Annotated in this window: 115 protein-coding genes, 1 rRNA gene, 3 riboswitches and 2 other annotated features; of the genes, 20 read left to right on the plus strand and 96 right to left on the minus strand. The window is 40.4% G+C overall.

Features of this window, described 5'->3' with window-relative positions; all coding sequences use genetic code 11:
- The 28 genes from ACFQRG_RS02405 to prfA all read right to left on the minus strand — a co-directional run.
- Positions 1-225 (minus strand): 16S ribosomal RNA (locus tag ACFQRG_RS02405); the annotation flags it as partial.
- Between the two features lie 466 nt (positions 226-691).
- Positions 692-1,357 carry a hypothetical protein gene (locus tag ACFQRG_RS02410; RefSeq protein ID WP_380963268.1) on the minus strand — a complete coding sequence of 222 codons (666 nt, stop codon included), beginning with the start codon at positions 1,355-1,357 and terminating at the stop codon, positions 692-694.
- A gap of 128 nt (positions 1,358-1,485) precedes the next feature.
- Positions 1,486-2,193 (minus strand): hypothetical protein, encoded by a 708-nt coding sequence (locus tag ACFQRG_RS02415; protein ID WP_380963270.1) that lies wholly within the window; start codon positions 2,191-2,193, stop codon positions 1,486-1,488.
- 203 nt (positions 2,194-2,396) lie between these two features.
- The gene (locus tag ACFQRG_RS02420) at positions 2,397-3,308 is read right to left on the minus strand and encodes a peptidoglycan DD-metalloendopeptidase family protein (RefSeq protein ID WP_380963272.1); all 912 of its coding nucleotides are present in this window, start codon (positions 3,306-3,308) and stop codon (positions 2,397-2,399) included.
- Between the two features lie 110 nt (positions 3,309-3,418).
- A complete protein-coding gene (gene spoIID, locus ACFQRG_RS02425) occupies positions 3,419-4,462 on the minus strand; it encodes a stage II sporulation protein D (RefSeq protein WP_380963274.1) in 1,044 nt (347 codons plus the stop codon).
- A gap of 295 nt (positions 4,463-4,757) precedes the next feature.
- A complete protein-coding gene (gene murA / locus ACFQRG_RS02430; protein ID WP_380963527.1) occupies positions 4,758-6,083 on the minus strand; it encodes a UDP-N-acetylglucosamine 1-carboxyvinyltransferase in 1,326 nt (441 codons plus the stop codon).
- A 90-nt stretch (positions 6,084-6,173) separates the two neighbouring features.
- On the minus strand, positions 6,174-6,932 hold the full coding sequence (locus ACFQRG_RS02435; protein WP_380963276.1) for a YwmB family TATA-box binding protein: 759 nt from the start codon (positions 6,930-6,932) through the stop codon (positions 6,174-6,176).
- A gap of 226 nt (positions 6,933-7,158) precedes the next feature.
- Positions 7,159-7,395, minus strand: a complete 237-nt coding sequence (locus tag ACFQRG_RS02440) for a DUF1146 family protein (RefSeq protein WP_380963278.1) — start codon at positions 7,393-7,395, stop codon at positions 7,159-7,161.
- A gap of 367 nt (positions 7,396-7,762) precedes the next feature.
- Positions 7,763-8,164 carry a F0F1 ATP synthase subunit epsilon gene (locus tag ACFQRG_RS02445; protein WP_380963279.1) on the minus strand — a complete coding sequence of 134 codons (402 nt, stop codon included), beginning with the start codon at positions 8,162-8,164 and terminating at the stop codon, positions 7,763-7,765.
- 38 nt (positions 8,165-8,202) lie between these two features.
- Complete coding sequence (gene atpD / locus ACFQRG_RS02450; RefSeq protein ID WP_380963281.1) at positions 8,203-9,630, minus strand: F0F1 ATP synthase subunit beta; 1,428 nt, start codon at positions 9,628-9,630, stop codon at positions 8,203-8,205.
- A gap of 33 nt (positions 9,631-9,663) precedes the next feature.
- Entirely contained in the window at positions 9,664-10,524 is an 861-nt protein-coding gene (gene atpG / locus ACFQRG_RS02455) for an ATP synthase F1 subunit gamma (protein ID WP_380963283.1), read from the minus strand.
- Positions 10,525-10,569: 45 nt separating this feature from the next.
- Complete coding sequence (gene atpA / locus ACFQRG_RS02460) at positions 10,570-12,081, minus strand: F0F1 ATP synthase subunit alpha (RefSeq protein WP_380963285.1); 1,512 nt, start codon at positions 12,079-12,081, stop codon at positions 10,570-10,572.
- 12 nt (positions 12,082-12,093) lie between these two features.
- Positions 12,094-12,633, minus strand: coding sequence for a F0F1 ATP synthase subunit delta (locus ACFQRG_RS02465; RefSeq protein WP_380963287.1), 540 nt, complete (start codon positions 12,631-12,633; stop codon positions 12,094-12,096).
- On the minus strand, positions 12,630-13,118 hold the full coding sequence (gene atpF / locus ACFQRG_RS02470; RefSeq protein WP_380963289.1) for a F0F1 ATP synthase subunit B: 489 nt from the start codon (positions 13,116-13,118) through the stop codon (positions 12,630-12,632). Before atpF ends, ACFQRG_RS02465 begins: the two co-directional genes overlap by 4 nt.
- A gap of 91 nt (positions 13,119-13,209) precedes the next feature.
- Positions 13,210-13,434, minus strand: coding sequence for a F0F1 ATP synthase subunit C (gene atpE, locus ACFQRG_RS02475; protein WP_380963291.1), 225 nt, complete (start codon positions 13,432-13,434; stop codon positions 13,210-13,212).
- 42 nt (positions 13,435-13,476) lie between these two features.
- Complete coding sequence (gene atpB, locus ACFQRG_RS02480; RefSeq protein ID WP_380963293.1) at positions 13,477-14,220, minus strand: F0F1 ATP synthase subunit A; 744 nt, start codon at positions 14,218-14,220, stop codon at positions 13,477-13,479.
- Between the two features lie 59 nt (positions 14,221-14,279).
- Positions 14,280-14,660, minus strand: a complete 381-nt coding sequence (locus ACFQRG_RS02485) for an ATP synthase subunit I (RefSeq protein WP_380963295.1) — start codon at positions 14,658-14,660, stop codon at positions 14,280-14,282.
- A 6-nt stretch (positions 14,661-14,666) separates the two neighbouring features.
- On the minus strand, positions 14,667-14,885 hold the full coding sequence (locus ACFQRG_RS02490) for an AtpZ/AtpI family protein (RefSeq protein WP_380963297.1): 219 nt from the start codon (positions 14,883-14,885) through the stop codon (positions 14,667-14,669).
- Between the two features lie 594 nt (positions 14,886-15,479).
- Positions 15,480-16,109 (minus strand): uracil phosphoribosyltransferase, encoded by a 630-nt coding sequence (gene upp, locus ACFQRG_RS02495; RefSeq protein ID WP_380963299.1) that lies wholly within the window; start codon positions 16,107-16,109, stop codon positions 15,480-15,482.
- A gap of 109 nt (positions 16,110-16,218) precedes the next feature.
- Positions 16,219-17,460, minus strand: coding sequence for a serine hydroxymethyltransferase (locus ACFQRG_RS02500; protein WP_380963301.1), 1,242 nt, complete (start codon positions 17,458-17,460; stop codon positions 16,219-16,221).
- A 100-nt stretch (positions 17,461-17,560) separates the two neighbouring features.
- Positions 17,561-18,100: a TIGR01440 family protein gene (locus ACFQRG_RS02505; RefSeq protein WP_380963529.1), complete on the minus strand. Its 540-nt coding sequence runs from the start codon at positions 18,098-18,100 to the stop codon at positions 17,561-17,563.
- A 52-nt stretch (positions 18,101-18,152) separates the two neighbouring features.
- A complete protein-coding gene (locus tag ACFQRG_RS02510) occupies positions 18,153-18,773 on the minus strand; it encodes an arsenate reductase/protein-tyrosine-phosphatase family protein (protein ID WP_380963303.1) in 621 nt (206 codons plus the stop codon).
- Between the two features lie 70 nt (positions 18,774-18,843).
- Positions 18,844-19,422, minus strand: coding sequence for a manganese efflux pump MntP (locus ACFQRG_RS02515; RefSeq protein ID WP_380963305.1), 579 nt, complete (start codon positions 19,420-19,422; stop codon positions 18,844-18,846).
- Between the two features lie 123 nt (positions 19,423-19,545).
- On the minus strand, positions 19,546-20,589 hold the full coding sequence (locus ACFQRG_RS02520) for an L-threonylcarbamoyladenylate synthase (protein ID WP_380963308.1): 1,044 nt from the start codon (positions 20,587-20,589) through the stop codon (positions 19,546-19,548).
- 79 nt (positions 20,590-20,668) lie between these two features.
- Positions 20,669-21,112: a GNAT family N-acetyltransferase gene (locus ACFQRG_RS02525; protein WP_380963309.1), complete on the minus strand. Its 444-nt coding sequence runs from the start codon at positions 21,110-21,112 to the stop codon at positions 20,669-20,671.
- A 100-nt stretch (positions 21,113-21,212) separates the two neighbouring features.
- Complete coding sequence (spoIIR, locus tag ACFQRG_RS02530; RefSeq protein ID WP_380963531.1) at positions 21,213-21,803, minus strand: stage II sporulation protein R; 591 nt, start codon at positions 21,801-21,803, stop codon at positions 21,213-21,215.
- A 253-nt stretch (positions 21,804-22,056) separates the two neighbouring features.
- Positions 22,057-22,920 (minus strand): peptide chain release factor N(5)-glutamine methyltransferase, encoded by an 864-nt coding sequence (gene prmC, locus ACFQRG_RS02535; RefSeq protein ID WP_380963533.1) that lies wholly within the window; start codon positions 22,918-22,920, stop codon positions 22,057-22,059.
- A gap of 2 nt (positions 22,921-22,922) precedes the next feature.
- The gene (prfA, locus tag ACFQRG_RS02540) at positions 22,923-23,996 is read right to left on the minus strand and encodes a peptide chain release factor 1 (protein ID WP_380963535.1); all 1,074 of its coding nucleotides are present in this window, start codon (positions 23,994-23,996) and stop codon (positions 22,923-22,925) included.
- A gap of 329 nt (positions 23,997-24,325) precedes the next feature.
- Between prfA and ACFQRG_RS02545 the strand changes: the two genes are divergently transcribed.
- On the plus strand, positions 24,326-25,657 hold the full coding sequence (locus ACFQRG_RS02545; protein ID WP_380963311.1) for an FAD-dependent oxidoreductase: 1,332 nt from the start codon (positions 24,326-24,328) through the stop codon (positions 25,655-25,657).
- Between the two features lie 40 nt (positions 25,658-25,697).
- Here ACFQRG_RS02545 and ACFQRG_RS02550 read toward each other — a convergent pair whose 3' ends face one another.
- The 8 genes from ACFQRG_RS02550 to ACFQRG_RS02585 all read right to left on the minus strand — a co-directional run bounded on the left by ACFQRG_RS02550 (position 25,698) and on the right by ACFQRG_RS02585 (position 33,442).
- Complete coding sequence (locus ACFQRG_RS02550) at positions 25,698-26,324, minus strand: thymidine kinase (RefSeq protein ID WP_380963313.1); 627 nt, start codon at positions 26,322-26,324, stop codon at positions 25,698-25,700.
- A 142-nt stretch (positions 26,325-26,466) separates the two neighbouring features.
- Complete coding sequence (rpmE, locus tag ACFQRG_RS02555; RefSeq protein WP_380963315.1) at positions 26,467-26,670, minus strand: 50S ribosomal protein L31; 204 nt, start codon at positions 26,668-26,670, stop codon at positions 26,467-26,469.
- A gap of 170 nt (positions 26,671-26,840) precedes the next feature.
- A complete protein-coding gene (rho, locus tag ACFQRG_RS02560) occupies positions 26,841-28,106 on the minus strand; it encodes a transcription termination factor Rho (RefSeq protein ID WP_380963317.1) in 1,266 nt (421 codons plus the stop codon).
- A 280-nt stretch (positions 28,107-28,386) separates the two neighbouring features.
- Complete coding sequence (gene glpX, locus ACFQRG_RS02565; protein ID WP_380963319.1) at positions 28,387-29,358, minus strand: class II fructose-bisphosphatase; 972 nt, start codon at positions 29,356-29,358, stop codon at positions 28,387-28,389.
- Positions 29,359-29,446: 88 nt separating this feature from the next.
- Positions 29,447-30,739: a UDP-N-acetylglucosamine 1-carboxyvinyltransferase gene (locus ACFQRG_RS02570; protein WP_380963321.1), complete on the minus strand. Its 1,293-nt coding sequence runs from the start codon at positions 30,737-30,739 to the stop codon at positions 29,447-29,449.
- 368 nt (positions 30,740-31,107) lie between these two features.
- Complete coding sequence (gene fsa, locus ACFQRG_RS02575; protein ID WP_380963323.1) at positions 31,108-31,755, minus strand: fructose-6-phosphate aldolase; 648 nt, start codon at positions 31,753-31,755, stop codon at positions 31,108-31,110.
- A gap of 270 nt (positions 31,756-32,025) precedes the next feature.
- Positions 32,026-32,889 (minus strand): class II fructose-1,6-bisphosphate aldolase, encoded by an 864-nt coding sequence (fba, locus tag ACFQRG_RS02580; protein ID WP_380963325.1) that lies wholly within the window; start codon positions 32,887-32,889, stop codon positions 32,026-32,028.
- A gap of 178 nt (positions 32,890-33,067) precedes the next feature.
- A complete protein-coding gene (locus ACFQRG_RS02585; protein WP_380963327.1) occupies positions 33,068-33,442 on the minus strand; it encodes a response regulator in 375 nt (124 codons plus the stop codon).
- Between the two features lie 305 nt (positions 33,443-33,747).
- On the opposite strand from ACFQRG_RS02585, the gene ACFQRG_RS02590 reads away from it, so the two are divergent.
- Positions 33,748-34,278: a DUF2529 family protein gene (locus ACFQRG_RS02590; RefSeq protein WP_380963329.1), complete on the plus strand. Its 531-nt coding sequence runs from the start codon at positions 33,748-33,750 to the stop codon at positions 34,276-34,278.
- A gap of 193 nt (positions 34,279-34,471) precedes the next feature.
- On the opposite strand, the gene ACFQRG_RS02595 is transcribed toward ACFQRG_RS02590, so the two are convergent.
- From ACFQRG_RS02595 to ACFQRG_RS02635, 9 genes are all read right to left on the minus strand, one after another.
- Positions 34,472-36,070 (minus strand): CTP synthase, encoded by a 1,599-nt coding sequence (locus ACFQRG_RS02595; protein WP_380963331.1) that lies wholly within the window; start codon positions 36,068-36,070, stop codon positions 34,472-34,474.
- Positions 36,071-36,268: 198 nt separating this feature from the next.
- Positions 36,269-36,778: a DNA-directed RNA polymerase subunit delta gene (gene rpoE / locus ACFQRG_RS02600; protein WP_380963333.1), complete on the minus strand. Its 510-nt coding sequence runs from the start codon at positions 36,776-36,778 to the stop codon at positions 36,269-36,271.
- Positions 36,779-36,977: 199 nt separating this feature from the next.
- Positions 36,978-40,238, minus strand: a complete 3,261-nt coding sequence (gene icmF, locus ACFQRG_RS02605; RefSeq protein ID WP_380963335.1) for a fused isobutyryl-CoA mutase/GTPase IcmF — start codon at positions 40,236-40,238, stop codon at positions 36,978-36,980.
- Between the two features lie 5 nt (positions 40,239-40,243).
- The gene (locus ACFQRG_RS02610; protein WP_380963337.1) at positions 40,244-40,900 is read right to left on the minus strand and encodes a TetR/AcrR family transcriptional regulator; all 657 of its coding nucleotides are present in this window, start codon (positions 40,898-40,900) and stop codon (positions 40,244-40,246) included.
- A gap of 89 nt (positions 40,901-40,989) precedes the next feature.
- On the minus strand, positions 40,990-42,132 hold the full coding sequence (locus ACFQRG_RS02615; protein WP_380963339.1) for an acyl-CoA dehydrogenase: 1,143 nt from the start codon (positions 42,130-42,132) through the stop codon (positions 40,990-40,992).
- 67 nt (positions 42,133-42,199) lie between these two features.
- Positions 42,200-43,339, minus strand: coding sequence for an acyl-CoA dehydrogenase (locus ACFQRG_RS02620; RefSeq protein WP_380963341.1), 1,140 nt, complete (start codon positions 43,337-43,339; stop codon positions 42,200-42,202).
- Between the two features lie 15 nt (positions 43,340-43,354).
- A complete protein-coding gene (locus ACFQRG_RS02625; protein ID WP_380963343.1) occupies positions 43,355-44,209 on the minus strand; it encodes a 3-hydroxybutyryl-CoA dehydrogenase in 855 nt (284 codons plus the stop codon).
- A 36-nt stretch (positions 44,210-44,245) separates the two neighbouring features.
- Positions 44,246-45,424 carry an acetyl-CoA C-acetyltransferase gene (locus tag ACFQRG_RS02630; protein WP_380963345.1) on the minus strand — a complete coding sequence of 393 codons (1,179 nt, stop codon included), beginning with the start codon at positions 45,422-45,424 and terminating at the stop codon, positions 44,246-44,248.
- A gap of 116 nt (positions 45,425-45,540) precedes the next feature.
- A complete protein-coding gene (locus ACFQRG_RS02635; protein ID WP_380963347.1) occupies positions 45,541-47,658 on the minus strand; it encodes a (Fe-S)-binding protein in 2,118 nt (705 codons plus the stop codon).
- 537 nt (positions 47,659-48,195) lie between these two features.
- Between ACFQRG_RS02635 and ACFQRG_RS02640 the strand changes: the two genes are divergently transcribed.
- The 4 genes from ACFQRG_RS02640 to cls all read left to right on the plus strand — a co-directional run bounded on the left by ACFQRG_RS02640 (position 48,196) and on the right by cls (position 52,471).
- Positions 48,196-49,056 (plus strand): STAS domain-containing protein, encoded by an 861-nt coding sequence (locus tag ACFQRG_RS02640; RefSeq protein ID WP_380963349.1) that lies wholly within the window; start codon positions 48,196-48,198, stop codon positions 49,054-49,056.
- 176 nt (positions 49,057-49,232) lie between these two features.
- Positions 49,233-50,381 (plus strand): AI-2E family transporter, encoded by a 1,149-nt coding sequence (locus ACFQRG_RS02645; RefSeq protein ID WP_380963351.1) that lies wholly within the window; start codon positions 49,233-49,235, stop codon positions 50,379-50,381.
- A gap of 154 nt (positions 50,382-50,535) precedes the next feature.
- On the plus strand, positions 50,536-51,159 hold the full coding sequence (locus ACFQRG_RS02650) for a cysteine hydrolase family protein (protein WP_380963353.1): 624 nt from the start codon (positions 50,536-50,538) through the stop codon (positions 51,157-51,159).
- A 103-nt stretch (positions 51,160-51,262) separates the two neighbouring features.
- On the plus strand, positions 51,263-52,471 hold the full coding sequence (cls, locus tag ACFQRG_RS02655; protein WP_380963355.1) for a cardiolipin synthase: 1,209 nt from the start codon (positions 51,263-51,265) through the stop codon (positions 52,469-52,471).
- A 32-nt stretch (positions 52,472-52,503) separates the two neighbouring features.
- Here cls and ACFQRG_RS02660 read toward each other — a convergent pair whose 3' ends face one another.
- From ACFQRG_RS02660 to speE, 7 genes are all read right to left on the minus strand, one after another.
- Entirely contained in the window at positions 52,504-53,295 is a 792-nt protein-coding gene (locus tag ACFQRG_RS02660) for an alpha/beta fold hydrolase (protein ID WP_380963357.1), read from the minus strand.
- 104 nt (positions 53,296-53,399) lie between these two features.
- Positions 53,400-55,070, minus strand: a complete 1,671-nt coding sequence (gene argS / locus ACFQRG_RS02665; RefSeq protein WP_380963359.1) for an arginine--tRNA ligase — start codon at positions 55,068-55,070, stop codon at positions 53,400-53,402.
- A complete protein-coding gene (locus tag ACFQRG_RS02670) occupies positions 55,067-55,498 on the minus strand; it encodes a YwiB family protein (protein ID WP_380963361.1) in 432 nt (143 codons plus the stop codon). The genes argS and ACFQRG_RS02670 overlap by 4 nt, the downstream gene beginning before the upstream one ends.
- 132 nt (positions 55,499-55,630) lie before the next feature.
- Positions 55,631-55,960: a hypothetical protein gene (locus tag ACFQRG_RS02675; protein WP_380963363.1), complete on the minus strand. Its 330-nt coding sequence runs from the start codon at positions 55,958-55,960 to the stop codon at positions 55,631-55,633.
- Positions 55,961-55,974: 14 nt separating this feature from the next.
- Positions 55,975-56,568 (minus strand): TetR/AcrR family transcriptional regulator, encoded by a 594-nt coding sequence (locus ACFQRG_RS02680; RefSeq protein WP_380963365.1) that lies wholly within the window; start codon positions 56,566-56,568, stop codon positions 55,975-55,977.
- Between the two features lie 104 nt (positions 56,569-56,672).
- The gene (gene speB, locus ACFQRG_RS02685; protein ID WP_380963367.1) at positions 56,673-57,554 is read right to left on the minus strand and encodes an agmatinase; all 882 of its coding nucleotides are present in this window, start codon (positions 57,552-57,554) and stop codon (positions 56,673-56,675) included.
- 13 nt (positions 57,555-57,567) lie between these two features.
- Positions 57,568-58,395, minus strand: coding sequence for a spermidine synthase (gene speE, locus ACFQRG_RS02690; protein ID WP_380963369.1), 828 nt, complete (start codon positions 58,393-58,395; stop codon positions 57,568-57,570).
- A 266-nt stretch (positions 58,396-58,661) separates the two neighbouring features.
- On the opposite strand from speE, the gene ACFQRG_RS02695 reads away from it, so the two are divergent.
- The gene (locus ACFQRG_RS02695) at positions 58,662-60,713 is read left to right on the plus strand and encodes a transglycosylase domain-containing protein (protein WP_380963371.1); all 2,052 of its coding nucleotides are present in this window, start codon (positions 58,662-58,664) and stop codon (positions 60,711-60,713) included.
- 64 nt (positions 60,714-60,777) lie between these two features.
- Here the strand turns inward: ACFQRG_RS02695 and ACFQRG_RS02700 are convergent, their stop codons facing one another.
- Complete coding sequence (locus ACFQRG_RS02700) at positions 60,778-61,293, minus strand: YwhD family protein (RefSeq protein WP_380963373.1); 516 nt, start codon at positions 61,291-61,293, stop codon at positions 60,778-60,780.
- A 199-nt stretch (positions 61,294-61,492) separates the two neighbouring features.
- Here ACFQRG_RS02700 and ACFQRG_RS02705 point away from each other — a divergent pair, with 199 nt between their 5' ends.
- Positions 61,493-61,723 carry a hypothetical protein gene (locus ACFQRG_RS02705; RefSeq protein WP_380963375.1) on the plus strand — a complete coding sequence of 77 codons (231 nt, stop codon included), beginning with the start codon at positions 61,493-61,495 and terminating at the stop codon, positions 61,721-61,723.
- 262 nt (positions 61,724-61,985) lie between these two features.
- Here ACFQRG_RS02705 and ACFQRG_RS02710 read toward each other — a convergent pair whose 3' ends face one another.
- From ACFQRG_RS02710 to ACFQRG_RS02725, 4 genes are all read right to left on the minus strand, one after another.
- Positions 61,986-62,066: a putative holin-like toxin gene (locus ACFQRG_RS02710; protein ID WP_380963537.1), complete on the minus strand. Its 81-nt coding sequence runs from the start codon at positions 62,064-62,066 to the stop codon at positions 61,986-61,988.
- 299 nt (positions 62,067-62,365) lie between these two features.
- A complete protein-coding gene (locus ACFQRG_RS02715) occupies positions 62,366-63,370 on the minus strand; it encodes a fructosamine kinase family protein (protein ID WP_380963377.1) in 1,005 nt (334 codons plus the stop codon).
- Positions 63,283-64,680 carry a Na+/H+ antiporter NhaC gene (gene nhaC / locus ACFQRG_RS02720; RefSeq protein ID WP_380963379.1) on the minus strand — a complete coding sequence of 466 codons (1,398 nt, stop codon included), beginning with the start codon at positions 64,678-64,680 and terminating at the stop codon, positions 63,283-63,285. Before nhaC ends, ACFQRG_RS02715 begins: the two co-directional genes overlap by 88 nt.
- A gap of 78 nt (positions 64,681-64,758) precedes the next feature.
- Positions 64,759-64,984: a binding site (T-box leader), on the minus strand.
- A gap of 63 nt (positions 64,985-65,047) precedes the next feature.
- A complete protein-coding gene (locus ACFQRG_RS02725; RefSeq protein WP_380963381.1) occupies positions 65,048-65,194 on the minus strand; it encodes a GNAT family N-acetyltransferase in 147 nt (48 codons plus the stop codon).
- Positions 65,195-65,405: 211 nt separating this feature from the next.
- Between ACFQRG_RS02725 and ACFQRG_RS02730 the strand changes: the two genes are divergently transcribed.
- Positions 65,406-65,990, plus strand: coding sequence for a MerR family transcriptional regulator (locus ACFQRG_RS02730; protein ID WP_380963383.1), 585 nt, complete (start codon positions 65,406-65,408; stop codon positions 65,988-65,990).
- Positions 65,991-66,045: 55 nt separating this feature from the next.
- Here the strand turns inward: ACFQRG_RS02730 and ACFQRG_RS02735 are convergent, their stop codons facing one another.
- The 4 genes from ACFQRG_RS02735 to ACFQRG_RS02750 form a co-directional block, all read right to left on the minus strand.
- Positions 66,046-67,530, minus strand: coding sequence for a flavin monoamine oxidase family protein (locus ACFQRG_RS02735; RefSeq protein ID WP_380963385.1), 1,485 nt, complete (start codon positions 67,528-67,530; stop codon positions 66,046-66,048).
- A gap of 198 nt (positions 67,531-67,728) precedes the next feature.
- Entirely contained in the window at positions 67,729-68,211 is a 483-nt protein-coding gene (locus tag ACFQRG_RS02740; RefSeq protein WP_380963387.1) for a metal-dependent hydrolase, read from the minus strand.
- Positions 68,212-68,306: 95 nt separating this feature from the next.
- Positions 68,307-68,816 (minus strand): YwgA family protein, encoded by a 510-nt coding sequence (locus tag ACFQRG_RS02745; protein WP_380963389.1) that lies wholly within the window; start codon positions 68,814-68,816, stop codon positions 68,307-68,309.
- Between the two features lie 16 nt (positions 68,817-68,832).
- A complete protein-coding gene (locus ACFQRG_RS02750; protein ID WP_380963391.1) occupies positions 68,833-70,152 on the minus strand; it encodes an HD domain-containing protein in 1,320 nt (439 codons plus the stop codon).
- 214 nt (positions 70,153-70,366) lie between these two features.
- Between ACFQRG_RS02750 and lipL the strand changes: the two genes are divergently transcribed.
- The gene (gene lipL / locus ACFQRG_RS02755; RefSeq protein WP_380963393.1) at positions 70,367-71,194 is read left to right on the plus strand and encodes an octanoyl-[GcvH]:protein N-octanoyltransferase; all 828 of its coding nucleotides are present in this window, start codon (positions 70,367-70,369) and stop codon (positions 71,192-71,194) included.
- A gap of 69 nt (positions 71,195-71,263) precedes the next feature.
- Here the strand turns inward: lipL and ACFQRG_RS02760 are convergent, their stop codons facing one another.
- Positions 71,264-72,313 (minus strand): M42 family metallopeptidase, encoded by a 1,050-nt coding sequence (locus ACFQRG_RS02760; protein ID WP_380963395.1) that lies wholly within the window; start codon positions 72,311-72,313, stop codon positions 71,264-71,266.
- A gap of 174 nt (positions 72,314-72,487) precedes the next feature.
- Positions 72,488-73,465: a phosphate acetyltransferase gene (gene pta, locus ACFQRG_RS02765; RefSeq protein ID WP_380963397.1), complete on the minus strand. Its 978-nt coding sequence runs from the start codon at positions 73,463-73,465 to the stop codon at positions 72,488-72,490.
- Between the two features lie 239 nt (positions 73,466-73,704).
- On the opposite strand from pta, the gene hemQ reads away from it, so the two are divergent.
- Entirely contained in the window at positions 73,705-74,454 is a 750-nt protein-coding gene (gene hemQ / locus ACFQRG_RS02770; protein ID WP_380963399.1) for a hydrogen peroxide-dependent heme synthase, read from the plus strand.
- A gap of 224 nt (positions 74,455-74,678) precedes the next feature.
- Positions 74,679-75,203, plus strand: coding sequence for a spore coat protein GerQ (gerQ, locus tag ACFQRG_RS02775; protein WP_380963401.1), 525 nt, complete (start codon positions 74,679-74,681; stop codon positions 75,201-75,203).
- Between the two features lie 119 nt (positions 75,204-75,322).
- On the opposite strand, the gene ACFQRG_RS02780 is transcribed toward gerQ, so the two are convergent.
- A complete protein-coding gene (locus ACFQRG_RS02780; RefSeq protein WP_380963403.1) occupies positions 75,323-76,810 on the minus strand; it encodes a peptide MFS transporter in 1,488 nt (495 codons plus the stop codon).
- 305 nt (positions 76,811-77,115) lie between these two features.
- Between ACFQRG_RS02780 and dctA the strand changes: the two genes are divergently transcribed.
- Positions 77,116-78,384, plus strand: coding sequence for a C4-dicarboxylate transporter DctA (gene dctA / locus ACFQRG_RS02785; RefSeq protein WP_380963405.1), 1,269 nt, complete (start codon positions 77,116-77,118; stop codon positions 78,382-78,384).
- A 43-nt stretch (positions 78,385-78,427) separates the two neighbouring features.
- Here the strand turns inward: dctA and ACFQRG_RS02790 are convergent, their stop codons facing one another.
- The 8 genes from ACFQRG_RS02790 to ACFQRG_RS02825 all read right to left on the minus strand — a co-directional run bounded on the left by ACFQRG_RS02790 (position 78,428) and on the right by ACFQRG_RS02825 (position 85,816).
- Positions 78,428-78,805, minus strand: coding sequence for a DUF423 domain-containing protein (locus tag ACFQRG_RS02790; protein WP_380963407.1), 378 nt, complete (start codon positions 78,803-78,805; stop codon positions 78,428-78,430).
- Between the two features lie 188 nt (positions 78,806-78,993).
- Positions 78,994-79,278: a hypothetical protein gene (locus ACFQRG_RS02795; RefSeq protein ID WP_380963409.1), complete on the minus strand. Its 285-nt coding sequence runs from the start codon at positions 79,276-79,278 to the stop codon at positions 78,994-78,996.
- 416 nt (positions 79,279-79,694) lie between these two features.
- The gene (locus ACFQRG_RS02800) at positions 79,695-80,102 is read right to left on the minus strand and encodes a DUF1499 domain-containing protein (RefSeq protein WP_380963411.1); all 408 of its coding nucleotides are present in this window, start codon (positions 80,100-80,102) and stop codon (positions 79,695-79,697) included.
- Between the two features lie 140 nt (positions 80,103-80,242).
- Entirely contained in the window at positions 80,243-80,617 is a 375-nt protein-coding gene (locus ACFQRG_RS02805; RefSeq protein WP_380963413.1) for an SLAP domain-containing protein, read from the minus strand.
- 71 nt (positions 80,618-80,688) lie between these two features.
- On the minus strand, positions 80,689-81,393 hold the full coding sequence (locus ACFQRG_RS02810; protein ID WP_380963539.1) for a TerC family protein: 705 nt from the start codon (positions 81,391-81,393) through the stop codon (positions 80,689-80,691).
- 144 nt (positions 81,394-81,537) lie between these two features.
- Positions 81,538-82,419, minus strand: coding sequence for an NAD(P)-dependent oxidoreductase (locus tag ACFQRG_RS02815; RefSeq protein WP_380963415.1), 882 nt, complete (start codon positions 82,417-82,419; stop codon positions 81,538-81,540).
- A 46-nt stretch (positions 82,420-82,465) separates the two neighbouring features.
- A complete protein-coding gene (locus tag ACFQRG_RS02820) occupies positions 82,466-83,941 on the minus strand; it encodes an amino acid permease (protein WP_380963417.1) in 1,476 nt (491 codons plus the stop codon).
- A 108-nt stretch (positions 83,942-84,049) separates the two neighbouring features.
- Positions 84,050-84,271, minus strand: a binding site (T-box leader).
- 84 nt (positions 84,272-84,355) lie between these two features.
- Positions 84,356-85,816, minus strand: a complete 1,461-nt coding sequence (locus tag ACFQRG_RS02825) for an amino acid permease (RefSeq protein ID WP_380963419.1) — start codon at positions 85,814-85,816, stop codon at positions 84,356-84,358.
- 153 nt (positions 85,817-85,969) lie between these two features.
- A riboswitch (Lysine riboswitch) is annotated at positions 85,970-86,155 on the minus strand.
- 588 nt (positions 86,156-86,743) lie between these two features.
- On the opposite strand from ACFQRG_RS02825, the gene ACFQRG_RS02830 reads away from it, so the two are divergent.
- Positions 86,744-87,754 (plus strand): hypothetical protein, encoded by a 1,011-nt coding sequence (locus tag ACFQRG_RS02830; protein WP_380963421.1) that lies wholly within the window; start codon positions 86,744-86,746, stop codon positions 87,752-87,754.
- 98 nt (positions 87,755-87,852) lie between these two features.
- Here ACFQRG_RS02830 and ACFQRG_RS02835 read toward each other — a convergent pair whose 3' ends face one another.
- On the minus strand, positions 87,853-88,215 hold the full coding sequence (locus tag ACFQRG_RS02835; protein ID WP_380963423.1) for a DUF4383 domain-containing protein: 363 nt from the start codon (positions 88,213-88,215) through the stop codon (positions 87,853-87,855).
- Positions 88,216-88,330: 115 nt separating this feature from the next.
- Positions 88,331-89,374, minus strand: coding sequence for a type 2 isopentenyl-diphosphate Delta-isomerase (fni, locus tag ACFQRG_RS02840; RefSeq protein WP_380963425.1), 1,044 nt, complete (start codon positions 89,372-89,374; stop codon positions 88,331-88,333).
- A gap of 471 nt (positions 89,375-89,845) precedes the next feature.
- Here fni and ACFQRG_RS02845 point away from each other — a divergent pair, with 471 nt between their 5' ends.
- Positions 89,846-90,466: an NAD(P)-dependent oxidoreductase gene (locus ACFQRG_RS02845; RefSeq protein ID WP_380963427.1), complete on the plus strand. Its 621-nt coding sequence runs from the start codon at positions 89,846-89,848 to the stop codon at positions 90,464-90,466.
- On the opposite strand, the gene ACFQRG_RS02850 is transcribed toward ACFQRG_RS02845, so the two are convergent.
- From ACFQRG_RS02850 to ACFQRG_RS02905, 12 genes are all read right to left on the minus strand, one after another.
- The gene (locus ACFQRG_RS02850; protein WP_380963429.1) at positions 90,463-91,176 is read right to left on the minus strand and encodes an ATPase; all 714 of its coding nucleotides are present in this window, start codon (positions 91,174-91,176) and stop codon (positions 90,463-90,465) included. The two genes, ACFQRG_RS02845 and ACFQRG_RS02850, sit on opposite strands and share 4 nt — an antisense overlap.
- Before the next feature lie 46 nt (positions 91,177-91,222).
- A complete protein-coding gene (locus tag ACFQRG_RS02855) occupies positions 91,223-91,810 on the minus strand; it encodes a cob(I)yrinic acid a,c-diamide adenosyltransferase (RefSeq protein ID WP_380963431.1) in 588 nt (195 codons plus the stop codon).
- A 12-nt stretch (positions 91,811-91,822) separates the two neighbouring features.
- Complete coding sequence (locus ACFQRG_RS02860) at positions 91,823-92,260, minus strand: hypothetical protein (protein WP_380963433.1); 438 nt, start codon at positions 92,258-92,260, stop codon at positions 91,823-91,825.
- Positions 92,194-92,838 carry a histidine phosphatase family protein gene (locus ACFQRG_RS02865; RefSeq protein WP_380963435.1) on the minus strand — a complete coding sequence of 215 codons (645 nt, stop codon included), beginning with the start codon at positions 92,836-92,838 and terminating at the stop codon, positions 92,194-92,196. Before ACFQRG_RS02865 ends, ACFQRG_RS02860 begins: the two co-directional genes overlap by 67 nt.
- Positions 92,796-93,602 (minus strand): adenosylcobinamide-GDP ribazoletransferase, encoded by an 807-nt coding sequence (gene cobS / locus ACFQRG_RS02870; RefSeq protein ID WP_380963437.1) that lies wholly within the window; start codon positions 93,600-93,602, stop codon positions 92,796-92,798. The genes ACFQRG_RS02865 and cobS overlap by 43 nt, the downstream gene beginning before the upstream one ends.
- On the minus strand, positions 93,599-95,113 hold the full coding sequence (locus ACFQRG_RS02875; protein WP_380963439.1) for a cobyric acid synthase: 1,515 nt from the start codon (positions 95,111-95,113) through the stop codon (positions 93,599-93,601). The genes cobS and ACFQRG_RS02875 overlap by 4 nt, the downstream gene beginning before the upstream one ends.
- Complete coding sequence (locus ACFQRG_RS02880) at positions 95,079-95,669, minus strand: bifunctional adenosylcobinamide kinase/adenosylcobinamide-phosphate guanylyltransferase (protein ID WP_380963441.1); 591 nt, start codon at positions 95,667-95,669, stop codon at positions 95,079-95,081. The genes ACFQRG_RS02875 and ACFQRG_RS02880 overlap by 35 nt, the downstream gene beginning before the upstream one ends.
- A complete protein-coding gene (gene cobD / locus ACFQRG_RS02885; protein WP_380963443.1) occupies positions 95,663-96,739 on the minus strand; it encodes a threonine-phosphate decarboxylase CobD in 1,077 nt (358 codons plus the stop codon). The genes ACFQRG_RS02880 and cobD overlap by 7 nt, the downstream gene beginning before the upstream one ends.
- Positions 96,717-97,682 (minus strand): adenosylcobinamide-phosphate synthase CbiB, encoded by a 966-nt coding sequence (gene cbiB / locus ACFQRG_RS02890; protein WP_380963445.1) that lies wholly within the window; start codon positions 97,680-97,682, stop codon positions 96,717-96,719. Before cbiB ends, cobD begins: the two co-directional genes overlap by 23 nt.
- Complete coding sequence (locus ACFQRG_RS02895; RefSeq protein WP_380963447.1) at positions 97,675-98,346, minus strand: adenosylcobinamide amidohydrolase; 672 nt, start codon at positions 98,344-98,346, stop codon at positions 97,675-97,677. The genes cbiB and ACFQRG_RS02895 overlap by 8 nt, the downstream gene beginning before the upstream one ends.
- A 47-nt stretch (positions 98,347-98,393) precedes the next feature.
- Positions 98,394-99,371, minus strand: a complete 978-nt coding sequence (locus ACFQRG_RS02900) for an ABC transporter substrate-binding protein (RefSeq protein ID WP_380963449.1) — start codon at positions 99,369-99,371, stop codon at positions 98,394-98,396.
- Positions 99,372-99,520: 149 nt separating this feature from the next.
- Positions 99,521-99,732: riboswitch (cobalamin riboswitch) on the minus strand.
- Between the two features lie 42 nt (positions 99,733-99,774).
- The gene (locus ACFQRG_RS02905) at positions 99,775-101,145 is read right to left on the minus strand and encodes a purine-cytosine permease family protein (protein WP_380963451.1); all 1,371 of its coding nucleotides are present in this window, start codon (positions 101,143-101,145) and stop codon (positions 99,775-99,777) included.
- Positions 101,146-101,430: 285 nt separating this feature from the next.
- A riboswitch (SAM riboswitch) is annotated at positions 101,431-101,536 on the plus strand.
- A gap of 110 nt (positions 101,537-101,646) precedes the next feature.
- Between ACFQRG_RS02905 and ACFQRG_RS02910 the strand changes: the two genes are divergently transcribed.
- Together ACFQRG_RS02910 and ACFQRG_RS02915 are read left to right on the plus strand one after the other, a co-directional pair.
- A complete protein-coding gene (locus ACFQRG_RS02910) occupies positions 101,647-102,978 on the plus strand; it encodes a Na+/H+ antiporter NhaC family protein (RefSeq protein WP_380963453.1) in 1,332 nt (443 codons plus the stop codon).
- Positions 102,979-103,163: 185 nt separating this feature from the next.
- On the plus strand, positions 103,164-104,423 hold the full coding sequence (locus tag ACFQRG_RS02915) for a YeeE/YedE family protein (protein WP_380963455.1): 1,260 nt from the start codon (positions 103,164-103,166) through the stop codon (positions 104,421-104,423).
- Positions 104,424-104,690: 267 nt separating this feature from the next.
- On the opposite strand, the gene ACFQRG_RS02920 is transcribed toward ACFQRG_RS02915, so the two are convergent.
- The gene (locus tag ACFQRG_RS02920; protein WP_380963457.1) at positions 104,691-105,176 is read right to left on the minus strand and encodes an Lrp/AsnC family transcriptional regulator; all 486 of its coding nucleotides are present in this window, start codon (positions 105,174-105,176) and stop codon (positions 104,691-104,693) included.
- Between the two features lie 233 nt (positions 105,177-105,409).
- On the opposite strand from ACFQRG_RS02920, the gene ACFQRG_RS02925 reads away from it, so the two are divergent.
- Positions 105,410-106,354 carry a DMT family transporter gene (locus ACFQRG_RS02925; protein ID WP_380963459.1) on the plus strand — a complete coding sequence of 315 codons (945 nt, stop codon included), beginning with the start codon at positions 105,410-105,412 and terminating at the stop codon, positions 106,352-106,354.
- A 77-nt stretch (positions 106,355-106,431) separates the two neighbouring features.
- Here ACFQRG_RS02925 and ACFQRG_RS02930 read toward each other — a convergent pair whose 3' ends face one another.
- The 5 genes from ACFQRG_RS02930 to ACFQRG_RS02950 form a co-directional block, all read right to left on the minus strand.
- On the minus strand, positions 106,432-106,569 hold the full coding sequence (locus ACFQRG_RS02930) for a hypothetical protein (RefSeq protein ID WP_380963461.1): 138 nt from the start codon (positions 106,567-106,569) through the stop codon (positions 106,432-106,434).
- A gap of 1 nt (position 106,570) precedes the next feature.
- Positions 106,571-107,344: a sulfite exporter TauE/SafE family protein gene (locus tag ACFQRG_RS02935; RefSeq protein WP_380963463.1), complete on the minus strand. Its 774-nt coding sequence runs from the start codon at positions 107,342-107,344 to the stop codon at positions 106,571-106,573.
- A gap of 166 nt (positions 107,345-107,510) precedes the next feature.
- Entirely contained in the window at positions 107,511-107,645 is a 135-nt protein-coding gene (locus tag ACFQRG_RS02940; protein ID WP_380963465.1) for a sulfurtransferase TusA family protein, read from the minus strand.
- A 67-nt stretch (positions 107,646-107,712) separates the two neighbouring features.
- Positions 107,713-108,840 carry an NAD(P)/FAD-dependent oxidoreductase gene (locus tag ACFQRG_RS02945; RefSeq protein WP_380963467.1) on the minus strand — a complete coding sequence of 376 codons (1,128 nt, stop codon included), beginning with the start codon at positions 108,838-108,840 and terminating at the stop codon, positions 107,713-107,715.
- A 295-nt stretch (positions 108,841-109,135) separates the two neighbouring features.
- Positions 109,136-110,035, minus strand: a complete 900-nt coding sequence (locus tag ACFQRG_RS02950) for a DMT family transporter (protein WP_380963469.1) — start codon at positions 110,033-110,035, stop codon at positions 109,136-109,138.
- 295 nt (positions 110,036-110,330) lie between these two features.
- Here ACFQRG_RS02950 and ACFQRG_RS02955 point away from each other — a divergent pair, with 295 nt between their 5' ends.
- Together ACFQRG_RS02955 and ACFQRG_RS02960 are read left to right on the plus strand one after the other, a co-directional pair.
- Positions 110,331-110,771 (plus strand): helical membrane plugin domain-containing protein, encoded by a 441-nt coding sequence (locus tag ACFQRG_RS02955; RefSeq protein WP_380963471.1) that lies wholly within the window; start codon positions 110,331-110,333, stop codon positions 110,769-110,771.
- Positions 110,772-110,973: 202 nt separating this feature from the next.
- Complete coding sequence (locus tag ACFQRG_RS02960; protein WP_380963473.1) at positions 110,974-112,155, plus strand: NAD(P)/FAD-dependent oxidoreductase; 1,182 nt, start codon at positions 110,974-110,976, stop codon at positions 112,153-112,155.
- A 51-nt stretch (positions 112,156-112,206) separates the two neighbouring features.
- Here ACFQRG_RS02960 and ACFQRG_RS02965 read toward each other — a convergent pair whose 3' ends face one another.
- The 4 genes from ACFQRG_RS02965 to ACFQRG_RS02980 form a co-directional block, all read right to left on the minus strand.
- The gene (locus ACFQRG_RS02965; RefSeq protein ID WP_380963475.1) at positions 112,207-112,461 is read right to left on the minus strand and encodes a hypothetical protein; all 255 of its coding nucleotides are present in this window, start codon (positions 112,459-112,461) and stop codon (positions 112,207-112,209) included.
- Between the two features lie 178 nt (positions 112,462-112,639).
- Positions 112,640-113,368 carry a GntR family transcriptional regulator gene (locus ACFQRG_RS02970; RefSeq protein WP_380963477.1) on the minus strand — a complete coding sequence of 243 codons (729 nt, stop codon included), beginning with the start codon at positions 113,366-113,368 and terminating at the stop codon, positions 112,640-112,642.
- A gap of 71 nt (positions 113,369-113,439) precedes the next feature.
- On the minus strand, positions 113,440-114,222 hold the full coding sequence (gene frlD / locus ACFQRG_RS02975) for a fructoselysine 6-kinase (protein WP_380963479.1): 783 nt from the start codon (positions 114,220-114,222) through the stop codon (positions 113,440-113,442).
- 73 nt (positions 114,223-114,295) lie between these two features.
- Positions 114,296-115,309, minus strand: coding sequence for an SIS domain-containing protein (locus ACFQRG_RS02980; RefSeq protein ID WP_380963481.1), 1,014 nt, complete (start codon positions 115,307-115,309; stop codon positions 114,296-114,298).
- Between the last annotated feature and the right edge of the window lie 34 nt (positions 115,310-115,343).

Below are 115,343 nucleotides of genomic sequence, written 5' to 3' on the forward strand. Positions count from 1 at the left end.
CTTTCACTTCCGCACCATGCGGTGCTGAAGACTTATCCGGTATTAGCCCCGGTTTCCCGGAGTTATCCCAGTCTTACAGGCAGGTTGCCCACGTGTTACTCACCCGTCCGCCGCTCGTTCCACAAACATCACTCCGAAGAGATCTGTTTGCTTCTCGCGCTCGACTTGCATGTATTAGGCACGCCGCCAGCGTTCGTCCTGAGCCAGGATCAAACTCTCAATAAAGTTTGGATGCGAACATCCTTATTAAAGCTGTTAAACAGCGATACTTTCAATCGTTATGATCCTTAGCTATTTTAAATTAATAGGTTGGTTACCCAATTAATTACGCTTGGCTTTTGTTTAGTTTTCAAGGTACAATCTCTTAATCATTTAAGTCAATCGCTCAACAGCGACTTTCTCATTATATCAAGTTGCGAACATCTTGTCAACAACTTTTTTTGCTGTGCTTTTGTTTCTTTCAAAAGCGACGCTATTAATCATATCACCATATCAATATGATGTCAACAACTTTTTTGAGTCTCATCATATTTGTTTCTCATTCATACCTAAGTCTCAATGGCGACGCATTTAATAATAACACCCTGATTATAAAGTGTCAACAACTATTTTAAAAAAGTCTTGAGTCCCAATAAATAAACGAACAGCGCATAAACAGGAGCCATCGTATGACAATGACTCCTAAACTAATCTACTGTTGGTCAACCCAATTATATTCAAGTTTTTTAACTTTACCGCTTTTATCAATATCAAGTCTTACCATCTTATCTGTCAGGTTAACTTTGTGCCCTTTTGTATCTTGTTTAAAGTCCGATGTCTTAGTATAGGTTTTTTTACCGCTTCCGACTTGAACACTGACTTGCTTTTTGTCGCTTGTTAAGAGCTTGCCGATAACACGGGAGCTTCCGTCAGATTTACGTTCAAAGACACCGTCTTTATTAGCCATAGTCATCGGCGTCGGCTGAAGGGACTTAGCCATCTGTTTATCATGAGTGACTTCGACATCAACTTTCTTATCTTTTAAATTGCCTTTGAATCCTTTTAAATCCTTTTTGAAATTTGATGCCTTTTTAATATGAATGTCATCGCCGTTAATGTTCATTTCAACTTCTTTACTGTCGTCCTTAATATACTTTCCGGTTACATCAAAGTCCGCGTTCTTCTTATTCTTATCATCGGCTTTTGAATAGTTTCGCAAATCAACCTTTTTTCCATTTTGATTTTTAGCCGTTTGGTTAGTAGGGGTATTATTTTTATTAGTCTGCTTGTTATTTTGTGTGTTACAGCCGGCCAGGACTAAAGTTAACATGAGACAAAAACTTACAACTATCATGAGTTGTTTGCCCATTTTCTTCATTTAATGATTCCACTCCTTTTGCAAATAGCCTCAATTAATTTTCAAAAGTAGTATTCCCGTTAATTTCTAAAAAAATCATAACTAACCTAAAATGATAAAAGAAGCCACCGTTATGGATGGCTCCCTGTTTATTCTTGGTCAACCCAATTATATTTAAGTTCTTTTAATTTACCGTGTTTATCAATTTCAAGGCGTACTATTTTTCCGTTTAAGCTGACCTTTTGTCCATCAGTGTCCACTTTAAAGTCAGAGGTTTTGGTATAGGTTTTCTTGCCGTTTGGTACTTGAATGCTGACATTGCTTTTATCGCTGCTTAATAACTTTCCAATAACTTTGACTTCTCCGTTATGTTTACGTTCATAAACACCGTTCTTATCAGCCCGAGTCATTGGCGTTGGTTGAAGGTCTTTGGCAAGCTGCTGGTTGTGAGTGACTTCGACGTCGACTTTCTTATCTTTTAAACTGCCTTTAAAACCTTTTAAGTCCTTTTTATATCCCGCTGCTTTTTTAATATGGATATCATCACCGTTAATATTTAATACAATTTCATTATTATTTTCTTTAACATACTTTCCGGTTACATCAAAATCTTCATCTCCGGTATTTTTATCTTGATCCTTGGAATAATTCTTCAAATCAACTCGATTCCCATTCTGATTTTGGGGTGTGTTGATATTATTTTTGTTATAGCTTACGTTCTGCTTACGGTGACCGTTATTATTGATATTATTATCAGCATTGTTGCCCTTTTCGCCATTGGAGCAAGCTGTTATTGCCAATGTCATGATAAGACAGAAACCTGCAGCCAATGCCAGCTGTTTCATTAATTTTTTCATTTGATGGTTTTCACTCCTTTTTTCCTTTTTATTCCCAAAAATATTATTCCCAGTACATTTCTTAAAAAAACATCAGGCTGCTTTTTAAAAGTTAAAAAAGGAAATGTCAATTCATGCATTGAATATATAAAAATGGGTAAAGTATAAAAGAAACGAAAAAAAAGCCGCCTCCTGGCGACTAAATAGAAGATGGATAAAAGTTATTAACCATTTGCATGTGCATCTTCATGACCTGCATTAGGAGAAGATACATCGCTGTTATTTGAGTTTTGATCAGTTGAGCCTTTTTTGCTGTCATTTGACTTTTGGTTATTTTCCATCTTATTCATGTTGTTGTCTTTATTTGGTGTTTGTTTATTTTCTTGTTTTTTAGGCATTTCTTTAGCTGGAATGTTGCTGTTTGTTTTATTTACATTATCAAGACTTGATAATCCTTTTGAAAAATATTTCTCAGGATTAACAGCTGTACCGTCTTTTCTAATTTCAAAATGCACGTGTACACCTGCATCTTTATTAAAGTCGCATTGACCGGCTTTACCAATTTCCTCTCCTTGAGAAACTGTATCCCCAGGTTTTACAGTCATTGATGCCAGACTTTCGTACATAGTTGTTACACCATTTTTGTGTTTAATTTCTACAACATTACCTAGCAAATTATCTTTTTCCGCTTTTACGACCTTACCGCTCATTGCTGCTGTTACCGCAAAAGTTTTATTATTTTTGGCAGCAATATCGATACCGGTATTTTGCGTATAGGAATGATTATAATTTACTAGGGCGGCTGCTTGTTCTTCCTCAGAAGCTTTTGGATCATAGAATGGTTGAACAACACTAACAGCATTTTTGTTTTCTACCGGCCATTTGAAGTTTTCTTTCATACTATTAACCGGTACAGCTTCTTTGTCTTTCTTGTTCATTGCTATATTATTAGCATGATTCTTTTCGCCGGATTGATTGTGTACACCATCTTTTTCGAATACTAATGCTCCGGCTACAATTAACGCAGCAACACCAAGATAGACGGCTGGAAGGAACCAACGTTTTCTAGTTAACTTGCGTAAACGCCATTTTTCGGCTTCTTCACGCGAAAGTCTCGGATCTTTTTTATCCGTCATGTTTATCACCTCACGAATCATTCTGATCAGATTCTGCGTGATATATACATAGACAGATAAAAAATTGTTAGATATTTTTCGACAAATCTATCATTTTTGAATATGCTTCTTTAGCCTTTTGCAGTTATCTCCTTCACAAACGGCTGCATATTTGAAATTTTCACACCCCTATAATAATAGGAAACAATTTCTTTATAATTTTTCCCTTCCTTGGCCATGCCGTTTGCTCCGTATTGACTCATACCGACGCCATGACCGTATCCTTTTGTTTGAACTTTTATATCATTCCCGTCTTTTATCATTGTAAAATCGCTGGAGTTTAAATTTAATTTTTCCCTTACTTGCCTACCTGTAAATGTTTTATTGCCGATTTTAATTTCCCCGACGCGGTGCCCCGGCGTACTTTTTAGAACTTGTCCTATTTCTCCATTTTGATTTGGAATAGTGACATTCAAGTCGGTTTCAAACGTTGCAACCGGGATTGTTTTTTCCGCTTTATATTTTGGCGACTTTTTATCCCATGGGCTTGGAACGCTTTTTAAATAAGGATAGGATTGATTCCAATAGTCTTCTGCATTCTCGGTATAGCCATTGCTTGTTGAAAAGAAGGAAGCTGTAATAGGTTCCCCTTTGTAAGTTAAAATTTGTCCTGCTGTTTCACTTACCGCTTTATCAATTTTTTTGATTTTCCAATCGTATTCAGATCCCCATAATCTTTTCAAATCCGATTTATCTTCGAAGGCCTGATCCATTGTCGAATCAGTGACTTCAGCACCATCGGGTAAATGAATGCTTGCTTTTGCCAGAAGGTGGCCGACAATATATGTTCTGGCCGTTAAGGCCTGTGCTTTAAGCGCCTCAATGTTAAAATCAGCCGGCATCTCTGAGCCAACGACGCCAACAAGATAATCGTGAAGAGGCAGGCTCTCAACCTTATGCTCATTAGATCTGTATACAGCGACATTAACAGCAGGGTCTTTTGCCTTTGTATGAGATACTGATGCTGATTTGTTAAGATTTATTTCAGCCGTCTCTTTAGGTTTAATCTTTGGATCGGCTGAATCCGCATGATGTTCAAATGGTAATACAATCACAGATGGTAATATGAGTACAACTGTGAGTAAAATTCCTAAAATTATTGCGGCTCGTTTCATGCATCGCCCTCCATTAAGTGAGATTTTATTTTAATACTAGCCTATGGTGGAGGACAAACTCTTAGAACTCTGTGTGCAATATTGACATATTAATGAATGGGCTTTAAATTGTGGTCTAAATTTCGATATGTAACATACAATGGTTGTGGGGAGAAATTCATCCGGACAGAGGTTTAGTTGCGCTTATACTTAAAACCTAAAATTGGCCACTGCGTCGAATTGGCATCTCTTGTTGCCAATTTAATATTTTCTTAACGTATAAAAAAGAGCCGCTTATACGGCTCCTTGGTTTTGATTATGCAAACTTTGGCTTCATATTCAATTTAGGGAGATTGTTCACAGATTCCTTAGTCAGTTTCTCTTCAACTTCAACTCTCTTGACGTCTGCACCTAAACCGCGAAGTTTATCAGCAAAGTCAACATAACCGCGGTCAATATGTTTCAGTTCATTAACTCTTGTCACACCATCAGCAATCAGCCCGGCAATGACGAGCGCTGCTCCTGCACGAAGGTCTGTGGCTGAAACTTCAGCGCCTTGCAAGTGGCAAGGACCATTAATGATAGCCGATCTTCCTTCAATTTTAATATCAGCATTCATCCGCCGGAATTCTTCAACATGCATAAAACGATTTTCAAAAACGGTTTCCGTGATAACAGATGTGCCTTTTGATTTTAACAGCAATGCCATCATTTGTGACTGTAAATCTGTCGGAAATCCCGGATGAGGCATTGTTTTGATGTCAGCCGGTTTTAAAATATCCGGACCATTGACACGAATACCGTTCAACTCTTCATCAATAATAACGCCCATTTCTTCAAGCTTAGCTATTAAAGGACGTAAATCCGCTGCGCGGGCACCTTCAACAAGAACATTACCGCCTGTAATCGCAGCAGCAATCATAAATGTTCCCGCTTCAATACGGTCTGGAATAATACTATGTTCAGCGCCTTTTAATGCCTTAACACCGGTAATGCGAATTGTGCTGTCTCCAGCGCCTGTAACTTTTGCGCCCATTGCATTTAAATAATTGGCCAAATCTTCAATTTCAGGTTCACGGGCACAATTCTCGAGTACTGTTACACCTTCAGCAAGCACTGCAGCCATCATAAGATTTTCCGTAGCACCTACACTCGGAAAGTCAAGGTAAATATTTGTACCTTTCAGGCGTCCATTTACACTAGCTTCTATAAACCCATTGCCAATGTTAACCTTTGCACCCATTGCTTCAAAGCCTTTAATGTGCTGATCCATTGGCCGGGAGCCAATTGCACATCCGCCAGGCAAGGCAATTCTTGCGTGACCAACGCGGGCTAAAAGCGGTCCCATTACCAATGAAGAAGCCCTCATTTTACGAACATATTCAAAAGGTGCTTCGGTTAATAAATCACCTTGGGCATTAACAGTTATTGTATTTTCTTCATAAGAAACATCCGCATTAAGATGTCTAAGTACTTCATTAATTGTATAAACATCCGCCAGTGCAGGAACATTATATATTGTACTTGTGCCCTTATGTGCTAATATTGATGCAGCAATTACGGGAAGCACAGCGTTTTTTGCGCCTTCTACTCTTACGTTTCCCGAAAGGCGCTTCCCGCCACGAACAATGATATTCTCCAACATATTCCCCTCCGCGTCCAATTTCGTAACTCCATTTAGTTATTTTGATTTTAGGAGTTATGTTTCGTTCTCGCCTAACCTTTTTATTTATTAATATTCAGACGTGATAATTGGTGTGCCTATTGTAATGCTTGTGGCACTTCCAACGGTTCTCAACGCCACCTGAAGATTCATTTTCCGCTGATTTGTTTCGATCGAGTCCTTCCACTGTCTATTATATGCAGAAACTGATACAAACGTTTTTTCATTGTCTTGTTCAACTTTTTCAGCCGAAAAATGGGCCAAAACTTGTTCAACTCTTTTTGATAAACCAGATTTCATTGTATCACTGTATTTACCATTAACACAAGTGAATATTGTCTCTTTTCCAGTAAAAATTTTTGACAATTTGGTTGCAATTTCAGGTGTGTATGAGCGCCAGCTTTTTATATTCCATTTGTTGCCTTGAACTTCATAGATTATATACGTTTTATAATTGTTATTCTGGGGGTATGCAAAAAAAGAAACACTTTCTTTGACTTCGGTATTAGGAATGATGCGATAGCCTGTTATTTGATAATAGCCCTGTTCTTTCGCTACAGATTGCCATGTATATTCAGGAAAGTTTTTCTTTAAATGCTTAGCCTGTTCATAAAACTCTGATGGATGCTTCAATTGAAGGGACGTCTCCCGCGCATATAACGACCAACGGGTGACATGAGCCCCTTGATCCCTTACCGCATCGGCCAATGTTTCAAGTTTGTGAAATGATGCCTTTTCATGGCTGCCGGTTTCCGCTGAACTGTAAGAATAAGCCCCAAAGAAAAAAATAATAATAAAAAATACAGCTAAAATATTAGACCTTTTCATTTCCGTCATCCCCTCTCCTTACTTTCAGTGTGACCAAAGAGAGGTATGACATACGTGAAACTTCTTGTCAAAAATGGACATTAACCGACATATCAACAAGCATCATAACGCATTGCTTTGAGCCGAGACGAAAAGCAGAAATCCCTGCGACTATTCGTCAGTGAAGGAGCACCGCCTCCGACAGTACCGCCGGTAACATTTCTTCTGACCCCTTTAATCCTCCGCTCTAGTGATTATATATCTGCGGGAGGTTAAGCGACCAATTCAAATAATCTAAAAAGAACTTTGCTACAAGATAACTAATGGCAATCGTTATAAATATAAGCAAAACTTTCGCTTTAGGACCTTTAGGGTTATGTACAAACAGATCCAGCTTAAGACATTGGATTGCCCACCAAGTAACAATTAATGCGATTAAATGAATGATCAAATATAAAACTGATTGAAAACCAAAATTAAGCAATACTTCGCAACCCACCTTTCAGGTTTATCCCTAACCCCAAAAAACAAAACATTTTCTTTACTTTTTCAAATACAAAATCAACCAAGTTTTCTTTATACGTAGGAAAGTATAAATTGGCAACTAAGCAGCCAATTCGGCGCAGGGGCCAATTTTAAGTTCCTAGTATAAGGGCAACTAAGCAGTTGCCTGCGCCTTTAAGGCTTGGCACCAGCTAAGTTTTCTTTATTACCTTATTATGTTAACACATTTGCCTCAACCTTTCGAATCAGCCGGCTAAAGTTTCACAATAATAACTGACAAATTTGTGACAAAAAAATTGCAAAAAAAAGCTGTAAGCATTTTTATGCTTACAGCTTTCATATTGCATTTATTTAGCAGCGGTATTTAAGCGATTTTCTGCCCGTTTTAAACTTAATAATACTTCTTCATATTCTTTCGTGCCTTTTTCCAGTCTGCTAAGTTCGCTTTCTGCATTTTCCTTAGCTTTCTTGGCACGTTCAACATCAATGTCTTTTCTTAATTCCGCTGCTTCAGCCAAAATGGTCACATGATCAGGACGGACCTCTATAAAGCCCCCGCTGACCGCTACATATACCGTTTCACCATAGCTTTTTAAGCGTACCGTACTGATTTCAAGCGGTGCAACCAGCGGCATGTGGTTCGGTAAAACACCAAGCTCGCCTGTTGTCGCCCGTGCACTGACCATGTGAACTTCCCCTTCGAACACTTTGCCGTCGGGTGTAACAATATCTGTTTGGATGGTATTCATTTGCTACTACCCTCCCAATTATAATGGAAAATAACTGCCTAGCCTTGAACAGCTTTTTCCATTTCTTTTGCTTTCTCAACAACTTCTTCAATACGGCCAACAAGACGGAATGCATCCTCTGGAAGGTCATCGTATTTACCTTCCAAAATTTCTTTAAAGCCGCTGATTGTCTCTTTTAAAGGAACATAAGAGCCCGGTTGTCCAGTAAACTGTTCTGCCACGTGGAAGTTTTGTGACAGGAAGAACTGAATGCGGCGTGCACGGTTAACAACAAGCTTATCTTCATCAGATAATTCGTCCATACCCAGGATTGCAATAATGTCTTGAAGTTCTTTATAACGCTGAAGCGTTTCTTGAACTTGGCGGGCAACTTTGTAATGCTCTTCGCCAACAATTTCAGGTGCCAAAGCACGAGAAGTTGATGCCAGCGGGTCAACCGCCGGGTAAATACCCATTTCTGTCAGGCTACGTTCAAGGTTCGTTGTTGCATCTAAGTGGGCGAATGTTGTTGCCGGCGCCGGGTCGGTATAGTCATCCGCAGGCACATAAATCGCTTGAATTGACGTAACAGAACCTTTCTTCGTAGAGGTAATTCTTTCTTGAAGCTGACCCATTTCCGTTGCAAGCGTCGGCTGGTAACCTACGGCAGAAGGCATACGTCCAAGAAGCGCGGATACCTCTGAACCAGCTTGGGTAAAACGGAAAATGTTGTCGATAAAGAGAAGCACGTCTTGCCCTTCTTCATCACGGAAATATTCAGCCATCGTAAGACCTGTAAGAGCGACACGCATACGGGCACCAGGCGGTTCGTTCATTTGACCGAAAACCATCGCTGTTTTGCTGATAACGCCTGAGTCGCTCATTTCATGATAAAGGTCGTTACCTTCACGAGTCCGCTCGCCAACACCGGCAAATACTGAAATACCGCCGTGTTCTTGAGCAATATTATTAATTAATTCCTGAATTAATACGGTTTTACCAACACCGGCACCGCCAAACAAGCCGATTTTACCGCCTTTTACATAAGGCGCAAGCAAATCAATAACTTTAATGCCTGTTTCGAGCACTTCTGTTTTTGTTGTTAATTCATCAAAAGAAGGCGCCTCGCGGTGGATTGAATCCCGGCGTACGTCGCTTGGTACATCTTCTTTTAAATCTATCGCTTCACCTAAAACATTAAACACACGGCCAAGTGTCGCATTACCTACCGGAACTGAAATTGGCGAACCGGTATCGATGGCATCCATACCGCGTACAACACCATCGGTAGATGCCATTGCAATGGTACGTACCGTATCATTGCCAAGGTGAAGGGCAACTTCAAGTGTTAAATCTATATCCACTTCACTAGATGATTGGGCCTTATAACTAATTTTAAGTGCGTTGTTAAGCTCAGGAAGATGACCGCGTTCAAACTTAACGTCAACAACCGGACCAGTCACCTGAGTCACATAACCCTTATTCATCGTATTCCCTCCTGTCATCTTTGACTGATCTGACTATTCAAGTGCCGCGGCACCGCCGACAATCTCACTGATTTCTTGCGTAATTGCCGCTTGACGTGCACGGTTATATGATAGTTCTAATTTGTCAATCAGTTCATTAGCATTATCTGTAGAATTCTTCATTGCTGTCATCCGGGCAGCGTGTTCCGCCGCCTTTGCATCTAGAAGTGCACCGTATATAAGACCTTCGGCATATAACGGAAGCAATTTTTCCAAAACTTCATCCGCCGATGGTTCATACTCATAATTTAATGTTTGACCAGTTGTGTCAAGATCTGTTAACGGCAACAATTTGACATCTGTCAGTTGCTGTGTAATTGCACTGACAAAATGATTGTATACCATATATAGTTCATCAATTTCTTCGTTTGCAAATAAGTCCACAGCCTTTTTTGCGAGTGCCTTTACATCATCGTAAGAAGGCTGATCAGGCAATCCAACTACATCAGCTACCACCGGCATGTGGCGGTTGTTGTAATATTTCAAGCCCATTTTCCCAACAACAATAACTGTGTACTCATCTTCCGACTTGTGGCGTTCTGTGATCAGTTGTTGTACATGCTTAAGAACATTGTTATTGTAGGCGCCTGCCAAGCCGCGATCAGCAGTAATGACAAGATAGCCCGTTTTCTTAACAGGACGTGATTCAAGCATTGGATGCTTAACGCTTCCTCCGTTGCCTGCAGCAATACCCGCTACAACATCACGCAATTTATCCGTATATTCGGTATATGCTTTCGCATTCACTTGCGCATGGTTTAACTTGGCTGCAGAAACCATTTCCATAGCTTTTGTTATTTTACGGGTTTTCTTAGTAGAATTGATCCGGGCCTTTATATCACGCATTGAGGGCACTTCGATTCACCACCTTTAGACTGCATTGGGTCGAGCAACACATTATTATTTATCAGATACAACAAATGTTTTCTTAAATTCGCTGATTGCTTCTTTAAAATTATCTTCGTTAGGCAGAGTGCCTGCTTCTTTAATGTGTTTAAGCAGATCTTGATTGTTTTCTTCAAGATAAGCAAGATATTCTTTTTCAAAACGCCGGATGTCCTCTAATGGAATATCATCCAAAAATCCGCGTGATAAGGCATAAAGAATGGCCACCTGCTTTTCAACAGGGTATGGTTTGTGAAGATCCTGTTTCAATACTTCAACCGTTCTTTGACCGCGGCCAAGCTTCGCCAATGTTGCTTTATCAAGGTCGGAACCGAATTGAGCAAATGCTTCCAGTTCGCGGAAAGAAGCAAGATCAAGCTTCAAAGTACCGGAAACTTTTTTCATAGCTTTAATTTGCGCGTCACCGCCGACACGGGATACTGAAAGACCTGCGTTAACAGCCGGGCGGACACCTGAATAGAACAAGTCAGACTCAAGGAATATTTGTCCGTCAGTGATCGATATAACGTTCGTCGGAATATAAGCCGAAATATCTCCTGCCTGCGTTTCGATAATTGGAAGTGCTGTTAAAGAACCGCCGCCTTTGGCATCACTTAGCTTAGCAGCACGTTCTAAAAGTCTTGAGTGGAGATAGAATACATCCCCTGGATAAGCCTCACGACCTGGAGGACGGCGGAGCAGCAAGGATAACTCACGGTAAGCCGCCGCTTGCTTAGATAAATCATCATAAATAATTAAGACGTGCTTGCCGTTATACATAAAGTCTTCTGCCATTGATACCCCGGCATATGGCGCGAGATACAATAGCGGTGCAGGTTCAGAAGCACCTGCTGAAACAACAATCGTCTTTTCAAGAACACCGTGGGCTCTAAGCGTTTCAACAACGCCTGCAACCGTTGATTCTTTTTGGCCGATCGCTACATAAACGCTGATCACGTCGTCATTCTTCTGATTAATGATAGTGTCAATAGCAAGTGATGTTTTACCTGTTTGTCTGTCTCCGATAATTAATTCCCTTTGACCGCGGCCAATCGGAATTAACGCATCGATCGCCTTCTGGCCTGTTTGTAAAGGTTCGTGGACGGATTTACGATCCATAACGCCTGGTGCCGGACTTTCAATCGGACGTGTTTTGGTCGTATTAACCGGTCCTTTGCCGTCTATAGGCTGGCCGAGCGGGTTGACAACACGGCCAAGGAGTTCTTCACCTACAGGAACCTCCATAATACGGCCTGTTCTTTTAACTTCGTCACCTTCGTGAATTTCACTGTAAGGTCCTAAAATAATAATACCGACATTACTTTCCTCAAGGTTTTGAGCGATTCCCATGACACCGTTAGAGAATTCAACAAGTTCACCGGCCATACAATTATCAAGGCCGTGAACGCGGGCGATTCCGTCACCGATTTGAATAACGGTACCGACATCGCTCACTTGAACTTTAGATTGGTAATCTTCAATCTGCTGCTTAATTAATGAGCTAATTTCTTCAGCTTTAATGCCCAAAACATTTCACCCCTATCTAGCTACTTTAAGCTCCTGTTGGAATCTGGCCAGTTTGCCGGCCATTGTTCCGTCATACATGCGATTTCCAATACGAACTAAAATGCCGCCAATAACTTCCGGATCCACTTTAGTTTTAATTCTTAACTTTTTATTTAAAGTTTGGCCCAACTCAGTCGCCAATTTATTTTTTTCTTTTTCTTTAAGAGGTTTTGCTGTTGTAACAACAACATCAACAATACCTCTGTAATGATTTGCCATCGTTGTATATTCATCTACAATTTCATCGAAGATACCTTCACGACGATGATCAATCAGTACTTTCAATAGATTCATGACTTCCTGGTTAATATCTTTCTTGAAAACTTTCTCTATAATTGCCTTTTTATCTTCGAAATTAATTTGCGGATGTGAAATGACACTTTTTAATTCACGATGCTGATTAATCGTCGATCCTATTAATTGACATTGTTCTTCAACAGCATCAATCGTCTCGCGTTCCTTTGCAACTTCAAACAAGGCGCGAGCGTAGCGTTCTGCCACGGCTTCGCTCATAGACGATCCCCTACCTGTTTCAAGAATTGATTAATCTCTTTATCATGTGATTTCGCATCCACTTCTTTTTCAAGCACTTTAGAAGCAAGCATAACAGACAGCTCAGCTACCTCGTCACGGATAGAAGCGACAGCTTTTTCTCTTTCGCTTTCAATTTCTTCCTTGGCTTGTTCAATCATGCGTTCAGATTGAGACCGCGCGTCCTCAATAATTTTCTGCCCTTCATTTTCTGACTGGCGTTTTGCTCGATCTATAATTTCCTTTGCTTCTTCACGCACGCGATTTAATTCTTCTTTTTGCTTTGCTAATAATTCTTCTGCTTCAATCCGATTTGCTTCAGCAGTAGAAATTTCATTATCTATATGATCTTGCCGTTTCTTCATGACGCCCAACATCGGACGTACAGCAAACTTGGCTACGACAATCATTAAAATTAGAAAGACAATAAGTTGGAACAGTATTGTTCCGATATGAAATTCAAGCACGCTTGCCACTCCCTTCAATTAATATTAGAATCAGCGTTCCAGCGTACAAAGAAAGCGGGGGCAAGAATCTCCCCCTGCTGAATGAATTATCTTATATAACACCAAAGAGTACTAGAATACCGAAGGCGATTGAAATAATCGGCAGCGCCTCAACAAGACCAAGCGCAATCATCGCTTGTCCGAAAAGTTTACCTTGGGCTTCCGGTTGACGGGCAATTCCTTCAAGGTATCTGCTAAATAACACACCATTACCAATACCGGCCGCAAGGGCACCAAATGCTATCATAATACCACCAGCTAGAATAGCTAAACTCATTTAAAAATTCCTCCCTAAATATAATAAATAAATTCAATAGAATTAATGGTCATCCGCTACTTTTTGTGAGATATACACCATTGCTAAAACGGTGAAAATGTAGGCCTGAATACAGCCGACAAAAACCGAAAAACCTATCCAAAGGAACATTGGTACAGCAGTCAAATATGGCACACCGTCCCGCAGGATAAGAATGAGCACTTCACCGGCAAAAATGTTTGCCCAAAGCCGTGCTGCGTGAGTCGTTGGTTTCGCACATTCGTCAATGACATGGAGCGGAAACATCCACGCATATGGCTGAAAATAATGGGCGAAATAACGCTTCGGGCTTTTAAATAAGCCTGAAAAATGCGCATATAATGCGATGGCAAACGCCATAGCCACGGTAACATTGATATCAGATGTCGGCGATTTAAACCAACTGATCTCATGGCTCGATTTCAAAGCCTTTGCAGTTATCCCAAGCGAAGGGATCGGGCCATGCACGCCAGTGTTAACCATGACGATAACACCGAGCAGGTTCGCGATTAATATGAAAAGAAAAGTGGTAATCGCAAAACTAAGGTATTTTTCCGCTTTCTTACCTTCAAGCATCATATTAGTGATGCCGCGTATGAATTCAATCACATACTCCATTAAATTTTGTGCGCCGCGCGGCTTCATGCTCCTGCCGCGGGATAACAATAACACAAATAATAGTACGAGAATTGCTGTTACTACAGTTCCAATCATTACCGTCACATCAAATGTCAACCCCAGGAACTTTATCTTTGGAGTCAGTTCCATGAACATCCCTCCCTTCATAAAATAAAAGATTGTTCAAATGGCGTTATGAACACGCACAATTAAGTGGATTTTTTTATATAGTAGAAACTCGCGGAAACGATCATGACAATGATACCTAATGGCAATGCCAATACAAGAGAACGGTAATCAATCCATTCGGGGAAGCGGCAAGCCAATACAATACCGAATCCTACTACAGCAATCCGGCTTAAAGTCTTAAGTCCCACGAGCTTCTGAGATCCCGAAGCTACTAATTTACCGGCCAGCATCACACGGTATGCCAAATGAAAAACATTATAAAAACTGATTAATCCGCCAATAATGAAGCCGGCAATTAATGATTTTGCTGGAGTGACAAACCATAGGAAAATTAAGAAAATCAGAATACAGCATGAAAGGATAAGAGTTATACGGCAAGACCGCACCAATTCATTACTCATGTTGGCTCAGTCCTTTATAAAATTTATTAAAGTGAATATTGCGCTTGCAATGCCGATTAGCATGCCGCCGATACTCCCAACGGCAATACATATTGGGGCTGTACCATAGTGAGCATCCAGGAAGCGTCCTAACCAGATCCCTCCAAAAATAAAGGCGAATATTTCTAAACCAAGCATACTGGTAAGGCCAACCATGCGCCAAGGATCTTTTGAGTTTTTCTTCACAAGGCATCCCTTCCCTTAAGAGGATCATACTTCAAGGATTATGATGAGTTCAAAAGCGTACCTTAAGCAAAGTTGTTATTCAAGATTCTGAATGCTGAAAAATAATGATAAATGTGACAAGACAATTTACCCTTTGATGAATCTTTTCAGTTTGCTGATTCGTATCATATATGCAATCAGTAAAACGTATCTGATTATAATCATTATTAACCGCAAAACCATCAAAAAGTAAGCAAAAAAAATATTTATCATCAGGTCTAAAAAGTTAATAATAGAGCTGTTTTCAAATTTTCCTAACCCTTGTTTATCGTATCGAAAGCGCTATCTTGTTGTCAACACTATACAAGAATCAGTTCTAAAAAGTTTCATAAGGTTCTTAGGTTTGTCACAATTAAACGCTTCACTCTTATTATTAATTAAAATTATCGTTTTTCATAGAGTTTATTTTTGGTAAATCCGACAGAAATGTGAACTTAATAAGTAAACATGAGTTATTGAAAAAAAGACAAGCAATGCACTGCCAATATGTGATCGCTTGTCTTTTTAATGTGCAATAAAATCGTTCGTTTGAGCACACATTTACAGTCTTGGTCTTTATTTCGTACCAAATAAGCGATCTCCTGCATCGCCCAGACCAGGAACAATATAACCATGATCATTTAACTTTTCATCAAGCGCTCCAAGATAAATGTCAACATCAGGATGGTCTTCTTTAATTTGTTCCACACCTTCCGGGGCTGCGATAAGGCACATGAGTTTCATATTAACCGCGCCTTTTTGTTTGAGGAGAGTTAAAGCAGCAGAAGCGGAGCCGCCTGTTGCAAGCATCGGATCAACTACGATTAATTCTCTCTCCTGGATGTCTGAAGGTAATTTGCAATAGTATTCGACAGGCTTCAATGTTTCAGGATCACGATATAAACCAACATGACCAACCTTTGCGGCTGGAATGAGATTAAGCATACCGTCAACCATGCCGAGTCCGGCACGTAAAATTGGAATAATTCCTAATTTCTTACCTGCTAATTGGTAAGCTTTTGCCGTACATACAGGCGTTTCAACTTCAATTTCTTCAAGCGGCAAGTTACGGGTAATTTCAAAAGCCATTAGCGTTGCAACTTCATCTACAAGTTCACGAAAAGCTTTGGTCCCTGTTCGATAATCACGAATATATGTGAGTTTATGTTGAATTAATGGATGATCTAAAACATTTACTTGTCCCATCAAATCCTCCTCTACAGTTCTCTCTCGACAAATTTTACACAAAACAGGGCCGGTATTCAACTTCAAATTTAAAAGGAGACCTATTTTAAGGCCTCCTTTTAATTTTTTCCTATAAATTTTTATATAAAGGGAATTCTTTCGTTAAGGCAAGAACTCGTTCTTTTGCTTCATTTAAGGCATTTTCGTCATCATGATGCTTTAAAGCAAACGTAATGATCGAAGCAACTTCTTCCATTTCTTTTTCCTTAAATCCGCGTGTTGTTACCGCAGCCGTACCCATTCTGATACCGCTTGTTACAAACGGCTTTTCAGGATCAAAAGGAATGGCATTTTTGTTTGTGGTAATGCCGATGCTGTCCAAAATCTTTTCTGCCTCTTTGCCTGTCAGATTCAAATTGCGTACATCAAGAAGGACCAGATGGTTATCTGTACCTTTAGAAACAAGTTCAATGCCTTCTTCTCGTAACTTTTGACCAAAGGCTTGAGCATTTTTAATAATTTGGTTTGCGTAATCTTTAAATGAAGGTTTAAGCGCCTCACCAAATGCAACAGCTTTAGCTGCAATAATATGCATTAACGGGCCGCCTTGTATCCCCGGGAATATCGTCTTATCTATTTGCTTCGCAAATTCTTCCTTGCAAAGAATCATACCTCCGCGCGGTCCGCGTAAAGTTTTATGAGTCGTTGTTGTGACAAAATGCGAATAAGGGACAGGGTTTTGATGATAGCCTGCAGCAACAAGGCCTGCGATATGAGCCATATCAACCATTAAATATGCGCCGACTTCATCCGCAATTTCCCGAAAACGTTTAAAATCGATTTCCCTTGGATAAGCGCTGGCACCTGCAACGATTAATTTCGGTTTGTGTTCTTTAGCTTTCTCTAAAACATCATTGTAATCAATACGGTGTGTTTCTTTATCAACACCGTACTCAACAAAATTGAATTGTTTACCGCTAAAGTTAACGGGGCTGCCGTGAGTCAGGTGACCGCCATGGGATAAATTCATTCCTAAAACCGTATCTCCATGTTCAAGGATGGCATAATAAACAGCCATATTAGCCTGAGCGCCTGAATGGGCTTGTACATTAACGTGCTCAGCTTGGAATAATTCTTTGGCACGTTCTCTCGCCAAATCTTCCACAATATCAACATATTCACAACCGCCATAGTAACGGCGGCCAGGATAACCCTCAGCATATTTATTTGTCAATACAGAACCTGCGGCTTCCATTACTGCTTCACTAACAAAATTTTCAGATGCAATCAGTTCAATCTTGTCTCGTTGACGATTTAACTCTTGCTGAATTGCTTCGTATACCTTCGGATCTTGTTCTTTAATAGCATCCATTGTAACGGCCCCTTTCACGAATCTAGTCACCCATTATATTAACACAACTAATTCTATAAGAATAGACAATTTATTTTAGTTTTTTCAACAATTTATACTGCTAAAAATGGTTAATTTTTTCTTTTTCAGGATATATTGCACGTTCTCCGCCAATAAGCTTTGGACGTGTCCTTGCCATGGTTATATGGGCATGGCCAATTTCTCGAATCGAACTCCGAACCGGAACAGCCACTTCTTTTAAATGCATGCCTATAAAGGTATCTCCAATATCGATACCGCAATCCGCTTTGACAGATTCCACAACAACGGGATCTTTTAAATTATTATAAGCATAAGTTGCCATGGAGCCTCCCGCCGAACGAACAGGGACAACTGTTACTAAATCCAAACGTCTGTCTTTCGCAACGCTCCGTTCAACGACAAGCGCCCGATTTAAATGTTCACAACATTGGAAGGCATACTGGACACCTGTTTTCTCCTGAAAGTTGGCAAGCGCTTTATATATAGCACGAGCGACATCAACAGTTCCCGATGTTCCAATATGCTCACCAATCACTTCGCTTGTGCTAGTTCCTACTACAAGTAAATGTTCGCTATTCAATGGCATGGCTTTGTTTAAGTCATCCAACACCTTTTCAATTTGTTGTTGAATCTCTTGGATTTCGTCCGCCACTTGGATTCGCCCTTTCTGACTAAAAGTTTTTCACGAGTTTTTCAATTAAATCTTCAATTTCTCTGCAAGCCTCTTCGTAATCTTCGACTGATCCGCCAAACGGATCCTTTATATCAAGATCAGGAAACTTCGCTTCTAATTCTCGCACTATCTTCATATCCTTTTCAATACTTTCCTGCAACTTTTTTTCTCTTTCTTTATTGTCTCCATTTGAACGGGAGTCACTCTTTTTGTGCTGAAGATTCGATTGCTTTTCTAACATATCAACCATGGTCTTTTTAAATTGTTTCCAGCCCTTTTCTTCATCTTTCCCGTGTAAAATATATTCCTTTAGTGTGTATGTTTTATCTATAGATTCAGGGTATTGTTGGCATAGTTGATTCTTATGGTTCCCAGTCATTGTGAATATCATATCCGCCCAGTCAATTAATGTCTTGTTAATTGACTGAGAACGATGATCAAATGAAATATTCCTGTCTTTTAACACTTTGATTGCATTTGGATGGGCCGGACTTCCGTCACCCGCAAAAACACCGGCTGATTTTACTCTGAAAATATCCTTCCCCTTATGTCTAAGTAAAGCCTCGGCCATTGGACTCCGGCATGTGTTGCCTGTACAGACAAACAGGATATTTTTCACATTAACACCCCTTTTAATGGTCCATAAGTAAGTATAAAAAAACGCCCTGAAAAGGCGCCTTTGTCCATTATTATATTACAAAATGCCATGCATGTAATAATATCTTTAATCCAAAAGTAAATAAAATAAGTCCGCCCAAAGCTTCACTGTACCTGCCGAGAAATCGCTGAGCTTTTTGGCCTATGATTAAGCCTAACCAAGTTAAAATCATGCTCATAAACCCGAACATAATAATTGTTAATAAAACCCGGGCGCCGAATATCCCTAAGCTCAGGCCTACGGAAAAGCTGTCAAGACTGGCGCTAATGGCAAAGATAATAAGCCCGAAGCCTACAGGCTGAACCATTGGCTTATCATCCTTGCCTGTTAAGGAAATAAACATCATCTGAGCGCCTAATAAAAGTAAAAGGGCACCGCCGACCATTGCGGCTATACTCCCGAAGTGGTGTGATAAAACAAAGCCGACCAACATGCCTAAAAGCGGCATTATGACATGGAACATGCCGATAACCATACCAATCTTCATAATTTGCTTTAATCTTAACTCAAGCATTCCCATTCCCATGCCAATAGAAAAGGCATCCATGCCAAGGGCAGTTGCCATTATAAACAGTGTAATGATTTCTCCGATTAATGAATCTGTTATCATAATCCGCCTCCTTAACATGCCGCTACCAAAAAGGTATGCATGTCCGAGACGAATTAGAACGGGGCTCTTGTTAAGGGGTCTGACCCTGTGAACTGTGGATAAGTATTTCGATAATTTATAATGTTATTCTAATATTTTACCGCCAGCCGCTTTTGACAAACGGTTCATTACCGCCGCGCCTATCCCTTGCATTGGAAAGGTTTCGCTCAATATCAGATCAACATGAGTCTCATCAAACGCTCTTAAGCTTTCGAAAAGGAAATGGGCAACACTCGTGAGATCTTCACGTTGTCCACAAGTGATCACGATATCAGCCATTGAATAAGCATGCTTATTCTCCTCAGTTGTCAGCACCCCGACTTGCTTATTGTCATTTTTAGCTTGTTTGACCAGCTCCTGAATTTTTTCTTTGCCGCCCGGAACGAGATAAACCGGTGCTTGCGGTGCATAATGCTGATATTTCATTCCGGGTGATTTAGGCGCTTTATCAGGTTGGCTGAGGGACGGGTCTGCCGCCACGGAACCCGCAACTGCTTCCAATTGTTCCCGGGTAACTCCTCCGGGCCGAAGAATGGCAATCGGTTCAACGGTACAATCTACAACCGTAGATTCAACACCAACGCCGGCAGCTCCGCCATCAACGACTCCCGCAATTTTCCCACTTAAATCATGGAGAACATGAGCGGCCAATGTTGGGCTCGGCCGCCCGGAGCTATTAGCTGACGGAGCCGCTATCGGCAGATTACAAGCTTCAATAATTGCATGGGCAACCGGGTGTTCCGGCATTCTTACCGCAACGGTCGACAGCCCCGCTGTCACTCTTGTTGATAATTGACCTGTTTTAGGCAAAATAATTGTCAACGGCCCCGGCCAAAAGGCATCAATCAGCTTCTGAGCTGTCCCGGGAATATCTGAGCAAATCTGATGAAGCTGTTGTAAGGAAGCAACATGAACAATCAACGGATTATCACTTGGTCTTCCTTTTGCTTTATAAATTTTTTCTATCGCTTCATCAGAAAGCGCATTCCCTCCCAGTCCATAGACTGTTTCAGTCGGAAAAGCTACGACTTCGTTTTTTTTCAAGAGATCGGCAGCCTCTTTGATTTGTGGACAAGACGTTAAGTTATCCACATTTTTATCAATTTGCCATTGTCGCGTTGTAACCATTGTTAAAACCCCTTTATACCTTGCCATTTTACTCACAATAAATCCAGACTTATACACAAGTTGTGCATAAGTCTGAAGATTATGTGCATAACTTTTTCATTAAAAATACAACTTCCTGTGGATAATTTGTATAAGTTTTCTCCCAATCTTGTTTAAGATATTCAGGGAGACGGGAAAATTCTACCTCTTCAAACCCTAATGGGGTGAATAATGATGATCCGGCAGGTGTTGCAAAATAAACGGCACTCGCTTTTTGCTCAGAGGCATAGGCTAAAGCCGTATTTAAAAAGTAAAAGACATCATCGCTCTTACACTTATGTCCATCAATGACTAATGAGCGTAAGACCGCTTCACGATATGTGGTATCAATACCTATAATAGCTGCTAATTCACCGGGTTTATCGGCCATCAGCAAAAATTGAATTTTGCCATTTGGTTCAGGCAAATGAACGCCTGTATCTTTCGCAAATCTTTTAATTCTTATCCAATCTTCCGTCTTTGCGGTGTAAACAACCTTATTCATATGAAATCCTCCTTAATCTATCATTCAGTTATTCTATTAAATGTGTATGATAGATAAGAAGGAATTAGACATGAATGTCAGCAATTTTCGTGAAGTTAACTTATGAAAACAAGCTTTTTATCGCCTGAATAAGACTCTCAATCCAGTCAACAATGAAAAATTTAACTTTAACATCCTTGTTATTAGCCTGAGGCTGTTGACCCGAATCAGCCATTTTCGAAACATGACCGCTTTGATGATCCGGCTTTACCGCATCACCATGGCTAAAATCCAGGAAACAAAGCGGAGGGAATAATACGCACCACCAATTGGCGCCTTCCCCTTTACCAAGCGTAATCACCAACGCGTCGTAAGTACCGGCCGGATAGACATAACCGCCGTACATTTTAGTCGGAAACTTAGCCGGACCTAATTTTACTGTAAAGTTTTCATGCAAGTGCATGTCATCCAATTTATGTTGTACCGTCGCATTGATATCACCCATATGCGAACGGATCACCCGTTTTGCTTGATCGAATGATTTTAGGTTTTTAACCCAGCCGTTAATATTGACATTAACAGCATCGCGAATTTGCCGCTTGACGGATTGATCATTGGCGCTGTTGCTGTTTGCCAAAATTCTAAGACGAATCGCTTTATCAGGAATTCTCACTGAATCATTTGCTTTTGATAGATTTTGCTCAAATTGCATAAAAGTAATTAATAGAATAAGAGAAAAAATAATAATAAGTGCTAATCGATTTTTCATGACTGTCCCGCCCCTTTCACAACATAGTCTTGACGGGACAGCCAGAAAACAAACCTAAAAACGTTCGTCAATAAGCGACACTTTCAAAGCTGCTGCGAGCCGCGACGAGAAGTTGACGTTACTTCTCTGAATATGCAACGGCTGAAACCAGATAATTCAAGCGTTAAAACGGTCGATCACCATCTTCTCCAAACCTTTAATCCCTCTCAATAACCGCAAAAACCATCCTGTCTTTCCCATTAATATCCTTCTGAACAGATAACGAACGGAGCCGGCTGCCAAAAGCTGATGTCAGCAATTCCGATAACGGCCCGCCCTGTTCAAAGCCAATTTCAAAAGCAAGGATAAGTTTGGAAGCCGCTGCCTGAGGAATTTGCCGGATAATCTCCCGGTAACAATCCAGACCATCGGCTCCCCCGGAAAGCGCAAGAACAGGCTCATAGTCCTTAACAACGGTTTCCAGGCCGATAAGCTCCTTCTCGGTAATATACGGCGGATTTGAGACAATGATATCAAAGGTTTGATTTCCTAAGAACGGTTCAAGAAAACTGCCATTTACAAAATGAACGTCAGCGCTAAGGTTCTTCGCATTTTCCTTGGCAACAGCGAGCGCCTCCTTAGATATATCAACCGCATAAACATCCATATCAATATTTTCGAGCGCTAACGAGACCGCGATTGCCCCGCTTCCTGTGCCAATATCACATACTTTTAAAGTCATGCCTTTCGGGAACTGAGCCTCCGCCATCTTCAAAACAGTTTGAACAAGTTCTTCTGTTTCCGGCCGCGGGATCAAGACATCCGGCGATACTTTAAACTTTCGTCCGTAAAACCATTCATAACCAATAATATATTGGACAGGCATGCCGCCCGCGTGCTCATGGATTTTCTCCCTAAGCCACTTTTGATCTTCAAATGATAAAGATTCCCTTATATTCATTAACAGCTCTGTCCGATTCATTCCTAATCGATGACAAAGCAAATATTCTCCAGCGTTTTCGTCCCTGTTATGTTCTTTTAAAAAAGAAGAAGCCCATTTAAGGGCTTCGTATATCTTCATTGTCATTGTGCTTCCGCCTGTTCAATTAACTTCGCCTGTTCCTCAACGATTAACGCATTGATGATTTCATCAAGCTTTCCTTCAAGAATTTGATCGAGCTTTTGCAGTGTTAGACCAATCCGATGATCAGTGACACGGCTTTGCGGAAAATTATAAGTGCGAATCCGTTCAGAGCGATCCCCGGTTCCTACCGCTGATTTACGGTTGGCTGCATATTCTTCTTGAGCTTCCTTTTGGAATTTGTCGTATATTCTTGCCCGAAGTACTTTCATCGCTTTTTCTTTATTTTTAATTTGTGACTTCTCGTCTTGGCAGGAAACAACAATCCCTGTAGGAATATGCGTCAGACGAACCGCCGACATCGTCGTGTTAACGCTTTGTCCGCCCGGTCCGCTGGAAGCAAAAGTATCGACACGAATATCCTTTTCGTTAATATCAACTTCAACTTCCTCCGCTTCAGGAAGAACAGCGACAGTTGCTGTCGACGTATGGATGCGTCCGCCCGATTCGGTCTCCGGTACACGCTGTACACGGTGTGCGCCATTTTCGTATTTTAGCTTGGAGTATGCGCCGTTACCGTTAATCATAAAAATAATTTCTTTGTAGCCGCCGACTTCATTTGGACTTGCTTCAATCACTTCAGTTTTCCAGCCTTGCGATTCAGCATAACGGGAGTACATTTTGAAAAGGTCGCCCGCAAACAATGCAGCCTCGTCACCGCCGGCCGCACCCCTGATCTCAACAATAACGTTCTTATCGTCATTGGGATCTTTCGGAATCAGCAGCACTTTCAGCTTCTCTTCCAGGCTGTCTCTTTCCTCTTCTAATTCATTGATTTCTAACCTGACCATTTCCTTCATGTCGTTATCCAGCTTTTCCTCGAGCATTTCCTTTGCATCCTTCAGCTGGTCTTCAACATCTTTATATTGACGGAAGGTTTGCACTGTTTCTTCAAGGTCAGATTGTTCCTTTGAATATTCACGAAGTTTTTTTGTATCGCTAATGACTTCTGGGTCAGATAATAATTGATTTAACTTTTCATAACGGTCTTCAAGTGACTGTAAACGATCAAGCACCGTCTTCACCTCATTTTCTTCCTATACCTATAAATGCGTGTTCAAAAAGGAGGAAAGCTACTACATGAATTTACTTCTTTGCAGCTTTGCGACGAGAAGTTGGTGATACTTCTGTGAATATGCTTCGGCGCAGGAGCACCGCCACCACACCATACTCTTACGTCCCCTTTTCCCGGACTTTTTGAACTTCCTCTATAACATATTAATTATATTACAGGGTTTACAGCCAGTCAAAGCTGCCTAATCAGTTGATTTGTAGCTCCTGTAAATATTACACTCAAATTAGCTATATTTTTTTGAAATTAAACTAAATGAAAGCAGGTGATTAAATGAAATATGTCATCATCGGCGGGGATGCAGCAGGAATGAGCGCCGCTATGCAAATTATCCGCCATGATCAGCAGGCAAAGGTTACAACGCTTGAAAAAGGTGATGTCTATTCTTACAGCCAGTGCGGTCTCCCTTATTTTATAGGCGGCGACATTGAATCTTCTTCAAAGCTGATCGCCCGCTCCGTTGATACTTTCCGGAATAAATACGGTATTGACGCCAGATGCGGCCATGAAGTGACAGAGGTTGATACCGATCAGCAAACAGTCAAAGGCCGTATTCTTAAAAGCGATAAGCCTTTCGAAATCTCTTACGATAAATTGTTAATAGCAACTGGCGCCGACCCGGTATTTCCGGATTGGCCCGGCAAAAAACTCGATTGTATTTTCACTTTAAAGACAATAGCAGACGGAGAAAACATTTTAAAAGGACTGTCAAAAGACGTCCAAAGGGCAGTTATTATCGGCGGGGGCTACATTGGACTCGAGATGGCTGAAGCATTTTATAATCGAAAAATCGGCGTTACCATGATTGACCGTGGTTCCCGCTTGGCAAAGGTCTTTGACCCGGATATGAGCGAGCTGATTCATGAAGAGGCAAAAAATAAAGGGATTAAAGTTGTTTTAAACGAAGAGGTTCAAGGATTTCAAGGTGATTCTGCAGTTAAAGCAGTTGAAACAAACATTGGGGCCTATGAAGCGGATATTGTGATTGTCGCTGCCGGTATAGCGCCAAACACTTCATTTTTAAAGCAAACTGACATTGAGCTCGGTGTTAAAAATGGCGTTAAAGTCAATAAATATATGGAAACAAACATAAAAAATGTCTATGCCGCCGGCGATTGCGCCCTTCAATATCACCGGGTAAAAGAGGCATATGATTATATCCCGCTTGGTACAAATGCTAATAAAATGGGCCGCCTTGCGGGAATGAATATGATTGGCCAAAGGCGGCCTTTTGCAGGTATTACCGGCACATCAATTATTAAATTTATCGATCTCGAACTTGGGAGAAGCGGCTTAACCGAACAAGATGCTGAAAAGCTTGGGTTAGATATTGAATCCGTTAAAATAAAATCAACAGATATCGCTGGTTACTTTCCGGGCAAGCATCCTTTATGGGTGAAACTGATAGCGGAAAAAGGCAGTAAAAAACTTCTGGGCGGACAATTCATCGGCAAACAAGGCGCTGCGAAACGCACAGATGTCATTGCAACAGCTTTATACAGCGGGCTGACATTAACTGATATAGAGGACTTAGACATTTCTTACGCCCCGCCGTTTAACAGTGTCTGGGACCCCGTACAACAAGCTGCAAGACGTTTTAAATAATAATTCATTCATTTAAAAAACTCGCCAAGCCGGCGAGTTTTTATATCATTTCTTCTGTCACTTTTTCACTTTTGATCCCGGGTTTCCCTGGGACTTCGTGGCAATGCCGGCATCTGGCTTCATATGATTCAGAAGCACCGACAAGAATGACAGGGTCATAGTAAGAGGCCGGCTGATGATTAATCAAACGTTGCGTCCGGCTTGCCGGAGATCCGCAAACCATACAAATGGCATTCAGTTTAGTTACTGTTTCGCTGACAGCCATTAATGCCGGGACTGAACCGAACGGCTCTCCTTTAAAATCAAGATCCAATCCTGCAACAATAACACGAACACTGTTATCAGCAAGCCTTTGCGCTGCATCGACAATACCTTCATCAAAAAATTGCACTTCATCAATCGCAACGACTTGTGTATCACTTTCTATTTTAGAAAGTATTTCTTGAGAAGTACTTGCAGGAATGGCTGTCACAGAATTGCCGGTATGTGATACAACAGCTTCCTCAGCATAACGGTTATCTATGGCAGGTTTAAATACTTGGATTTTTAATTTACCAAAACTGGCACGGCGAACACGGCGAATCAACTCTTCCGACTTTCCGGAAAACATACTTCCGCAAATACACTCAATCCAGCCCGTTTGATTTGTCAATTGCACGACAAACATCCTTTCTTACATCACACTCTAATTAAAAATAAAGGATCCACCATAAAGAAAACTTGGCTTTCTGATAGTATAAAAAAGCAAAAATTTAAGTATAAATGAAAAATACAGGCAAGGAAAGTGCTTGCCTGTATTCATGACAAAATTATTTAAGGTTATATTTTTTCTTAAAGCGATCAACACGTCCGCCTTTATCAGCGAATTTCTGACGGCCAGTGTAGAAAGGATGACATTCAGAACAAACTTCTACACGAAGTGGACCTTCTTTAACAGAACCAGCTTCAAATTCATTGCCGCAAGAACATTTCACAGTAACTTTATGATATTCAGGATGGATTCCTGTTCTCATTCCATTCATCTCCTTTTCGCCCTGATTCTATCTCAAACCAGAGTTTGATAACAACTAGCGTCTATTATAACAAGAGAAATATTAATTTTCAAGTCCAGTATTTTACATTAAAAACACCTTATAAGAACGTCCGGCGCAGCTTGTCCGGCTTTTGAATACGAACTCAACACCTATTTTGCGACGCCGCTTTTCTCCTTGTCAAATAAAGCAAAAAACTCTTCGTTAGACTTGGTCTTCTTGATTCGTTTATAAAAATGTTCAACAAAATCAGCTGAATCATCCATCGTTTTCCTCATCACCCATAACTTATCAAGGTGATTTTTATCTATGAGCATTTCTTCTTTTCTCGTTCCGGATCTGCGGATATCAATAGCCGGGAAGATACGACGTTCTGCTAAACGGCGATCAAGATGCAGCTCCATGTTACCCGTTCCTTTAAATTCTTCATAAATGACATCATCCATACGGGAACCTGTTTCGACTAAGGCCGTGGCAAGAATGGTTAAACTTCCGCCTTCTTCAATATTCCGGGCCGCTCCAAAGAATCGCTTAGGACGGTGGAAAGCAGCTGGATCAATACCTCCGGATAACGTTCTGCCGCTTGGCGGAATAACCAAGTTATAAGCGCGCGCCAAACGCGTGATGCTATCCATTAAAATAACAACATCTTTCTTATGTTCAACTAAGCGCATGGCCCTCTCTAAAACCAACTCGGAGACTTTAATATGATTTTCGGGAACTTCATCAAATGTTGAACTGACCACATCGCCTTTGACCGAGCGTTCAATGTCAGTGACTTCCTCAGGACGTTCATCAACAAGTAAAACAATTAACTCCACATCAGGATGATTTGTCGAAATGCTGTTGGCTATTTGCTTTAAGAGCATCGTCTTACCAGCCTTAGGTGGTGCCACAATTAAACCGCGCTGACCATATCCTACAGGTGAAATCATATCAATAATCCGTGTCGAAATACTTTTCGCATCTGTTTCGAGCACCATTTTCTTTTCCGGATACAATGGCGTTAATGCAGGAAAGTGAACCCGTTCCTTGGATGTATCGGGATCTTCTCCATTAACCGCTTCCACATGGAGCAAGCCGTAATAACGCTCGTTTTCTTTAGGGGGACGAACCTTTCCGGAAACTTTATCTCCGTTTCTTAAATCGAATCGCCTGATTTGCGAAGCGGAAATATAAATATCTTCTGAACTTGGTGAATAATTAATTGGCCTTAAAAAGCCAAAACCCTCAGAAGGAATAATTTCTAAAATGCCTTCCATAAAAGAAAAACCATCTTGTTCAGCCCGCGCCTTCAAAATTGCAAATATCAGTTCCCTTTTAGTAAGCTTACTGTAGTAAGAAATTTTATAATTGCGAGCAAGCTCGTATAAATCTTTAAGTTTCATATTTTCTAATTCTGCTAATGTTACTCCCATTATGACACCACACTTCACTGATTTTAAAAATGTAAGATGATGAAACGACATATGAAGGACTCTCTCAAAAGGAAAGGAAGAGATTAAGGAGCTGGATAAAGAAGTCCATAGAATTACTTATTATTCTTACCATATCTTTGACTTTTAATCAAATAGGAAAAAATTCCAATATATTATCTATTTTTCGGGACCTATTATACTCTTGTTTATTTTTAATTTCAAGAAGGCACTAGCCATTGCTAGTGCCCTGCACTCAGGAAAAATAACCCAAGTCTAAAATTTAATCTTCTTTTATAACTAAATGGGGCTTTTTAATTAAGCTGTGCGAGCCTTTAACAAACCGGACAGTTCCAGATTTGGCGCGCATGACGAGTGAATGTGTTGTTCCTCTTGAACCATGGATACGAACACCTTTCAACAATTCACCGTCTGTCACACCAGTTGCTGCAAAGATCGCATCGTCTCCGCGTACAAGATCGTCCATACGAAGAACTTGATTTGTATCTTCAATACCCATTTTTTTACACCGTTCTCTTTCCTCATCATTTTGAGGCAAAAGACGGCCTTGAATTTCCCCGCCTAAGCATTTCAAAGCAACTGCAGCAATAACGCCTTCCGGAGCGCCGCCAGCGCCAAACAGGATATCAACACCGGTATCATCAAAACCTGTATTGATAGCAGCCGCAACATCGCCCTCAGGGATTAATTTAATTCTTGCACCGGCTTCACGGATTTCGTGAATAATACGCGCATGGCGATCACGGTCGAGAACTGTGGCTACAACATCCTCAATGTCCTTATTCTTAGCCTTGGCAACGGCTTTTAAATTATCTATGACAGGTGCATTAATGTCAACCTGACCGACTGCTTCACGGCCGACTGCCAATTTATCCATATACATATCAGGAGCATGCAATAGATTGCCGTGTTCAGCAACTGCAAGTACTGCAAGGGCATTCCAAGTACCTGCTGCGACAATATTTGTTCCTTCTAACGGATCAACGGCTACATCCACACCCGGTCCTACACCAGTCCCAAGCTTTTCACCGATGTAAAGCATTGGCGCATTATCCATTTCACCTTCACCGATAACAACAATGCCTTGCATCGGAATCGTATCAAAGACATTGCGCATCGCAGTTGTTGCCGCGTTATCAGCTTCCTCTTTCTTTCCTCTTCCCATCCAGCTTGCGGATGCAAGCGCAGCAGCTTCAGTTACCCTTACAAGCTCCATCGATAGACTTCTTTCCAATTAAGTCACTCCTTCTTTTGACCACAACCCGCAAAGAAGTTGTTAAAAAGGTCCGGTTTATCCTCTTTATTTAACACGCACTTTCATGTTAACTGCTTGCTTTAATATCTTCTATTTCATGAATATCTAAATCTTCGCGCCATACATTTGCGCCTATCCCTTGTAACTTCTCGACAAGCTGGCTGTATCCGCGATCTATGTGTTCAAGCCCCAAAACTTCTGTGATGCCATTCGCCATCAAACCGGCAACAACAAGTGAAGCGCCTGCTCTTAAATCAGTTGCTTTAACCTTTGCCCCCTGCAATCCTGTCGGTCCCGTAATAATTGAAGATCTGCCTTCAACTTTAACTTCTGCACTCATCCGCCTTAATTCATCAATATGTTTAAATCTTGAACCGTAAATCGTATCCGTTACTATGCTTGTTCCCTTAGCATGGGTTAACAGACTTGTAAGCGGCTGCTGCAAATCAGTTGGAAAGCCAGGATATACCAGGGTTTTAATATCGACATTTTTTAATTCCTTTACATGGCGCGAAATCGCAATCTGGTCATCATAGATATCGACTGTTATGCCCATTTCTCTTAATTTAGCTGTTAGTGATTCTAAATGCTGAGGTATAACATTATCAATAAGAACACGATCCCCCATAGCTGCGGCAACAATCATATATGTACCGGCTTCTATTCGATCAGGAATAATTGAATGACGGCATCCATGCAGCTCATCAACACCTTCAATACGGATCACATCGGTTCCTGCACCTTTAATTTTTGCACCCATACTTGATAAAAGTGTCGCTACATCAATAATTTCCGGTTCTTTTGCCGCATTCTCAATAATTGTCCGCCCTTTTGCTCTGACCGCTGCCAGCATGATATTGATTGTTGCACCGACACTGACGACATCCAAATAAATACGCGCGCCTCTTAATTCTTTTGCACGTAAGTATATAGCCCCTTGCTCATTAGTTACAGAAGCGCCAAGTGCCTCAAATCCTTTTATATGTTGATCTATTGGACGGGGGCCAAGGTTGCAGCCGCCCGGCAAACCAATGACAGCCTTTTTGAAACGCCCGAGCATAGCTCCCATTAAATAATAGGATGCACGGAGTCTCTTAACATGGCCGTTCGGCAAAGGCATATCAATCATACTAGAGGGATCAACCGTTAACGTATTTTTATCAAACGTGACTTTACCGCCAATTTCTTTCAATAGCTCACAAAGAATACGGACATCGGAAATATTTGGAAGTTGTTCGATTGTCACCGTTGAATTGGCAAGTATGGCAGCGGGTATCAATGCTACAGCACTGTTTTTGGCACCGCTTACTTGGACAGTCCCTTTAAGACGATGACCGCCTTCAATCATTAATTTTTCCATTTTGAACTCCTTTTCCGTGTCAGTCGAATGACCAGATTTTTTTATAAGATGTTAAAAAGTCCGGGAAAAATAGCCTTCGAATTTCTTCGTCACTCGGTCTCTCCGGTCCTCACGTATTATCCCCATACGTTCCGGTCCTCGAGACTTTCGTTCCTCGAACTTCTCGACTCTTTTTGTCCTCCTTTTTAAACACTTATTATTATTAAATATTATGGACCGGTATCTATTCTAACATGTATATTCTAATAATTTAAGATGTTAAATTAATGAGAAAAATTTGGGGGCACCTCTAAAAGAGGAGGTTCAAAAAGCCGGGGAATGTTTGCCCGCCTTTTTGAACACTCGCGGGTGAGGTGCGCCATTAATACTTAACGGTTTTTATATTTATCCCAGTCAGCGAGGAAGTCATGCAAGCCTTTATCAGTTAATGGGTGATTCATCATTTGCATGAATACTTTATGCGGGATAGTTGCAATGTGTGCACCAGCTTCAGCTGCTTCAGTCACATGCATCGTATGGCGGACAGATGCTGCAATGATTTCAGTATCAAGACCGTGAATATCAAACAGCTCAGCAATTTGAGCGATAAGCTCTATACCGTTTTGACCAATATCATCTAAACGTCCAACAAACGGTGAAACATAAGAAGCGCCGGCACGCGCTGCAAGCAATGCCTGATTTGCAGAGAAGATAAGTGTAACGTTTGTTTTAATGCCTTCTTCTGAAAAAGCATGGACAGCTTTAAGACCTTCTGAAGTCATTGGCACTTTAACTGTGATATTAGGTGCTATAGCAGCAAGCTTTTTGCCTTCTTCAATCATATCTTCCGCTTTTGTAGAGACAACCTCTGCGCTGACAGAACCTTTTACAATTGAAGTAATTTCGCGAAGACGCTCATGAAAATCAACACCCTCTTTAGCAACAAGGGACGGGTTCGTTGTTACACCAGAAAGAACGCCAAGATCGTTAATTTCACGGATTTGGTCAATATTTGCTGTATCTATAAAAAATTTCATTTTAAAATTGCCTCCTGGTAAGTTTTTACTGTGAGAATGCTTAAAAGCCGGGATGTATTAACCCGAACTTCAAACACATACTCTTTTTTATACTTCTCAAATCAATTTGATTTCATGTAAGAACAAGAGACATAAAATCAATTACACAATAACAGGCGACGCCATCATGCAATGATCTTATGTCCGCGATTTTTAACAAAGCTTAAATGTATGTACCGTTCAAAGGGTTCGTCCGAAGGTGTTGTTATCCCCCTTTGAACAGCAGTGATATTAAGCTTGGCCAGATGAACCGAATTCGCGCATTTTGCCGATAACAGTTTCTTTAATGGCGTCGCGAGCAGGCCCTAAGTATTTTCTTGGGTCATATAAATCTGGTTTTTCTGCAAGAACTTCTCTAACTGCTTTTGCAGAAGAAATTTGGTTTTCAGTGTTAACGTTGATTTTTGCATGGCCAAGGGAAATAGCCTTTTTAATATCCTTTGTAGGAATGCCTGTGCCGCCGTGCAATACCAGCGGTACACCTACAAGGTTATTGATTTCTTCCATACGGTCAAAACCTAAGTTAGGTTCCCCTTTATACGGCCCGTGAACAGACCCTAATGCAGGAGCAAAACAATCTACGCCGGTTTCTTTGACAAGCTGTTCGCATTCTGATGGAATGGCATAAGCCGCTTCAGCATCATTAACTACAAGATCGTCTTCTTGTCCGCCGATACGGCCAAGTTCAGCCTCAACAGATACGCCTACTGCATGTGCAGCATCGACAACTTTCTTTGTATAAGCAATGTTCTCTTCAAGCGGATAATGGGAACCGTCAAACATAACAGATGTAAATCCGGCGTTAATAGCTTGCATACATTTTTCAAAAGATGAACCATGATCAAGATGAATAGCCACTGGAACTGTGACATTGTATTCATCCATTAATGCTTTAACCATGGCAACAGTCAGCTTAAATCCGCCCATGTATCTGGCGGCGCCTTCGGAAACACCTAAAATAACCGGAGATTTCTCTTCTTCTGCAGCTTGAAGAATGGCTTGAGTAAACTCCAAGTTATTAATGTTAAATTGACCTACTGCATACTTTTCGGCTTTCGCCTTTTCAAGCATTTCTTTCATTGAAACTAAAGGCATGCGTGACCCTCCTTAGTAATCGCTGGCTTCTGACAACGATTAGCAGTTTTACCTAACTTGTACATCCGCTAATCGTTGAAAGAAGCGGTGCAGGAACTGATTAATATTGTTTCGCCCCTTCGACTCAACAAGTATAGCATACCATAAAATTGAGTTAAAATAATCTCAAATGCACCGTTTAAATAGGTAATTCTTTTTGAACCGCTTTCAATACATCATCGATATCAAAAGGTTTGGCAAAGTGTGTAATTGCACCATTATCAATGGCTTCCTGGATCATATCAAGTTCGCCGTAGGCCGTCATAATAATGACCTTAACCTGACTGTTCTTTTCCTTAATTCTCTTTAATATTTCCAAACCGTCCATACCAGGTATTTTCATATCTAAAATAACGAGTTCCGGTTCCTCTTTCTCTACAATATCCAAAGCTTGGATCCCATTGCCGGCAGTGAATGTCTTATATCCTTCTTTTTGAAAAATTTCATTCAACAAAATTCTAATGCCGAATTGATCATCGACAATCAAAATTTTTCCATCTCTTCCTTCAGCCATTGTATTTCTCCCCACCTTGGTTTTTAAATTATGATCTAATATGTATATGTAGAAAAGCATACTACACGGTTAATTCGGCTTCCTATTTAAAAACTCCTGCTCCTGCGCGCAGATTATTCAAAGAAGCTGTTCAAAGCTCGTCGCAAAAAAGACCGTGCTCCTGCGCGTAGATATTTCAAAGAAGCTGTTCAAAGCTCGTCGCAGTTATTTTAGCAATTTCTGGATAATCGTGCCAATAATTAAAATCCGCGAACCTTCCAGAATAAGGTCAAATGTCCTATAATAAGGCCGAAAGGGGCGAAATCATGTTAAAAATTTTTACAACACAGTTAGTTGGCGTATTTAATGATGTACAAAAACAAAATGAAACAGAGATTGAAGACAGCGCACGTTTGCTTGCCCAAGCCGTTATCTCAGATGGAAAAATTGCGGTTCATGGATTAGGATCATGGCAGTCTGTGGCTATCGAGGCTGTCGAAGGTGATAACCGATTGCCAAAAGCACAATATCTTTATGACGAAAGCGGGAAAATAAAAGATCTTGATGCTACAGATGCTGTCATCATCGCTGCAAACGACATTAATCAGCAAGAGGCAATATTTCTCGCTGAAGAACTAAAAAGCAAAGGCTGCACTGTTATCGCTATTTTTGAAAAGGATTATGAAAACTATTCTGATTCTGTTGATATTGCGGTAATAACAACCGAAAACAGGCCTTTAGTACCACTTAATGATGATAAAAAAATAGGGAGACCATCAATTATGGCCGCCCTTTATGGATATTTCGCTATTTATTTGACAACTATCGACATGCTGGACGAACAAAACCTTTACTAATCTTGTAAAAAAATCAGGGAATTTGAAGGGTTTTAGAAATAAAGGGAGAATTATACTATCGAGGAACGGGACTTTCCTCACAGGCTTCCCTATCCCCTGGAATAGGGCTCTATCCTCAAGCTAATTCTCCCGCATCATGTTATTACCCGAATAAAAAATGTTTTAAACCTCTTTTATTCTCTCCCCTAAATTCCTATCCTTTACTTATCGCTGCTCCAACAAAGCCTTTGAATAATGGTTCCGGGCGGGTCGGACGCGACTTAAATTCCGGGTGGAATTGGGAAGCCACAAACCACGGATGATCCTTAATTTCTATCGTTTCCACCAAACGGTCATCAGGGCTCAATCCGGAAAAGACAAAGCCTTTTTCCTCCATCGCTTCCCGATATTCATTATTGAACTCATAACGATGGCGGTGCCGTTCATAAATAACAGGCTCCTGATAAGCTTCATAAGCCTTTGTACCTTCTTTTACTTTGCATGGGTAAAGTCCTAAACGCAATGTACCACCCATGTCCTCAATTTCTCTTTGTTCCGGAAGCAAATCAATAATTGGATACGGTGTTGACGGATCGATTTCTGACGAATGAGCGCCTTGTAATCCGAGAACATGACGGGCAAATTCAATGGATGCCAATTGCATGCCTAAGCAAATACCTAAAAACGGCACACGATTTTCCCGGGCATATTTTATAGCGGCTATTTTTCCTTCTATACCGCGATCGCCAAATCCTCCAGGCACTAAAATACCATTGACATCTGAAAGCTGTTCTTCAACATTTTTGTCATTAAGATGTTCAGAATTAATCCATTTAATATCAATGTCGGCGTCATAGTCATAACCCGCATGACGCAATGCTTCTACAACAGATAAATAAGCGTCTTGAAGTTCAACATACTTTCCGACAAGGCCGATTTTTACAGATTTCTTCAAATTCAATACCTTGTCCACTAATTTGTTCCACTCATCCATATCTGCTTTAGCACATTTGAGTTTTAAATGTTTACAAACAATGTCATCAAGTTTTTGCTCTTGAAGTTCAAGGGGTACTTGGTATAATGTGTCCGCATCTCTTGCTTCAATAACGGCTTTTTCATCAATGTCGCAGAACAGGGCGATTTTGCTTTTCATTTCTTGAGAAACAGGCACTTCAGTTCTAACGACAATAACGTTTGGCTGTATGCCTAAGCTTCTTAATTCTTTAACACTGTGCTGTGTCGGCTTTGTTTTCATTTCGCCTGCCGCTTTTAAATACGGAATTAATGTACAATGAATGTACATGACATTTTCAATGCCGACATCGCTCTTAATTTGGCGAATAGCCTCAAGGAACGGCAAGCTTTCAATGTCCCCCACTGTACCGCCAATTTCAGTTATGACAACATCAGCGTTTGTTTCTTTGCCGGCTCTAAATACACGTTCTTTAATTTCATTTGTAATGTGCGGGATCACTTGAACTGTTCCGCCGAGATAATCGCCGCGGCGTTCTTTCTTCAGAACGGTCGAATAGATCTTGCCTGTCGTCACATTGCTGTTTTTACTTAAATTAATATCTATAAAACGCTCATAATGCCCCAAGTCTAAGTCTGTTTCGGCACCATCATCAGTGACAAATACCTCACCATGCTGGTAAGGACTCATGGTGCCGGGGTCTACGTTAATGTAAGGATCAAATTTTTGAATTGTTACTTTAACGCCCCTATTTTTCAACAAACGGCCTAAAGAAGCCGCAGTAATACCTTTACCAAGTGATGATACGACACCGCCGGTAACAAAAATATATTTCGCCAAACCATTCATCCCCTTTTTGACATTATTATGCTCAAAAAAATGACATATAAAAAAACAAAAGTGACACCGCTCCCTATATTGAGAGGGCTCACTTTTGTATGAAGGATATTTTCTTTCGTTCTATAATTTAATAGCCCAAAAGTGATTGTACCAGAGTATCCGATATGAGGCAACTACCTTTTTGAACCACTTTTTGTGTTATTTGCCTTCCTCTTCATCTTCGTCATCGAAGTCTTCATCATCGTCTAATTCATGGTCTGCATCTTCTTTGTCATCGGCATCGGCATCATCATCATAATCTTCATCATAGTCTTCATCATCATAATCTTCATCGTCATAATCTTCGTCTAAATCATCATCAAGATCCTCAAGTTCATCATCGAGTTCATCATAATCATCATAATCATCGTCAGTTTGTTTTTTCTTTTTCTTTTTAGTCGTAAGGTGTAATGCGACATCTTCACGCTGTTCAATTGGATACCAGCTTGTTAAACCCCAAGCGTTCTCCCCGATGTTAAGAAAACGGCCATCAAGATTCATATCAGTGTACAGCCGCGCCATCGTTTCACCTTTTTCTTCATCTGAAAGTTGGTCTCCAATGATTTGATCAACTAATTCATAGAAGCTTTTTGGCTGTTTGTCGTTTTCTAAGATATCATGAACTCTTTCAATCATTGGTTTATCATGAGACAGTTGTTGCTCCGCCATTAATATTTAACACCCTTTCCGTCCGTAAACTATCTAGAGGATGTTCAAAAAGTCCGGGATATATTACTCCTTTTTGAACACACACTTGTACATATCAACCATTATAAACAAAAATACAACGACTATGCTACATTTTAGAAAAAATAAAAACAAGCGCTTCGTTATTTAACGAAGCACCAATTTAATCCCCTAAAAATTTTTACATATTCCGGCGATATTTTCCTCCAACTTCGTAAAGGGCTTGGGTAATTTGCCCAAGACTTGCCACTTTGACTGTTTCCATTAGCTCAGCAAAGATATTGCCGCCCTCAAGCGCTGTTGCTTTTAATTTTTCAATGGCTTCTTTTGCTTCAGATTCATGGGCTTTTTGAAATGCCTTCAGATTCTTAATTTGCCATTCCTTCTCTTCTTTTGACGCTCTGGCAAGCGTGAGTTCCTTTTCTTTTTCCTTTTCCTGGTTAGGATTAAGATATGTGTTAACACCGATGATCGGAAGCTCTCCGGAATGCTTTTTCATTTCATACAGCATCGATTCATCTTGAATTTTACCTCGTTGATATTGAACTTCCATGGCTCCGAGTACACCGCCGCGGGTATTGATTCGTTCAAATTCGCTTAGCACGGCCTCCTCGACAAGGTCGGTTAATTCTTCTATTATAAAGGAACCCTGTAAAGAGTTTTCATTTTTCGCAAGACCGAGTTCCTTTGTAATAATCATTTGGATTGCCATCGCCCGGCGCACAGATTCTTCTGATGGTGTTGTAATCGCTTCATCGTAAGAGTTTGTATGGAGAGAATTGCAATTATCATAAATCGCCATTAAGGCTTGAAGCGTCGTCCTGATATCATTGAAGTCAATTTCTTGAGCGTGAAGCGACCTTCCTGATGTTTGGATATGATATTTCAACTTTTGGCTTCGTTCATTTGCCCCATATTTCCGGCGCATCACCGTTGCCCAAATACGTCTGGCCACACGGCCGATCACTGTATACTCAGGATCAAGCCCGTTTGAGAAGAAAAAGGATAAGTTATGAGCAAAATCATCAATATTCATGCCCCGGCTAAGATAATATTCAACGTAAGTAAACCCGTTAGCCAGTGTGAAAGCGAGCTGTGAGATAGGATTGGCTCCCGCCTCGGCAATATGGTAACCGGAAATAGATACGGAATAATAATTTCTAACATGATGATCGATAAAATATTGCTGGATATCCCCCATCATCCGCAAAGCGAACTCAGTCGAAAATATGCAAGTATTTTGCCCTTGATCCTCTTTCAAAATATCAGCCTGAACCGTCCCCCGGACTGTCGATAATGTTCTCGCTTTAATTTCTTCGGCTTCAGATTGATTAGGCTTCCGTCCGTGTTCTTCTTCAAAAAATGCCAATTGCTGATCGATCGCCGTGTTCATAAACATGGCAAGGATGATTGGGGCCGGTCCGTTAATTGTCATTGAAACTGATGTAGACGGCACACATAAGTTAAAGCCGTCATAAAGCTTTTTCATATCATCGAGCGTACAAACACTTACCCCGCTTTCACCAACCTTACCGTAAATATCCGGCCGGCGGTCAGGGTCTTCCCCGTACAACGTAACTGAGTCAAAAGCAGTACTCAGGCGTTTGGCATCATCATCTTTTGATAAATAATGGAATCTCTTATTCGTTCTTTCCGGTGTTCCTTCACCGGCAAATTGTCTTTTCGGATCTTCACCTTTGCGTTTGAATGGGAATACGCCGGCAGTATATGGATAGGACCCCGGAACATTTTCCTTGTATACCCATTTTAAAATTTCGCCCCAGTCCTCATATTTCGGTAAAACAACTTTAGGAATATCCAGCCCTGATAAGCTTCGTGTTGTGATTTCTGTTACAATTTCTTTGCCGCGTATAACTGTCGTATATGTCTTTCCGGCATATTTTTTCTTCAGTTCATCCCATCCGGCTAAAATTTTTCTTGAATCCGGATGAAGCTTCTCAAGCCATTTATCCTTTAAGGCTTCCATTTGTTCTATTGTATTTGCATCTGCTTGCTCTTCTTTTAAAACCTTGATGGTTCCGTCAATTTGAAAAGCGCTCCGGGCGATTTTCACTTGTTCTTCTACAAATTGGTGATAACCTCTGACAGTTCTGACAATGTCATTTAAGTATTGCGTGTGTTCGGGAGGAATGATAACACTCTTTTCTTTTACTGTTAAATCGGCTGTTTTTGGGACCGGAAGCTTAAGTTGGCAATTTTTATTAATCGTTTCTATAAGCGCATGAAATAGACGATTTGTGCCAAAGTCATTGAATTGGCTTGCTGTTGTACCGTAAACCGGCATATCTTCTAATGAGGCATTAAATAACATATGGCTTCTTTGATACTGCTTTCTTACATCTCGTAAGGCGTCTTCAGAACCTTTGCGGTCAAATTTATTAATAACAATTAAGTCGGCATAATCGATCATATCGATTTTCTCTAATTGGGAAGGGGCGCCGTATTCGCTCGTCATGACATACATTGACACATTTGAAATTTCGGTAATTTCTGCATCGCCTTGGCCGATCCCGCTCGTTTCAATTATGATGAGATCGAATGGGGCGGTTTTAACAATTTCCAAGGCGTCATGGATCGCCGCAGATAACTCTGTTTTAGAATTTCTAGTGGCGAGCGAACGCATATAGATATTCGGATGATGGATGGCATTCATCCTGATCCTGTCCCCTAATAATGCGCCGCCTGTTTTTTGCTTTGTCGGATCGACAGAAAGAATAGCAATTTTCTTATCAGGGTACTGATTGATGAACCTTCTGACTAATTCATCTGTTAAGGAACTTTTACCTGCGCCGCCGGTTCCCGTTATACCGAGGACCGGGATTTGCCGAGTATTTTTAGATTGAGCCGACTTAATCTCATCCAGTGCTGCGGATATTTCTTCAGAAATCTGAATACCGTTTTCGGCAATAGTGATCAATCTGGCAATCGCTTTGAAATCACCCTTTTGAGCCTTTTCAATATCATTCTCTAATGCTGTAACAGTCGGAAAGTCGCATTCTTCAAGCATGATATTAATCATGCCCTGAAGACCGTATTTGCTCCCGTCTTCCGGCGAAAATATCCAGGCAATTCCGTAATCATGCAATTCTTTAATTTCCTTTGGAATAATAACGCCCCCGCCTCCGCCGTATATACGGATGTGGGAAGCGCCCTTTTCTTGAAGCAAATCATACATATACTTGAAATATTCAATATGACCGCCTTGGTAGGACGAAATCGCGATACCCTGTACATCCTCTTGGATGGCTGTTTGAACAATCTCTTCAACAGAACGGTTGTGGCCAAGGTGAATCACTTCCGCCCCGCTCGATTGCAAGATCCTTCTCATGATGTTTATCGATGCGTCATGGCCGTCAAACAAACTCGAAGCCGTGACAAAGCGGACATGATTCTTTGGTTTATACACCTTTACTTCGCTCATGTATTCTACTCCCCTTTAATTAGAGAATAAGATTTATTAACATCACTTAATCCATTTAACAGCACTTTGACTTGCATGTTTGAAAACTCTTTAATTGAATAATCTTTCTTAAATGCCCAGCGGCGGAAAGCCCACATTTGGCATTGGACCAGAATATGATGCGCGTAAAATTTAACCTCTTTATCCGTTAAATTCAGTTGTCCGGAGCTTATGCAAAATCTCATAATTTTTTCAAATATTGACGCCATCTCTGACTCTTTATTCAAAACATACGGAAGTGAATCCCGTGACAAAGATTTTGCCTCTTGGTACATGATGAGTATTTCATCTTGCATATCATTCACAACAGTAATGCAAGTCACAATAGCGTCCCTTAAGCAGGAGAGGCCGTCACCCCTTAACTTAACCTTTTCCTTTAAACGGGTGCTTACCTGTTCGTAAATATCATCACAAACAAGATAAAGAACATCTTCTTTTGAGCGAATATACTCATAAAGCGTACCAATGCTGAAACCGGCTGCCTTAGCAATCTCCCTTGTCGTTGTTTTATGGAACCCTTTTTCAATAATAAGCTTCACGGCCGCTTTAATTAATTGATCGCGTCTCTTTTGAATGAGCTCTTCATTTTTTACAGACGTTACAACATTCTTCTTTTCTTCCATCACCATCCCCCTCAAAAAAGGGGTCTGACCCTGTGAACTGCGGATAGTGTGAATAATGTGGATAACTTCAGCAGAAAGGTCAGATCCTCTTAATCTTTCAATAAGTATCTGGAAATAACAAGCCTTTGAATTTCATTGGTGCCTTCATAGATTTGCGTGATTTTAGCGTCACGCATATAACGCTCAACCGGGTAATCTTTTGTATAGCCGTAACCGCCGAATACTTGGACCGCATCAGTTGTGACTTGCATGGCGGTATCTCCTGCGAACAATTTTGACATTGCTGATGCCTTGCCGTACGCGAGGCCTTCTCCTTCCAGCCACGCTGCCTGATAGGTTAATAGACGCGCCGCTTCAACCTTTGTTGCCATATCAGCCAGTTTGAATCCAATGCCCTGCTGCTTGCTTATGGGCTTTCCAAACTGTTCACGTTCTTTAGCGTAGTTTACAGCGGCATCAAGCGCTCCCTGGGCAATACCGACTGCCTGGGCAGCGATACCGTTGCGACCGCCGTCAAGTGTCATCATTGCGATTTTAAAGCCTTCTCCTTCCTTGCCGAGAAGGTTTTCCTTTGGAACCCGGCAGTTTTCGAAGATCAATTCCAATGTTGGCGATGACCGGATGCCTAATTTTTTCTCCTTTTTCCCGAACGAAAAGCCTGGGGTGCCTTTCTCTACGATGAAAGCACTGGAGCCTTTTTGCTTTAATTCTGGATCAGTTAAAGCAAATACGATATAAATTTCTGCTTCCCCGCCGTTTGTTGTAAATATTTTTGTACCATTCAGGATATAGTCATCACCGTCTTTTCTTGCCGTTGTTTTCATTGTCCCGGCATCTGATCCGGAAGACGGTTCCGTCAGGCCGTACCCGCCTAACTTCTCCCCTTGCGCCAAAGGTTTAAGAAACTTTAGCTTTTGCTCTTCTGTACCGAACTTGTAGAGCGGCCAGCTTGCGAGTGATGTATGTGCAGACAGTGTAACGCCTGTCGACGCGCAGACCCGTGACAGCTCTTCCACTGCGATGACATAACTTAAATAGTCCGAGCCAATGCCGCCGTATTCTTCCGGCCACGGGATACCCGTTAAACCTAATTCAGCCATTTTATTAAAAAGGCTCCGGTCGAAGCGTTCTTCTTCATCACGCTCAGCGGCTGTCGGTTCCACTTCTTTTTTGGCAAAGTCCCTAACCATCTTTCTGAGCATTTCGTGTTCTTCATTGAGTTGAAAGTTCATATATCGTCTCCACCTTCCCCATTTTATCCACAGTTTGCGGGGTCTGACCCCGAAAACTGTGGATAACCTAACTTAACAGCTGCTTGCTGATGACTATGCGTTGAATTTCGCTGGTTCCTTCATAGATTTCAGTCACTTTGGCATCGCGAAAGTAGCGTTCTGCCGGATAATCTTTCGTATAGCCGTAACCGCCAAATATTTGTACGGCTTCGATTGCCGTTTCAACGGCTGTCCGGGAGGCAAATAATTTGGCCATTGATGCTTCTTTGCGGCAGGGTTTTCCGGTTTGGACAAGATGCGCCGCTTGATAGACTAACAGTTTGGCGGCTTCAATATTGGCTGCCATATCAGCGAGCTTAAAGCCTATCGCTTGCTGCTTTCCGATTGACTTACCAAATTGCTCCCGGCTTTTTGCGTAAGCGGCCGCATGGTTGTAAGCGCCTTCAGCAATGCCAAGCGCTTGTGCCGCAATGCCAATTCGTCCTATATTAAGGTTCCCGAGGGCTATTTTTAAACCTTGGCCTTCTTCTCCCAAACGATCTTGCTCAGGAACTTTGGCATTATCAAAAAGCAGTGAAACGGTGCTTGAGCCGTTTAGTCCCATTTTCTTTTCTTTTTTCCCTACCGAAAAACCTTCCGTCCCTTTTTTCACTATAAAAGCCGTAATCCCGTCTTTTCCTTTTTCGGGATCAGTTAATGCAAAGGTTACAAATGTATCCGCCGCTTCCCCATTCGTAATAAAAACCTTAGAACCATTTAACAAATAATTGTCTCCATTGCGCACAGCCCTTGTCTTAAGGCCCGAGACATCAGAGCCCGCACCAGGTTCTGTGACAGCGAAGGCTCCGATATATTCTCCGGCAGCAAGCTTAGGAATGTAAGTTTGCTTTTGTTCCTCATTGCCAAAATAAAGAATCGGGTTTGTGCCGACAGACGTATGAACAGATAAAATGACGCCGATCGTTGGACTTACCTTAGATAATTCATGAATGGCAATGATATAAGAGATAAAATCCATTCCCGAGCCGCCGTAAGCTTCAGGAACGGGAATTCCCATTAAACCAAGGCTTCCCATTTTTTTTACGATTTCTAATGGGAAGACATCTTCTGAGTCCATTTTTTCCACAAAAGGAGCAATCTCCTTTTCGGCAAAGTCTTTAACCATCTTTCTCATCATCTGCTGTTCTTTAGTAAAAAGAAAATCCATCGTCATTACCCGCCTTTACTCAGTATATGAATAAAAACCCCGTCCAGCTTTCTTTCCGAGCCACCCTGCTTTGACATATTTTCTAAGCAGCGGACATGGCCGGTATTTATCATCTCCAAAGCCTTCATGGAGCGTTTCCATAATATAAAGGCAAGTATCCAGCCCGATAAAATCAGCAAGTGTTAATGGGCCCATTGGGTGATTCATACCAAGCTTCATAACTTCATCAACAGCCTCAGGTTCCGCAACCCCTTCATAAACGGTGTAAATGGCTTCATTAATCATCGGCATCAACACGCGGTTAGAGACAAAGCCCGGGAAATCATTAACTTCAACTGCCGTTTTATTTAATGATTCAGCGGTTTGTTTTATAGTTTCAAAGACTTCATCTGAAGTCGCCAGTCCGCGAATGACTTCTACGAGTTTCATAACAGGTACCGGATTCATAAAATGCATGCCAATCACTTTATCAGGCCGTTTCGTGGCTGCGGCAATTTCTGTAATCGGCAAGGAAGATGTATTAGTAGCAAGAATCGTTTGTTCAGGCGTTATTTGGTCAAGCTGTGAGAAAATTTTTGTTTTGACATCCATATTTTCAACAACCGCTTCAATAACCAAATCGCAATCTGCAGCTTCATCAATTGATGCTGTTTTCTTAATACGAAGAACCGAAGCATGCTTATCATCTTCAGATATTTTCCCTTTTGTAACATCCCTGGCAAGCCTTTTCTCTATACCTTTAATACCGCGGTCTAATGCTTCTTCATTTGCATCATATAAAAGGACGTCATAACCGGATACCGCACAAACCTGAGCGATCCCCGCACCCATTTGGCCGGCACCGATGACCATGATTTTATTAATATTCATCAATAACATCTCCTCTTTAAAACTTTTTCGAAATTGTTATACCTCAACTAAAACAGCATCACCTTGACCGCCGCCGCTGCAAATCGAGGCAATCCCCAATCCGCCGCCGCGGCGTTTTAATTCATAAATAAGCGTCATCAAAATTCTCGCCCCGCTTGCGCCGATTGGATGACCGAGGGCTACAGCCCCGCCGTTAACATTAATCTTCTCCGGATCAAGACCGGCTATTTTCTGGCTCGTTAAAGCCACCGCTGCAAAAGCCTCGTTGATTTCAAACAAATCAATATCATCAAGGTTTTTACCCGATTTTCTTAATAATTCATTGATTACAAGTCCGGGTGTTTCAGGGAAGTCTTTAGCAGGAACGGCAATTTCCGCATGTGAAAGAATTGTCGCTAACGGCTCTTTGCCCTCTTGTTTGGCGTGAGCTTCATCCATTAATACGAGAGCCCCTGCCCCGTCATTGACACCTGGAGCGTTCCCTGCTGTTACAGTACCGTCTTTACTAAAGGCAGGTTTTAATGTAGCCAGCTTTTCCGGCGTTGTATCGGTTCTTACTGCTTCATCATTTTCTACAATCATTGATTGGCCGCGTTTTTGCGGAACTTCAACCGGGATGATTTCTTCTTTAAATTTACCTTCTTTAATCGCTTTTGCTGCCCTTACATGACTGCGGAGCGCCCATGCATCCTGTTCTTCTCTGGAAATGTTATAAGCTCTTGCTGTATCGGATCCATAAATACCCATATGAACATGATTAAATGAGCAAGTTAACCCGTCATGAACCATTAAATCTATCAATGGCGCATCACCCATTTTGTGACCCCAGCGAGCAGTCGGAAGCACATACGGCGCTTTGCTCATAGATTCCATACCGCCGGCAACTATCACCCTTGCATCACCGGCGCGGATGATCTGGTCTCCCAATGTGACACTTCTCAAACCGGAAGCGCAAACCTTATTTATCGTTTCCGTCTTTACAGCCCAAGGAAGACCGGCATGGCGCGCTGCCTGCCGGGACGGGATTTGCCCTTGTCCGCCCTGGAGCACCATCCCCATAATGACTTCTTCTACTTGTTCCGGATTAACATTTGCCCTTTCAAGCGCTGCTTTTATCGATATTCCGCCGAGTTCTGCAGCTGACAGAGAAGACAAACTTCCCCCCATTTTTCCAAAAGGTGTACGAGCCGCACTGATAATCACTGTCTTTGCCATTTTATTTCCCCCTTATTGTCATTTTGTATGCGTTTTCACAAATCTATTTATTCAATTGATTGAACGCTCGCTCGGTTATAGGTTGAAAAGGATGCCCCTGCTTAGAGGGGCTCATCCTATACTGCTTGCTCATCACTTGGTGAAACTATTGATCTTTCTACTAATTCAACAATGTCGTATGTGCCAACCTGATCCTCAACTTCTTTTGCTTTGGTGCCGTCGCTCATCATTGTTAAGCAATAAGGACAGGCACTGCTGATGACCGTTGGTTTTACTTGTAAAGCTTGTTCTGTTCTCGCCGCATTGACGCGGTTTCCTGTACGTTCTTCCATCCACATCATACCGCCGCCGGCACCGCAGCACATTGCCGTCTCGCGATTCCGGTTCATCTCTACTAATTCAACACCAGGGATAGCCTTTAAAATTTCTCTCGGCGGATCATATACTTCATTGTAACGGCCAAGATAGCAAGAGTCATGGTAAGTAATGCGTTCTTTGACCTCATATTTAGGATTGATCCTGCCTTCTTTGATCCATTGATAAAGCAGCTCGGTATGATGGTATACTTCCACATCTTCAAGGCCAAATTCAGGATATTCATTTTTAAAAGTATTATATGCATGAGGATCTGCGGTAATTATTTTCTTAATGTTATGCTTCTTAAACAGGTCAATATTCTTTTGAGCCAGATCCTGGAATAGAAACTCATTACCGATCCGGCGCGGTGTATCACCAGAGTTCTTCTCTTTATTTCCTAAAATGGCAAAGGTAATGCCGGCTTCATTCATGACTTTCGCCAGAGACCCGGCAATCTTTTGACTCCGATTGTCATAAGAGCCCATCGAGCCGACCCAAAACAGGTATTCGAACTCTTCTCCCGCCTTTTCCATTTCCTTGACTGTTTTCACTTCGATGTCATCACGGTTATCGCGCCAAGTTTCCCGTTCTTTCCGGTTAAGGCCCCATGGATTGCCTTGGCGCTCAATATTGGTGATCGCCCGCTGAGCATCAGGGTCCATTTTACCTTCTGTAAGTACTAAATAACGCCTTAGATCAATGATTTTATCAACATGCTCGTTCATTACCGGGCATTGGTCTTCACAGTTACGGCAAGTTGTACAAGCCCACAGTTCCTCTTCTGTAATAACATTGCCGATAATGCCGCCGGATGCAGCTCCTGTTGCCGCTGTTTCTTGCTCAGCGCTTTGACCGCCTGATGCAACGGCCAGTTGATTTGCCGCAGTATTGGCAAATGCATAGGCAGGCATCCACGGTGTTCTTGATGTTACTGATGCCCCGTACTCCGTTAAGTGGTCCCTAAGCTTCACAATAATATCCATTGGCGAAAGCATCTTGCCTGTTCCTGTTGCCGGACACATATTTGTACAACGTCCGCATTCCACGCATGCGTATAAATCAACAAGCTGTTTTTGCGTAAATTCTTCAATGCTGTTAACGCCAAACGTTTCCTGGGTCTCATCTTCGAAATCAATGGATTTCAAGCGCCCGACTTTATGAGTCCGTCCAAGAAAGACATTGACCGGCCCAAAAATCAAGTGAGCGTGCTTCGATTGCGGTACGTAGACAAGGAAGGTTAATAAAATAAGCAAATGTACCCACCAGGCGACATAAAAGACAACATGTGAAGCGAGCGGACCCACCGCTTGAAAAATATAGGCAATGCCTGAGGCCATTGGCTGCATCCACGTATAGGCGTCATGCTGCCAAATAATTTCCATGCCGTCCGCCAATAAAACGGAGATCATTAGACCGGCGATAAAAATTAATACCAGCCCTGCTTTAAAGCCGCGTTTTAACCGCACAAGCTTTTCAACATATCTCCGGTAAAAAGCCCAGACAACAGCTACAAGAATCATAAGGACAACAATTTCTTGAAGCAATTTAAAAGCCGGGTAGAGCGGGCCAAACGGTAAATGAGAGCCCGGCGCCAGACCTTTCCAAATCAGATCAATAGCACCGAATTGGACCAGAATAAAACCATAAAACATCATCACATGCATGGTTCCGCTTTTCTTATCTTTGAGCAGCTTTTTTTGCCCAAAGACATAAACGCCGATTGCTTTCCATCTGTCTTTCATCGTTTGTTCCCATTCAGCTTTTTTACCTAATTTGATAAATTCATATCTTGTTTTCATGACATGTACAAAAAGATAAATCCCGTAAGCGATTACAATTAGGAAAGCCAGCCAATTAATAATGAGTAATGAATTCATGAGTCCTCTCCTTTCTTTGCCGTTAAGATGATGTTAAAAGGTTTGGGAAGCTTCACAGTGTGACTGCACCGAGTCTATGCCGCAGCTTATTTATGTAATATCACCGCTTCCCATTGCAGCCCGGAGCGGTTCAGAAGCGCCGCCCGCTACTTCCAAACGGCAGCCTATTCTGTACAATGCCGCCGCTCCCCGCCAGAAAGTTGCAATGATGTTTTCCTAAGATGAGTCTATTCTGAATGGGGATAATTTTCTGTCACCTATTATAACACATATTTATTGAAATGAGTGAGCATTCAGTCGGATTGTTTATTAAATTTTTCTAACAGTCAATCTTCATTGAACTAAACACAATATTCCTGTTGTAAAATTATTATTTTATAAAAGTATACATTTTTTAGTAAATTTTAACTAAACTTCATTTCTTTATATATTAAAGTATTATAGAATATTTATATCCAATATCGTAGAATAGGACGTCGAATTTTCATTCATGCTGCAAATTTATATACTTAAAGTAAAAAAGGGGGTAAAAATTTTATGGCCACAATCAATTTAGACGGTAAGACAAATGAGGATTTAATAGAAATTAAGGAACTTATATTAGCTAAAAAAGAGGAATTTGCGGAAAGATTAATAACTGAAAATGTTATCAAATACCCTCCTCACATCAAAAGCGATTCAAAAGAATTAAAATCTTGGCGCTATGAACTGTTTCAAATTTTTGCCGACGGAATTGTTCTTGATAAAGAAACGTCAATACAGCATGCGACAGAATGGGGAAAAAGAATTGCAGGCTTTCTGGTATCCATTGGCATACCATTAGAATTGTCTATTGTGTCGATTCGATTTTACAGACATTTAATTGGCGAAATTATTAAGGAGGAAGCCAAGAAAAAACAATTTACATATGATTTATTTTTTGAGGTTCTATCCCGTTTTGATGCTATTATTGACCAAACGATTCTATCGGTCAGCCTTTCTTATGAAAAAGAGAATCAGCACCGTATACAGATTGCCCAAGATGCTCTGGATGAATTGTCGGTTCCTATTATCCTTGTCGCGGAAAGAGCAGGCGTTCTCCCGCTTATAGGCGACTTGGATACCAGGCGCGCCAAAATATTAATGGATAAAGCGCTTGATGTAGGAGCCGCTCATCATCTTCGTTATTTAGTTATTGATGTCTCAGGTGTACCAATTATAGATACAATGGTCGCTAATCAAATTTTTAATGTTGTTAAAGCGCTTAAGTTAATAGGCATTGAGACTAAATTAAGCGGCATTCGGCCGGACATTGCTCTGACAATGGTAAAGCTGAACATTGAATTTAAGGAAACATTAACATTTTCCAGCTTACACCTTGCCTTAGAAAGTATAGGCGTTAAGATGAAAAAAGATTAATAGATTAAATTTGTTTAAAGTGCAAAAAGGCGGCTAATAACAGCATTAGACGCTTTTTTTGTTAAGTTTTCACATTTTTTATTTTATACACCAGAAATAATGAGTAAAATGTAGATATGCTGACTTTTGGTATAATGTCATACATCCTGGTATTTTATAAATAAGGAGTGAAAGGGTTGGAGCCCAGAAAAGCAAAAGGAACCTTTTTCAGAGAAAAGATTTTAAATAATAAGTTCGTTGTATGGGTCATGATTATTTTGATCATGAGCGTCACTATTTTCGCTTTATCAAAGATCGTTTTTATTTTAAAACCGGTCATCATTTTTATAGAGACTATTTTCTTACCTGTTCTGTTAGCAGGCGTTTGTTTCTACCTGTTCAATCCGATCATTAATTTCTTAGAGAAAATCGGTATTAAAAGAATCATTTCTATTTTAATATTATATTTAGTCATCATTGGTATCATTGCTTTAATTATTGGCTCTGTTATACCGCCGTTAAGGGACCAAATACAAAGTCTTATAGATAATATTCCAAAATTAACCCATGAAGTCCAAACCATTATCAAGCAGGTTACTCAAAGTAAATTAGTTGAAAAGGCCGGGACATCCATTAACTCAGACATTAGCAAAATTGCTAAGAATGTTTCCGGCGACCTCAGCAAATATGTATCAAATTTCTCCCAAGGGATCGTCAGCTTTGTCGGTACATTGACTGAAGTCATCCTGTCAATTGTCGTTTTGCCTTTCTTATTGTTCTATTTGTTAAAAGACGGCAGAAAGCTCCCTAATTATATCGTCAAGTTCCTGCCAAACCAATCTCAGGATGAGGCAAAAGAAATCCTTGGAGATATGAATCACGCTTTAAGCGCTTATATTCGCGGGCAAATTTTTGTGGCTATTTGTATAGGTGTGTTACTTTTTATCGGCTATCTGATTATTGGATTGCCTTATGCTCTGTTATTGGCAGTCATTGCAATGGTTACTAACGTTGTCCCTTATTTGGGACCTATTATTGCTATTTCGCCGGCTATTGTTATTGCTTTCGTAACATCACCTTTTATGATTCTGAAATTGGCGATTGTCTGGGTTGTCGTTCAACTGTTAGAAGGCAAAGTCATATCCCCGCAGGTTATGGGAAAAAGCTTGCATGTTCATCCGATTACAGTTATTTTTGTCATTTTGACAGCGGGAAACCTTTTCGGTATCGTTGGCATTATTCTCGCTGTTCCAGGCTATGCCATTCTGAAAGTCATCGTTACCCATGTCTATCGATTCATTCGTTTGCATTCGGGGATGTATTCCGACGCAAAGATTGAAAAATAAAGTAAGGCCGCAAAAATGTTATTTTGCGGCTTTTCTATTTAAAAGAAGCCTTCTGCCCAGTAACAGATTTGGAATGCCCATCATTTTATTGGTAAACTATTCTTACACTGGTAATGCCTTATTCTTAACTTGCTTTTAAAAGAGGTGAAATTTAATGAAACATGAGCTCCATGCTAAGACCGGTTCAGAACATCCTGTTGCTTTATTAATTATTGATATGATCAATGCTATGGATTTTGAAGAAGGTCATTTATTATTAGATCAGGCTGAGAAAATCGTTGAACCGGTTGTTCAATTAAAAAAACGGGCAAAGGAACTTAATATTCCTGTCATTTATGTCAATGATAATTACGGTGTTTGGCAGTCTGATTTAAATAATGTTATAACAAATGCCAAAGAAGGCCCCGGGCATGAGATTATAGAAAAATTAGAGCCGGAAGAAGATGATTACTTTGTTGTCAAGCCAAAGCATTCCGGATTCTTTTCTACACCGCTTGCTACGCTGCTCGGCAATCTTGGCGTAAATACGTTAATTTTAACGGGCTTAGCCGGCAACATATGTGTTCTTTTTACGGCAAATGACGCGCATATGCGAAATTATAAGCTTTTTATTCCCTCGGATTGCTGTGCTTCTAATACGAAAGAAGATAACGATTATGCGCTCCGCCTCATGGAAAGCAGCTTAAACGCGGACATTAGAAAGGAAGAAGAGCTTGTTCTTAATGAAATTAAAAAGGCGGCATCACAGCGTGAAACAAGACCGCTTTATGACAGTTAGTATTGTAAAAAGTGTTTTTTTAGATAAAAATAAGTAAATAGATGGATATCTGAACCAAAAAAACCATCAGAAACCACTGATATAAGAGGAGGACTCCCTCTCTATGCTGGCTCTTATCATTATAGCGATCATTGTTATTTTGATTATATTAATCATTTTAGGTGTTATTCTCGACATCTGGCTCGGATTTAAAGTTAAGCATAAACAGGCAAAGTTATACAAACCGAAGGATGGTTCTTGCCATGCGGAGCTATTTATGGAAGGCCGGTTTTTTTACGATTCGTTAAAGAAAGACATTGAAAACGCCGAGGATCACATACATATGTCGTTCTTTATATTCAGGGATGATACGATTGGACAGGAGTTTATTGACCTTTTAATAAAAAAGGCGCAATCAGGTGTCAAAACTTATCTTTTAATTGATGCGATTGCTAATCATGCCTTTCCCAAAAAAACGATTCAACAGCTGAAGAACAGCGGTATTCATTTTGCCTTTTCAGCTAAAACATATTTCCCTTTTTATTTTTATTCTTTAAACAGGCGAAACCACCGGAAAATTACTGTTATTGACGGTCAGGTTGGTTATTTCGGCGGATTTAATATAGGCGATGAATATCTTGGCAAGAAGCCGGAATTAGGCCTTTGGCGCGACTATCATTTAAAAATTAAAGGAGAAAGCGTCAAAGATCTTCAAGAACAGTTCATATCGGATTGGGAACAGGCTGCAAAAGAAAAATTAACAGGAAACAATCTGTACCCCGTACTGGAAAAAGGGCCGGTTGACATGGCCCTTTTAGCAACTGATGGAAGGCAGTTAGAAGACGTTCTATTAGAGCACATTAACAAAGCAAATAAGTCTATTGTTATCGGTTCTCCTTATTTTATCCCAAGCAAAAAGCTTCAGAATGCTTTACTTGGACGTTTAGAGAAAGGCGCAGATGTTACCCTGCTGCTTCCTTTAAAGAAGGACCACCCCTTTGTGAAGCCGGCATCATATCACTATTTAAAGCCCCTGCTTGAAAAGGGGTGCCGTGTCTATCATTTTTATGAAGGGTTCTATCACGCTAAGGTGTTTATTTTCGATGATGCAATCTGTTGTATCGGTGCGGCTAACTTTGATATGAGAAGCTTGATTTGGAATGATGAAATCAGCGGGTTCATATCTGACAAAGAGTTAATAAAAGAAATAAACAATATGGTGAAAATTGATTTTACCATGTCCGTTGAAGTAACGCTTGATGATGTCAATAACCGGTCTATCGTTGAAAAAGGAAAGACTGCATTATCCAAACTGCTGGCGCCGCTTTTGTAGGCCTAAATGGAGCCTTGCATACTAAATCCCTCTTAATCAATAAGAGGGGTTTTTTTCCTGCGGCTTAAAAACTGGTCAATCGCGCTATTAAAAGGTTTATGAAATCTTGTCGGTATTTGGTGGGTTGCTTTAGAGATTTTTAAAACATCAAGATGATTCATCCTATTTTCAAAATAAGTTTTATGCTTAAATATATGCTGAGACAGCGTTCCGTATATTAACAATGAAGGTATTTCCTTAAGCTGCTCGAGCTCATTCATGACAGTATAATGAACACCCGCTTGATATAATTCTAAAACAGCTTCAATGTCAGCCTTCATTGAATAACGGTAAATTAACGCTTCATCTTCATCAGTTATTTTATGTGTCTTAGCCAATAGCCTGCTTAGAAAATGCTTATATCGCCTTTTCATCAGCCATATGCCGGCGTAATACTCAAAAGCTAACGGCCATGTTTTAACCTCGGGATAGCCGCCGGACAGTATCAGCGCACCTATTTGTTCCGGATAGTGAAGCGCATAGTTCATCGCAATAAAGCCAGCATTCGAATAACCGATAATGACGGGTTTCTTTAAATTTAGATAATTGACCAGCTCATATAAATCTAAAGTATGGTCTTCAATGACTTTACCGTCTTTTTGATATGTACTTTGGCCGTGTCCCCGGCAATCATATAAAATCACTTGATACTTTTCACTTAGCATTTTTTGATATTTAAAAATAACATGGCCTAATAATGGCGGATGAATAAAAATAAGCGGTTGGCCTTGACCGTGTGTTTCGTAATACAATTTTACACCCGAGCTTGTTTCAAAATGGGGCATTCTTAAAACCTCCAGTTTAACTAATTAATGTTTATTGTCTGCGAAAGCGGCCAAGGTCATGCAAAAGCCCCTTGTTCTTTTGAACAAGGGGCCAATGAGCTTATTTACATTTTTTCAGGAGCTGATACGCCGATCAGTGACATCGCGTTATGCAATGTTATCTTAACAGCTTTCATTAATGCCACTCTGGCAGCACTTAAATCTTTATTTGAGTCATCTAAAACTTTTTCTGCATTATAAAAACTATGCAGTGTTGAAGCTAATTCAAAAACATAGTTTGTCACGCGTTGTGCAGCTAACCGTTCCGCCGCTTCGACGACCATTTCAGGAAATTCACCAAGCTTTTTAAGCAAATCAATTTCCTTCTCACTTGTTAGAAGGTTAAGATTAACTTCCTCAACCGGCTTGTCAGCATAAGCGTCAGCTTGCCTTAACATACTGCAGATCCGTGCGTGAGCGTATTGAACATAATAGACAGGGTTTTCATTGGATGTAGACACTGCGAGATCTATATCAAAGTCAAGATGGCTGTCGGAGCTGCGCATGGCAAAGAAATAACGCATCGCATCAACGCCAACCATTTCCATGAGTTCACGTAACGTGACAGCTTTGCCTGTCCGCTTGCTCATTTTCATTTTTTCGCCGTCTTTATACAGGCTGACAAGCTGAATAATTTGGACTTCCAAGCGGTCGCGGTCATATCCAAGAGCTTCAATAGCTGCTTTCATCCTGGGAATGTAACCATGGTGATCGGCTCCCCAAATATTAATAAGCTGATCAAAGCCGCGTTCCAATTTATTTAAATGGTAAGCAATGTCCGGGGTCAAATAAGTGTATGTGCCGTCACTCTTAATTAAAACACGGTCTTTGTCGTCCCCGAATTTCGTTGATTCGAACCATAACGCGCCGTCTTTTTCATAAGTGTGGCCATTATTTTTTAGCTTCTCAAGGACCGCTTCAATTTCACCTGATTGATATAAGCTAAGCTCAGAAAACCAAACATCAAAATTAACCCGGAAATCAGCCAGATCGTTTTTAATATTCTCCATTAATTTTTCGACACCGACTTGTCTGAAAAAGTTAATGCGTTCCCGTTCTTCCATTTTGACATATTCATCGCCGTGTCTTTCAGCTAATTGCTTGCCTAATTCGATAATGTCTTTGCCAAAGTAACCGTCTTCCGGAAGCTCTTTATCTTGCCCAAGGGCTTGATAATATCTTGCTTCAATGGATAACGCCAAGTTCTCAATTTGTTTTCCCGCATCATTTGTATAGTATTCCGGACTGACTACATATCCAGCTTTATCAAGAATACGGCAAAGCGAGTCTCCTACTGCTGCACCGCGGGCGTGTCCAAGATGCAAGCTCCCTGTTGGATTGGCAGATACATATTCGACTTGTACTTTCCGGCCATTGCCGGCACCTGATTTCCCATAATTTTCGCCTTCCTCTAGAATATTAGGGATAAGATCGGTTAAATATTGATTATCGAGGAAGAAATTAATAAAACCGGGTCCGGCAATGTCAACTTTCTTAATATTTGCTTTCTCTAAATCGATGTGCTTAACCATTTCTTCAGCTATTTGTCTAGGCGCCTTCTTGGCAATCCTTGCAAGCTGCATAGCCATATTCGTCGCAAAGTCACCGTGGGATTTTTCTTTTGGTACTTCTAATATAACGTCCGGCAGCTGCGATGCTTCAGCCAAATTTGCTTTAACTGCAGCTTCAGCTATTTCTGTTTTCAATTGCTGCTTAACTTTTTCAACAACTGTCATGATACGCCTCCTATTATTTTATATATCAATTGGCAAAGACCGACATGCTGACCTTGCATCGCAAATTCATAGTCAATCTTAATCAGTCCTTGTTTCTTATCTTCGTCCCATGAACCTTTACATGTCTTTGTTGTCGTTTTCATTAACATGTTTCCATATGGATGATGGTATGTACCTTCAGTGACGGCGCCCTTTTTTAAGGGTTGTCTCATAGTAACCGCGCCTTTTCTAATAATGACGGCTTCACCATCTTTTATTTTAACAGTATTATGAACAATACCTATACCTTCCATTGTTTCATCATATCGCAGAAATAAGACATTATTTTTTAATACAGCTTGTCCATTCAATTCAACGGTCGTCTTTTCCGTATGTCCTTCCGCTTTGTACGTTAATTTACTGTCTAAAACTATTTTTACATCGTGCATCCTGGTTACCAAACACTCCTATGTCCTTTAACTATAATATTATAGTAAATATTATAAGCATTGTACAATAAGGTTAAGAAAATCGCCATAAAAAGGAGGAGTTGGTTTTGTGTCAACTCCTCGTGCTTGTTATTAAGATTTTTGCGATTGCTTTCTTTCAAATTTCTTTTGAACCCAATTATCCAGTGCTTTAACATGCTTTTTGCCAATCGTTGCGCCGTAAATAATTAATACAACGATAATAAGTGTGAACAAATCGAGTTCTCTGGTCGCAAAGAAATTAATGATACCTATGACAACTTGCGGGATAACGCCGGTAATAACGGTTAAGAAGACACCTAATTTAAATAATTTATTTGATCTTAAACCATACCTTGCGTAAAACATAAAAAACGTTGAAGCCCAGGCCAATACTTCGAGTCCAACCAAGACATACCATTTGTATTCAAGAAATGTTTGCATGGCGCTTCCCTCCCCTAGGATGCTTTAATTCCTTTCCAAAAAATATGCCAAACACTTTCCATCTTTTCTTCAAAATGCGCTTTACTATAATAAAACATTTGAATGAACAATCCATCTTGAAGGCAATAATAAGCCGCAAGAAGCCGATCAATCGGTTCCTCGCGTATGACGCCTTTTTCAATACCTTCTGTGAAAAATTTTTTTAATAAAATATCAGTGTTTTTTTCGAATGTTAGAAACTGGTCTTGCAATTTATCTTTAAGGCCTTCCGGCGGAAACAGCATCGCCCTCTTCAAAAGAGCAACTTCATCTTCATGGGTAAAGTAATAACGGCAGGTGCCGTATAAAAATTCCCGCAGCTTTATTTCAACTGAATCTTTCTTATAGGGTTCAATAAATTCCTTGACTGACTTTACGTTGTCTTCCAAAACATCTCCAAATACGGATAAAAAAAGATCTTCTTTACTCTTAAAGTGTGCGTATAATGATGGTTTTTTTATTCCTACACCAGATGCAATTTCTGATAATGACGTTCCTTCATAACCCTTAGATGCAAATAACTTTAACGATACCTTTCTTATTTCATCAATGGTTGACGTGATAAACACCTCCCGGGGCTACCTACCGTTCGTTAGTTCCATTATAGCATGAGACTTTTTACTTTTCAACTTGCTCATAAAGAGGCGAAATAAATCCCGCCGAGCGGCGGGATTTATTTCTTATTTGTCCATCCTAATAAAATTTCTCTTATAAATTTGCTTGCGGCAATTGCTGTTTGTTCACTCGGGTCGTAAGCCGGGGCGACTTCAACAAGATCGGCGCCGATAATTTTCAAATCTGATTGAGCGATTAACATAATCGCTTCGAGCAGCTCTTTGGAAGTGATTCCGCCGGCTTCAGCCGTTCCGGTTCCCGGTGCAAAGGCAGGATCTAAGACATCAATGTCAATTGTGACATAAACATGACGCCCTGCAAGCTTCGGCAAATGTTTTTTCAGCGGTTCAGCGACTTCAAATTTTTCCATTGTCATTCCGGAAGTTTTCGCATAGGCAAACTCTTCGCGCATACCTGAACGGATACCAAACGAATAAACATTCTCAGGACCGATTAAATCGCAAATTTTTCGTACCGGCGTTGAGTGGGACAATGTTTCACCCTCATATTCCTCGCGAAGGTCTGCATGTGCATCAATATGAATCAAAGCCATATCCGGATATTTTTTATGCATGGCTTTAATCACCGGCCATGTGACAAGATGTTCACCGCCAAGCCCGATCGGAAACTTGCCGTCTTCCAAAAGCTTATCTACATATTTTTCGATCATTTCAAGGCTTCTGGCTGCATTGCCAAAAGGCAGCAGCATATCTCCATTATCAAAGTAATTGATTTCCTCCAAATGCTTGTCCATATATGGAGAATATTCTTCCAAACCAATCGAAGCTTCGCGAATGCGGTTAGGGCCGAAGCGGGAGCCCGGCCGGAAACTGACTGTATAATCCATCGGCATACCATATATAACGATATCCGCATCATCATAGCTGTGCCGGCTCATAATAAAAACTTTGCCAGAGTAGGCTTCATCAAAAAATTCCATTCGCTCACGCCCTTTACTTAATAATGTCGCCTACAAATTTTGGAAGCACAAATGAAGCTTTGTGGATCTCTTTTGTATAATATTTTGTTTCAATATCATGGAAGCGTTCTTCCGGGACATCGAGCGGATCGTATTTTTTAGAACCGATTGTAAATGTCCAAAGGCCGCTTGGATATGTCGGTACATTAGCTGTATACAGCTTTGTGATCGGGAAGATTTCTTTAACATCCTTAAAAACTTGGGCAATAAGGTCAGCTTTAAACCAAGGATTATCGGTTTGGGCAATGAAAAGCCCGTCTTCTTTCAGCGCTTTAGAAATGCCTTCGTAAAATCCTTTTTCAAACAGCTTAACCGCCGGGCCAACCGGTTCGGTTGAATCAACCATAATCACATCATAGGCGTCTCTGCTTTCTGCAATATGCATAAAACCATCGCCAACTTTTACTTCAACTTTCGAATGATCAAAAGCTGATGAAATGGTTGGCAAATATTTCTTCGAATACTCGATGACCTTGCCGTCAATATCGACCAATGTTGCCTTTTCCACTTCCGGATGTTTAACAATTTCCCTAAGGACACCGCCGTCACCGCCGCCAACGACAAGCACATGCTTTGGATTTGGATGTGTGAACAGCGGAACATGAGCGACCATTTCATGATAGACGAATTCATCCTTTTCCGTTGTCATGACCATACCGTCAAGCGTCAGCATATTTCCAAATTCCTCAGTTTCAAGCATGTCCAATCTTTGAAATTCTGTTTGCTCAGTATGTAAAGTTTGTTTCACTTTTGCTGTAATACCAAAATTCTCAGTTTGTTTTTCTGTATACCATAATTCCATGTTTATCATCCTTTCTTATAACCTTATTTAAAAACACAAAAATTAATTTTACCATTACACAGTACAAAAAAAGTATAGTGCAATTCTTTTAAAAAGCAAGAACTAAATTCAATTTAAACAGACATTGACCTATATGTTTAGATGGTGCCTCTTTTTACCATAATAAATACTACTGTAAATCATTTTTTACCGTTAAAGAAACAGACAAAATCTTATTACTGCACCTATCCTGCGTACCAGATATATAAATTAAGAGGAGGCCCGCTATGGAACTGGTCACTGGTCACCATAAGAAAAAAACAATATTAAAATGGCTGATAACGGCGGGCATTGGCTGCTTTTGTTTATTTCTGTTTTTTATATTAAGCCTGTGGGGCTTTGCAAAAATACAAGGTCCGCCGCCTATTACAGTGCCGCAAACAACCCGAATCTATGACACAAACCATCATTTAATCGGAAAAGTTGAACATGAAAACGAAAACAGAACATGGGTCAATTTAGACGATATTTCAAAACCTTTGATAAATGCTACGATATCAATTGAGGATAAACGCTTTTATCAGCATCATGGATTTGATATGAGGCGTTTGGCGGGCGCTGTTCTTGCCGATATTAAATCTTTTTCCAAGCAGCAAGGCGCAAGCACCATAACGATGCAATACGCAAGAAATCTCTATCTGGGGCATGAAAAAACATGGATGCGCAAAATAACAGAAGCCCTGTATACAATGAGACTTGAAATGAACTATCCAAAGAACAAGATACTTGAAGGTTATTTAAATACGATCTATTATGGCCACGGTGCATACGGGATAGAAGCAGCCGCAAAATATTATTTTAATAAAGATGCTGATGAATTAACGCTTAGTGAAGCAAGTTTATTAGCGGGTATTCCAAAAGGGCCAAGTTATTATTCTCCTTATAATAACTTCAAAAGGGCAAAAATGAGGCAAAAACTTGTGCTGCAATCTATGGTAAACAACGGCTATATCACAAAAAGCGCAGCGCTTTCGGCTTACCAAGCACCGATACACCTTGTTCATAAACATAAGGCGATTAAAAGAACAGCCCCCTATTTTCAGGACGCTGTTGAAAATGTATTAAAAAATCAGCTGCATATTGATAAAAAGACTCTGGCCGCCGGCGGTCTTAAGGTTTATACAACATTAAATAACAGCGCCCAAAAGAAGGCGGAATACTGGGTTAAACAAATCATTAACCCGGCATCTGATATTCAAACGGCTTTGGTTGCGATGAACCCGCAAAACGGTGCTGTTGAGGCTATGGTCGGAGGACGAGATTATCATAAGAGTGCCTATAATCGGGCTGTCCAGGCCATGCGGTCACCCGGGTCTTCCTTTAAACCCTTTTTGTATTATGCAGCGCTAAGAGACGGTTTTACGCCATCAACAACACTGCGTAGTGAACCGACAACTTTTACTTACAATAAAGGGAAATCAAAATATTCTCCCAGCAATTTTGGCGGATATTATGCCAATGGTCCAATTACATTGGCAAAGGCACTAGCCTTATCCGATAATATTTATGCCGTGAAGACGCACCTTTCAATAGGCATGGATCAATTGGTAAAAACCGCACGGAAAGTCGGGATTACATCACCTTTAGCTGAAATCCCGTCGTTGGCGCTTGGCTCTAAACCGGTCAGCGTTTTGGAAATGGCGGGAGGTTACAGCGCCATCGCTAACGGCGGCGCAAAGGTGACACCGCATTATATTACAAAAATCGTTAATCAAAAAGGCGATACCATTTATGAATGGCACCCGCAAAAAGAGCAAGTGCTTAACAAAGCGACAACCTTTGTCCTGTCGCAATTAATGACTGGCGTATTTGATAAGAAACTTAATGGCTATTCTAAAGTAACAGGCGCCAGTGTTGCTAATGAATTGACACATAAGATAGCCGGAAAATCTGGGTCAACTGCGGCGGACAGCTGGATGATCGGCTTTACCCCGCATCTCGTGTCAGCTGTTTGGGTTGGTTATGACAAAGGCCAATCGATCAGCACATATCCTGACTCGGGCTATGCTAAAAAAATATGGGCCCATTTTATGGAGTCCGCATTAGCGGGACAGCCGAAAAACAGCTTCAAACCGCCAAAAGGCGTTGTGCGTAAGCTTGTAGATCCCGACAATGGCAAGCTTGCAACTAAAGCGTGCCATAACGCCCGGTATACTTATTATTTAAAAGGCACAGCTCCTGTTAAATACAGTCCTAGATGTTCTAAACAGAAAGATCATGAAAATCACCACAAAAAACATAAAGGGTTTATCAAAAGGTGGTTTCATTGGTTTCACTGACAAAAAAGCGCCCTCATGATTGATGCAGGGCGCTCTTTATTACTGTTAAACAGAGTTCATCCTCTTATATATCCAGCTGTTTTTTCAAATCTTCATTTGCCCTTTCCCACATGCCTTTGTCATAATTCACGAGATAATCGCGCAGTATTTTTTTTGACTTTTCATCCATATGATCAACTTCAACTTTGCCTTTTAAAGCTTTATCCATTTTATTAACATGATCAGGAAGAACTTTATAACCTCTTCGTGTTTCACGGTTAATAATCATATCTGCAGCACCCGCACCTGCATAAAAAGGTCCTGCGTCACTCCGTTCTGTGTTGACCCAGACAAGCCAATACAGCTTACCGCCTTCAGCCTTTTCTTTATCCGGAGAAAAGCGAATTCTTCTCTCAACTTGGCTTCTTGCATGAAGCGCTCCTAAATCAACGAAGGCTTCCTCTTCTTCTACGTCAATGATCACCGGCGAAATGTTATCCAGATTAATAACGCCTACACCGTAACCACCGTGCCCCGATGTTGAATTCCCTGAAAGGATATTGAATCCTGATTTTTTCTTATCATTTTCAAAGATATCCATACGAATCCCTCCTAAATGACTCATTGGCTATGACAAGTATTTATTTTTAATTTAAAAATAGCTTTTGTCTTATATATTTATTATGCCATATCCGGTGAAAGCATAAAACTTATTAAACTGAAACGTTTTTATGCTCATTTAATAAAAATTATGGTATCTTTATGTTGGAAATAAGATTGGGGCAATGCGGAGGATAGATATGATTTTAGTACAGTGCATTAAAGATGTTTATAAGCAGTCCGAACATCACTTTATCGAATATATCAACCAAACATGTCTTTTTAAAAAAGGCTATTTTTATATGGTAACTGAAGATGAAAAAGGCCAGTGGCTGGCAAAAGATGAAGAGGATATGCCTCATGTCATCAGTGACGGCCGGGCATTTCTTCATGAAGATTTTTGGTTTCATGAACATTTTATTTTAGCTTAATATCATTAGATTATGGTATACTAAAGAAAACTTGCCGATTGGCAAGCCTAAAAGGCGAAGACAGAGGCCTAGTTGCGCTTATACTATCAACATTATCCTGGCAGCTGCGCCGAGTTTTCATCTAAGTAGCCAAGATATACTTTCTGATAGTATCAATAAAAACGGTCAAAGGTGCCGGTACACCTTTGACTCGTCCATACAGCGGCTCTTAATTAGAGCGATGTACTGTGAGATGGTAACCCTGTTATTTGTATTAGCAGGGTTACTTTTTTTTGCTGTTCATAATAACAACAATTAACGAACCAAAGCTGATCATTAACGTTATCACTTGATAAGCTGTCATTTAAAGTGCACCCCCTTTCAATTGGGGATACCTGCACTCTAATAGACCCGCTGTTAATTTTAATAGTAACATATTTTCAAAAATATGAAATAGTATTTTAGAACTGGTGTTCCCATTTCATTGTTTATTACCCAGGAAATAATATGTGCTAAAATCTCTCCTGCTTCGACTTAAATCAACATTACGCTGCCCTGCGGCTAGGGGCCGTGTTACCCTTTTGACTTAAAAGACTGCACCGGTCTTAAAACCTTTTCAACATCAAAAAACCAGCCGCATCTAAAAAACAGCTGGTTACTTTATCAAACATAATAATCTAATATACGATCGACGCCTGAACCATAACTCTCTCCAAATAAGTTAAGATGTACAAGCAGATAGTAGAGCTGGTATAACGCTTTTCTATCCTCATATTCCCCGGATAAAGGATAAACTTCCTGATAAGCGCTGTAAAAGTCTGTCGAAAATCCTCCAAACACTTCAGTGAATGCCATATCCATTTCTCTGTCCCCGTAGAACACCGACGGGTCGATCAAATAAGGTTCTCCTTCCGGCCCCGCCATCCAATTGCCTCCCCAAAGATCCCCATGCAAAAGACTTGCAGCAACATTATCCGGGAGAAAGCGGTGCAAATTGTCCAATAATGTGATGAGTTTTTTATACCTTTTATCTTTTATCGTGCCCCGTTGTTTCCCTAATTCAATTTGCTGGAAAAGGCGCTGTTCACGATAATAGTTAACCCAAGAAGTGAATAATCCATTAAATTGCTTTAACTCTCCAATAAAGGTTTGTGTCTTAAGCCCATAAAACTTAGATTCATGTCCGTGCATGTGTGCAAGCCGCTGTCCAAGCTTTATTTCAGTTTGATTATTCCTTTGCCCTTCAATCCATTGCAACATTAAAATCCCCGTATTATCTTGACCTTTGGCATCTGCACAATCATATACTTCCGGAACACGACTCGTATGGGTTGACCTAATGAGATTTAATCCTTCAGCCTCTTTTTTAAAAAAATTTCTTGGCGCACCTTTTTTTAGTTTAATAAAATACTGACAGGATTCTGTCTCTAACTTAAAAGCCTCGTTGATTGACCCGCCGGATACAGGTTTGATTTGTTTAACAGGCGTTTTATCACCTATTCTTTCAAGTGCTGAACTGATTACCTTTTTAATGGCGCATCCTTCCCTTATAAATACAATATGTTTATATTTATACCCGTTTATTCCTGAGTTACACCTGTTGTTCCGTATAAGGCATGCGTACGGATTTTCGGCAAGTATGCATAAGATATCGTGAATATCGGACAAAGATACAGGAAGAAGACGTATGGCAAGTATTCAACCACGGAAACGCCGAGTGCCTGTGTGAAAAAGGCGCCGCTAACCCCCCATGGTATCAGCGGGTTTACTAATGTTCCGCCGTCCTCAAGCGACCTTGATAAAGTTTTCAAAGGGATGCCCTTTCTTTCAAAAGCTTTTTTATATGCTTGGCCGGGAAGTAATATAGAACAGTATTGCTCGCCGGTCATAAGATTGACGCCAATTGAAGAACAAGCTGCCGCTGTGACATAATGGCCTTTATACTTGAATTTTGTTACAAGGCCGTTAATCATTAAATCAATGAGACCTGTATTGTGCGCCACGCCGCCTAATGCCAGCGCAATAAAGATAAGTGAAATAGAGTTCATCATTGACTGTAATCCGCCTCTATTCACAATGTTCGTAATCAGTTCGTTCTTGCTGTTAAGATGAAACCCATTTTGCATTGTTGCCATTAAATCGCTTATAGTCATCCCTTTTTGAAAAAGCAGCGCCGTTATACAGCCCGTCACGATCCCTGTAATAAGAACCGGAAGAATCGGCATTTTTTTAAAAGCCAGAATAACAACGACCAGCGGCGATAACATGACGAGCCATGTCAGATGGAAATGAGCATCTAAGGCTTGCTGCGCTGAAACAATGTCTTTCATGGAAACATGCGTTGAAGAATGCTGACCTAATACAAAAAACAGGATAAAAGAAATAATAATGGCTGGAAGTGTTGTCCATACCATATGCCTGATATGGGTAAAAATATCAATACCTGCTACTGCCGGTGCAAAATTTGTTGTATCTGACAACGGGCTCATTTTATCCCCAAAGCACGCACCGCAAATGACAGCACCCGCACAAAATGCCGGATAAATGCCAAACCCGAGACCAATACCCATCAAAGCAGCTCCAACCGTACCGATTGTTGTAAATGAGCTGCCTGTAAAAGTGGAAACGATCATTGTCGTTAATAACGCCGTTACTAAAAACCATTTTGGATTAATTAATTCAAATCCGATATATATTAGATATGGAACAGTACCGCTTGCCATCCATACGCCTATTAAAATGCCTACTAAAGCTAATACCATGATTGGTATAAGACCTTTAGAAATGCCATCCACTAATCCCTTTTCTATGTCTTTCCATTTTGCCCCATGCCAAATGGCAAAAAGCGACATTAATATAATGCATCCTAAAAGCGGGAGATGAGCCTGTGTCTTCAAGCCTATTAAGCAAACCATCAACAATGCCAGCATCAGCACTAATAATAAGCCGACAGTCCATCCTTTTGGTGTTCTTTTCAACTTTTTGCACCTCTCTATCTATGAAAATCCTTTACTCCATTTCAAAATATCCGTCAAATAAAAAACGCCCCGATCATTGATCGGGACGATTGTTATCGCGGTACCACCCAAAGTTAACCCAAGATGATTTCAAAGACCGCATCTTTGAACATCTAAAGGTTCTCTCAATTTTATTAACGGAATATCCGGGAATCCTCCAGCTCCGCATTTGTAATTTACCAGTTACTATCCTTAGTTTGCACCGACCACTAAGTCTCTCTTTGCTGACTCGTAACAAGCTGCTCATATGCTTCATCGCTTTTTTACTTCTATGCTTTTATGCGTTTAAGTATAAAATTAACGATGAAATATGTCAATACATCCTAACTTATAACCTATCTTGTAACTTTTCCCATTCCTCTTTCACTAAACCATAGATCATTGTATTAACGTAATGATCATATAAAAATTCCCCGTCACGGATGCAGCCTTCTTCCCTAAAACCCAGCCTTTGCGGAATTGCTCTGCTCTTCATATTTCCTTCAGCGGTTTGGCATCACTCTCTTCCAGTATTTTCAGCTCAATTTCATGGTCTGCTTTGAATGTAAATATAACTGCGTTCCTCCTCTTTGTGAATAGACAAAAGTCCCTATAATCTTTTTTTTAATACAACAATAATATCTAATATTAGACAAAGGGAATTGAAGCTCCTCTGCGAATATTTAATCAATAGGAGGTGAGCCGTCATGACCCACGGCACAGAAGAAAAGGAACGCTTTTACTGGACGCGGGAAGTTGCGAATATGATTGGCATTAAGGAAGGTACGGTTCGGAAGTATGCCCGGTTGCTCGAGGAAAATGGTTATGAGTTTCATAGAAATGAACATGATCAGCGTGAATTTCTTAAGCGTGACGTTACAATCATGGAAAAGATCAAAACAGCCAGCAAACAACAAGGTATGACTTTAGAAAATGCGATCAGAACTGTCATTGGCCAAGGACAAGTTCAAAAGCAAAATCATCAGCCCTCTCCTTCCGCCGGCAAAGAAAACTCTGTATCGAAAATTTATGAAGAGTTATCACATCACAAAGATCACCATGAAAAAATGTTTGAACTAATACAAGTACTATATAATGACAACCAAAATCTGAAAAAAGAATTATCCAAAGCTCTGAACGATCATCATGAGAAATTGGCTAAACATATTGAAGCGAGTGAAGAACGGATTATGGGTTCATTAACAAAATGGCAGGAATCCAACTTGGAAGTGGCCGCCAGCATCGATCAAAAGCAAAACAAACGGTTTTTCAAAAAGATTTTAGGAAATTAAAGAAAACCAATAAACGGATCCCCCATCTCCCTAATATTGGAGATGGTTTATTTTTTTATATATGATTATTTTGAAGACTGTTTATTTCGTATGCTGCTCTAATCCCTGATTCTATCGCCCCTTGCACCCAACCATGCGTTGTTGTTGTATGTTCTCCAGCAAAGTGAACCCTTCCCTCCGGTACCGGGATATATGGGAAAAGGTCCGTTTCCTGCACAGGTTTGAATTTCGGAAAAGATCCGGCGGAATAAGGGTATTGCACCCAGCTATGGGCCGCTCCTGTTTCAAATTCGCGAAGGATTTCTTTACCATGAATAACCGCCAGCTCATTTAACGCTTGAATCACGCGTTCTTCCTCGGACATGCTGTCCCAGATTAAAGCATCATCTCCCCTTGTATAACTCGCTAAAACAACACCTTTTTGCCCGCCAAATCCATGACTCGGATATTTTACAAATCGAATTGGCAGGTCAGTCGTCACTTTACCGCCTCGCATCCCTTCCTCTTCCCAGAACCTTCTTTTAAATTGAATACCCATTTTCGCTGCAGGCTCATAATGAAGCTCTCGAATCGCTTTCCATTTGTTATGGGAAAAAGCATGTTTTGGTTCAACCTTAACGAACCGTAAAACTGAAAATGGAACGGCTATAACGGCAATATCGCCGCTTATTTGATATGGTTCGGATGTCCTTGAGTGGATAGTATGAATGGTCACATTTTGTTGATTTGATTCAACCTTTACCATCTTTTGTTGGAATAATATGTCTCTCTTTAATTGATGGAGAAAGGATTTAGGAAGCTGATCATTTCCGCCAGCGATTTCATAGTAGTGAAGATTCGGCGATAAGAAAATTATGTATTTTCTCAGCGTTTCCAGGAGTGATATATCTGAAGATCCTTCTTCACTAGTTAAAACTTTTATCATCTCAGATGCGCCCGGTGAGAGAGGTGTTCCGGACGGGTTATGCCGTAAAAAGGTATCTAATGAATACTTGTCAAAATCATTAATGACAACTTTCCAATTCCTTTTCGGGTCTTGCTTTATAAAGTTTAAAATAGGCTGAATTGCCGATCTTATAAGCTTTTGAGCCGTTTGACCTTTTTCACTTAATAAAACCGGGTAATTTAAAATATCCGGGTTGTGAGTATATACTTCTGAACGGACTTTAATCCCGTTAACATAAATAAGGTCTTTGGGTGTGCTGTTAATAAAATGATTAACGGGCAAGCGGAATTTTTTTATATATTCCAATGTCAGAGAGTGAACACTTGGAAAGCGCATTGCGCCAACATCAACATATTGGCCATCAGTAAAAGGGGTACGAATCGTATAAACCCTGCCGCCTACTCTGTCTGATGCTTCAAGCATTTTAATATGGTGCCCGGCTTCCTTTAGCAAGGAAGCGGCCACCAAGCCGGCCATACCGGCACCAACAATGATTATTCTTTTAGGCGATTCAGTTTTTTTAAGTCCATACTTAATCGCAGAAACCATTTGATGATTTGTTAATATTGGGGGTGGGGGCGCTTCCCTTAACATATCTTCTCACCTCGTTGTAAAAAACACTTAGAGGGCTGAAATCTGCAGATGAACCATACAGAGACAACAAGATAGCATTTATTTAACAATCTTCTACTCGTTTAATTTATGCAGCTCAATTAAAGCTTAGATCATTTTTAAGCGGAACTTTAGTAAAACTATTAACATCGATTTTATAATGACACCATCGAACAAAGCTCATATTAAAAATTCATTAGCGCCAAGCCAAAGAACTGCCAGTGTTAATATAACCATAATGACATGCTCTATCGTGCCGCCGGTATGAGTATAAAGCGGAAATCTTACTTTCCACTTTATAGGCCAAAACAAGGCAATCCCGTTAGTTGTTGCAGCGTCCAATATCATATGGCTCAGCATTCCTATTAAAACGCCGTCACGAAGCCAGTTCATATGAGGAAGAAAAAATGTAAAAAAGGCTGAAACGACAATAAGAAAAAATATACTATGGGTAAAAGTACGGTGGCCAAACACCCCATTGATAAGCCGTGACAAGACAGGAAGTTTCCGGCCAATTTTAGATCCCGAATGACAAATATCCGGCAATAAAGCTCCGCCAGCGCATGCTGCCAAGAAAATAGGGTCTCCAGCATGGGTACCCATAAAATATTGAAGGGCCTCCCCAAGGGCTATGCCGCCGATGAGGTGTGTCTTTCCAGTCATAAATGAAATCTCCTTCTATGTCTTATGCAAGATTTTTTAGCAGTTTTTATAGTCCTCAGTTTGGCAGCTTTGCAAAATCAGCCAGTTAATTATGATTAACTGGCTGATTGCTTGCTTTGTAATTGCTCTATAAACACAAAAGCTTGTTGTATATCTTCATCACTGTAATTTTGTTTTTTCTTTACAACTTTGACTTTATTAATGATCTCTTCTTTTGACAGGTTTTCAAAGTAAAGAATCGTTGAAACAAGTTCAAGAAACTTTGAATTTTGGCCGTTTAAATCAGCTATAAATTCCTGAAGCTTAGGCATGTCAATTTGATAGTGAGACAGAAAGTCCCCGCCTTTACCGGTTAAAGAATAACGGTATTGGTGGTAACCGCCTTTGGATTCCTTCACTTCGCTGATGAATCCAAGATTGCAAAGTTCTTCAATTCTTAGTGTGAGCTCTTCTGAATAAGGACCGTAAAAGTGAAATTGATATTTTTCCTGAAATGGATAGTCCAGTTTTTTCAATATGTAAACGATCTTTTGCAGCTTTTTTCTGCCAACAACCTCTCCGGCCAGGTTGAGTAAAGAAACGAGCTTGGCATGATCCTCAAACATTCGATTAATTTCCTCCTTAATGATTTAAAAGTTCTTTAATCTTCTTCTTGGCTGCCTGGTGAGCAGACAGATCATTGATAAGGTCAGCCGGGTAATACAGCTTATGATCCGTCCGCCTTTTCCCTGAAATGGCTTCAACAATCGATGATTCGCGTGATAATTCGCGAAGCGTGCCGTCCGGCAATAGCAAATGAATCGGAAGCCTCTCTTCTTCTTCGCCCGGACGATAGAAATCGTAAGGTAAATCTGAGGATGAATCAACAACCAGATAATATTCAGGGTCAATATCAGCCTCATGGAAAGCTTCGCGAAGTTCATAAAATACATCAAAATGCTTGTTTGGACTAAATTCAACATACTTAAATAACCGTCTATTAATAAACCGTTGGCATAAATCTCTTAGAATATGATCTTCCTCATCCAACCAAACTTGAAAATAATACATAATGACTGATTCATCTAATTTAAGATAATCATTTAATAACAGTTGTTTATTAAACAGGGGAATAAATGGGAGCGGCTGTTGTTTAAATTCGTAGCCTTTATAATACAGTGATTTAACCCGCTTTAAAATTTTCGATAAAATCACTTCCGCACTGCGTGTGACAGGATGAAAATAAATTTGCCAATACATTTGGTAACGGCTCATGATATAATCTTCAACCGCATGCATACCGCTCTGCTTAATGACGACCTGGTCATCATAAGGCCGCATGACCCGCCAAACCCGTTCTAAATCAAAATTGCCGTAACTGACGCCGGTATAATAAGCATCACGAAGCAAATAATCCATGCGGTCAGCATCAATTTGGCTTGAGATTAGACTGACAACAAGTTTGTTCTCATATGTTTTGGCTATCACTTCCGCCACTTTCTTTGGAAACTCGGCATCAACCTTCCGTAAAACCCGGTGAACTTCAGTATCCCCTAAAATAATCTCTTGGGTAAATGCCTCATGATCAGTATTAAACACTTTTTCAAACGTATGTGAAAAAGGACCGTGGCCGATATCGTGGAGAAGCGCAGCTGAAAGACAAAGCAGACGTTCATCAGGGTTCCATTGCGGATGCCCGTCAAAAACATCAATGATTCGTCTAGTAATTTCATATACACCTAACGAATGGCCAAAACGGGTATGCTCAGCACCATGAAAGGTTAAATATGTTGTTCCCAATTGACGGATCCTGCGCAGCCGCTGAAACTCTGCCGTACCAATCAATTCCCAAATTAATCGGTCCCTGACATGAACGTACCGGTGGACGGGATCTTTAAAAACTTTGACTTCATCTAGCTCTGCAAAATTCTGAGACACTTTACTCACATCCTGTCTAAACATGACATTATTATAGCTTGTTCAAAAGGAAATTTAAATGTCATTTTCATCCGTAAAGCTTCTAAAAGGACATATAAAAGCCGGTATCAAAACAAAACTAAACCACATAAAAATTTTTTTATGAAGAGCGGTTAACGTTCAATGATTCAAAGAACTCAAGTAAGCAATAAAACATGGTATAATATGTGCGGATATTAGTGAAATGAGGAGAAAAATAATGGATTCAATATTGTATCAGCCAGGGTGGCGGGTGATTGATCAATCAACACTTGGCCCTGCCTTTGAAGCCAAGCAATCCTTCGCTATAGATGATGCGCTTTGTTATTCGGTCGGCAGCGGGGAATCAAGCTGCGCGGCCCGGACGTGGGTCCATCATGATACGATTATTTTAGGGATTCAAGACACAAAGCTTCCCCATCTGAAAGAGGGATTAGATTACTTAACATCACAAGGTTATCATTACGTTGTTCGTAACTCCGGCGGGTTAGCCGTTGTTCTTGATGAAGGCGTTTTAAATATTTCTTTAATTTTCCCCGAAAAAAACCATCGGATTTCTATTGATCAAGGTTACGCGGCTATGGTTTCTTTTTCAGAAAAAATGCTCGAAGCCTATCACTTAACGATTGAAGCGAGAGAAATTACAGGTTCATATTGCCCGGGACGATATGATTTAAGCGTTGATGGCAAAAAATTTGCCGGTATCTCGCAACGGCGCCTTCGTCACGGTGTTGCCGTTCAAATTTATTTATGTGTTGACGGCAGCGGCTCACAGCGCGCAGCTCTTATTAAGGAATTTTATAAAAGAAGTTTGCAAGATGAGAAAACAACCTTTGAATACCCTGTCATCCAACCCGAAACAATGGCTTCTTTATCGGAATTAACAGGGAAACCGCTTGATGTCGGAAAAATGATGATGCATTTTTATCAAACGTTGCAATCTATAAGCCATGTTATGCCCTCACAGCTCACCTTAGAAGAAGTTAAACGCTTTGAAGAAAGTTATAAGCGCATGGTTGACCGCAATGAAAAAGCGTTCAGGTTTTAGAGGTTGGAGGTTGGAAGCAAGAAGTCAGAAAGACCTTAATACCCGCCTGTTAGGCGGGTATTAGCTGTTTCAAGCCATTTCTGACTGCAAGTAATAATAAATTAAATCGCCTGTATGGCATAAAGAATCGCGGTGTGTCCTCTCATAAGCATGTGAGGCGTCGATCCCCGGTCCAATCAAACCGTGAACAATGTCATGACCAGCCCTAATCGCGGCAGAAGCGTCCGATCCGTAGAAAGGATAAATATCAACTTTATAACCAATATCGTTTGTCTCAGCAAGTTCAACTAAATGTTTTCTTAAACCATAATGATAAGGGCCGCTTGAGTCTTTTGCGCAAATGGATACAGTATATTCATCGGTTTCCTGGCCGTCACCGATCGCGCCCATGTCAACCGCTAAATATTCAGCTGTTTGTTCGGGAATATTAGAATTTCCCCCGTAACCGATCTCTTCATTGTTAGAAATTAAAAAGTGTGTAGTATACGGCAGTTTGATCTGCTTTTCCTTTAATTTTCCGATCACATGCAGCAGCAATGCCACACTCGCCTTATCATCCAAATGACGTGATTTTACAAATCCGCTTTCGGTAACAGAAAACCGCGGATCAAACGAGACAAAGTCGCCGACACGTATGCCAAGAGCTTCAGTTTCTTCTTTGTTTGTGACCTTTTCATCAACGCGAACCTCAATGTTCTCGTCATTACGTTCTAATTTACCGGCATCCTTATAGACATGAACTGATGTTTGATGCATTAAAATGGTTCCAGTATAACGTTTGCCGATTGCTGTTTCGATTTCACAGTATTCACCTTCCGCCATATTCCAAGGGAAACCGCCGATTTTTGTCAGCCGTAATCTGCCGTCAGACTTAATTTCTTTTACCATCGCACCAAGTGTATCGACATGCGCAGTCAGAAAGCGATGTTTCGTATCATCATCACCTTGAAGCGTGACTAAGAGTCCGCCTTTATGATTCCGTTTTGTCTCAATCCCAAGATTTTTAAAATAATCTTCTACATAGCTGATGACTTGTCCGGTATTACCAGAAGGGCTTGGAATCGCTGTCAATTTTGAAATTAATTCGATAACTTCGTCTCCATTTACAATGTGCGCCATTTAACAATACCTCCATTTGATCATGTGGCTTTACAAATATTATTCTCTATGTAAGTTGTTAACAAGCATTATTGAAGTTTAAGTTAGCATAAATATTCAAAACCGTAAACTAACTGGACTTTAGAATATAAAAAAGACTTCTCACCTAAAAAAGGATAAGAAGTCTTAGCATCTTTAATCAGCAATGCTTTGCATAGCTGTAATCAGTGCCAGATTGTATACATCTTCTGTGGAGCAGCCCCTTGAAAGGTCATTAACAGGCTGGTTCAGCCCTTGAAGAATTGGTCCGACCGCATCATAACCGCCGAGTCGCTGCACCATTTTATAACTGATATTACCTGCTTCAAGGCTTGGGAAAACAAACACATTAGCTTGTCCTTTAAGAGGTGAATCAGGCGCCTTTTTAGCAGCCACTTCAGGAACATAAGCGGCATCAAACTGAAACTCGCCGTCAACAAGCAATTCAGGTGCCTTTTCTTTAACAAGTTTTGTTGCTTCAATGACTTTATCCGCTGCGGGATCTTTTGCCGAACCTTTTGTAGAGAAGCTGAGCATGGCTACACGCGGTTCAATGCCAAATGCTTTGGCAGTATTTGCGCTTTCTACCGCTGTTTCAGCCAAATCATTGCTGTCAGGTGCGATATTAATGGCACAATCAGCAAAAACAAGCTGCTCGTCGCCTTTTACCATAATAAAGGCGCCGGAAGTTTTTTTCACACCGGGTTTGGTTTTAATAATTTGCAATGCCGGGCGTACTGTGTCAGCTGTTGAATGGGCCGCACCGCTGACTAAGCCGTCTGCTTGTCCCGTATAAACAAGCATCGTGCCATAATAATTTTCATCTTGAAGCCACTGTCTTGCCTGTTCGTCCGAAGTCTTCCCTTTTCTTCTTTCAACAAGTTTTTGAACAAGCTCTTCAAAACCAGCATCATGATCAGGGTGGCGCAGTTCAAGCTGCCCTGCCTTTTCTAATTCTTTTACTTTATCGTTAAACTGGCCTTGTTCACCAACCAGGATTGGTTTTACAACTTTCTCTTCGGCAAGCCGGATCGCTGCTTCTACAATTCTTTGATCGCCGCCTTCAGGAAAAACAATCGCTGGCTGTGCCTTTTTAACTTTAATTTTCATATCCTCAAACATTTGAGTCATCATTTATCCTCCTTGCTGGTCTAACTATTATTAGAATACACTTAATAACTGTTTTTATAAACCAAAATAGAAAGCTGAAATCGCTTACCCATTTAATTCCTATTATTCTTAACACTTTTCTTTTAAAAGACATATCCACCCTATTTTTGACAAAAAAAAAACAAAAAGGCATGTTTTTACAAGGAATCTTTGGACTATGATATATTTAGAGAGAAAAATGAATGAACAAAGGGGTGTCAGCTATGAGTGAAGCAGCTCAAACATTAGACGGCTGGTATTGTTTGCATGATTTCCGTTCTATCGACTGGACGTCCTGGAAGAAGCTCCCGAGTGACGAACGGGAAGCTGCCATTCAGGAATTTTATACATTCCTCGATAAATGGGATCTCATGCAGCAAAACAAAGAAGGCAGCTATGCCTTTTATTCCATTGTCGGGCAAAAGGCTGATTTTATGTTAATGTGGCTCAGGCCAACGATGGTTGAACTGAACGAAATAGAAACAGCCTTCAATAAAACGAAACTTGCTGAATATACGATTCCGGCATATTCATATGTTTCAGTTGTGGAATTAAGTAATTATTTAGCAGGAAAGTCTGACGAAGATCCAATGGAAAATCCGCATATCAAAGCCCGCTTAAACCCAATCCTGCCTAAAACTCAATATATTTGTTTCTATCCAATGGACAAGCGTCGCGAAGGCAATGATAACTGGTATATGCTGTCAATGGAAGACCGCCGCGAAATGATGAAGAGCCATGGTATGATCGGCAGAAGCTACGCCGGGAAAGTAAAGCAAATTATTACAGGTTCTGTAGGCTTTGATGACTGGGAATGGGGCGTGACATTATTTGCTGAAGATGTCCTCCAGTTTAAAAAATTAGTCTATGAAATGCGCTTTGACGAAGTCAGTGCGCGTTATGGTGAATTTGGCGCCTTCTATGTTGGCGCGCTTCTTAACAAAGAACGTTTTTCACAAATGATGACTGTTTAGACAAAAGAAATTAGATACTTGATATCAATTATTCTAAAAAGCAAGATCTTCCTTTAATTTTCTTGCCTTGATATCTATACGCAGATTATTCCCCTCTAAAGTGAGGGGATTTTTTTTGTCATAAATAAGCCCGCCTGTCATAAAAATGTTCATAGAGTTGATTTTGAATCTTTTAGAAGTGTTCAATAAGCCGCTGTTCAGTATAAAAATAAGGAGTGATTTAAATGAGTTACCAACCATCATCCCCATATGGAAACTGGCCTTACGGTTCTTCTGCTTATCCAGGCGGAGACAGCTTTGCCCCACCAATGCGTGCAGAAGCCCATGGGCCATATCCAAGTTCAGGAATGATGCCATCTCAGTTCCAGGGCGGGCAAATGATGCAAGGCGGTCAGCCAGGCCAAGGTTTTCAAGGCGGTCAACCGTCCGGAGCAGCCTTTGGCGGCGCGCAGCAAGGTGCTCAGCCGTATGCCGGAGCGACACCTTCAGCTATTATACCGTCAACTGAACAATCATATATTGAAAATATTTTAAGGCTTAATTTAGAAAAAGTCGCATCTGTTTATTGTACTTTTGAGAATAACAAAGAATGGAATGCAAAGGTATTCCGAGGTGAAGTAGAAGCTGCCGGCCGTGATCATGTCATTATTAATGATACTAATACAGGTACAAGATACTTAATCCCAATGGTTTACGTTGACTACGTTACTTTCCAAGGCCCTATGAACTATTCCTATCCATATGAATAAAGAAAGCTGAATTTTAACACGCCATATATCTGTTTAGCCGCCGATTGGTTCATGGCGGTTTTTATTTTTTATATAAAAAGGCATGAACAGGAAAGCCCCGTTCATGCCATGATTATTTATTAATCCAAGCCGTGCATATAATTGTGAATTTTCGGTGCAATAAATAAGAGAATGACACCAAGGATAACCCCAATAATCCCAATAATGCCGAAATACGCGACTTCAGTATGCGCATTATATAACGGGGTTACTTTTGCATTGATTGCTTGCCCCGCCGCATCGGATAAAAACCATAAGCTCATGATTTGTGCAGAAAACGCTTTTGGTGCAAGCTTCGTTGTGACTGATAACCCTACCGGCGACAAACATAATTCGCCGAGTGTTACAAGAAAGAAACTTAATACAAGCCAAAGCGGACTCACCAGCTTGTCTGTCCCATACATAAGAGCCGGAATCAGCAACACTAAATAAGACAGGCCGGCCAATATTAATCCAAGAGAAAACTTATTTGGCGTAATCGGTTGGCGCTTCCCAAGCTTTAACCATAAAGCCGCAAAAATTGGAGCAAAAATAATGATAAATACAGGATTAAGAGATTGAAACCAGGAAGATGGAATATGGAATCCCCACAAGTCTAATTGCGTTCTCTCATTAGCGTAAATGGCTAAAGTAACGGAGCCTTGTTCCTGTATCGACCAAAACATCACAGCAGCAATAAACAGCGGAATATAAGCAAGGAGACGCGATTTCTCTACAGCTGTTGTTTGTTTGCTCATAAACATAACGACAAAGTAGCATATCGGAATAACAATACCCAAAATACTGATGAGGGTAGTAAAGCCATTAACCGTTAATGTATGCGTTATCATCCCGACGATTACTAATAGAACGATGATCACCGCACCGATCATTAATCTTGTAAATACTTTTTTCCGTTCTTCGGGTTTAAGTGGATTTGCAACTCTCTTTCCTGCATCCCCGAGGCTTTTCCGTCCGCTTATCACATAGAAGATAAGTCCCAGTGCCATACCAACAGCCGCTGTTGCAAATCCTAAGTGATAATTAACTTTTTGACCTAACGTACCGGCAATATACGGCGAAATGAAAGCCCCTAAATTAATGCCCATATAAAAGATGCTGAACCCTGAGTCGCGGCGGGCATCATCAACACTGTATAAATCGCCGACGACTTTAGATACGTTCGGTTTAAGTAAGCCTGTTCCCATGACAATAAAGAACATTGAAACGAACAGAGCCGTAAGTCCTCCAGGAAACGAAAGCGCAATGTGCCCTAACATGATTAAGACGCCGCCCCAGAAGATGGTGCGTCTGTTTCCTAATAAGCGGTCAGCAATCCACCCGCCAATAATTCCTGACATATATACAAGTGATCCGTAGACAGACATAATAGCAGCGGCTGTCCCTTGATTGATACCCAAGCCGCCGTTTGAGATTTTGTCATACATATAAAGGATAAGAATAGCCCTCATGCCATAATAAGAAAAACGTTCCCACAGTTCAGTAGAGAATAAAGTGAAAAGCCCGCGGGGATGTCCAAAAAAACCTTTTTGCGGTATATCTTTCAATTCTTGATCTTTAGAAGACAAGCTGAAACGACCTCCCTTTACTGGTTGTCTAAAAGCTTTTATGATTTTGGGATTAAAAATTTTAATCATAGAGTTTTAAAATTTGACAAATAACAACACAATCCATGAAATTTCGTCTCCTACTTATCTATTATAATTTAACTTGGCGTGTTGTAAATAATAGTTTACATTATTAAGTAATTATCTTGAAAACGCTTAAAAACTTTAAAAAGAATGTTCACAAATTTGACATAAAGCGCTATCATTAATTTATGACCGTATTTTACAAAATCCCCTAAAATATTCAGAAAGAGAGGCGCCTTAATATGAAGAAATTACTGAAAAATTTAACGTTTCAAGTCGTAGTTGCTATTATATTAGGTATTATTGTCGGACTTATATGGCCAAATATCGCACAGCATTTGCAGGTTCTTGGCAACACATTTATTAATGCGGTTAAAATGGTCATTGCCCCTATTATTTTCCTGACTTTAGTACTTGGCATTGCCAAAATGGGCGATATGAAAAAGGTTGGCAAAGTCGGGGGAAAAGCAATTATCTATTTCGAGGTTGTAACAACGATCGCCCTTATTATCGGGCTTATTGTCGTTAACATCGTGAACCCGGGAAAAGGCATAGATCCTAATAAAATTCCAAAAGGCGACGCATCCCAATTTACTTCAGGCGGCGGAGATAAAATTAATTGGGTTGACTTTTTCGCTCACATCGTACCATCCAATGTTTTTGATGCCTTTGCCAAAGGCGATATTTTACAAATTTTATTTTTTGCTATCTTATTCGGTATTGGACTATCTGCACTGGGTAAAAAGGGACAGCCTGTTATTGACTTATTTGACAAGTTGTTGGACGTCTTCTTTAAAATTATAAGTTACATTATGAAAGCTGCCCCAATCGGCGCCTTTGGCGCTATGTCTTTTACAATAGGCAAATTTGGTCTTGAAACAATTGGACCGCTTGCCAAAGTCATGGTTTGTATGTATGTAACAATGATATTGTTTGTTTTTATTGTTCTGGGCATTATTTGTAAACTGTACGGTTTTAGCTTATGGACTTATTTAAGATATATAAAAGATGAAATACTCATCGTACTCGGTACAAGTTCTTCTGAATCCGTTTTGCCGAGAATGATGGATAAGATGGAGCGATTTGGCTGTCCGCAATCAGTTGTCGGTCTTACTATTCCAATGGGATATTCTTTCAACCTTGATGGGACATGTATTTATTTGACGATGGCAACTGTATTCCTGGCCCAAGTTTTTCACGTGCCTCTTAGCCTGGAACAGCAGTTATTAATTATCCTGATTCTTATGCTGACATCAAAAGGTGCAGCAGCAGTTACCGGCGGAGGCTTTATTGTACTCGCTTCAACACTCACAGCCATGCATGTTATTCCAATAGCAGGCCTTGGTTTATTGCTCGGCATAGACCGTTTCATGAGTGAAGCCCGTGCCATAGTTAACCTTATCGGCAACGGGATCGCGTCTATTGTGGTATCAAAGAGCGAAAAGGACTTTGACGATACCAAGCGTCAAAACGTCGAATTAGCATTAAAGTCAGGCAAAAAAGCTTCTTAATATAAAAAGAAAGACACGTCTTCTATTTAACGTGTCTTTCTTTTTAGGACTTTATAAAGGCAATAATAACCAACAGCCAACTCACCAGGAATGCGACTCCGCCTAACGGTGTAATTGGTCCGAATACTGAAAGCTGCGTTGTACTGAGCATATAAAGACTTCCGGAAAATAATATAATGCCTATAAACATGATCCAGCCGGCCCAGTTTAGAAGTGAGGATTGGCCTTGGAATACTGTGATAGAAAGAATGCCTATAAGGATTAGCCCCAATGCATGCATCATTTGGTATTGAACGCCTGTTTCAAAGACACTTAGATGCTGCTCACCGATTTTCGCCTTGAGTACATGGGCGCCGAATGCTCCAAATGCCACAGCAAGAAATGCAAAGGCACTGCCAAAAATAATAAAAAGCTTGGACATAACTTTTCACACCCTTCTCCTTTAATTTTTTTTTACCAGTCAAGTAAATATATTTAATATGTAGTGAATATCAACTTTGTCCCCATCATATCACATTTTCTTCAAGAAGGTCCCTTAAGCCGTCCAAGGTTCACAAAACTGAAAGAAAAGGAAGATAGATAATCAAGGCCGTACATGACGGCACGGCCTTATCTGCTTTGTAAATGAAAACTTAAGATTTCCTTAAGCGCTTCTGGATATTGATTTGTATAAATTCGATAATAATCGCCATCACAGACCGCTTGATAAGATGAAAACCCATTTTCAGTCAAAAAGTCATTTATATCATCAATCGTTTCATTTCCGCTAAATAATTTCTTCATACCAACATAGTCACCATTGACATAAACATCATAACGGTCATTTCGGTCATATAAACTATTCCAATCATCTGTCTGGAAATCTTGTACAAAAGGTGTATCATCTAATGACATAAAATATACTCCTTTCATTTACAATTTAACCTCCCAAACCATGAATATTAGTGTTAATCTCTGGTATTAAAGCCATAGAAAAATTGGTATGAGAGTTATATGCTTTTTTAAGACAGACTATGAATAGTTTTAAGTAAATGATACAAAAAAAGCTGTTCTTATAAAAAGAACAGCGCCGAGCGAAACATCTCGATTAACTACGAGCTGCGACGAGAAGTTGGCGATACATCCATGAATATGCTGCGGCGCAGGAGCACCAAGCAATACTTCTCGAACTTACTACGAGCTGCGACGAGAAGTTGGCGATACATCCATGAATATGCTGCGGCGCAGGAGCACCGAGCAATGCTTCTCGAAATTACTACGAGCTGCGACGAGAAGCGGCGTTTCCAGATCCGCCAATCAGCAAGTTTTCATTATTCAATTTCCGGGGCGGCTTCCAAAAAACGGGCGACAACTGATTGCATCCATCGTTTGTTTGACCCAAAGTCGGCAAAACCGATTCGTGAAACGGAACGAAAATGGATTTCCTTTTGCTGATCATTAAAGTAAAATTCGGCGTCATGGTAAAACTCTAAAATAGGCGTTTTAAATTCGACATATATATATTGGTCATTCTGCTCTTTAATTTCAGTTTTGGGCAGTGATTCAATCGTATTAATTAATATTTCCTTAGCTTGTGGAAGTGTTAATTGTTGATAAGAAATTGGGAGCATTTTACGATTTAAGTTTGGATGTTCCGTGGAAACACAATTTGACTTTTTTGGACATGGGGCAAGCCTGCCTTCTTGTACCCCCAAAATGTTGTTTTTTTCCTTCGCCATGTCTTTTCATCATCCTTACCGTAAGCCCGCAGGCTCGTTTCTGCAAACATTACTAATTATAGTTCCTAGTCCCTGTAACGGTCAATAATTTTAACATAATATCCTGTCAGAATGTGTATAAATATTCATTTTACACATGATCAAGTCTTTTTCAATTCTAAATGCCATTCTGAAAGATTCGGTTCATTTAAAACATGATCAGCCGGAAATATAAATGTCCAAGGCATACTTGTATAAGGCGGCACATCAAGGTCATAATCCGCAAAATAGTATTCAGCCACTTTACAGCTCTTTTCATAATACAAAAGAGTAAATGGCAAAGACACCCGCTTGCCGGTCCGATTTTCAATTAAAACCGAAGCTAGAATATCCTGTTGGTAGTTCCTGGCGACCCGAATATTTTGAAGAGCTAAATCTTCTTTCCCCCGGCTTTGATGAAAAATCTCTTCTATTAAAATGCGATCTTCTTTGGATAAAGCCTTCTCCCATTTTTCATGAAACAATAATTGCTGCATGTTATACCCACTGCTCTCTTATTTTAAAAATTTAAGACCAGCCGGTAAGCTAGTCCCATATGAGTTTAAAATCAGTGATTTTCTTGAAGTTTATGATGCTTTTTCTTTCCTTGCGCTCTTTTCGACTTCTTTCTCTTATTGATAAGCAATCCAGCGATAACAACAATGACTGCCAGAACCAGTTCAAGAATCTTATCAAAAGGGAACCCTTGATTAACAAACCATTGATCAATCGCTTTATCCCCTAAGATCATCTCTCCTGCAGTATAACCAAGTAATGCCGAGCCAATGATAACGATGATTGGAAAACGATTCATCAGTTTCATGAGAAGCTTACTGCCCCAAACAATTAATGGAATGCTGACGGCTAACCCGACGATAATAAGAAAAATATTATTATGAGCCGCGCCTGCTACAGCGACAACATTATCTAAGCTCATTACTAAATCGGCAACTATAATTGTACGGATCGCCGCCAATATATTTGAACTTGCTTTTAGATCAGTATCTTCCTCTTCAATTAACAGAGTAATGGCAATATAAATCAATAAAATTCCGCCAATAATCTTAACAAATGGAATTTGCAGCAGCCATACAGCAATAAAAGTAAGGATGATTCTTAAAATAATAGCGCCAAAGCTTCCCCAAAAAATCGCTTTATTTTGCTGATTATTCGGCAGATTACGGCAAGCTAATGCAATAACAACCGCATTATCACCGCTTAATACGATATTTATTAGAATAATCTCCAATAAACCAATGATAAATGAGCCGATCAAATGATAACATCTCCTATTATAATATCTTTTCTAAAGTATACCCCCATTACCTGTCTTATTCAAATAGATCCTATAGAAAATTTGCCGATTGACATAGTGTTACAAAAAAAACGCCTGACGAAGGTCAGACGCTTTAATTTGCTATTGGTATAATTTATATAATGCTTGCGTACCGCTGTCTTCTTCACCTGTATCCGCAAGTTTTTCATAAAGGGATTTTGCAAGTTCAAGTCCAGGCGTCATAAGGCCCATTTCCTCCGCTGATTCTAAAGCGATGGTCATATCTTTAATAAGGTGTTTGACATAAAATCCCGGAGCAAAGTCACCTTTCAACATTCTTGGACCAAGGTTTGACAATGACCAGCTGCCAGCCGCGCCTCTGGTGATGCTTTTTAACACTTGATCTTCATCCAGCCCTGCCTTTTTAGCATAAACCAATGCTTCGCAAACACCTATCATATTAGAAGCTACTGTTATCTGGTTACACATTTTTGTATGCTGGCCTGCTCCTGCTTGACCTTGATAAACAATATTCTCGCCAATCACTTTAAACATTGGCAGCATCTCATCAAAATCTGCTTTATCACCGCCAACCATAATAGATAATGTTCCTTGCTCTGCGCCGATGTCACCGCCGGAAACAGGTGCATCCAAGGCATGAATCCCTTTTTTCTTCGCTTCCTGATATATTTTCTCAGCAAGTTTCGGTGAAGAGGTTGTCATATCAATGACAAAGCTTCCCGGTTTTGCATGCGCTAAGACGCCATTATCAAAGTAAACTTCTTCAACATCTTTAGGATAGCCGACCATTGTGATCATAATATCAGATGCTTCTGTAACAGCCTGTACGGTATCAAACCACTCCGCGCCCTTGTCTACTAAGGACTTTGCCTTTTCTTTCGTGCGGTTATAGACATTCACATGAAAACCTGCCGATAATAGCTGGTTTGCCATACCTCTTCCCATCACACCTGTTCCGATAAAACCTATCTTTGTATGATGATTCAAAAAGATCCCCTCCATTTTCTATCATTAGATATATAAGGAACTTCTTTTCTTCATCTTGCCATTAAACATACTCATCTGGATCAATCTTACACTCTTTTAACGGAATCACTTTTGTTTTCTTAACTATTTTATAACCAAACCATAACACGAGAAAGAGCGGAATACCAAGATAAGCGACAACGAGGCTCATCCAATCTATATGGCTTCCAAGGAAGGCTTGGTAGTCTTGTGCAAGTATAACGATTAAACAGACAAGGAATCCAAATATCGGTCCAAAAGGATACCATTTTGCTCTGTATGGCAGATCTTTAACATTATATCCTTGAGCGACATAAGCCTTACGGAAACGATAATGGCTGACCGCAATACCAATCCAGAAAATAAATCCTGTAACCCCTGCGGCATTTAACAGCCAATTATAAATCGCGCCGTCTCCAAATATAGAAGCCAAGAAAGCAAGCGCCCCGACAATAGCTGTAGCTATTAACGACCAAACAGGTACGCCGCGTTTATTTAACTTTGCGAATATCTTCGGTGCCTGACCGTCTTTCGCCATCGCGTACAGCATACGGGTCGAAGCGTAAAGACTGGAGTTGCCGGCTGACAGTACCGCGGTTAAAATAACAGCGTTCATGACTGAAGCGGCAAAGGCAAGCCCTGCTTTCTTAAATACTAAAGTAAATGGACTGACCATAATATTTTGGCTCATTAAGCTATGAGTCGTATATGGAATGATCATGCCTATAACGAAAATCGCAAAAATATAAAAGAGCAGAATCCGCCAGAAGACGCTGCGAATCGCGCGCGGGATATTTTTTCTTGGATTTTCACTCTCTCCTGCCGCAACACCTACTATTTCTGTACCTTGGAAGGAAAATCCTGCCGCCAAGAAGATCGCAAATACAGCTGAAGCTCCCCCGTGGAACGGCGCATCACCGACAGTAAAATTCTTAAAGCCTGCGGCATGTCCATTCATAATACCAAAAATCATTAATAAACCAACAATAATAAATATAATAACGGTCGCTACTTTAATAAAAGCAAACCAGTATTCACCTTCACCATATCCTCTTACGGAAAGGTAATTGATAGCAAACATGATGACTAAAAATAATGCACTCCATAATAGAGACGGGCTGTGCGGAAACCAAAACTTCATAACGAGTGCAGCAGCAGACAATTCGGTAGCTAAAGTTATTGCCCAGCTGTACCAATAATTCCAGCCAAGCGCAAATCCGAGCGCCGGATCGATAAACCTCGTCGCATACGTGCTGAATGAGCCGCTCGTCGGCATAAATGCTGCCAATTCTCCTAAGCTTGTCATAATGAAATAAACCATAATACCGATAATAATATATGCTAATAACGCGCCTCCGGGACCTGCGGTGTGAATAGCTGTGCCGCTTCCGAGAAACAGTCCTGTACCAATTGAGCCGCCTAAAGAAATCATTGTCAGATGTCGGGCTTTCAACCCTCTCTTCAGGTCAGCCGAATGAGCGGATTGTGCGTTTATTGATTGCTTAGATTGTTTCGTCATACCTTTCACCCCTTTTCAAAAGCATTTATGATGTGTTTGAAAATATTTTGTAATTTTTCAATTATTATAATAACCTATAATAACTAAATAAAAAAGCCCGCCTCTTAATCAAGAGACGGACTTTTTCCGCGGTACCACTCTAATAGTTCTTCAATTGAAGAACCTCTTATATCTGATAACGGGATGCCCCGGCAAATTCTAGTAAACATCATGATGTCGTTCAAACAGCTTCTCGAAAGTGCGGTTCATTATTTTCTAGCGCCAGGCTTCCACCATTCCCCGGCTCGCTATTGCATCAAAAATAACTACTCTCTTTGTCATCGAATGATATTCTAAGTTGTTTAAGATATTTAAAAGTATAAAACAAATTACTTTTTTGTCAACTGATTATCAGATGTAAAATATCGCCATTACTTAGTCTATCTTCCTATCAAAGTCGCATTGCTTAAGGGGAATCACTTTTGTCTTTTTAATAAACTTATATCCGAGCCAAACTATTAAGAAGATCGGAATGCCAATATAGGACACAAATAACCCGTTCCAATCGATATGTCCGCCGAGAAAGGCACTATAATTCTGCCCGATAACAACAATCATACAGACGATAAATGCAAATATCGGACCAAACGGAAACCATTTTGCACGATACGGCAAATCATTGAGATCCCGCCCCTGGGCAACATAAGCTCTACGGAAACGATAATGGCAGACTGCAATGCCAAGCCAAGCGATAAATCCCGATAACCCGGAAATATTTAAGAGCCATGTATAAACAATACCGTCTCCGAAAATCGATGCAAGAAAAGCAAACGCACCAATTAAGGCCGTAATAATAAGCGCCCAAATCGGCACACCGCGTTTATTAACTTTTGTTAAAAAGCGGGGTGCTTTTCCCTCTTTGGCCAGTGCATAAAGCATACGTGTTGATGCATATAATCCAGAGTTACCGGAAGATAAAACAGCCGTTAAAATAACTGCGTTCATCACAGATGCCGCAAAAGCGAGTCCCGCCTTTTTAAAGACAAGCGTGAACGGACTGACCATAACACTTTCGCTTGCTAAGCTTTTATTTGTGTAAGGAATAATTAAACTAATCACTAAGATCGCTAATACGTAAAACAATAGAATGCGCCAAAAAACACTTTTCATCGCGCGGGGAACGGTTTTTTCAGGGTCATCACTTTCACCGGCGCTGACACCCAAAAGCTCGGTTCCTTGGAAAGAGAATCCAGCCGCTAAGAAAATGCCGAAAGTCGCAAGGATCCCGCCATGAAAAGGCGCATCTCCAATTGTAAAGTTTTTAAACCCTACTGTATTGCTGTGAAAGATACCCAGTATCATTAAAATACCGACAATAAGAAAGATGATAACCGTGGCAACTTTAATAAAGGCAAACCAATACTCAGACTCACCATAAGATTTTACGGATAAAAAATTAAGAAGAAAAATAATAACTAAAAACAAAGCACTCCAAAACAATGATGAGCTGTGAGGAAACCAAAATTTCATGACAAGTGTCGCTGCAGAAAGTTCAGCTGCAATCGTAATTGCCCAGTTAAACCAATAATTCCAGCCTAAAGCAAATCCGAAAGCCGGATCGACATACCTGGTAGCATAAGTGCTGAATGAACCGCTCGTCGGCATGTAAGCCGCAAGTTCCCCCAGACTGGTCATTAGAAAGAATACCATTATACCAATAATTAGATAAGCTGCAAGCGCCCCGCCTGGTCCGGCCGAATGAATCGACCCGCCGCTGGCTAGGAAAATACCGGTACCGAGCGCTCCGCCTAACGAAATCATCGTTAAGTGGCGCGACTTAAGGCCTCTCTTTAACTCATTTGAATTATTTTCAGGCTGATTGTCATCCATTATCATTATCAAATCTCCTTTTCCTTTTAGAGGATGTTCAAAAAGTCCGGGAAACATGTCCTCCCTTTTGAACTCACACTTTTAGAATGGGAAGGAGAAGGGTAAAAAAATACCGTCGAAAGAAGCTCTCGACGGCATTAAGAAGCCCTCATCATACCTTCCATCGATAGCTCAACACGCAAGGATTACTCACGTGACAGTTCTGCCCCTATTCGGAAACAGCCCCAGCCCGTCCAGTAAGAGAAACCTGAATGAACTTCGGCGATTTTTCCTTTCATGCAAACTCTTAAACTTCTCTTAGTCTCCTCTGCATTACTGATAAAAACCGCGACCTCTACCTCACCTAACTTAACTTATATGATGAGGATTTTGTGTCTATTCAATTAAAATTTCATTGTATATGACAATATTTAAATTGGCAATGGTATATGGTACGCTGGCAATAAAATAGTTCGATAGGCGGTTTTCAGCTGCTGCTTATTGACCTCTGTCTAATTTAACCAGTGATATATCCAGATTATTAATATAAGACTTTTTATATATAATAACATATGGCGATATGTTAATAAAAGAGATTTAGTAAAAAGGTTTATGTTTCCAAGAAAACAAGCTTGTAAGTTTGTTATGATGACAAGCGTTGTTAAGATAGAAATTACAAAACCTTGGTTTTATTATACCTAATTCAAAATAGTCTTCGAAAATCCTTTTATTTTCCCCAAATATGAAAATGATAAACCTTTTTAATTTAAAAAAATTAAAAACCATTCTATCAGTATTTTTTTACTTATTTAATATGCTCAGTTAAGTAGTCAATAGGGATTTCAAATTAAAGAAGAAAGACAAACCTTTTCTTTCTTGTAAGATATTCTAACATTAAAATATAATAAAGTTTAAAAAAGTCAAGGATTTAATCTTTTAAAAGGGGGACCTTTTGTGAATTTTGTTGAAATAGAATTTTTGTTTTTGGCTACAATGGCAATATTATATAGTCTTTTTTCAATTTTTGTAAGTCTCTTACTGTATATAAAAAAACAAATTGCCTTAAATAAATTTAATTTTAAGAGGAGTTTTTTTAATTGGATTGATGACTTTAAAAGTTCAATTAAAAGGGGTAGAGAGGTACTTAATGCAATTAAATTAAGCAATAAATATCGTAATAAAATTTTTAATAGTATTTTTGTACTTAGTACCTTATCTAAAACAAAATGGCGATTAGTCATTTATGGATTATCCTTTGGAACAGTAGTTTTCTTTGCCACTTTTGGGCTTTATTTAAATAGAATGCCCTTAGCTTTAAGAATATTAATTATTATAATGATTATTATTCTAGCTTATGGTTTTGGAGAATACATAAGTGCTCCATTTTTAAAAGTTTCAACTGTAAAGTCAAACAAATTCCCAAACAAAATTCATAAGATTTTTACTGTCATATTTTCAAACTATATAAAACTATGCCTTCTGGCTTTATTTTGTATTACTATTCTTGAAGTTAATATTGAAAATAACGGGGGTAATTTATTTTCTTTATTAATTACTGTAATCCTTACAACAATTTATTCTTGTTTATATTTAAAATTTGCAATTGATAGCACCAGGAATTGGTTATTTCATATAATAATCTTTTTATTTATGATCTGTTGGGTTTTCTTCATAATTGGGGTGGCTTTTGGTTCATATTATTTAGAACATAATGATGTTTTCAATATGTTCTCTTCGAAGGAAGTAATTTTACTAAACCATAACTTCAAATGGAAACATCTGTATTATATGATAAGCATGGGTTTAACACCTTTATTCTCTTTACAATCTAAATTTAATATACAGAATCCATTAACGTTAATTACTTTGCTAGAGTACTTATTAGGATATATATTTACAGCCATATTTGTAGGCTTTTTTGTATCATATTTCTCGACAAAATTTAATGAAAAACTAAAAAGGTAAACGGACATTAAGTAATAAATGAGTTTCAATGTGAATTTTTTATTAAAATTTAATTCTCATATATAAGCCTCCCATTCTAACGGGAGGCTATACAGAGTTTACATCGAAGTATCTTTTGACTTGTTTCTTGACATACTTGCTGATTTGAAGCCGGCGAACAATAAGACAGCCGCAATGATTAAATGCAGAACCGTGTCTGCCGGAAGCAGCATCATACCCATAATATTTTGGGTAAATAAACCCGCCAAAAACATTAGCGAGTAGATAGCTCCGAATACTTTCGCGCATAATGAGCTGCGCGCTTCATTACTGCTGCTAAGCAGCATCACAATGCCGGAAATAAGATGCACCATATTGTGATTCATCGTTAATGAGAAAAACCCTTCAAACGGCACAAAGTATCCGACTATTCCTATGACAAGAAAAATAAAGCCTAGTAAACGCACTGTATGCTTTGCCATAAAACTTTCACCTCTTTAAAAAAGATTGCTAAATTTAATTTCACGATAACAATCCTTTCCAATTAAGGCGCATTTTATACTGTTATAATGCGTTGATTTATACTACTAGTTTACTTTAATCAATCTTTTTAATCAGCGGACTCAATTTCAACTCTTCCAGGTTATGGGCACCAATCCCGAACATCGCCATTTTAAGTTCCATTTCAATTCGCTCAAGTGTTTTGTCAAGGGCTTCTTCCGACTCAACAGCATCCTTCAAAATTGACCGCCCAAACCCTGCCAGATCGGCACCTATTGCTATTGCTTTTGCCGCATCGACACCTGTATATAATCCCCCGCTCGCAACCAAAGTTTTTTGATTGTCGGGAATAGCCTTCCTCACATCAACAATACAATCAGACGTAGGAATGCCCCAATCGTAAAAAGCTTCAGCAGCCTGAATTCGGACAGGGTCTTTTGAACGAAACTTTTCAACTTGAATCCAGGAGGTCCCGCCGGCGCCCGCAACATCAACAAATGACGCTCCGGCGTCAAACAATTGTTTAGCCAGTTGACCGTTAATGCCCATGCCGACTTCCTTTATGCCGACGGGCACCTCAAGTGTTGTACACACACTTTCAATCTTTTTTAATAGACCGGTGAAATCCGTATCACCTTCTGTTTGAAAGACCTCTTGCATACTGTTAAGATGCAGCACCAATGCATCTGCTTGTACTATATCTACCGCCCGGCGGCATTCATCAACACCATATCCTGCATTTAATTGAACCGCCCCCAAGTTAGTGAAGATTGGGATAGACGGTGCCGCTTTTCTCATATTGTAAGTAAATCCGAGCTCCGGGTTTTCAAGTGCGGCACGGACTGACCCGGTGCCTACCGCCCAGCCTCTTTTTTCAGCTGCAGAAGCCAAGTGCAAATTAATCTCCCAAGCTCTTTCAGTCCCCCCGGTCATTGAGCTAAGTACTAATGGGGCCTTAATTCTTTTATTTAAAAATGTTGTTGAAATATCTATATCTTTAAAATTGATTTCCGGCAAAGCTTGATGAATGAACCGGAAGTTTTCAAACCCGGTCGTTATGCCCCGTCCGGATACTTGCTTATTTAAAGCAATGTCTATATGTTCGGATTTCCTTTTTTCTGTTGAATGTTGGTCAGACAAAGTAACTGCTCCTTTGTGAAAAAAATTCCTGTATATTAAAAAGATTTACCTTATATGTTTCGTCTATTCATCATGTTAACCTTATCAACAAACGATAGACAATAAGAAATACCCAAAGAACTATTATTATGTCTGGATATTTTATAATATAACGGTCCATCACATCCATAAAAAAATACTTGAAATCTTAAATTATATGTATAAAGCTATGAAACTTGGCAATACTAGAATTACAACGGTTTCCCCCACCGTTCAATATACATTTTTATTCCTTGGGCTAATTAATAGCCCTCTTTTTTTTTGCACTTTCAGAAGATTTAACTTCACTAAAGGATGAAAGTATAAGTACAACTTGGCACCAGCCAAGTTTTCTTTACCGTTATTAAACTTTTTAATATTTACATAAACTAACTTAGAGCCATTCAGTTATAATTAAATTAGAGGAATAGAATGTAAAATTGGGGTGTTCAGATGAAAATACTTGTATTAGGGGCGACGGGTCGTGTTGGTTATCGCGTTGTAAAGTTAGCATTAAAGGACGGACATAAAGTAACCGCTTTCGTGCGGGAAACTTCAAGATTAAATATCTCACATCCGAATCTATCAGTCTTTATTGGCAATGCCTTAAAAAAAGGGGATATTCTTTCCGCCGTTAAAGGGCAAGACGCTGTTATCAGCGCTTTAAGCACAGATCGGGGTGAAACATTATCGAAAAGCGCGCCATTGATTATTGAAGCTATGAAAAAAGAAGGCTTGAAAAGGATTATAACGATTGGTACAGCCGGAATCTTAAACAGCAGAGAAAACCCTGACATCTACCGTTATCAATCATCAGAATCGAAAAGGTCTTTGACCAGGGCCTCTGAAGAACATAAAAAGGCTTTTGAATACCTTTATAACTCCAATCTTAATTGGACTGTCATTTGCCCAACCTATATGCCTGATGGCAATGCTGAAGGCAGATTTCGTATAGAAGCAAACTTTCTTCCAAAAGGCGGTGAAAAAATTACTGCCGGGGATACTGCAGAATTTGCTTATTCTCAATTATTTGATGACAGCCATATTAAACAGCGGATTGGCATCGCCTACTAGGTTTTTATTTTATAAAATAATGTCCCCGCCGCTTTTTTGATTTCCGGTTCCCGGCTTTTTTGATAAGAAATTATAAAACAAGTCGAAGGTCCTGCCGACTTTTCTGTATCGAGTTTGCAGGACCACTCTGATATATTTAGATGATTATCACTAAACAGCCCGGTTAATTCGCTGGCAATACCCTTGGACCCTACCGGCACAAGCTCATAAATGCCGTCCATGTGACATAACTGTTTGAAAAGTGTTAATGACGCTGCATCATTTTTTTGAGATATAACTTCATCTCCGACAAGCGGCCGGCCGATAACGGCAAACCCTGCTCCCGGCGGTGTCACAGCGATTCGCCGTTTGGAGCGGGCTGCCTTGCCAATCACCGTAAAACCAACCGCCGATTGCAGCATTGAAAAATTCGTTTCGCTGCTGCCCATGATAGGCAGTATAGGAATTTTTAATTCACGGCAAATTTGTGTGACGCTTTTTTCAAAAGTCCGCCATACTGGGCCATTAACGAAATTTTGTACAATAACAGCAAAAGGCCTGCCTCCAACCGCAAGACATTCCATTAATGTGACGCGCAAACTGGCATATGCTAAAACATCATATGAAACGTTAATTTCATCATACTGTTTCTCACCGATTGCCCCGGCGCAATCTGCTGTAATAACGAGTTCTTCATCTTCTGATAATGGAAAAAATGACGCATCACGCATAGGAATCTGTCAATCCTTTCACTAAGATCAAATGATTTTAAGCCAATTAATATTCTTTATCCTTCCGTTTGCCGTCCCTAAATACCTTAGCACTGCGAACGTATTCAACATCTTTGACATTCAATCTAAAATTGATCACCCGGGCTAAAGCAAAGAAATAATCAGACAGCCGGTTAACATAAGCGAGTGCTAACGGCGGTACATCTTCACTCGTTTTCGTTAATTTTACTATCAAGCGTTCGGCACGCCTTGTAATGGTTCTCGCAATATGGATTGTTGCCGCCGCGCTTGTGCCGCCGGGAAGAATAAACCGCTCAACATTTGGCGCTTCCGCAATAAATTGATCAATCCGCTCTTCCAGTTCATCAATAGATTCTTTTTGCAATTTATAGGAACGATGTGATGTTACATTTGCTAAATCTCCGCCGCAATCGAAAAGCTCATGTTGAATTTTTTCAAGGTCTTGTAAAACATCTTTAAATTTGTCCTCATTAAGCTCTGTCATCGCCTTGCCTACAAAGCTGTTGACTTCATCAATCGTACCGTAAGCCTCAACACGCACATCATCCTTATCCACGCGTCCGCCGATAAGACCTGTCTTTCCCTTATCACCTGTTCGAGTATAAATTTTCATATAATCATCTCCTTATAAACATTGCGATAATCCGTACCAAATGATATTAACCTTCAAACACCTTTTTATCGCATCTTGATAGCACCAGCCAGTCACATCCCGCCAGAGACGCTGCTTTTCTTCTATTGGAACAATCCCTTTCGAGATATCAACGCCTATTATAATAATCTGGCGGTTAGAACCGCTGTACTCCCAAGCTTGCCACTTGCGGATAAGATCCTGCCAGAAACCCCGGGGATCTTTTTCAATGGATAGGGACTGCCAGATGAACTGCTCCCAGCCTTCAATCACTGTTATCAGCTGAAAATGGGACACATTCATTAACTGATCAAGGTGTATGCTTGAATCATAGCCGGAAAGCCATCCGACATTTACTTTATTTTCTAATTGATAAGTTTCTTTAACCCAACGGCGTTTTCCGTTAAAGGCACCTCCTGTAACAAAGTGCATCGCTCCCCCCTCCTCATCCTTGTTCTGTCAGCGGATAATCTGTAACCATTGCCATGTGAAATCTGCCATTCCCAAAAGGGCCTTTTCTCAGGAGCAACATGAGCCAACAGTTCACGGATAGGCCCGCTATGCGTCACAACAACAATCTCAGATACTTTTAAATGACTAAAACAGGAAGTTATCTCTTGCCACGCTTTCCATACCCTAAAAGAAAAGTCTGCATAAGATTCACCTTTTGGAGGCGCATAAGTTTTAAAATCCGCCAGCCACTGCCTGTAGCCGGGAAGATCCTTCAGTTCTTCATAGGACGCCCCTTCCCATTCTCCAAAATGTATCTCCCTTAACTGTTTCGACAAAACTAAATTTTTCCCTGGGAATAGAAGTCGGGCTGTCTTTTCGGAACGGCACAGGTCGCTTGTGATGACAAGATCAGGATTCGGGATATTTAGGCGTTTGTCTAATAAATCATTAATACCCTTTTGACTTAACGGCTCATCAGTCCAGCCTATATAACGTTTCTCAATATTTTTCTTTGTCAGCCCATGACGAATAAGCGACACAGCCACAATATCATCCATAGAAATGTCTCAGCCCCTTCAACACTGGCACCTAACGTATCACCGGTTATTCCTCCAAAGTTTTTCTTAAAAAACCGATAGCTTATAAAGAAAAATAAACCTGTACATATAACTAAAAGCAAAAGACAGACAAAGGCTTTTATATTTATAACCCCGATAATAACTAAGTAAATCATTATATAGATGAAGAATATGATTGCATCTTTTTTACGGCACCCGCGCTGAAAATATGCGGCAAGTCCTTCGTCTTTAGCCAACGGACTATAGACTAACAGCATCGCCATGGCCATCCTTGACAGAAAAGGGATACTCGCAAAAAGCAGCAACTTAGACAAACTCATTGCCGTGAGCCCTTCGTACATAAATAACAAACGCCAGCCTAATATAAATAAAAGGGACATGACCCCAAAGGCGCCAACGCGGGAGTCCTTCATAATTTCCAGCCGCTTATCACGATCCCGGTAGGAGAAATAAGCATCGCTTGTATCAATCCAACCATCAAGGTGGATGCCTCCGGAAACAACAATAAACAGTGTGAATAAAAGACATGTTAATGCCAGATGAGAAAAAGGCGTCCACACATCAGCCAGCCAATAAATCCCGATAATGCACCCGCCAAAAAACAATCCAACGATCGGATAAACTTGAATAGCCCGGCGAATATTTCTAATGTTAAGATCAATCGTTTGATGAATAGGAATGACCGTAAAAAATTGCAGTGCAATGATCATCCCCTCAAACCACACCTTAGATTGCTTAATCATTCATGTTTCTCCCAATTAATAGCCAAATCAGTTAAATAATCTATATCCAAATACGTCTCAACTTGTTTTGCCAGCAAATCAAACCGATGATCCCCCGATTGATGAAGCCTGTGACAGTTACGTTCCGGAAGCCCTTTTTTCTTACGAATTTGGTTTAGCCATACTGTCCGCCACTCATCATTATGAAATAGATGGTGAAAATAAGTGCCGATAATTCTTCCCTTATCGTAGCAAACACCTTCGGTTTCACCATTTTGTAAAGATACAAAGGGTAATGGCGGCTCATCAGTATCTAACATGTCTGTTCTGCCAAGATGAATCTCATAACCTTCAATTGGTACTGACATCAGCCCTGATCGCCGGTGGACAACGCCTGTTGATCTCACTGTTTTTTTAATGGGCTGAAACCGCGTCACAGCCGGAATAAGTCCCAGACCGTCAACTTTTTTATTTATTTCACCCGTATCTGTTCCCGCTTCATCAATTAATTGATCACACATCATCTGATAACCGCCGCAAATACCAGCTGCCGTTCCGCCACTTTTTGCATAATCAACAATCGCTTCATCAAGACCTTTTTCCTTTAAAAAGTCTAAATCAGCGATTGTACTGCGGGTACCCGGAATTATCACAGCATCCGGGCTGCCAAACGTTTCAGTGTCTCCGACAAACCGGACCGAAACATCCTCTTCATATAAAAAAGGCTCAACATCGGTATAGTTCGAAATAAACGGCAGCCTAATAACCGCGATATCGATCGGTTTCTTTTCCTGGTTCAGAAATTTGGAGGCAATGGACAGTGAATCTTCACTCTCTATTTTATGATCGTGCAGATAGGGAAGAACACCGACGACTTTGACACTTGTTCTCTCTTCAATCCAGCGGACACCTTCTTCAAACAGCGTCATGTCCCCCCTGAATTTATTAATAATAATTCCTTTGACACGGGCCCGTTCAGCCTCTGTCAGAAGCTCTAAGGTGCCGACAATGTTAGCAAACACGCCGCCTCTTTCAATGTCAGCAACTAAAATAACTGGTACATCGGCAAGTTCAGCTACCTTCATATTGACAAGTTCACGATCATTTAAATTCATTTCTACCGGACTGCCTGCCCCTTCAATAACGAGCAGTTCATAGTCTTTATTTAACCGTTCCAGGGATTTCTTAACGGCAGAAATGCCTAATTCATAAAAATGATCACGATAATCTATCCCGGAATAAGCCTGGTAACTTTCACCAAGCAGCACAACTTCAGAGGTTCGATCATTTCTTGGCTTTAATAAAATCGGGTTCATATCAACAGAAGCCGTAACATGAGCCGCTTCCGCCTGGATACCTTGAGCCCGCCCAATTTCTTTGCCGTCAACCGTCACATAGGAATTGTTGGACATATTCTGTGATTTAAACGGCGTCACCCGATAGCCTCTTTGATAAAAAATGCGGCATAAGGCTGTCGCGAGAAAGCTTTTGCCAACATCAGATCCTGTTCCCTGTATCATGATCCCTTTCACGGTCCTCTCCTCCTTTCATTAGTCTCGCACGCCCAAATTCAAGTAAATATGCCGCTCCGGCTATTTTCACTATTGTTTGATGAAGATATCCGAGCGTTTTCAAGTAATCCAGTACGAATGGATTGTAATCAGTTATGTCTTGAAAAAGTTCATTAGAAACGACAACGACCAAAGCCGCTCGTGCCTTCATTTGTTTAATACCCGAGATAATAGCTTCGATTCTGGTTTTTAACACAGATTGATTCTTATAAAAAGAAAAGAATTCATTATTGACAAGTGTTGTTAAGCAATCAAGCAAGACAACATCTTGTTCTGTAAAATTGTTTGCAATTTTTTCAATCCGTTCCGGCTGTTCCCATGTTCGCCACTGAAATCCGTCCGCTGACCTTTTTTTCTGATGGTGAGTAATTCTTTCTGCCATTTCCTTATCGGTTCTGACTGCAGTTGCAATATAATTAAGCCTGCCATTTCCTAATTGCAAAACTTTACTTACAGCCAGGCGTTCGGCCCAGCTGCTCTTGCCGCTGCGGACCCCGCCGCTTATAAATACTAGCATATGGATTTCCATTCCTTTAACGCTTTTAATAATTGATCATTATCTGACTGTGTCCGAATGGCGCATCTCAAAAACTTACCGTTTAAACCTATAAAATTATCTGTATGCCTGGCCGCAATGCCGCGCTCAATTAAAAAGCGCAGTAAAGGTCTTGCCGATTTTTTTGTTTCTTCCCGGAGCAAATAATAATTTACTTTGCTTGGACTTAATCTATAACCTAAATCTTTTAAAACGGGAAATAAACGGCAACGTTCAAGCCCTATATTATTTTTAGTTTGGTGTACAAAGGCTGTTTGCTTTATGCAAAGTTCACCCAGCTTTTGCGCCAATGTGTTTACACTCCAATGGGGCTGAAAGCGCTTTAGGTGGTTAATCACAGCTTCGTCAGCAATGATATAGCCAAGGCGGATTCCTGCCAAGGCATACATTTTCGTAAGTGATCTTAAGATAATGAGATGACGATAATCCGTTACATATTTGCTCATTGAGATCTCTTCGATGCAAAAATCATAAAAAGCTTCATCAATAACGACATAAACGCCCAGGTTGGACGCTTCTTCTATAACTTTAAGCAGCGTTTCTTGACTATATGTCACACCTGTTGGATTATTCGGATGACAAATAAAAACGGCGTCCTTCCCATTTAAAGCCTCTGATAATTGATTGGCATTTAGCTGCCAGCCGTCATCTTCATTCAGTTGAAAGGATGCTATATGACAGCCATAGGCTTCACAGGTTGTCCGATACTCCGAAAAAGTCGGATCAACAATTAGAACGTGACGCCCCTGAAACATTCGTGCAATTAAATGAATCAGTTCAGAGGCGCCGTTGCCAATGAGAAGCTGTTTCCCGTCTATTTGTTCCTGTGCACTGATACCAGCCTTTAATGCCTTTGCATAAGGGTCAGGATAGTCAGCAATTTCTTTGTACAGCGACTGCCATACGGATTGAAGCTCAGCCGGCGGGCCAAAGGGATTGGTATTAACACTAAAATCTATTAATTTTTCCGGGACAGCCATATCAAGCTGTTTGATGAGATGTTCGGGATTAGATCCATGAGCTGGCAGCATAAATGATTCCTCCAATTAGCCAAAGTACAAGGATGAAAGACAATACTGTACGTTTCATCATCTTGACAGTATCAAGAATATGTCCGGTGCTTAAAGGAAAAAGCGGGTCACCCAGTTTTGCCCGGTTAGAAATAACACCTTTGTAATAATTAACGCCGCCAAGCTGAATGCCTAAAAGGGAAGCAACAGCCGCCTCTCCCCAACCGCTGTTAGGACTTGGATGTTTCCTGGCATCACGCTTTAATATGGCGAAACTTTTCCAGCGGGTTAACGGCGGAACAGCTTTATTTACGATTATTATCAGTATCGCAGTTATCCGGCTTGGCAGCCAATTCACAAGGTCGTCCAGTTTTGCGGCCGCAAAACCAAATTCAAGGTATTTCTCACTTTTATAACCCAGCATGGAATCGCAAGTATTAATAAGCCGGTAAATAAGGGCAAACGGCGCCCCGCCGATAAAGGCCCAGAAGATTGGCGCCGTTACACCGTCAGAAACATTCTCAGCAACCGTTTCTACAGTCCCTCTGACAATCTCCTCTTCCGGCAGATGATCTGTATCACGGCCGACGATCCAAGACAAATATTTTCTTGCTTGCGGCAGATCACCTTTTTGCAGCGGCTCATAAACCTGCTCCGCCGCTTCTTTCAGCCCCTTTGCTGCAATCGTCGTCCAAATGAGTATAGCTTCGATAGCCACACCCAGCCACTTATTAACCCAGCAGGCGAGTATGACAATGAATAAGCTCAGCCCAAACACAATAACAAGCAACAAGATCACCGTTAACAGCCCTTTTACCTTTCTATGACGCCCTATATTCCAATGCCTGTCAAAAAAAGCAATGCCTTTTCCAAAAAAGCGTACGGGATGCGGCAGCCACTTTGGGTCACCAAGAATCCAATCTATCAAATAAGCTATTGTGATAGCAATTAGATGATTAATCATGACTTATCCGACATTGATAGTTTTGAATGGCCTTAACCGTACATTGGTAAACTCCTGAAGCAATCGCCTTCCCAAGCAGCGTAATCGTGCCGGCATATGGCAAATAACAGCCTTGTTGACTTGCGGCAACCAGCACACTGTCTGTTGAAGTGCCTGATGCCCTAGTATTCGTCACCGGATCTTTAATATTTAAATGATCCAGGGCGCGGACTTTTGCTTCTGTAGCCGTAACAATCGCTTGTGTATATGCTTGGTCATCAAGCCTGGCGTTCACAAATACCCACGTGTTAATTGTTCCGCTCATTGGCTGGACTTGATGCGCCTTACTATGGGCGGCATCGACTGCATTGCTTAAGCCTGCTGTTACGGCGATGAGTACAGAGAAATCTTGTTCATTAATATCCATATAAGCAGCGTCTTCCAGCCGGGCGGCTGTCATCATTGCCAGTGTATCAGCCGGATCAAGACCTTGCTTTACTAAATAATCCCGCAATTCCTTCTTGGGATTATCACAACAGTAGTTTTTATTAACATGACGATTGACAAATGTCCGGTAAAAGCCCGTTCCTCCGCCAATGACTGCCGAAGATAAAGTCCGAAGCTGAATAGGTGAATCCAATAAAATCCGTTCGCTTGTTACTTGAAGAAGGCTTGAGCTTATCATTCCGTTCTCTCACTTTCTATCAGGACTTGTTCAAAAGCTGTGTTGATTTACTTCTTATTTTTAAATACATCCGGATAAACCATTTGAGCCATTTCCTCTAAGCCGTCAACCAACCTTGGGCCCGGGCGATTAACAAGGTCACTGTTCACATCATAGACTTGCTTATTTTTAACAGCGGCAACATTACCCCAGCCTGGACGCTTCAATAAGTTCTTTACGGCATTTTTTTGATAATAACCGTATGTCGTTAAGATAACATCGGGATTATCTTTCACAATTGACTCTTCCGATATCTTCACCCAGCCTTTTTGATTAGCAGCAACATTTTTCGCATGAATGATATTCAGCATTTCATTCATAAAGGTTCCCTGACCGGCGGTATAAATATCCGGGGACCCCGAAACCTCAATATAGACCCGTTTTTCTTTATCTTTAGGCACTTGCTTCGCTTTTTCTTGAATAGCAGCCACTTTCGATTTCATATCGTTTATGATTTGATCCGCTTTTTTATTTGTCCCTGTCGCTTGTCCAATCATTTGAATAGATTGATAGACTTGATTGAAGCTTTCTGCATCATTCACAACAAGAACCGGAATACCTGCCTCACGAAGCTGCTTTAAGCCGTCCCGGCTGTTATGAGCAGATGATGCATGAGCTAAGACAAGATCAGGTTTTAACGAGATTATCTTTTCCACATTCATGTTTTCCCCGCCGATTTTTGTCTTTTTAAGAGCGGCTTTAGGATAATTATCAAAATCTGAGACACCAACTATTTGCTTGTTCAAACCTAAATCAAAGGCAATTTCTGTATTGCTTGGAATAAGCGAGACGATTCTTTTAGGCTTATGTTTAATCGTTACCTTATCCCCGAGACCATCTTTAATTGTTACCGGAAAGGCCGTTTGTTCGGTTTTGGATTGACTGTTTTTGTTAGCTTTTTGGTCATTATTGCTTGTTCCGCACCCTGCTAATAAGCCAAAAATGACCATAAGCGTTAAGAATAACGCCAGTAATCTTTTTTTCACTGAAAGTTCCCCCTCGTCTGTTTAATGGCATTAAAAAAACATCCCCTGCCTATTGGAGATGCGCCGCGTGTGTTAAAAACATAAGAAATCCTCATTATTTTAAATAATGTGCACTGTTTTTAAACAACACCTCCCTATCCGCGTAGGCCATTGGTGTTCTGAATCAGGCAGGTCTCCTGGCTCATGGTCATTGCAGTCTAAACCTTCCCATATGAACACTTAACTTCGTTAAGCGTTTCGATCATACAGTGGCATTCTTAGACCGCTTTCCATTTACAGTGGCGGGACCGCGTTGGACTTTCACCAACTTCCCTTTTAAGCTGCAAGCAAAGCTTTCAGCACCTGAATCATAACCTATGTACTTTTTGGCTTAATATCTATTATACTAAGGTTTCCTAAAATTTTATATATTTCTCCTAACTTTTTTAGAACTGTAAGAAATAAGTATGAGAGATATTAATCCGCTGACAACAAAAGCCAGGATGACTCCTAAACTGCTGTCCCTGAATATCCCTATAGCAAACGGTCCGTTAAAAAACGGTGAATTTGTAAATAACAGCCCGAAGACAACCCCTATCAACCAACTAAATACACCTCGATAGTTTACTTGATTATAATCCTTATCCGTCAGCAGCCTTAATTCATAGCCCTCTCGCTTTCTTATACAAATATAATCAATAAGGAATGTTGCGGCCCATGATGCAAGCCCAACCCCAAGGAGCCCGAGAAACGTTTGAAAATTTCCCAAGAAATTTTCAGAAATAAACAAAACATATATTGTGAAGAATATCATAATTAACGCGTGTATGGTGACAGCCGATGCGTGATTAACTTTAATATTCAGCGTTTCTAAATTGACCCTTGCAGATTTCAAAGCAATGATGCATTGCGGGATTAAGCCGCCAAGCGCTGTTATAAAATAGGGAATGATCATCCATTTAGGCAATCCATGACTAATCGCATCGATTGGATTTGATGATGTGGATAATCCAGATACTGAAGTCGTCATCAGAACACCGGCACCTATTATAACGAATAAAGGAATGAACGCCCCTAAAGTGATACTTGCAAATATTGATTTCGAAGAATTATTTGGATTTTGATAACAGCTATAGTCGCTTGCCGCGATAGTCCAGCTAATGCCCGTACCTGCCATGATAATGGATACAGCCGGCAGAAAACTGCCCAGCCATTCTCCGCTCTTCATACTCAATAATTCGCCCCAATTCGTTTTTGGTATTAAAAGTAATAAGACGACTAGCGTCAATATCCCAAATACATATGTAAACCATGTTTGAATCTTTACAAGCGTTTCTTGACCAAAAATACTTGATACAATAATTAAAGCTGAAAAAATAATTAAGCTGATGACTGTTAACGTTTTAGTAGAACTAAAACCAAAAGCGCCAAATAGAGATAATAAAGTTAATGTACCTGTTACAACACCGACTGACAGCCACCCTGCAAGGTTTATCCATCCAATTAAAGTAGGGATATAGTTTCCTTTTATTCCGAAGGCTGCCCTCGACAATACAAAGGTCGATGCCCCAGCCCCCTTTCCAGGTATACCTAAATACCCTACCAATGCAAAAGATAGAGAACCGACAGCCGCGGCTAAAAGGCATTGTAAAAAACTCAGTTTGAAACTAACGAGAATAGCGCCATAAACCAATCCTAAAATGCCAATATTTGAAGCAAACCATATGAAAAAAAGCTCTTTTTGTTTTCCGGTTCTTTTTTCCAGCGGCAGTATAACCGGCTTATTATTGTCCATTTTAAAAATTCCCCCATTTTTGGATTCCGCAGCCTTAGAATTTTCAAACCATTCAAAATGGAAATTTTCCAATTGACATTATAACCTAAACGCTTTATTGTAAGATAGTATTAAAAATGAATTTAAAGTGATTGTTCAAAAAGGAGGAACGAGCGTTACATCTCGAACTACTACGAGTTGCGACGAGAAGCGGCAATACTTCTGTGAGTAATCTTCGGCGCAGGAGCACTATACCGCTTCGACAGCTATTTTTCCCGGACTGTTTGAACATCTTCTAAATAAATCTTCTTATCAAGAGAGACAGAGGGACTGGCCCGATGAAGTCTCGGCAGCGGACTCCACAGAGAGTGCTGTGCCAAATCCAGCAAGCTTTAGGCTTGGAAGATAAGAAGGGCGTTTCTTATATATTTTATAAGACCTCTTCTTATTGGAAAGATGAGGTCTTTTATTTGGCCTCTCATACTTGCATACAAGACAACTATGATTAGAGAGGTGATTTTAATGGAAAAAAGTAAAGGGAACCCTTTGGCGCTGTTGCCCTTTGTTATATTTTTAGTTTTATTCCTTGGGACTGGTATTATATCCGGTGATTTTAATAAAATGCCTGTGATTGTAGCTATTCTTATCGCGGCAGGCGTTGCTCTGGCTATGAATCAAAAAGAGTCTTTGAATAATAAGGTTGAAACTTTTTGTAAAGGCGCAGGGCATCCTAATATCATTTTGATGGTGATTATTTTCTTGTTAGCCGGCGCTTTTTCAGAAGTAGCCAAAGGCATGGGCGCCGTTGAATCAACAGTCAATTTGACGCTGTCGATTTTACCGCCAAACCTTCTTATCGTCGGCTTATTTGTCATAGGCTGTTTCATCTCTTTGTCTATGGGAACCTCTATGGGAACAATCGTTGCCTTGGCACCGATTGGCGTCGGTATCAGCCACCAAACTGATATCTCAATGGCCTTATCCATGGCGGCTGTTATTGGCGGCGCTATGTTTGGCGATAATTTGTCGATTATTTCCGATACAACAATTGCGGCTGTTCGTACACAAAATACAAAGATGCGCGATAAATTTAAAACCAATTTCTTTATCGTTCTGCCGGCAGCTATTGTCACCATTATTATTCTGGCTTTCGTGTCAACAGGCGGCCATGCGGAAGTCACACAGCATCATTTCAACATACTGGAGACCCTTCCTTATCTGGCAGTATTAATCGCCGCATTGTCCGGCGTCAATGTAATGATTGTGTTAGCCGGTGGCATCATTTTTGCCGGTGCGATTGGATTATTTAATGGCAGCTATCATTTGTTAGGTCTTTTACAAAAAATTGGCGATGGCGTCGCAAGCATGCAAACGATGGCGATGCTGGCGATCCTCATTGGCGGGACTGTCGAGATCATCCGTTATAACGGCGGCATAGACTATCTATTATATATTGTGACACGTAAAATCAAGTCGAAAAAAGGCGCTGAGTTCAGTATTGCCGGATTGGTCAGCTTGACTGATCTTTGTACAGCCAATAACACTATCGCCATTATTATTACAGGTCCCTTGGCCAAAAATATTTCAGATCAATATCAAATTGACCCGAGAAAATCGGCAAGCTTATTGGATTTATTCTCGTGCTGCTGGCAAGGTATTATTCCTTATGGCGCACAACTCTTAGCAGCAGCAGGATTAGCATCTATTTCTCCTGTAAGCATCATGGTTTATAATTTTTATCCCATTCTGATCGGTATTTGCGGTATTATTGCCATAATGATTGGTTTTCCAAGACTGTCACCGAGAAAGAAACAGGCAAAATTAGAGGCGAAAGAGACCAAAAATAAAGCGTAGATTACAGCGGCACTAATCCAATTGGATTGTGCCGCTTTTCTTAGTTTTAATAAAATAAAGCTTTTGTTTAACCGTTTTCCCATTGTCATCGGATAAAAATAACAGTTTATTATTGACACGAAATAGTGTATGATGGTATAAAATATTAAATCCGACTAAAATTATACGAATTGGGGTGATTTGAATTGGCAACTGTTCATCATAGTGTTCAAAAGCATCAAGAACAGCAAACAGAGAAAAAACAAACAAATAGCCTCGGCTCTCCGCAAACGATTTTAATTATTGCCGCTGCACTTATAACTATTATTCTGAGCTATTTTTCTATTTCAATTGGAGGCATTAAGCAAGGCGTTCTGCTGTGGGTTGGTTTGTTGTTAGGTTATACATTATTTCACGCAAGATTTGGTTTTACCTCAGCATTTCGCAGAATGCTGTCAGTAGGGAATGGCGAAGGGATCAGGGCTCATATGCTGATGCTCACTATTTCCAGTACTTTATTTGCCATTATCCTTTCCACAGGCATCAGCTTCTTTGGCGGACATCCTGAAGGTGATGTCTCCCCTGTCGGCACGAGCTTGATATTCGGATCATTTATTTTTGGCATTGGCATGCAATTGGGCGGAGGCTGCGCTTCCGGTACCCTTTATGCTGTTGGCGGCGGCCGTTCGGAAATGTTCCTTACTTTGATCGCCTTTATCGTTGGCTCAGTTTTTGGCGCCTGGCATTTTGACTTCTGGGTCAATCAAATGCCGTCGTTTAAGCCAATCTCTCTTGCAACCAGCACCGGTCTTGGCTATTTTGGAGCATGGATCGTTCAAATTGTTATATTTGGATTGATCACATGTCTCACACTGTGGATTGATAAGAAACGACGTCCGCCAAGAGTAAAACCATTACCAACCGCAACAGGCTGGAAACGCTTCTTCCGCGGATCATGGCCGTTATGGTTTGCAGCCATTGTATTAGCTGTTCTTAATGCAGTTGTCCTAATGGTTAGAAACTCTCCATGGGGAATAACCTCGGGATTCGCATTATGGGGCTCAAAAATTGCGGGCGCTATGGGAATTGACGTATCACACTGGGGTTACTGGTCAGGCGACCGCGCCGCCAGTCTCCACCAATCAGTATTTACCGATTCTACAAGCGTTTTGGACTTTGGTATTCTAATCGGCGCTTTCCTTGCCTCAACGCTCGGCGGATTATTCCTGCTAAAGAAAATCCCGTTCCGCAGAGCACTTGCCGCTATTATCGGCGGTCTGTTAATGGGTTACGGTGCAAGGCTTGCGTTCGGCTGTAACATCGGCGCCTACTTCAGCGGTATTTCATCCTTCAGCCTCCATGGCTGGGTTTGGATGATCATGGCATTGATCGGTTCTTATGCCGCACTTTACCTGCGTCCGCTGTTTGGAATGTCTAATCCAAATTCTAAGGATCATTTTTGCTAAATAATGTTGTTATTATAGACCGGCTTAATTGCCGGCCTTTTTTTATTGTGAGGAACGGATATACAAAAAGGACACATCGCTTTGGTGTGTCCTTTTGGCATTGGCCCCGCCTACGCCAAATGCCCTAACAACCACAGTTGTTGTTCATCCTATAATCATTATAATTGAAAACGCTTACAGTTTCAAGTTAAAAGATCAAATTTATCATTTAAAAGTTAAATTATAAAGCTTCAAATGGATGGGTTTTAGCAGATTTAAACTTATCTGCTACTTCCCCCTATCCCCTATCGGCAAAACTGTTGAATATTTAATTTCTCTTAAGGCCAGACTTGTTTGGATTCTTGTGATCCCAAGCCTGTTAAGTTTTCTGATGAAACTCTCTAATCCTTTTCGATCTTTGTTTGCTACCTTTAAAAGGTAGTCATATTCCCCGGTTAAACAATGGCACTCTAATACTTCCGGCATCGCCATTAATTCCTTCTCCAAAACTTCCAATTTCTCAGCTTTATGAATATTCGTACTCATAAAGATAAAACACAATAAATCGAACCCAAGTTTCTCCTGGTTTAAAATGGCGACTCGCCGATCGATAAAGCCGTCATTTTCCAACCTCTTAACCCTTGCATGTGTGGCGGGCGGAGATAAATTCAAACGACGCGCAAGCTCCACATTGCTTAAATGACCCTCTTTTTGCATTGCATCTAAAATTTGAATATCCACATCATCTAACGCTTTACTTATGAAAGATTCCATTTTATCTATCCCCTTTCAAATCTTCAACAAAAAGCTCCAATCCATGGATTAAAATGAATTTAATTATTTCAAGAATGACATTTACCTTTTATTATTTTGAATTTCCCTTATTGAACAAAATAACATATCGTTAATAAGCAGATCATGTTAAAATCATTTACAAATATATAGAACATTTTAATCCATTGTGCACAGCGGTTTCAATAGTGAAATGCGAAAAGGGGTTCAATGATATGCAAATTTTCAGTTACTTGCTTCTGCTATTAACGAGTTTGTTATGGGGAGGAAATTTTGTTGTTGGGAAGTCACTGGTTGGCCATGCTTCTCCGGTAACCTTGACAAGTTTAAGATGGATCATCGCTGTTGTTTGCCTTTTTCCCATTGTGTGGCGGAAGGAAAAAAAGATATTACCGCCGTTAAGTGCCATTCTTCCTTTAGCTTTAATGGGGATCACCGGGGTTGTACTATTTAATGTCTTTCAATTTTGGGCATTGGAACAAACATCAGCGACCAATGTCGGATTAATTTCAACATTAAATGCGATTTCAATTGCTGTCTTTTCCTTTTTATTTTTAAAAGAAAGAATAAATATTCTGCAGGGCGCTTCAATGATCCTTTCACTATGCGGTGTTATTCTTGTCCTTTCAAAAGGTAGGATGGATCTTTTACTTTCGTTGCATTTCAATAAAGGCGATCTTTGGATGTTAGCAGCTGTATGTATATGGGGAATATATTCTGTTTGCTCAAGATGGGCAACAACAAAGACATCGCCAATGATGTCTACGTTATATTCCGGCATATTCGGGCTTATTTTTCTTGTGCCATTTAACCTGTCTGATTTTACAGTAACAAATATTAATGCTTCTTTTATTGAATCCATTTTATATACCGGGGTTATATCAACTGTATTGTGTATGGTGTTCTGGAATATTGGCGTACAAAGATTAGGGCCTACCGCTTCAGGTGTTTTTTTGAATTTTAACCCTATCTTTACGGCCATTTTAGCGTTTTTGCTGTTAGGTGAAAAAATGACATGGATACAGGGGATTGGGAGCGTCATCGTGATTATCGGCTGTTATTTGTTCTCCCATTTTAAAACTAAAGTGATTTTAAAGCGGAAGCGCAGTCTCCCGCAGCCTTCAAATACTGCCCTTGCCCAGAAAAAGGGAGTATCTTAAAAAGCAGATTTAAATTAAGCAGAAACCGGACTTACTGTGAAGTGAATCCGGTTTTTCTTTGCACCTATACGGTGATCCTATGTAGCCGCAGCTATATATCCTCTAATAGCTGCGGCTACATCGCAGTAATCGAGATTTAACTCAGTTTGCCTGCCAAGGGCAAGTTTCATAAGCTCTCCACTGTCAAGCATATCGGGGTTATTGAAAAAATCCATTTCACAATATGCCCATCCAAATTTTTATTGTTGTCGCAATGATTAATACTAGCAAAATCACCTTTAACACTTTAGGATTCACTTTTTGTCCAAGTTTAGCACCAATTGGTGAAGCTATGATGCTTGCAATAACAACGATAAGAGATGGCCAAAACAATATTTGATGCGACAATAGTTTACCTGTCACAGAGCCAATCGATGAAATAAAGGTTACGGCAAGGGATGTAGCGATAGTAACACGCATGGGGATGTTAAGGACAGTCAGCATAATGGGAACAAGTAAAAAAGAACCGCCAGCCCCTACAATCCCCGCGCAGATTCCAACAATAAAAGAAAGAACCATTGCTAATAAACGATTATATTGTAAAGATTGATCAGGTTGCACCGCATCTCTTCTCGGTATAAACATCAGGATAACTGCAAGAATCGCCAAAATCCCGTAGATAAAGTTAACAACATTTTCAGAGATCCATTCAGAGCTGTAACCGCCAATTAAACTGCCTGCCAAAATACTGATACCCATATACAAAATAAGACCTTTATTTAAATAACCGCCCTTCCGGTAAGCAAACACGCCGCATAATGTTGCAAAAAAGACTTGAACCGCTACAACACCGGAAACATGATGGGCGGTTAAGGCAGCAACCCCCAATAATGGCGGAATATATAAAATCAAAGGATAGTTGATAATAGCTCCGCCGACACCTAGCATCCCCGAGAGAAAAGAGCCAACAAATCCCAGAACAAATAATATGATAATAAATGATAAAGACATAAAATGTACTCCTCATAAGAAAACTTGCCAACCAGCAAACCGTAATACTCTTTTAGGTGCTTTGTGAGCTATAACCTACTATAACGTTTTTACAAATTCTTATCTCCTTAAGTATCAAAAAAGAGGATACGGAAAACCGCACCCTTAACCTTTTTTAATCCAAAACTTAAGAACATCTCCATCCTCTTTTTTGTTCGAGGAGTTCGTTTCCACCTGATCCCGCCCAAGCGGTAAGGTCATTTTTTGTACTTTTATCCGTCGCGCGGATTTCCAGCACATGACCCGAAGTCAATTCATCCATTGCCTTTTTCGGACCGACAAATTGGTATAGGGCATGAAAAATCTGTTGATCTAATTAAAAAAATTATTTACCCTCCAATGGCTCCAGCTACATCATAATAGTCAATGTTAATCTCTAATGGTCTCCCAAGGGCAAGTTTTGCAAGCTCGGCGCCTAAATACGGACCCACTGTCAGACCTGATGCACCGAGTCCATTGGCAACTAATATGCCTTTATAGTTCGGCAGTCCGCCAATTACAGGCAGGAACCCGGGTGTAAATGGACGGAAGCCTACTCTTGTTTCAAGAACTGTGCTGTCAGCCAAACCGGGTGCAATTGTAAAAGCTTTATCAAAGATTTCATGCAGTCCGCCCGCAGTCACCCGGTTATCAAATCCGGCATCATTTTCGTGTGTAGCGCCCGCCACTATCCGGCCGCCGCCAAAAGCTAGAAGGTACTGATCATTAGGCGGCATAACAACAGGCCATTGGCTTGTATCAGTATTTGGCAAATTAAGATGAACAATTTGCGCTTTCTGTGACGTTACTAAAAAATTAATTTCCAACGGCTTAAGCAGCTCTTTCGCCCAAGCACCTGCAGTGACAACGACTTGATCAGCAGACAATGTCTCCCCTCCTGCCTTGACACCGGTTACCTCGTTATCTTTATAGACAATTTCAGCCTCTCCATGAATACATGCGGCTCCATGTTTTTTGGCTGCATTAATCAAAGATTGACGAAGCGCCCGTCCATTGACACGAGCCGCACCGCTCACATGTACAGAGCCGTAGCCTTCTGCCAGCAGCGGAAACAGCGACCTAGTTTCATCAGGAGATAATTGAGTAATCTCACCTATTTCCGGTGCATCCTGACGGCGTTTTTCTGCCCGCTCTGCCATCTTTTCCAATTTCCGCTCGTCTTGATAAATACTAATGGCACCTACTTGCGCGTATCCGGTGTCGGTTTCCCCGCATCCTTCAAGGTCCTTAATAAGCTGAGGATAATACCTCGCCCCGCCTTTTGCTAATTGATACCATGCTTGATTTCGCCGCTGTGAAAGCCAAGGGCAGACAATCCCTGCGGCAGCGTCAGTAGCTTGTCCAAGATCCTGACGATCAACTATCGTAACGTTTGCACCGGCTTTTGCAAGATGATATCCAGCAGAGGCGCCAAGAATCCCTGCTCCTACCACAATAAAGTTTTGCATTAAGAACACCTTTTTCTGATCTTTGTTCTGTAAATTATTTTACAGGACTGTACTTCAAGGCTCAAATTTTGCAAGTTGTGCTTTTAAATTATTGGAATCGCTCTTAAACTATGACTTTCGCTCTTAAATCATTGTTTTTCGCTCTTAAATCATTGTTTTTCGCTCTTAAATCATTGTTTTTCGCTCTTAAATCATTGTTTTTCGCTCTTAAATCATTGTTTTTCGCTCTTAAATCATTGTTTTTCGCTCTTAAATCATTGAAAAAAGCTTGTCACCCAAGGGTGACAAGCTTTTTTCTAAGAAATCAGGCGCTTTTTTTCAGCGTACGGCGGCGTTCTTTACCTAACCCGTTGACAACAATAACGCTTGAAATAGCTATTACACCGCCAATAATGGATAGGATGCTTGGAAACTCGCGAAGCCAAATCCACGAAATAATAATAGCTACTACAGGTTCAGTATACATCATGCTTGTAACAGAGCTTGCTTCGCCCAGGGAAAGGGCAATTGCCCAAGTAGCGTATGCGATAGCTGCCGGGAAAACGCCGACATATAACGCCGATATATTCGCTCCTATTGTGGCATGATGAATATCATGAAAGAGGCCGGGAAGGAATAAGAGAAACGGCAATGTACCTGCCCATGTAAAATAAGCCGTCAACTCTATTGGCTTATAACGTGCCAATAGCGGTTTCTGAAAAACAAAGAAAACCGATGTGGCGATAGAGGCTGTTAATATAAAAAGAGCGCCCTTTGAGATATCAAAGGTTGAGCCGGCCGCTCCCAAAGTAATAATAAAAATACCGATAAAACCAATGCCAAGACCTATCCATCCAAAGAGACCCAAGTGTTCTTTTAAAAATAGAACAGCAATTAGTGCGGTAAAAACAGGTGCCGATGCAATTAACATACTGGCTGTACCTGCAGAAACGGTTTGTTCGCCGAATGATACCCCTATATGATAAATACTAATGCCGATCCATCCCAGAATTAAAATTTTTATAAGATCTTCTATTTTCGGTAATCGAAAATCGGTTCCTGGCCATAGAGCATAAAGGATAAACGCTGCCGATGCTATAAGAAAGCGAATAAGCACTAAATGACCTGCAGAATAGCCGCCTATTAAGCTTGCCCGAATAGCAGGAAAGGCAGAACCCCATATGATTATTGTAAAAGCCGCCATTAATAATGCTTTCTTATTCATACCCTTTACCCCCCAACATAACCATTATCAAATCAAAATTATCATATAGACAGCCTTTTCACAACCTTTAAATAAACGCGTCATTTTAAATTCTAACTAATCTCATACTTAATGACCCTTTTCTTGTAAAATCAAACAGGAGTATTGATAGTTTATAAAATTAGGTATATTATTTTTATGGATGCTTGTGAAGACTTTCACAAGATTATATGAACCATTAAGGGTTAAGAGGTCTTTGGAAGCCCCTAAAATTTCCAAAAATTTAAGCTGTGCTTATCGTAGAGGAGAATCGGATATGTCAGAAACAATTACTCAGACAAAACCTGAACAAGAACTGCAAAATTTGTCTGCAAACCCAAAGCAACTTGATGTCCTTGATCAACTGTTAAAACCTGAAGTTCAGGAATCTTTAACTGCCTTGGTTGAGCAGCTTCCAAAGCTGACTGAACTCGTCAATATTTTAACTAAGACTTATGACATGGCTCAATCAATGGCTACTGACGAAGTATTAAAAAATGATACTGTAGGCGCAATTCAAGAAATTGTTGACCCTGTAAAAGACACTGTAAAAGGTATCGCAGCAACTGCTATTGAAGCGAAAGATCGTGCGGAAGAAAGCAATGAAGTCATCGGTCTTTTTGGCCTTTTAAGGATGATAAAAGACCCTCAAGCTCAAAAGCTCTTCCGTTTCATTAATGCTTATCTTCAAATTACTGCAGATCGTAATAATAAATAATCTATTCTTATAGTGTGTGTTTCAAAAAGGAGGACAAAAAGAGCCGAGAAGTTCAAGGAAGCGCAGTCTCCGAGCACCGGAACGTATGCCTTTAATACGTGAGGAGCGGAGGGACAAGCTGACGCAGAAATTCGACAGCTATTTTTCCCGGACTTTTTGAACATCACCTTACATTCAATTAGTAAAGACGGGAGATAATACTATGTCAAAACAAATTGTCATTTTAGGCGCTGGTTACGGCGGCGTACTAGCTGCTCTAAATGTTCGCAAATATTTAAGTAAATCTGAAGCACAAGTAACGGTAGTCAATCAGTACCCAACACACCAAATTATTACTGAATTGCACCGCCTCGCAGCAGGCAATGTGTCCGAACAAGCTGTTGCCCTGCCGTTGGCGAAGCTTTTCAAAGGAAAAGATATTGATCTTAAAATCGCTAAAGTTGAATCATTTTCTGTGGACAAAAAAGAAGTAAAACTATCGGATAATACGACTTTAACATACGATGCACTTGTCGTAGCCCTGGGAAGCCAAACAGCTTATTTCGGTATTCCTGGACTTGAAGAAAACAGCATGGTATTAAAGTCCGCTGAAGACGCAAACAGAATATATAATCATATTGAAGATAAAATCCGTAAATACGCAGAAACAAAAGATGAAGCAGATGCAACCATCTTAATTGGCGGCGGAGGATTAACCGGCGTTGAATTAGTCGGTGAAATTGTTGATATTATGCCAAAGCTTGCTAAAGGTTACGGGGTAGATCCTAAAGAAGTAAAACTATTACTCGTTGAAGCAGGTCCGAAAATTCTTCCTGTCTTGCCGGATGATTTAATCGAACGCGCGCAAACAAGCCTCGAAGCACGCGGCGTAGAATTCTTAACAGGCCTTCCTGTAACAAGTGTTAAAGGAAATGTCATTGAACTGAAAGACGGCCAAAAAATAAAAGCAAATACATTCGTATGGACAGGCGGTGTACAAGGCATTCCTCTAGTAGGTGAATCAGGCCTTGAAGTGAACCGCGGCCGTGCAACTGTTAATGAATATCTTCAATCTGTTTCACATGAAAATGTATTTGTTGCCGGCGACGCAGCTGTTGCCTTTGGCCCAAATAGCGATCGTCCTTATGCGCCTACTGCACAGAATGCTTGGCAAATGGGAGAACTTATCGGCTATAATCTATATGCATACTTAGAAAACAAATCATTTGAAACATTTAACCCGGTTAATTCAGGCACATTGGCTAGCCTGGGACGTAAAGACGCTGTTGCTATCATCGGCGGCAACTCTACACCGCTTAAAGGGCTTCCGGCTTCCCTAATGAAAGAAGCAAGTAATGTCCGCTACTTGTCACATATTAAAGGGTTATTTAGTTTGGCATATTAATGAGAAAGCTGACTGTACTTTTTGCAGTCAGCTTTTTTCATATAATAGTATCTAATCCTCTTTCAGACTTAACATTGAAAATTGCAATTCTGCCAGCTCATGCTTTGCTTGTTTTATTTGCTCAATGGAGTCGTCGCCTTCACACTGGGTTGTTGCTTTTAGGAGCAGCATTTGCGCTTCGTGCGATTGTTTTTCTGCTTTTTCTATTTGACCGGGATCCCCGCTATCGTGAGCTTTCTTGCAAGCTTGTTGCGCCTGCTCTGCAGCATCAATTGCCCGTTGCAAAATTTGGTCTTGATCCTCCATGTTAATATCCTCCTTTTTCAAAACCCTATTAAGATTATGCCTTCATCATGTACACCATTCATTTTGATCCTTCTAAGCACTAACATTATTCTTATAATTAACCAATGAAGTGCAAAATATTAATAGACTTTTATTCATTTGCCAAAATAAATAGACCATGCCTTTGAAATGGCATGATCTATTTGGCTCGATGGACAGTTAGAGTCACTTTATTTGTCTCGCACGTAAAAGTTGAAAGATGCACAGGTTCATCGTTTGTATCGAAAGCGACCTTTACAATTCTAAACAGATTCGCTCCAATGTCGCATTCCAACAATTTTGCATAGTCTTTTGTAGCGCCTATAACATCAATCATTTTATCATTGCTGACGATTTCCGTATCATAAACTTCTGAAAGAATTTTATAGGTAGATTCATCCTTTGCGATGTTCTTTTCTAAATCTGGAAAACGAATCAGCGAATAATGAGCTATATCATAAAAAAGAGGGCGATCGTTGACATACATTAGACGTTCAAGTTCGAGAACAGGACTCCCTTCTTTTATGCGAAGCCGTTCGGAAACATCTTTAGCAGCTTGGACCACTTCACTTCTTAAGATACGGGAATTCGGTATCATGCCAAGCTGGTGGCTGAATTCAGAAAATCCGCTGACAGACAATAATTCATTATGGAATTTATTTGATGCAACAAAAGTACCCCTTCGTTGGATGCGTGTTAACGTACCGTCATTAACAAGCTCTTGAATGGCCTTTCGTATTGTAATGCGGCTCACTTGATAAATGTCGCAAAGTTCCGCTTCAGTAGGTATCTTCTCATCCGGCTTGTACTTTCCCTGCTGGATATCATTCTTTAACATTTGTCTTATTTGCATATACAGCGGTTGAGGTGTTGAAGGATTTAAATTCATTTTAAGATTTCATCCTTTTTCCATCTATTAATATAAGACTATTATACATGTTATTTATTTATAAGTTCTAGTTACCATGCTCCAAAATATCTTATTGTTTTTGCGGCCGTCTTTGCCCCTAATTCTAAACAATTCTCGATAGATACGCCTTTAAGAGTACCGTAAATAAAACCTGCAATAAAGGAATCGCCGGCTCCCATTGTATCGACGACTTCCCCTTCAATGATTCCGCATTTATAAAATTGTTGCCCGTCATAGGCAAGAGAACCTTGTTCGCCTAATGTCGCTACAGCTACTTTTGAACCTTGTTTCTTAACATCCTTTAAAAATTCACGGATATAGGCATCATCTTTAGAATAAGAAAAGAAAGGGTAGTCAACAAAAGGCGGTAAGGTCTTTACCAAACGATGATTTAACTGATCAGAGAAGTCAAAGGATGTATACAATCCTTTCTCTTTAAAAAGAGGATAATATTTGTCTGCATGCCCCCAAATTCCTGTGTGTACAAGTTGATGGGTTTGAATAAAGCGAATGTCCTCCATTGTTAAGGAAAAGCCGGCCATAACTCCCTCAATGTATTCACCAAACTGACGGTCATTATCTGCCATCTCTACATATGTAATCGCCGTTTGCCCTTCCTTCTGAGAAATATGTGATATATCAACACCCTTGCTTTGAATCGCTTGCATCATTTTATTTCCGTACTCATCATGACCAACCCAGCCAATATAAGAGGCTTCAGCGCCTAAATCAGTTAAATATACAGCGACATTAACAGGATTTCCTCCAGGGTAGGCTTTTTGTTTTTCAAGATAGACATCCATGCAATTATCTCCAACAGTAACAATTCTCACTGCATCCGCCCCCGATTCCTTATTTATGTTCATAATAGACAGGAGCACTACAAAAGCAGTGCTCACTGATCACTTAATATTCCATTTGCCGATAGTATCTTCTTAAATCCAGAGAGTGGTTTCTTTCCCGCTCAAGATAGACGCTTATTCGGCTTAAGACCGCCCAATTGATACTGACAGCAAAATGTTTTCTAAATTCGTCGCTAATCCCATCCAGTTCAAATTCCTTTGTATCAATGATCGTTAAGTTTTTAGTGATTTTTTCAGCAAATCTCTCGACACGCTCAACAAGCGGACGTGTTTCATCTTCCCCTTTTAGCAAAACAACGCTTGTATCTTCTTCAACAATCTCAAGTGTACCATGGAAAAATTCCGCGGCGTGTATAGACTTTGCATGGATCCATTGCATTTCTTCAAGAATACACATGGCGTATGAGTAGGCGTTCCCCCATAAATTACCGGATCCAACAAGCATATGGTAATCTGTATCTTTATGTTTGATAGCAAATGCCTCTGCCTTCTGATCAAAGGCTTTAACCGCATTTAAAATTCCCCGCGGCAAAAGTGAAACCTCTTCAGTAAATTGTTCATACTGAGGAAATTCATTGTTGTTATACATAAATCGGAAGACAAACATATATAGAAGTATAAAGAAAGTATCAAATGAATGTTTTTCCGAACCGGTACAAACACAATGATCAACAATTTGCGTTAAAGGTGTGTTTGGTTCAGCTACTAATCCTATAGTTGTCGCTCCTCTATCCTTACAGAATTGCGCTGCCTCAACTGTTTCTTTCGTTGTTCCGGAAACTGATGCAAAAATACATACAGAATCTTTGCTGAAATGTTTATGATTCATGACCATAAATTCAGCAGCAATTTCTGAATAGACATTGATGGAAGAATTAGATTTCAATATGTATTCATATGGATACATCATAGCGATTGTCCCGCCGGCACCAATAAGGAAAATATTACTGTATCCCTTATTTGAAATGTCATCAACAATACTTTCGACTTGGCCTCTAAATGAAAGCCCCTCATCTTCTACAAGCTTAAGAAATAACTCTTCATCAAATTTCAGCATAACTTTCCCCTCCCATATGACCTTATGGTTAAAT

It is taken from the genome of Scopulibacillus cellulosilyticus (assembly GCF_042665295.1).
Taxonomy (GTDB): Bacteria; Bacillota; Bacilli; order Bacillales; family Sporolactobacillaceae; genus Scopulibacillus_A; species Scopulibacillus_A cellulosilyticus.

What these genes read in the sequence shown, in the direction of transcription:
- ACFQRG_RS02485 (WP_380963295.1), bottom strand. Translation starts at nt 14,660, where the DNA reads ATGAGTAATGAATTGGTGCGGTCTTGCCGTATAACTCTTATCCTTTCA.
- ACFQRG_RS02790 (WP_380963407.1), bottom strand. Translation starts at nt 78,805, where the DNA reads ATGTCCAAGCTTTTTATTATTTTTGGCAGTGCCTTTGCATTTCTTGCT.
- ACFQRG_RS02895 (WP_380963447.1), bottom strand. Translation starts at nt 98,346, where the DNA reads ATGATAAGCTCAAGCCTTCTTCAAGTAACAAGCGAACGGATTTTATTG.
- ACFQRG_RS02585 (WP_380963327.1), bottom strand. Translation starts at nt 33,442, where the DNA reads ATGGCTGAAGGAAGAGATGGAAAAATTTTGATTGTCGATGATCAATTC.
- ACFQRG_RS02420 (WP_380963272.1), bottom strand. Translation starts at nt 3,308, where the DNA reads ATGACGGATAAAAAAGATCCGAGACTTTCGCGTGAAGAAGCCGAAAAA.
- speB (WP_380963367.1), bottom strand. Translation starts at nt 57,554, where the DNA reads ATGGAATTTTTTGATGAAGCCTACTCTGGCAAAGTTTTTATTATGAGC.
- argS (WP_380963359.1), bottom strand. Translation starts at nt 55,070, where the DNA reads ATGACAGTTGTTGAAAAAGTTAAGCAGCAATTGAAAACAGAAATAGCT.
- ACFQRG_RS02745 (WP_380963389.1), bottom strand. Translation starts at nt 68,816, where the DNA reads ATGTTTGAGGATCATGCCAAGCTCGTTTCTTTACTCAACCTGGCCGGA.
- ACFQRG_RS02730 (WP_380963383.1), top strand. Translation starts at nt 65,406, where the DNA reads ATGACCCACGGCACAGAAGAAAAGGAACGCTTTTACTGGACGCGGGAA.
- fsa (WP_380963323.1), bottom strand. Translation starts at nt 31,755, where the DNA reads ATGAAATTTTTTATAGATACAGCAAATATTGACCAAATCCGTGAAATT.
- ACFQRG_RS02835 (WP_380963423.1), bottom strand. Translation starts at nt 88,215, where the DNA reads ATGGCAAAGCATACAGTGCGTTTACTAGGCTTTATTTTTCTTGTCATA.
- ACFQRG_RS02865 (WP_380963435.1), bottom strand. Translation starts at nt 92,838, where the DNA reads ATGGATGATATTGTGGCTGTGTCGCTTATTCGTCATGGGCTGACAAAG.
- gerQ (WP_380963401.1), top strand. Translation starts at nt 74,679, where the DNA reads ATGAGTTACCAACCATCATCCCCATATGGAAACTGGCCTTACGGTTCT.
- ACFQRG_RS02640 (WP_380963349.1), top strand. Translation starts at nt 48,196, where the DNA reads ATGGCCACAATCAATTTAGACGGTAAGACAAATGAGGATTTAATAGAA.
- spoIID (WP_380963274.1), bottom strand. Translation starts at nt 4,462, where the DNA reads ATGAAACGAGCCGCAATAATTTTAGGAATTTTACTCACAGTTGTACTC.
- ACFQRG_RS02800 (WP_380963411.1), bottom strand. Translation starts at nt 80,102, where the DNA reads ATGGCGAAGGAAAAAAACAACATTTTGGGGGTACAAGAAGGCAGGCTT.
- ACFQRG_RS02515 (WP_380963305.1), bottom strand. Translation starts at nt 19,422, where the DNA reads ATGATAACAGATTCATTAATCGGAGAAATCATTACACTGTTTATAATG.
- icmF (WP_380963335.1), bottom strand. Translation starts at nt 40,238, where the DNA reads ATGAGCGAAGTAAAGGTGTATAAACCAAAGAATCATGTCCGCTTTGTC.
- ACFQRG_RS02795 (WP_380963409.1), bottom strand. Translation starts at nt 79,278, where the DNA reads ATGTCATTAGATGATACACCTTTTGTACAAGATTTCCAGACAGATGAT.
- ACFQRG_RS02710 (WP_380963537.1), bottom strand. Translation starts at nt 62,066, where the DNA reads ATGACAGCTTATCAAGTGATAACGTTAATGATCAGCTTTGGTTCGTTA.
- rpmE (WP_380963315.1), bottom strand. Translation starts at nt 26,670, where the DNA reads ATGAGAACAGGAATCCATCCTGAATATCATAAAGTTACTGTGAAATGT.
- ACFQRG_RS02695 (WP_380963371.1), top strand. Translation starts at nt 58,662, where the DNA reads ATGGAACTGGTCACTGGTCACCATAAGAAAAAAACAATATTAAAATGG.
- ACFQRG_RS02750 (WP_380963391.1), bottom strand. Translation starts at nt 70,152, where the DNA reads ATGTTTAGACAGGATGTGAGTAAAGTGTCTCAGAATTTTGCAGAGCTA.
- ACFQRG_RS02845 (WP_380963427.1), top strand. Translation starts at nt 89,846, where the DNA reads ATGAAAATACTTGTATTAGGGGCGACGGGTCGTGTTGGTTATCGCGTT.
- fba (WP_380963325.1), bottom strand. Translation starts at nt 32,889, where the DNA reads ATGCCTTTAGTTTCAATGAAAGAAATGCTTGAAAAGGCGAAAGCCGAA.
- ACFQRG_RS02965 (WP_380963475.1), bottom strand. Translation starts at nt 112,461, where the DNA reads ATGGAGGATCAAGACCAAATTTTGCAACGGGCAATTGATGCTGCAGAG.
- upp (WP_380963299.1), bottom strand. Translation starts at nt 16,109, where the DNA reads ATGGGACAAGTAAATGTTTTAGATCATCCATTAATTCAACATAAACTC.
- ACFQRG_RS02590 (WP_380963329.1), top strand. Translation starts at nt 33,748, where the DNA reads ATGTTAAAAATTTTTACAACACAGTTAGTTGGCGTATTTAATGATGTA.
- ACFQRG_RS02670 (WP_380963361.1), bottom strand. Translation starts at nt 55,498, where the DNA reads ATGCACGATGTAAAAATAGTTTTAGACAGTAAATTAACGTACAAAGCG.
- ACFQRG_RS02760 (WP_380963395.1), bottom strand. Translation starts at nt 72,313, where the DNA reads ATGGCGCACATTGTAAATGGAGACGAAGTTATCGAATTAATTTCAAAA.
- ACFQRG_RS02615 (WP_380963339.1), bottom strand. Translation starts at nt 42,132, where the DNA reads ATGAACTTTCAACTCAATGAAGAACACGAAATGCTCAGAAAGATGGTT.
- speE (WP_380963369.1), bottom strand. Translation starts at nt 58,395, where the DNA reads ATGGAATTATGGTATACAGAAAAACAAACTGAGAATTTTGGTATTACA.
- ACFQRG_RS02525 (WP_380963309.1), bottom strand. Translation starts at nt 21,112, where the DNA reads ATGAATAAGGTTGTTTACACCGCAAAGACGGAAGATTGGATAAGAATT.
- ACFQRG_RS02880 (WP_380963441.1), bottom strand. Translation starts at nt 95,669, where the DNA reads ATGCTAGTATTTATAAGCGGCGGGGTCCGCAGCGGCAAGAGCAGCTGG.
- ACFQRG_RS02955 (WP_380963471.1), top strand. Translation starts at nt 110,331, where the DNA reads ATGTCAGAAACAATTACTCAGACAAAACCTGAACAAGAACTGCAAAAT.
- ACFQRG_RS02820 (WP_380963417.1), bottom strand. Translation starts at nt 83,941, where the DNA reads ATGACGAAACAATCTAAGCAATCAATAAACGCACAATCCGCTCATTCG.
- ACFQRG_RS02635 (WP_380963347.1), bottom strand. Translation starts at nt 47,658, where the DNA reads ATGAATTCATTACTCATTATTAATTGGCTGGCTTTCCTAATTGTAATC.
- rho (WP_380963317.1), bottom strand. Translation starts at nt 28,106, where the DNA reads ATGGGAGTAACATTAGCAGAATTAGAAAATATGAAACTTAAAGATTTA.
- ACFQRG_RS02435 (WP_380963276.1), bottom strand. Translation starts at nt 6,932, where the DNA reads ATGAAAAGGTCTAATATTTTAGCTGTATTTTTTATTATTATTTTTTTC.
- ACFQRG_RS02905 (WP_380963451.1), bottom strand. Translation starts at nt 101,145, where the DNA reads ATGGACAATAATAAGCCGGTTATACTGCCGCTGGAAAAAAGAACCGGA.
- ACFQRG_RS02860 (WP_380963433.1), bottom strand. Translation starts at nt 92,260, where the DNA reads ATGCACTTTGTTACAGGAGGTGCCTTTAACGGAAAACGCCGTTGGGTT.
- ACFQRG_RS02920 (WP_380963457.1), bottom strand. Translation starts at nt 105,176, where the DNA reads ATGGAATCTTTCATAAGTAAAGCGTTAGATGATGTGGATATTCAAATT.
- cobD (WP_380963443.1), bottom strand. Translation starts at nt 96,739, where the DNA reads ATGCTGCCAGCTCATGGATCTAATCCCGAACATCTCATCAAACAGCTT.
- ACFQRG_RS02850 (WP_380963429.1), bottom strand. Translation starts at nt 91,176, where the DNA reads ATGCGTGATGCGTCATTTTTTCCATTATCAGAAGATGAAGAACTCGTT.
- ACFQRG_RS02410 (WP_380963268.1), bottom strand. Translation starts at nt 1,357, where the DNA reads ATGAAGAAAATGGGCAAACAACTCATGATAGTTGTAAGTTTTTGTCTC.
- ACFQRG_RS02740 (WP_380963387.1), bottom strand. Translation starts at nt 68,211, where the DNA reads ATGACTGGAAAGACACACCTCATCGGCGGCATAGCCCTTGGGGAGGCC.
- ACFQRG_RS02925 (WP_380963459.1), top strand. Translation starts at nt 105,410, where the DNA reads ATGCAAATTTTCAGTTACTTGCTTCTGCTATTAACGAGTTTGTTATGG.
- ACFQRG_RS02545 (WP_380963311.1), top strand. Translation starts at nt 24,326, where the DNA reads ATGAAATATGTCATCATCGGCGGGGATGCAGCAGGAATGAGCGCCGCT.
- ACFQRG_RS02940 (WP_380963465.1), bottom strand. Translation starts at nt 107,645, where the DNA reads ATGGATGAATTGACTTCGGGTCATGTGCTGGAAATCCGCGCGACGGAT.
- ACFQRG_RS02550 (WP_380963313.1), bottom strand. Translation starts at nt 26,324, where the DNA reads ATGTTTGTCGTGCAATTGACAAATCAAACGGGCTGGATTGAGTGTATT.
- ACFQRG_RS02735 (WP_380963385.1), bottom strand. Translation starts at nt 67,530, where the DNA reads ATGTTAAGGGAAGCGCCCCCACCCCCAATATTAACAAATCATCAAATG.
- ACFQRG_RS02855 (WP_380963431.1), bottom strand. Translation starts at nt 91,810, where the DNA reads ATGAAAATTTATACTCGAACAGGTGATAAGGGAAAGACAGGTCTTATC.
- ACFQRG_RS02445 (WP_380963279.1), bottom strand. Translation starts at nt 8,164, where the DNA reads ATGAATACCATCCAAACAGATATTGTTACACCCGACGGCAAAGTGTTC.
- ACFQRG_RS02625 (WP_380963343.1), bottom strand. Translation starts at nt 44,209, where the DNA reads ATGAATATTAATAAAATCATGGTCATCGGTGCCGGCCAAATGGGTGCG.
- cobS (WP_380963437.1), bottom strand. Translation starts at nt 93,602, where the DNA reads ATGATTAAGCAATCTAAGGTGTGGTTTGAGGGGATGATCATTGCACTG.
- dctA (WP_380963405.1), top strand. Translation starts at nt 77,116, where the DNA reads ATGAAGAAATTACTGAAAAATTTAACGTTTCAAGTCGTAGTTGCTATT.
- ACFQRG_RS02970 (WP_380963477.1), bottom strand. Translation starts at nt 113,368, where the DNA reads ATGAATTTAAATCCTTCAACACCTCAACCGCTGTATATGCAAATAAGA.
- ACFQRG_RS02675 (WP_380963363.1), bottom strand. Translation starts at nt 55,960, where the DNA reads ATGCAAACATTTCTTGAATACAAATGGTATGTCTTGGTTGGACTCGAA.
- ACFQRG_RS02725 (WP_380963381.1), bottom strand. Translation starts at nt 65,194, where the DNA reads ATGAAGAGCAGAGCAATTCCGCAAAGGCTGGGTTTTAGGGAAGAAGGC.
- ACFQRG_RS02960 (WP_380963473.1), top strand. Translation starts at nt 110,974, where the DNA reads ATGTCAAAACAAATTGTCATTTTAGGCGCTGGTTACGGCGGCGTACTA.
- atpB (WP_380963293.1), bottom strand. Translation starts at nt 14,220, where the DNA reads ATGGAACTGACTCCAAAGATAAAGTTCCTGGGGTTGACATTTGATGTG.
- cls (WP_380963355.1), top strand. Translation starts at nt 51,263, where the DNA reads ATGCTGGCTCTTATCATTATAGCGATCATTGTTATTTTGATTATATTA.
- ACFQRG_RS02465 (WP_380963287.1), bottom strand. Translation starts at nt 12,633, where the DNA reads ATGAGCGAAGCCGTGGCAGAACGCTACGCTCGCGCCTTGTTTGAAGTT.
- pta (WP_380963397.1), bottom strand. Translation starts at nt 73,465, where the DNA reads ATGATGACTCAAATGTTTGAGGATATGAAAATTAAAGTTAAAAAGGCA.
- ACFQRG_RS02570 (WP_380963321.1), bottom strand. Translation starts at nt 30,739, where the DNA reads ATGGAAAAATTAATGATTGAAGGCGGTCATCGTCTTAAAGGGACTGTC.
- ACFQRG_RS02610 (WP_380963337.1), bottom strand. Translation starts at nt 40,900, where the DNA reads ATGGAAGAAAAGAAGAATGTTGTAACGTCTGTAAAAAATGAAGAGCTC.
- ACFQRG_RS02415 (WP_380963270.1), bottom strand. Translation starts at nt 2,193, where the DNA reads ATGAAAAAATTAATGAAACAGCTGGCATTGGCTGCAGGTTTCTGTCTT.
- lipL (WP_380963393.1), top strand. Translation starts at nt 70,367, where the DNA reads ATGGATTCAATATTGTATCAGCCAGGGTGGCGGGTGATTGATCAATCA.
- spoIIR (WP_380963531.1), bottom strand. Translation starts at nt 21,803, where the DNA reads ATGCAATTTGAGCAAAATCTATCAAAAGCAAATGATTCAGTGAGAATT.
- ACFQRG_RS02700 (WP_380963373.1), bottom strand. Translation starts at nt 61,293, where the DNA reads ATGGATATCTTTGAAAATGATAAGAAAAAATCAGGATTCAATATCCTT.
- ACFQRG_RS02620 (WP_380963341.1), bottom strand. Translation starts at nt 43,339, where the DNA reads ATGGATTTTCTTTTTACTAAAGAACAGCAGATGATGAGAAAGATGGTT.
- ACFQRG_RS02930 (WP_380963461.1), bottom strand. Translation starts at nt 106,569, where the DNA reads ATGGATTTTTTCAATAACCCCGATATGCTTGACAGTGGAGAGCTTATG.
- ACFQRG_RS02650 (WP_380963353.1), top strand. Translation starts at nt 50,536, where the DNA reads ATGAAACATGAGCTCCATGCTAAGACCGGTTCAGAACATCCTGTTGCT.
- ACFQRG_RS02500 (WP_380963301.1), bottom strand. Translation starts at nt 17,460, where the DNA reads ATGGATGCTATTAAAGAACAAGATCCGAAGGTATACGAAGCAATTCAG.
- rpoE (WP_380963333.1), bottom strand. Translation starts at nt 36,778, where the DNA reads ATGGCGGAGCAACAACTGTCTCATGATAAACCAATGATTGAAAGAGTT.
- ACFQRG_RS02980 (WP_380963481.1), bottom strand. Translation starts at nt 115,309, where the DNA reads ATGCTGAAATTTGATGAAGAGTTATTTCTTAAGCTTGTAGAAGATGAG.
- ACFQRG_RS02950 (WP_380963469.1), bottom strand. Translation starts at nt 110,035, where the DNA reads ATGAATAAGAAAGCATTATTAATGGCGGCTTTTACAATAATCATATGG.
- ACFQRG_RS02815 (WP_380963415.1), bottom strand. Translation starts at nt 82,419, where the DNA reads ATGGAGGGGATCTTTTTGAATCATCATACAAAGATAGGTTTTATCGGA.
- ACFQRG_RS02660 (WP_380963357.1), bottom strand. Translation starts at nt 53,295, where the DNA reads ATGCCCCATTTTGAAACAAGCTCGGGTGTAAAATTGTATTACGAAACA.
- atpE (WP_380963291.1), bottom strand. Translation starts at nt 13,434, where the DNA reads ATGAGTTTAGCTATTCTAGCTGGTGGTATTATGATAGCATTTGGTGCC.
- ACFQRG_RS02705 (WP_380963375.1), top strand. Translation starts at nt 61,493, where the DNA reads ATGATTTTAGTACAGTGCATTAAAGATGTTTATAAGCAGTCCGAACAT.
- hemQ (WP_380963399.1), top strand. Translation starts at nt 73,705, where the DNA reads ATGAGTGAAGCAGCTCAAACATTAGACGGCTGGTATTGTTTGCATGAT.
- ACFQRG_RS02825 (WP_380963419.1), bottom strand. Translation starts at nt 85,816, where the DNA reads ATGATAATGGATGACAATCAGCCTGAAAATAATTCAAATGAGTTAAAG.
- ACFQRG_RS02935 (WP_380963463.1), bottom strand. Translation starts at nt 107,344, where the DNA reads ATGTCTTTATCATTTATTATCATATTATTTGTTCTGGGATTTGTTGGC.
- ACFQRG_RS02520 (WP_380963308.1), bottom strand. Translation starts at nt 20,589, where the DNA reads ATGGTTACAACGCGACAATGGCAAATTGATAAAAATGTGGATAACTTA.
- ACFQRG_RS02630 (WP_380963345.1), bottom strand. Translation starts at nt 45,424, where the DNA reads ATGGCAAAGACAGTGATTATCAGTGCGGCTCGTACACCTTTTGGAAAA.
- atpD (WP_380963281.1), bottom strand. Translation starts at nt 9,630, where the DNA reads ATGAATAAGGGTTATGTGACTCAGGTGACTGGTCCGGTTGTTGACGTT.
- prmC (WP_380963533.1), bottom strand. Translation starts at nt 22,920, where the DNA reads ATGAAGATATACGAAGCCCTTAAATGGGCTTCTTCTTTTTTAAAAGAA.
- ACFQRG_RS02805 (WP_380963413.1), bottom strand. Translation starts at nt 80,617, where the DNA reads ATGCAGCAATTATTGTTTCATGAAAAATGGGAGAAGGCTTTATCCAAA.
- ACFQRG_RS02910 (WP_380963453.1), top strand. Translation starts at nt 101,647, where the DNA reads ATGGAAAAAAGTAAAGGGAACCCTTTGGCGCTGTTGCCCTTTGTTATA.
- cbiB (WP_380963445.1), bottom strand. Translation starts at nt 97,682, where the DNA reads ATGATTAATCATCTAATTGCTATCACAATAGCTTATTTGATAGATTGG.